Raw genomic sequence first — 111,986 nt, forward strand, 5'->3', positions numbered from 1 at the left:
CGCCTGAGTTTTTTCTGCTGGTCGTCTGTCAGGTGATGCATGAATTGAGGCGAGCTGCCAACGAGGTGAGCTAAAGCTTCAATGGGGAGATTCATGTTTTTTTTCCTTAGGGTAGACGCAGTCGAGCGGGTGTCGACAGGTCCCTTTAGCACTCCCTGTGCCAAGCGGAAAAAATTCGTAACCTTATGATTTATATATATAAATATTTTGAATTGATGCGTTTTTGTGCAGTGATTTGCACGGAGCACTGAAGGCTTTTGCAAGTTTTTTCAAATTCGTATTGAGAAAGGATTTCGATGGAACTGCATGGGGAGCCGTTGCCACACAGGGAAACACTCTTCCTGTACTGGCGTGTCCATGAAAGTCGAATCCAACAACGATGTGCAAACAATCCGCCCCCTGGATCAGGCGGCTATCAGTCATGCCTCAGTTCCCGCACCCGCGAAGGGAATCGATGAGCTTGCACATCTGTTCGGCCAGGAGGTGGAGCTCAACAGCCGAGCGCTGAGCGGCCGGAAGATGACGTTGCGCGTGCCCCCCGTCGAGCAGCTTGCGCAACTTTATGATCAGTTGGGCCATCCGGCCAAGAAGACGCTGGCGTTCCTTTCGCTACTCTTCAGGCAGCAATTGCAGGGCAGACCTACTGTCGAAAAATTGCTGAAGCTTGCGGACGGGGACCCGGCGCGTGCGTTTGTGGTGCTCAAGCATGTGGTGGCCAAGGCTGGCAGCGAGGCCCGTCAGTCCGACGCTACGTTGGCGCGCGATGCCATTGCCAGGCTTGAGGCCCGTTTCAAAGGGGAGATCCAGGCAGGCCTGAACATTGCCTTGGCGTTGCAGTCGGCCGGGGTCGACCCGCAGGAGCGCCAGGCACTGCGTATGCTCTACTACGCCAATGTGGTCACGCGCCAGTCCCTGTCGACGATGATGCAGGCTTTGCTGGGTGTATACGGTGGTGAGCAGTTCCACGTCGGGCTCCAGGTGATGCGTAAGGCGTTGGCGGATGACATTGCGGCCAAGGTGTCGTCAATGCCCACGCCCCTGTTGCGCACTTTGCTGCAGGGCCTGCGAGACTGCGGGCAGTTGAGCTCCGTGTTGGCTGGGTGCAATGAGTTGATCGGGCGCTTGGGCATCGAACATGACGCGGTAGGCTTGTTGCAGCGTCTGCTGGCTTACGCCGGCGGTGGCATTGAGGCTGCTGAGGCACTGCGACTGGCGAATGATCTGGGAGGGATCTCATCCCTCCAGCAACTGCTAGCCCTCCAGGCGATTTACCCATTGTTCAAGCAGTTGCCCTTGGCCTTGTGGTCTGACAATCAAGTACGACGGGATACCTTGGCTCGGCTTGTGACGGTGGTGGATGAACTGGACCGGCATATGCGCGGGCCTACACGACATGCCGGTGAGCCGAGGACCATGACGTGACCGCTCTGTCGGCCATCAACCGTGTATTGCTCAAAGTGGCACAACGCGCCGAAGTGTTGGGCGCCGTGGTGGTCATGGCCATCGTATTCATCTTTATTGTGCCGCTGCCCACTTGGCTGGTGGACATTTTGATCGCCCTCAATATCTGCATTTCGTGCCTGTTGATCGTGCTTGCGCTCTACCTGCCGGGCCCCCTGGCGTTTTCGTCGTTTCCGTCGATCCTGTTGTTGACCACCATGTTTCGACTGGCCCTGTCGATTGCAACCACGCGTCTGATCCTGCTGGAGCAGGATGCGGGTGACATCGTCGAGGCCTTCGGTAATTTTGTGGTGGGGGGCAACCTGGCAGTGGGGATGGTGATTTTCCTGATCCTGACCCTGGTTAACTTCCTGGTGATCACCAAAGGCTCGGAGCGGGTTGCCGAGGTCGCGGCACGGTTCAGCCTGGACGCGATGCCGGGCAAGCAGATGTCCATCGACAGTGACTTGCGTGCCGGTCTGATTGACGGCACACAAGCGCGGGACAAGCGCGAGCAGTTATCCCGTGAGAGCCAGTTGTTCGGCGCGATGGATGGGGCCATGAAGTTCGTAAAGGGCGACGCTATCGCGGGGTTGATCATCGTCGTGGTCAACCTGTTGGGCGGCTTCTCTACGGGCATGTTCCAGCACGGCTTGAGCGCTGCTGAATCAATGACGTTGTATTCGGTGCTGACTATCGGCGACGGTCTGATTGCACAGATTCCGGCGCTGCTGATCTCTCTGACCGCCGGCATGATCATCACCCGCGTGGCGCCGGAGGGGCGTAAGGGCATCAGTAACATGGGTGCCGAAATTGCCCGGCAAATGACCAGCGAGCCCAAGAGCTGGGTCATCGCTTCGGTGGGCATGCTCGCGTTTGCGATAGTGCCCGGTATGCCGACCGGGGTATTTATCCTTATTTCGCTGATAACCGGCAGCCTGGGGTATTACCTGATGCGCCAGCGTCAGCGACAGGCAGAGCCCGCGGCCGCAGTCGCCGAAGCCGTGCGTCCCGAAGAGAACGGAAAAGAGGACTTGCGCGGGTTCGATCCGTCGCGCCCTTACCTGTTGCTGTTCCCTCCGGTTTTGCGTGGGACGCCTGAGGTGACGGAGCTTATTCATGGGATTCGTCAGGCCCGAAATGCACTGGTTGCCAATATCGGTCTGACCCTGCCGCCCTTCGAAGTCGAACTCGATGACTCGCTGGCCGCCGACGAAATGCGTTTTTGTGTGCATGAAGTGCCGATGGTCAAGGCCTCGGTTGTCAACTATCTGGCCGTTGAGCGTAACGCCTTGACGGTCGAGCCTGAGCACGGAATACCCGGGCTGGCTGAGCGTGATGAACAGGACTGGGTCTGGCTGGCACCGGATGATCCATTGCTCGATGACCCGCAATTGGAACGCTTTACCGCGACCAGTCTGATCATCGAACGCATGAAGCAGGCCATGATGCTCAGCGGACCGCAGTTCCTGGGGATCCAGGAGAGCAAGTCGATCCTCAGCTGGCTGGAGCACAACCAGCCGGAACTGGTGCAGGAACTGCAACGAATCATGCCGCTGTCGCGGTTTTCGTCAGTATTGCAACGCCTGGCCGGTGAAGGCGTGCCGCTGCGCGCCGTGCGGTTGATTGTCGAATCGCTGATCGAGTATGGCCAGCATGAGCGTGAGCCGGAAGCATTGGCCGACTACGCGCGTATTGCGCTCAAGGCGCAGATTTTCCATCAATACAGCGAGGCCGACGGCCTGCATGCCTGGCTGCTGTCACCGCAGTCTGAAAACATCCTGCGTGAGGCATTGCGCCAGACCCAGACCGGGGTGTTTTTCGCGCTTGACGACGACCACAGCGCCGCGTTGATCACCCTGCTCAACCAGGCCTTTACCTTAAGGGCCAAGCGCAAGAGTGTGCTGTTGGTGGCGCAGGACCTGCGTAGTCCCTTGCGTACCTTGCTGGTGGAAGAGTTCAACCATGTCCCGGTGCTGTCGTTTGCTGAGTTGGGGAGCACCTCCAAGGTCAAAGTGCTGGGGCGCATTGACCTTGGCCAGGACGAGCTGATGCGTGGTGCAGTGGAATGAGTATTGGGCCATGACCAGCGTGGAGGTCTCGCTGATGTTTGAGTTAAGGGTGCTTGACGGGCTGCGCCAGGGCGCTGCGTTGCCGTTGTTTGGGGAGCAGTGGAGCATTGGCGCTCACGCGGACGCCGACCTGATGTTGAACGACCCGGGAGTCGTCGAGCAGCATGCGCGCCTGCAGCTTATTGACTCCAACTGGTTGGTGCAGGCCGAAGCGGGGCTGTTGCGAGACCCCGAAGGCCAGGTACTGGCGCAGATCGCCAAGCTGGAACTGAATGTGCCGTTTTCAGTGGGAGGGGTGCGTCTGTGCGTCACCTTGGCCGAGGAGCCTTGGCCCCAACCCGCAGCCCCTGTGACGGTAGCGCCGCCGCCGGCCCATGAGCCTGCGCAAGCGATGAAGTTATCGTCAATCTCGCAGTCGCAGCAAAAGCGCCTGATCAGCCTGGTGTTGGTGGTAACGGCAATCCTCGTGGCCGTGGGCACGGTCTCCACAGGGGAGCGTGAAGCGCAGGCTTCGCTGATGCCGCCCGTGGTTCAGAAACAGGAGCTGGCTTCGCCTTTTGAAGTACGCCAGCAGCTGTTGAAGATGCTCAGCGAGCGTGAGTTGAGTCAGCGGGTCACCTTGCAAGTGATCAATGGCCAGGTGGCGCTCAGCGGAGATGTTTCCCAGGACGACGTGGAGCTGGTAGCGCGCATGCTCAGCCGTTTTGGTGAGCAATTCGACAGCTCGGTACCGGTGATCAGCCGTGTGCGTGCGCGCGACGGCACATTGCCATTTAGGATTGTGCAGATCGTCGGCGGGCCGAACGGTCACGTGGTCCTGGAAGAGGGCGGCCGACTGTTTGTGGGCGACGAAGTGGAAGGGCTGCGATTGGTGCTGATCGACAACAGCAAGGTGGTCTTCGACGGCGCGCAGCGTTACGAGGTGCGCTGGTGAGTGCGGATTTGCAAGCGCGTCTTGAAGCCTGGCAGCAGCGCCAGTCCCAGTCATTGAGCAACTTTGCACCGGTGACGATGCGTGGCCGAATCCAGCGCGTCAACGGCATGCTGCTGCAGTGCCGGCTACCCCAGGCGCGTATCGGCGACTTGTGCCAGGTGGAAAAAAGCCCGGGTGACTACATGCTCGCCGAGATCATCGGCTTCGATCAGCAGGATGCGGTGCTCAGTGCCTTGGGTAATTTGGAAGGCGTGCGGGTAGGTGCTGGAGTGGAGCGCCTTGGGGTATCGCATCGGGTCCAGGTCAGCGAGGCCCTGTTGGGACAGGTGCTGGATGGTTTCGGCCGGCCGATTGCGGGGCAGGGCGTGAGTGCGTTTGTCGAGGCTGACTTACCGGATACCAGTGCGGTGTTATGTGAAGCGCCGTTGCCCACCGAGCGGCCGAGGATTAACCGTGCACTGGCCACCGGCGTGCGTTCGATCGATGGCCTGATGACGATTGGCGAGGGGCAGCGAGTAGGCCTGTTCGCCGGGGCCGGTTGTGGCAAGACCACCTTGCTGGCCGAGATCGCGCGTAACGTCGAGTGCGATGTCATCGTATTCGGGCTGATCGGCGAGCGGGGGCGGGAGCTGCGTGAGTTTCTCGACCATGAGCTCGATGACCAGTTGCGCGCCAAGGCGGTACTGGTGTGCGCCACCTCCGATCGCTCCAGCATGGAGCGCGCCCGAGCCGCGTTCACGGCCATGGCATTGGCCGAAGGGTTTCGGCGCAAGGGGCAGCGGGTATTGCTGCTGATTGACTCCTTGACCCGTTTCGCCCGGGCCCAGCGTGAGATCGGCCTGGCTGCCGGCGAACCCCTGGGGCGCGGAGGTTTGCCCCCTTCGGTATACAGCCTGCTGCCACGACTGGTGGAGCGTGCCGGGTTGACGCGTGACGGTGTGATCACCGCGATCTATACGGTGCTGATTGAGCAGGACTCCATGAACGATCCGGTGGCCGATGAAGTTCGCTCGCTGCTCGATGGGCATATCGTGCTGTCCCGCAAGCTTGCCGAGCGTGGGCACTACCCGGCGGTGGATGTGTTGGCAAGCCTTTCACGGATCTTGAGCAACGTCGCAGAGCCGGAAGACATCCAGGCGGGTACGGCATTGCGACGGTTGTTGTCGGCGTACCAACAGATCGAGCTGATGCTCAAGCTGGGGGAGTATCAACCCGGCAGCGATGCCCTGACCGATCTGGCGGTGGACAGCCGTCAGGCGGTCGACGGGTTCCTGCGCCAGGACTTGCGTGAGCCTTCGCCGATGGTGACGACGCTGGAGCAACTTAAGGAGCTGACCGCCCATGTCCCATTCTGATGTGCTTCTCGGCGAAGTCGAGACGCTGCGGCGCCTGCGCAGGCACAGGGCTGACCGTGCCGAGCGCGCCTTGCGTGAGGCCAGGCGCGCCCAGCAGGCCCTGCTCGTGGATATCCAGCAGGCTAAGGATGCGCTTGAGCAGACTCGGCAGGAGGAGGCTCGGCAAAGTGCTGAATTGCTCAGTCAGCATCAGGGGCAGGTGCTGAGCCTGAAGGCCTTGAAATCCTGGGGCGCACAGGAACGAACGTTATCTGCCAGTACCCGGCGGGACCAAGGCCAGCTGGCGCAATTACAAGGCCAGCAAGACGAAAAGGAAAGCCGCGTCGGGAGTGCTCAGAAACACGTCACCGAGTGTCTGCGGCAGGTGGAGAAGCTTCAGGAGTTATCCCTTCTTCTGGCCCAGGAGCCGACATGACCCAGGTTTCAAATAAACCCGTTGAGCGCCCACGTCCGCGTGAGGTGCGTGAGGAGCGGGAGCCGGGCGCTACGGGCGTAGTGTCTTGGGAACAAGGGCGACTGTTCGCTCAACTGTTTGCCGATAACGATGAAGGCACTGGATCGGGAGCTTCCTTATCGGGAATCAAGGCGTCGGCCGGTGCCTCCATGGTCGAGGCCCTTACCGAGCAATTAGCCCCTCGCATACAGGCTGGTTCCCAGTGGCCGCTGCAGGCGGTGTTGTACTTGCCTCGGCTGGGGCGGATCAATGCCAGCGTTCGCCGTGAACAGAGTGCCTGGAGCATTGAACTGGAAGCGGAACATGACGCCACGGCGCGTTGGCTCAGCGGCGTGCGGCAACAGTGTGAGGACCGGTTCTCGGCAGTGCTGGGGTTGCCGGTCAACCTGCTTGTGCCTAGTACTGGCTGCGCATGAAAGTGCCGCACTTGACCTTTCCCTTGATCAAGAGCGACACGGTTGCCGCACGCCGTCGACTGGGGCGCGGCTTGCGCCTGGCGTTTCAGGTCGCCGGCGAGGACGGCGAGCTGCGGCTGGAACCTGGACGGGCACCAGCAGGTGCCGAGGCGTTCTGCTTCGAAACCGTGTGTGGTGTCCTGGCGCTCGCGGAAGCGGGGCCGTTGCTCAGCCTGCTGGGCGAATGCCCGGTGACATTGGCCCCGTCCGGCAACGATCCGGAGTCCTGGTTCTGGGCTTTGTTCCAGCATCACCTGAGCCCGCAGGTGAGTGCGTTATTGGGGGATATCCGATTGCTGGAGACCGACCGGCCCAAGGGGTTTGGTTGCCGGCTCAGCGTAACCCTGGGGGCGTCGCGGGTTGTGGGCTATCTGTGGCTGGCCCCTGAAACGTTCCTGGCATTGTGCGACGCCGGGCCATGGCACGCCACTGCCGGGCCGATGCCGGCGCGGTTCCAATTGGCAATTGCCGTGACCCTTGGGCGTTTGCAGTTACCGATTGCACAGGCTCGTAGCCTGCGTACCGGTGATGTGCTGGTGCTTGAACAGACCTTTTTTCAAGCCGAGGGCAGCGGCTACATACAGGTTGGCAAACAGCGGCTGCATGGCTGCATTGACGATGCCACTGGTGCTTTGTGCCTGACCCTTACTTCTATCGAGGACACGTCCATGGACGAAGATTTTGCAGCGCCCCATTATTCGGAATACGAGGAAGGGGAGCCCGTGGAGGATGTATTTGGCCATGAGCCGTTCGATGAGTTGAGCATGGCGCTGAATGTGCGCTGCGGAACGCTGAACCTGACATTGGGTGAGCTGCGTAATCTCGCACCCGGCTCGGTGCTGGGTATTGCCGGTTACGCCCCAGGTATGGCGGGCCTCTATTATGGCGACCGCCCCATCGGCCAGGGACAGTTGGTGGAAGTCGACGGGCGCCTGGGGTTGCAGTTGTCCCGCGTGATGTTCGGTCGATGACGCTTCAGGGGATCGACCCCCTCATTCTGGCCGTATTCCTTGGGGCGTTGTCGTTGATGCCCATGTTGTTGATCATCTGCACGTCGTTTTTAAAGATTGTCATTGTGCTGATGATCACCCGCAATGCCATTGGTGTGCAGCAGGTACCCCCTAGCATGGCCATCAATGGCATCGCGCTGGCGGCCACGCTGTTCATCATGGCTCCGGTGGGTTACGAGATTGCGGAGAGCGTCAAAGCTTCCCCTCTGGACATGAGCAATGTGCAAACATTTCTGCAAACGGGAAATGAAGCCATCAAACCGTTGCGTGCCTTCATGCTGCGCAACGTGGACCCGGATGTGCTGACGCACCTGCTGGAAAATACCGCGCGGCTGTGGCCCGCACAGATGGCGCAGGAGGTGCAACGCGAGGACCTGATCCTGCTGATTCCGGCCTTCGTGCTGTCGCAGTTGCAGGCAGGGTTCGAGATCGGTTTCCTGATCTACATTCCCTTCATTGTGATCGACCTGATCGTCTCCAATCTGCTGCTGGCGCTGGGCATGCAAATGGTCTCGCCGATGACCATTTCCCTGCCGCTCAAACTGCTGTTGTTCGTGCTGGTGTCCGGCTGGTCGCGGCTGCTCGACAGCTTGTTCCTCTCCTATCTCTGAGTGGCTTATGGAACCGATCGTGCTGTTCAAACAGGGCATGTTGCTGGTGGTGGTGTTGTCGGCGCCACCGTTGATCGTGGCGGTGGTGGTGGGTGTGCTGACATCCCTGGTGCAGGCACTGATGCAGATACAGGACCAGACGCTGCCCTTTGGCATCAAGCTGGTGGCGGTGGGTATCACGCTGATCATGACCGGGCGCTGGATTGGCGTGGAGTTGATCCAACTGATCAACCTCACCTTCGAGATGATCGGCCGCTCGGCCCTGAACTGAGGCCTCGCCTGTGCTGCTCTATCTCGAATTCCTGCCCAGCCTCTTGATCGGCATGGCGCGTATCTACCCCTGTGCCTTCCTGGTGGCGGCGTTTTGTTTTCAACACATACGCGGCATGCCTCGGCATACCATTGTGATGGTCATGGCATTGCTGCCCGCGCCGGGTATCCATGCGGCACTGGAGGGGCAGGATTACTCAGCGCTCATGCTCGGTGGGTTGGTGCTCAAGGAGGTGGCGCTGGGGTTGTTGCTGGGAGTGTTGCTGGCGATGCCGTTCTGGATGTTCGAGGCGGTGGGGGCGCTGCTGGATAACCAGCGCGGTGCGTTGGCCGGTGGTCAGCTCAATCCTTCACTGGGGCCGGATGCCACGCCCATCGGGCACTTGTTCAAGCAACTGGCGATTTTTCTGCTGATGGTCAGCCTGGGGTTGGGCGCGTTGACCCAGGTGATCTGGGACAGCTACCTGATCTGGCCCCCCACCGTGTGGTTTCCGCTGCCTGCGCCTAATGGCATGAGTGTATTTGTCGGCCTGCTGGGCGATACCTTCACGCACATGATGCTGTATGCCGCGCCTTTCATTGCGGTGCTGTTGTTGCTGGAGTTCGGTATTGCGCTGCTGGGGGTCTACAGCCAGCAATTGCAGGTGAGTACGCTGGCACCGCCGGTCAAGAGCCTGGCAGGTATTGGTATTGTGCTGTTGTACTTTGCCCTGCTGCAGGACCTGATTGTCGGGCGCATGCTCCAGTTGGGCGACCTGAAACACTCGCTGGGGCTTCTCTTCAAGGCCTCAGTACCATGAGTGACTCGGGGGAGAAAAAGCACCCGGCCTCAGTCAAGAAACTGCGCGACCAGCGCAAGAAGGGCCAGGTCGCCCAGAGTCAGGACGTCCCCAAGTTACTGGTACTCACGGCTATCAGTGAGATAGCCCTGTTAACCGCCGAGACCAGCCTTCAGCGCTTCCAGCAATTGATGGTGTTGCCGATGTCGCGCTTGAGCCAGCCGTTTGTACGCGCGTTGGAAGAGGTGCTGGTTGAAGGGCTGGTCATGTTTGCTTCGTTTGCCCTGTTGATGGTCGGAGTGGCGATCACGACGAAGCTGATCAGCAGTTGGATGCAATTCGGGTTGCTGTTCGCCCCGGAAGCGCTGAAGCTCGATTTCAATCGCCTCAACCCGGTCAGCCAGCTCAAGCAAATGTTCTCTCCCCAGTCGGTGATGAATCTGTTGATGAGCATCGCCAAGGCGTTCCTTATCGGCCTGATTGTGTACCTGGTGGTCTGGCCTTCGCTGGGGGTATTGATCAATTTGGCAAACAGCGATCTGCAAAGTTACCTGCTGGCGCTGATCGCCCTGTTCCGCCATCTGCTGCACGCCTGCCTTGGTTTGCTGCTGGTGTTGGCCCTGATCGACCTGGCCTTGCAGAAGCACTTCTTCGCCAAACGCATGCGCATGACCCAGGTCGAGGTCGTCAAGGAGTACAAGGACATGGAAGGCGACCCCCATGTGAAAGGCCAGCGCCGCTCGTTGGCGTACCAACTGGCCCAGGAGGAGCCGAAGGTCAAGCTGCCCAAACTGGAGGAGGCCGATATGTTGGTGGTCAACCCGACGCACTTTGCGGTCGCCTTGTACTACCGGCCCGGTAAGACGCCGCTGCCGTTACTGATCAGCAAAGGCACCGACGCCGAGGCCCGCACGTTGATCGTACGAGCCAAGGCCGCCGAGGTGCCGGTGATCCAGTGTGTGTGGCTGGCCCGCACGCTGTATACGAAACAGCTCGGCGCAAGCATTCCTCGCGAAACCTTACAGGCCGTTGCGCTGATCTACCGCACCTTGCGCGAGCTGGATGACGAAGCCAAGCGCGAAACCCTGGAGTTGCCGGAGCTTGAGCGGCGTTGATCAGCGACTGGAAGATGCGTCCAGGGCACCGAGGTTGGCCAGCGATAACATCCGGCTGAGAGTCTTGTCCAGCGTGTTACGCGCTGCCGGCAGCGCGTGCCAGATCACCAGGGCGTACTGGGCATCGAGGTAGATGAAAAAGCCATCGTATAACGACGCGTATTCAAAGCGTCGCTCCAGCACCCATTGCAGTTGCCCGGTTTGCTGCGCTTCACGGGCGATATGCAAGGCCACCCCCGGCTGACTGCCGCCTTGCAGCGCGCACAGCTTAATGCCGGGAGCGAGCGGCTGGTGAGCGGCAGCGCCGCTCAACAGACTGTCCAGAAATACCTGGCGTTGTGCGTCGGGCATTTCCTTCACGCTCATCGTTCCAGCGATACCGTTTGGTAGTCTTTTCGCTCCCCGGCGGGGCCAGGCTCGGCACGCATCTGCGGTGGCCACCAAATCACCATTTTGTCCTTGGTCGATTGCGGGCGCGAGCACGAGTCGCCCTTGCAGGTGGGGGTGCAGCTGGCGACGAGCAGCGCGGTGCCGATCAGGGTGACGCAAAATAAGCGGTGTTTCATGGCGTAGCCTTTTGAGCTGGAGTGATCAAGGAGGGGCGGGGTACGCTGAGGTGTTCATCCTTCACCACTGGGCGCATGGCGATAAATACCTCGGCTTCTTCACCCGGCTTGAGCCAGGCGCGCGGCCATACGCTGACCGCCAGGGTCTGGGAGTTACTGCACTCCTTTTCGTCGATACGCACATTGCGTTTGAACTGGTTGCGCAACACCACCACCGCTACGTTGTACTCAGGGCCTGCATACCACTGGCTGCGCTCGGTGTTCAGCGCCAGCAAGTCGCGGGTGTTGCACAGGGTATTCAGCCCCAGTGGCATCGGTGCCGCCTTGAACGCCTTGGGCACTTCACCGCTGACCAAATGCGCCAGGGTGCTGATGATATCGCTGCGCTTGATCACCGGTTGGTGAGGGCTATAGCGTCGCGCCAACGGGGCGAGGGCTGCCTGCAATTCGACTTGGTCGTCCTGGGGCTGGTAGCGGGACGGATCGGCTTGGTCACCGATGACGCGTGGGGTGAGAATGAACAGGCGTTCACGCCGATTGTTCTGTCGTTCGGTGGAGGAAAACAGCGCCTTGCCCAGTAGTGGGATATCACCCAGCAATGGCACTTTGCTTTGCTTGTCGGTGCGTTCGGTTACATGGAAGCCGCCGACCACTAGCGAACGTTTTTCCGCCATCACGGCCTGGGTGCTGACCTTGCCTCGGCGCACATCAAGGTTGTTCGGATTGGGGTTGGTCTCGTCGAAATTGCCGTCTTCAATATCCACCACCAAGTGGATCTGATGGCCGCCACGGCTGGTGATAACGCGTGGCACTACCTGGAAACTGGTGCCCACGGTGACCGGCAAAATGGTTGCGTTCTCCCTACCGGGTGTCAGGTATTGCGTGCGGTTGAAGTCGATAACCGCCGGTTGGTTTTCCAGGGTGAGCACCGAAGGGTTGGAGACCATGGTTGCCAACCCCTTGGCTTCCAATGCGCGTATATCGGCGTAGAAGCGATCGCGATTTTCAATCGATAGTTGCGACGAGGTGCCCGGTGACACGTTGGCACCACCGCGGAAGCGGCTGTTCTGGAAACCCCAGTTCACCCCGAACTCACGCAACTGCGTGCGTTCGATGTCGAGAATGATCGCGTCGATTTCCACCAGCTTGCGCGCCACATCGAGTTGAGTGATCAGCTCGCGATACATGGCCTGGCGTTCCGGCAAGTCATAAATCAGCACCGCGTTGTTGCGCACATCGGCTTCGACGCGAATCCGACTATTGGAGACCGGAGCGCGTGGGGTGAGCGCGGGGCCGATGTCCAGTGATGCCGGGTTGGCGTTAGCACCGAGCATCTGGCCCAGCAACGGGTTGCCTAGCCGGGGAATGTTGGGAGTGAGCGGAGCGGGTTGTGAGGTGGGACGCTGACTCAGCCCCGCAAGCGTTGAGGGGGAGCGCGGTTCCAACAAGCCGCGCAAAATACTGGCCACCCCGGGGATGGCGAGCTTCTCGCCGCGATAATCCACTAGGCGGTCCGCTGCATTTGCGAACTTCAGCGGATAACTCAGCACACTCTGTTTCTCATCCGGTGAACGGCGTTGACTGCTGAACTGCTTGATCTGCTCGATGTAGCGTCGAGGACCGGAGACGAGCACTACGCCATCTTCGGGCAACTCACCCCAGCCGAAACGGCTGTCGAGCAGGCCGATATCGGTCAGCGCTTGCTTAAGGTCTGCAATGGTTTCGGAAGAGACTTCCAGGCGCGCTGATTCCTGCTGGTCCAAAGTACTGACATAGAGGGTGTTGTTGTACAGGTACCACTGGAAACGGTGCTCTACACCGAGACGGTCGAGCATCGATTGTGGGGTATTGGCGCGGATCTTGCCATTGACGTTGCCTTCCAACAGGCCCTCGACTTGAAGTTGTGTGCCGAAGGTCTGGGCGAAGTCTTCGAGTACTTCCCGTAGGGGTTTGTGCTCGGCTTCATAGGCGTAGGCGGTGTTTTTCCATTCGGGAGGGATCGCGGCCAGGGGGCTTTCCTGTGGGGCAAGCAACCAAGGAAGTGCAACCAGGCAGCGCCATTGGGCCCATTTTAATAGAGTCGCAGACGAGACTGTGCGCAAGCGGTTGTGCTTGTGGATTTCGTTAGACATGGGGAGTTCTCTGATTTAGTAAGGCCGCGAGCGTAGCGAAGTGGCAGTGAATTTCTGAGCAGGTCTTGCAAGGCGTGCGACCATTGCGCACCAAGTATCGCGTTGGTTGAGCAGAGATTCGATACAGCCGCATAAATGCTCCTCGTCGCGCACGTCATGCAGGCATTGAGTTAACCAGAGCTCACCACTGGTAGACACTTGGGAAAGTGCACCTTGGAAATGATTAAGGCTAGCGCCCCCCAACCGCATCCAAGTTTGTAGCTGTGATTTGTCTGGTTGAGAGTGGGTCAGTTGGACGCACAACAAGATGGCGTTTGAATAGCGCTGAAGGGTTATCTTGTTGTTATCTTCGAAGAGAGTTAACTCTTCGGCGCGGCTGCTAAACCATTCGAAAAGAAGCGATTTCAATTTATTGTATGCTGTCCAGGGCCGATTTGAACATCATATGCTTTGCTCGGTTATGTTCACTGAAAGAATATTCTGACATGCGTCTCTTGAACGCAAGTTCAAAAAAAAGCTCCATGTCCTCTTCTGTTCCTGAGTCATTTTCTATTGAGGTTTCGTATTTTTTTTCGATCAGTTTTACTTCTTTCAGAAGCCTTTGTCTGAGGTCTGTGTAAAAACTCATATGATCGCTCCTTTTTTGTGTTTCTTATTTGTGGTTGGTGTTTCGAGATGGTTCCATGTTCGTCAATTTTTTGGTGTGTAAGATAACTCGTTCAGCGCTGTGTGCTTGAAGGGGTATTGCTCTGCTTTAGAAATGTGTCGAACATTGAGGCCCAATCAATACGAAAGTCACCTTCATCGGTATTCAGAACAAGTGTTTGAAGTTTGACCGTGTCATCGGATCGAAGTGTCCAAAGCGTATTTCCGCAATTGGCGAGACATTGAGCTACGACCTCGAGCTCAAGGGGGTGGCAAAGTAGTATCGCCTTGACCGATGGAACTTGGCTTGCCAGCAATTGACTCATCAACGCTTTCAGGCGTTGTTGAAGAGGGGTCTCTTCAAGTAGAGTAAAAATAGCTTGGTTGGTAATTGACGTGGCATATTTTTCAAGGCTTTCGCACATAGCCTGGCGGTCGGTATCCCAGCGTTTTAGCTGGGCATTGGCACGTCGCCATACTTCAGCCCCTGACTTCTCCAACAGTTCTTCTCGTTGCTCTGCAGCCAGCTGCATTAGTTGTTTTGCCTGTGCTTTTGCATGATCCAATATTTGAGTGGCTTCAGTATAACTCGCCAGTGTTTCGCGCAAGATTAGCGTTTGCGGTAGAGAGGAAGCATCTGTTGTCAAGGCGATTTTGTGTCGGCAAAACATTATTAATCTCCAGGCTCCTTAGATTCAGGAGCATTACCGTCGCCATTGAACGGTGCAATACGCCAAGCTACTGCCTGCCAGAGCGTATCAAGACGGTTAAAGCTATCGTGGAGCGAAAAGGCTTTTTTTTCCAAATCCAGAACACGTTGACGAGGAAACCGTAATCTGATTCGTTGCCAAGTCTCAGAAGAGACCCAGATGCGTAACAACTGCAAGGGGTCATCATCGTGCCGTAACATGTCAGGAGGCAGCACTTTGGAGAGTCGGCTGGCCCACTGATTTTGGCTTTCATCCAATATGCTCATGTAGCTACGGCGGCAGGTGCTTTCAATCAGCGAAAGCGCTAGTTCAAGTTGATCCGTTGGAGCGAGTGCCAGTTTAAGCAGTGTAGGTTGAGGTTTTACAGGCAGGCAGGATGTAATGCCGTAAATATTTCCCACTCCAATAGGGTAGCTTCTATGGCGCTCTCTAAGCTCCAAGTGTTTATCAACTATTTTCCAATCATTATGGCAAAACGCCCAAGGCGTGCTCCACCATCGAACCCATGCAAGACTACTCATTGAATGAGTGAGGCGTTGCATGAGAGGCCGATGTTAACAATGCTCGCTTCAGTCGATTACGCCAGAAAACACCGGCGATGATCAGCAGCACCAGAGCGATCAGTGAAAATATAACGCTGGCTCGCCAAAAGCCAAGGTCATCTCCAGGCACAAGGAAAGGACCGAAATAAGTCAGACGTTGATGCTCCAAGTAGGCTGTAGCCGGGACGAACACGACCGTCAATTTTTGCGGGTTTTCGAGTGCAGTCGTCATGCCTGGAATGCTGCTGGCTACCATCCTGCGAACACGGGCTCGGATGTTGTCGGGATCGAGCCGAGGATCATGTTTGATGAACACTGACGCGGATGCGGGTTGTACGGGTTCTCCCGGCGCAACGCGTTCGGGAAGAACCACGTGTACTCGAGCGACGATGACTCCGTCGATGTTCGATAACGTTGTCTCCAACTCCTGGGACAAGGCATAGATGTAGCGTGCCCGCTCTTCGAGTGGCGTTGAGATAACACCTTCTTTACGAAAGGTGTCGCCCAACGTTGCTCGCGCAGCTCTGGGGAGTCCGACCGCCTCTAGAGTACGTACGGCGCGCGCAATGTCGGCTGCATTGACAGCCACTGTTACTCCGTCCTTGGCAGGAACTTTGGTGGCGCGGATATGTTTGTCTGCCAGCTCCGCGATAACTTCGTTGGCTTCCTGCTCGGAAAGCTGACGATGAAGTTCGACGCGATCACCACAGGCACTCACCATGAATAAGATAGATAGAGTTAATGCTATAAGCAGTGGCCGGGTCATGTTTATCTACTGAAGGTTGCAGATTTTATCAACGCACTGTGCGCTTTTGCCGATACTTTTAACTACTATATGCGTTAATAGTACTGCGTCGGACAGCTGGCTTGGATATTTCCGAGCTTCATCTGATCGCTCGCGATCGCTCAAGGCACGTAGACCTTTTGTCATATTTCTAGTCAAGGCGTCTAGCTTGTTTGAAACCTCGGAAAGAGCACTTTTAGTGTCGGTGTGATTTATCTCTTTATTGGGGAGTGATGATGGGGCGATGAGCGAGTTGAAAAAGTTGATATCGATATTTGAGGTAAAGGGGTCATGTGCGCTGGATGTGCTATTGATTTCATTGGTTTGAGTGGGCGTTTCTTGTTTTATAATCATGCGCGCCTACTATATAAAAGTTCAGGATGGAATGTGTGTCATTCTGAATGACGTTGCTTGTCGGTACATTTTTTGAAAAGACCTTCTCGACACAACGTGTCGAGAAGGTTAGTAAATTATCGGAGGTCACTAATGGCTTGTTTAATGCCAGAAGTGTTGGCGTTATCTACACTTTTTTTCGTGTTCCTTACGAGGTCTGCCCTCTTCTTTGATTCCAAGCCTTCTAGGGCCGCATCTGTAGCGGACTGGCTCATACCTCCACGAGCATTAACACCCGCACTAGCTGAACCATCTATGGGGTAAGAGGGCACCGCACTAGCAGCTACACCATTTATGGGGTAAGGGGGCACGTAGCCATTATAAGGTCCAACAGCCATATTGTCTTCTCCACATTGCTTAATGTTAAGGAACTCAGCGGAAACCAGATAGGGTGTGAAACGTCTTGTATCGCTGGCCCGTACTATCAGTGGTTCAAAAGATAAATGCGTTCCATATGTTTTAAACTTGGATGTTTCAAAATGTTTTATGTTCTGGCTGAGCTCGATTGGAGTTTGTGACTTTTTATGTGCGCGATATGTTTAGTTGTTTCATTCGATGGTAGAGCGTCCGCTTTGCAACTCCCAGCTCTACTGCCACACTATCTACGCAGTGGTGGTGTCTACGAAGTGACTCTTTGATTAGCGCTTTTTCAATTCGTTTCAGGTGCTCCTTGAGCGGCATTTCTTTATCTGGGTGATCACGGAGCGGGGCCAACAGAGGTGGAAGTTCCAGCACAAAGCGCTTTGCTGCCGAGCGTAGTTCTCGGACATTACCGCGCCACGGGTGGCATAGCAGTTGCTCTAGAAGTTCACTAGAAGGATGCGGGATTGTGCACTTGAACTGCTTTGCTTCCTGTCGGATCATTTTCAGAAACAGCGGGATGATGCACTCACGCCTATCACGCAGTGGGGGAAGTTGGATGTTGACGACATTCAGGCGAAAATACAGATCGCGCCGAAAGGTGCCGTTTTCGACCATCTGGTGCAGCGAGTGCTGGGCAGACGCAATGACGCGCATGTCCACAGGGATGAAGCGGGTCGAACCCAGGCGCTCCACGCCGCGTGATTCCAGCACGCGTAGCAGCTTGGCCTGCAGGTTCAATGGCATGCTGTCGATCTCATCAAGGTAAAGCGTGCCCAGGTGGGCAGCCTCTACGAAGCCGGCCCTGGATTGCATTGCCCCGGTATAGGCGCCGCTGTTGACGCCGAACAATTGGCTTTCCGCGAGGCTTTCCGGGATGGCTGCACAGTTCACGGGAACAAAATTACCTCGCCGTCCCGATAGAAGATGAATGCGTTGTGCTAGCGTATCTTTGCCTGTACCGGTTTCCCCCAGTAACAAAATGTCAATGTTGAGGGTGGCCGTGTTGTTTAGTGTGTTTTCAATATCCGGGCCTTCGATGAGTGAAAATGCCGTTTCATTTTCCATGTTGAAGGTGGCCGACATTGAAAGATGTTCCCTTCTTGCTATTACTTCATTGTTAAAAAGACGTTATGCGCTTGGTGGCCAGTAACGTAGATTATAGGGGCTGTTATTAATTCTTAAAGAGGGGCGGCGGGCAATTGGTGTAGGAAAGTATCTTTCTGTTGTAGTGATGAATCGTATTGTTCCTGGTGGGCGCGAGGAGTGAGCAAGTCAAATAGGATAAGTCTGAAAGTATTTAATATTTTGATGTGAAGGCTATGTAAAACTAAATGCCTGTCCACAAAAAAGCCGATGCAATGCATCGGCTTTTCTATTGGCGGCAGCTATTAAAAGTGACGTTTACACGTTAAAGCGGAAGTGCATCACATCGCCATCTTTAACAATGTATTCCTTACCTTCCAAACGCCATTTACCCGCTTCCTTGGCACCGGCCTCACCCTTGAACTGGATAAAGTCGTTGTAGGCGATCACTTCCGCGCGGATAAAGCCTTTTTCAAAGTCGGTGTGGATCACACCGGCAGCCTGTGGTGCAGTGGCGCCGACTTTTACGGTCCAGGCGCGGACTTCTTCGACACCGGCGGTGAAGTAGGTTTGCAGGTTGAGCATTTCGTAGCCGGCGCGGATCACGCGGTTCAGGCCAGGTTCTTCCAGGCCCAGGGCCTCAAGGAACATGTCTTTCTCTTCGCCGTCATCCAGTTCGGCGATTTCCGCTTCGATCTTGTTGCACACCGGCACCACGATGGCGCCTTCTTCGTCGGCGATGGCCTTGACCACGTCGAGCAGAGGGTTGTTCTCGAAGCCGTCTTCAGCGACGTTGGCGATGTACATCACTGGCTTGGTGGTCAGCAGGTGGAAGCCCTTGACCACGGCCTTCTCGTCAGCGCCCATGGTCTTCATCAGACTGCGTGCCGGCTTGCCCAGGGTGAAGTGCGCGATCAACTGTTCCAGCAGGCCTTTCTGGACCACTGCGTCCTTGTCGCCGCCTTTGGCGTTGCGCGCGACTTTCTGCAGTTGCTTCTCGCAGCTGTCGAGGTCGGCGAAGATCAGTTCCAGGTCGATGATCTCGATGTCGCGTTTCGGGTCGACGCTGTTGGAGACGTGAATCACGTTCTCGTCTTCAAAGCAGCGGACCACATGGGCGATGGCATCGGTTTCACGGATGTTGGCCAGGAACTTGTTGCCCAGGCCTTCACCTTTCGACGCGCCGGCTACCAGGCCTGCAATGTCGACGAACTCCATGGTGGTCGGCAGGATGCGCTTGGGATTGACGATGGCCGCCAGTGCTTCCAGGCGCGGATCGGGCATCGGCACGATGCCGCTGTTGGGTTCGATGGTGCAGAAGGGGAAGTTCTCCGCCGCAATACCGGACTTGGTCAAAGCGTTGAACAAGGTGGATTTGCCGACGTTGGGCAGGCCGACGATGCCGCAATTGAATCCCATGGTGTTTCCCCTCGGAAAAAAGTCAGGCCTTCTGGCTGTGCAGGTTTTTCATCGCGCGGTTCCATTCACCGGCGAAGATATCCGGCAGCACGCCGAGGGCAAAGTCGATGCTGGCATCGAGTTTTTCCTGTTCGGCGCGTGGCGCACGACCCAGGACGAAATTTGAAACCATACTGGCGACGCCTGGGTGGCCAATGCCGAGCCGCAGGCGGTAAAAAGTATTCTGATTGCCCAGCTGCGCGATGATGTCGCGCAGGCCATTGTGCCCGCCATGCCCGCCGCCTTGCTTGAGCTTGGCAACGCCGGGTGGCAGGTCCAGTTCGTCATGGGCCACCAGGATTTCTTCGGGTTTGATCCGGAAGAAACCCGCAAGCGCCGCGACAGCCTGGCCGCTGCGGTTCATGTAGGTGGTGGGAATCAACAGACGAACATCCTGACCCTGATGCGAGAAGCGTCCGGTCAGGCCAAAATATTTGCGATCGGCCACCAGGTTTACACCTTGGGCGTGGGCGATACGCTCAACAAAAAGGGCCCCCGCGTTATGCCGGGTCTGTTCGTATTCGGCGCCTGGATTTCCCAGGCCAACGATCAGTTTAATGGCAGTCACGACAGGGGCCCTTCCTTTGGAGTTGTGGATAACATCGCTACACCTGCGTGCGGCGAAAGTGGACGACAAGAGATCATTTACTCAAGAGTAAACGCCGCGTTATCGCCCGCTTTCTCGCTACGTTTCGGTCCGCGATGTTTCCTCAAGCTCCGGCAATACAGAGTGGATTACTCTGCAGCGCCTTCTTCAGCTTCTGGAGCAACGCGTGGAGCGTGTACGTTTGCAACAGCTTTGTCATCACCGTGAGCCAGTGCAACGAACTCAACGCCTTTAGGAGCCTTGAGGTCGGACAGGTGGATGATTGCGCCGATTTCCAGAGCCGACAGGTCGACTTCGATGAACTCAGGCAGATCTTTCGGCAGGCAAGTCACTTCGATTTCGTTCAGGACGTGAGAGATCTCGCCGCCTTTCTTGACCGGAGCTTCTTCGCCAACAAAGTGCACAGGCACGATAGCGGTCAGTTTCTGGCCGGCTACGACGCGTACGAAGTCAGCGTGCAGAACGTGACCCTTGGATGGGTGACGTTGCAGGGCTTTGATGATGACGTTTTGCTTTTTGCCGCCAACGTTCAGTTCGATAACGTGGCTGTAGGCCGCATCGTTTTCGAGCAGTTTGGCAACTTCTTTAGCCAGCATGCTGATGGATTCAGGGGCTTTGTCGCCACCGTAAACTACAGCTGGAACCAGGCTTGCGAGACGACGCAGGCGGCGGCTCGCACCTTTCCCCAGGTCGGAACGCACTTCAGCATTCAGAGTAAAATCGTTCATGTTGTATCTCCAAAATAACCACATTCGCCCCAGCGTTTGCGACCAGCGCTAAAGGCGATATGGGCAAAAAAGCCCCGCCCCAACAGTATGCTGGGGCGGGGCGCTTTTCGTCAGTGAGGTGTTCCGAAGGTTTGACCCTTAGCGGAACATCGCGCTGATCGATTCTTCGTTGCTGATGCGGCGAACCGCTTCGGCAACTACCGGTGCGATATCCAGTTGACGGATACGCGCACAGGCTTGAGCAGCGGCGGACAACGGGATGGTGTTAGTCACCACCAGTTCGTCCAGCACGGAGTTCTCGATGTTCTCGATCGCTCGGCCCGACAGCACAGGGTGTGTGCAGTAGGCGAAGACTTTAGCTGCACCGTGCTCTTTCAAGGCTTTGGCCGCGTGGCACAGGGTGCCGGCGGTGTCGACCATGTCATCAACCAGAATACAGGTACGCCCTTCGACATCACCGATGATATGCATCACTTCAGAGTGATTGGCTTTCTCGCGGCGTTTGTCGATGATCCCAAGGTCCACGCCCAGGGATTTGGCAACAGCCCGTGCACGCACGACGCCACCAATGTCCGGGGACACGATCATCAGGTTTTCAAAGCGCTGGTCTTCGATGTCATCCACCAGAACGGGGGAGCCGTAGATGTTATCTACCGGAATATCGAAGAACCCCTGGATTTGGTCAGCGTGCAGGTCAACCGTGAGCACACGGTCGATACCTACCACGGTCAGCATGTCGGCAACGACTTTCGCGCTGATAGCCACACGTGCGGAACGCGGACGGCGATCCTGGCGGGCATAACCAAAGTAAGGGATTACAGCTGTGATTCGAGTCGCTGAGGAGCGGCGGAAGGCATCAGCCATCACGACGAGTTCCATCAGGTTATCGTTGGTCGGAGCGCAGGTCGGCTGGATAATGAAGACGTCTTTACCGCGGACGTTTTCATTGATCTCGGCTGTAATTTCGCCGTCGGAGAATTTACCGACAGAGATGTCACCGAGAGGGATATGCAGCTGACGTACGACACGTCGAGCCAGATCGGGGTTGGCGTTCCCCGTAAAGACCATCATCTTGGACACGCGCAGTACCTAGAGGCTGAGGGTAACCTGGATGAGTATTAGAAAATGGCAGGGGCGGCTGGATTCGAACCAACGCATGGCAGGATCAAAACCTGCTGCCTTACCGCTTGGCGACGCCCCTGTATCTGTTGCAACGAGTACCCAGTACTCGATTCCTTTTAGAGCAGACTTTGCAGCTTGCGATGCAACATCGAAACGTTGCTTCCCTTTGCTACAAACCCCGTAAGGGTCTCTGTAAGAAGGGCCGAGACTTTATCAGCTTCAGCTTTGCTTGGGAAGCCCCCAAACACACAACTTCCAGTTCCGGTTAATTTTGCTTCGGTAAATTTACCTAACAAATTCAAAGCGTTACGTACCTCTGGATAACGCCTTGCTACAACCGGTAAGCAGTCATTTCGACTGTTTCCCTTGGGAACGGGGCGCACTTTAATGGGAGGAGAGTTACGTGTCAACAGCGGATCTGAAAAAATTTCTGCTGTACTTACAGATACTTGCGGGACAAGCACCACATACCACGGCTCTTCGGGGTATTCCGGGGTGAGTTTTTCCCCCACGCCCTCAGCAAAAGCGGCGTGCCCACGCACGAAAACCGGGACGTCGGCGCCCAGCGTGAGGCCCAGCGCAGCCAGGCCATCATGGTCCCACCCCAGTTGCCACAGATGGTTCAGACCCAGCAGTGTGGTCGCGGCATTCGAGCTGCCACCACCGATTCCGCCACCCATGGGCAAAATCTTATCGATCCATATATCGATGCCCTGGGAACAGCCGGACTGCTCCTGGAGTTTTTTCGCGGCCCTCACGATCAGGTTGCTGTCGTGGGGCACGCCTTCGAATTCAGTGTGCAACTGGATCACGCCATCGTCGCGCAGGGCGAAGGTGAGCTCATCGCCGTAGTCGAGAAATTGAAACAGCGTCTGCAACTCGTGATAGCCGTCTTCACGGCGACCGAGGATGTGCAGCATCAGATTGAGTTTGGCCGGCGAGGGCAGGGTCAGTCTTTCTACGGCCACGTTATTGCCCCAGCTTGCGCGGTTGCCAGTCCTTGATCACCAGCGTGACGTCAAGGTCGGTGCCATGCAGCTTGATGCGCTCTGGCAGCCAATAACCGCCCTGTTCCACGTAGCTGAGGTACTCGACCTGCCAGCCATCCTGTTCCAGGGTGGCCAGGCGACTGTCACCGTTGAGGCTCAGGCGGCTCTTGCTGTCCGGCGCGGGCAAGCCGCGGACCCACCACACCAGGTGCGAGACAGGCAGTTTCCAGCCAATCTGCTCCTCCAGCAGCGCTTCGGGCGAGGAGGCCTCGTAGCGACCCTGGTTGGCGACTTCTAGGCTGACTTGTCCCGGGCGGCCGGTCAGGCGCGCGGCGCCGCGCCCCAGGGGGCCGGACAAGCGAATGTCGTAGTAATCCTGGCGTTGCAGCCAGAACAAGGTGCCGCTGCCGGAATCTTTCGGTGCGCGCACCCCGACTTTGCCTTCGATCTGCCAGCCGTCGATGCTGCCGAGCTGATCCTTGTGCTGCTTCCATTGCGCCGGGTTGCCCTGGCCCTCAACGGATTCGCGGGCACCGAAGCCCGCGCAACCGGCGAGCAGGGCGATGAAGCTGAAAACGATAACGTGGCGCAAGAACATAAGCTTAAAGGGTCTCGGATCCGGTCAGGCGCTTGATGGTGCCGCGCAGGATGGGGCTTTCGGGTTGTTCCTTGAGGAATTTTTCCCAGATTTGGCGGGCTTCGCGCTGCTTGCCATTGGCCCACAGCACCTCGCCCAGGTGTGCAGCGACTTCCTGGTCGGGGAAGCGCTCCAGGGCCTGGCGCAGCAAGCGTTCGGCTTCGTCGAGGTTGCCCAGGCGATAGTTCACCCAACCCAGGCTGTCGAGTACAGCCGGGTCTTCCGGGTTGAGCTTGTGCGCCTGCTCGATCAGCGCCTTGGCTTCGTCGTAGCGCGTGGTGCGGTCGGACAAGGTGTAGCCCAGGGCATTCAGGGCCATGGCGTTGTCCGGGTCGCGCTTGATGATCAGGCGCAGGTCTTTTTCCATCTGCGCCAGGTCATTGCGTTTTTCCGCCTGCATGGCGCGGGTATACAGCAGGTTCAAATCGTCGGGGAATTGCAGCAAGGCCTGTTGCAGCACCTTCCAGGCGCGATCGCCCTGATTATTGGCTGACAAGGTCTCGGCCTGGATCAGGTAAAGCTGGATCGCGTAGTCCGGTTCGGCATCCCGTGCAGCGGCCAGGCGTTTTTCTGCCTCATCGGTACGCCCGTTGCTCATCAGGATGTCGGCCTGGCGCAGTTGGGCCGGCAGGTAGTCGTTGCCTGGGCCGACTTGTGCGTATTCGAGCAGGGCGGCCTGTGGGTCACTGCGCTCTTCAGCGATGCGACCCAGGTTCAGGTGCGCCGAGTCGACATGACTTTCGCGCTCGATCAGCTCTTCCAGATACCCCTTGGCCTCGTCCCAGGCCTTGGCTTCCAGGCACACCAGCGCCAGGGAGTAACGCAGTTCATCGTCATCGGGGTATTGCTGGAGCAGGTTGGCGAACTGCACTTTGGCGTCCTCCATGCGGTCCTGCTCCACCAGCGTGCGCGCGTAAGTCAGGCGCAGACGCTTGTCGTCCGGGTATTTCTTGATGCTTTTTTCCAGCAGTGGAATCGCTTCCTTGCCGCGGTTGAGGTTCTGCAGCAGGCGCGCGCGCAGTAGAATCGGCGCGATCTCGCCGTCTTCCGGCGGGTTCTGTTCCAGCAGCTTCAATGCGGCTTCGGCTTCATCATCCTGTTGCAGCAGCAGGGCCTTGCCGAACACCAGTTGACTGTTCTTCGGGTGTTTTTGCAGCAGGCGGTCGAAGCTCTTCATCAGGCCATTGCGGGTGTCCTGGTCGGTGTCGGCAGCCGACAGCGCAAGGAAGTCGAAATGGGTGTCGCCCTTGCCTTGCAGGACTTTCTCCATATAGACCATGGAGTCGTCATAGCGCCCGGCCCGCGCCAACTGAATGGCGGCCGCCCGCTGGGCTTCCAGATCGTCCGGCGCGTTCTTTGCCCAGATCAGCGAAGTATCCAGCGCGGCCTGATCGGCCCCGAGGTACTCGGCAATGCGGAACGCCCGCTCGGAAATTCCCGGATCCTGGGTGTTGATGGCCTGGGTCACGTAGTTATCCAGCGCAATATCGAAGCGATTGCGCTGGCCGGCCAGTTCCGCACTGAGCAGGCTGAACACCGTTTCTTCACTGAACGAGGAATAAACCTTGGGCTTTTCAGGGGCGGGTGTGCTGTCTTCCACCGGCGGTGTACCGTCCGGCGACACGGGTGCCATGGCCTGGCAGCCGCTGAGGAAGACAAAAGCAAGGAGCAACGCGGAAGATCTATTCATATAGGAAGAGGACGACTAACCTGCGGTCGGATCATCATGACACAAGCCTTCGGCCAAACATAACCGTGTAGGAGCGAGCTTGCTCGCGAAAAGCCTGAGGACAACGCGTTTTCTCAGGAGGCCGCGTCATGGTTCACGACCATCGCGAGCAGGCTTGCGCCTACAGATGGCCTTTTTATAGGCATAAGCTACTAGGACAATAGACGACGGTGGTTGTTCTGAATCTTTCGAAGTAGGACAATTGTCGGCTTCCCGACATCATCAGCGATATTGAATGGCCTTCCTCGCACTCGGTATTAACCACAAGACTGCTTCCGTAGACGTGCGCGAGCGCGTGGCGTTTACGCCAGAGCAGTTGGTTGAGGCCTTGCAGCAGCTCTGCCGTCTCACCGACAGCCGCGAAGCTGCGATCCTTTCGACCTGCAATCGCAGTGAGCTTTATATAGAGCAGGAACATCTCTCGGCGGATGTGGTACTGCGCTGGCTGGCCGATTATCACCATTTGAGCCTCGACGACCTGCGCGCGAGCGCCTATGTGCACGAAGACGATGCGGCAGTTCGTCACATGATGCGCGTGGCATCCGGCCTCGATTCGCTGGTGTTGGGCGAGCCGCAGATCCTGGGCCAGATGAAATCCGCCTACGCCGTGGCGCGCGAGGCCGGCACCGTCGGTCCGCTGCTGGGCCGTCTGTTCCAGGCCACCTTCAATTCCGCCAAGCAGGTGCGCACCGACACCGCCATCGGTGAAAACCCGGTGTCTGTGGCGTTTGCCGCCGTCAGCCTGGCCAAGCAGATTTTCAGCGACCTGCAGCGCAGCCAGGCGCTGTTGATCGGCGCCGGTGAGACCATCACCCTGGTTGCCCGCCACCTGCATGACCTGGGCGTAAAGCGCATCGTGGTCGCCAACCGTACCCTGGAGCGCGCCAGCATCCTCGCCGAACAGTTCGGCGCCCATGCGGTGCTGCTGTCGGACATCCCGGCCGAACTGGTGCGCAGCGATATCGTCATCAGCTCCACCGCCAGCCAGCTACCGATCCTCGGCAAGGGCGCGGTGGAAAGTGCGCTGAAACTGCGCAAGCACAAGCCGATCTTCATGGTCGACATCGCCGTTCCCCGGGATATCGAGCCCGAAGTCGGCGAGTTGGACGACGTTTACCTCTACAGCGTCGACGATCTCCATGAAGTGGTCGCCGAAAACCTCAAGAGTCGCCAGGGCGCTGCCCAGGCGGCTGAAGAAATGGTCGGCATCGGCGCTGAAGAGTTCATGGTGCGCCTGCGTGAGCTGGCGGCGGTGGACGTGCTCAAGGCGTATCGTCAGCAGGGCGAACGCCTGCGTGATGAGGAGTTGATCAAGGCCCAGCGCCTGCTCGCCAACGGCAGCAGCGCCGAGGAGGTGCTGATGCAACTGGCTCGCGGCCTGACCAACAAATTGCTGCATGCGCCCAGCGTACAATTAAAAAAACTGACTGCCGAAGGCCGCCTTGATGCGCTGGCCATGGCCCAGGAACTCTTTGCCCTCGGTGAGGGCGCGCCCAGCTCTTCGGATAAAAAATCGCAATGAAAGCGTCACTGCTCAATAAACTGGACGTGCTCCAGGACCGTTTCGAAGAACTGACCGCCTTGCTCGGCGACGGCGAAGTCATTTCCGATCAAACCAAGTTCCGCGCCTATTCCAAGGAATACGCCGAAGTTGAGCCCATTGTGGCCACGTACAAAAATCTCACCAAAGTGCAGGCCGACCTTGAAGGCGCCCAGGCGCTGCTCAAGGACAGCGACCCGGACATGCGTGAAATGGCCGTGGAAGAAGTCCGCGAGGCCAAGGAAAAGTTGGCAGAGCTGGAAGGTGACCTGCAGCGCATGCTGCTGCCCAAGGACCCCAACGACGGGCGCAATGTGTTCCTTGAAATCCGTGCCGGCACCGGCGGCGATGAAGCGGCGATTTTCTCCGGCGACCTGTTCCGCATGTATTCGCGTTATGCCGAGCGTCGCGGTTGGCGGGTCGAGATCCTGTCCGAGAACGAAGGTGAGCATGGCGGCTATAAAGAAGTCATCGCGCGGGTCGAAGGCGACAACGTCTATGGCAAGCTGAAGTTCGAGTCCGGTGCCCACCGTGTGCAGCGGGTTCCCGCGACGGAATCCCAAGGTCGCATCCACACCTCAGCCTGCACCGTGGCCGTGTTGCCCGAGCCGGACGAGCAGGAAGCCATCGAGATCAACCCGGCCGACCTGCGGGTCGATACCTACCGCTCGTCGGGCGCCGGTGGCCAGCACGTCAACAAGACGGATTCGGCGATTCGTATCACCCACTTGCCGTCGGGCATCGTAGTGGAGTGCCAGGAAGAACGTTCCCAGCACAAGAACCGTGCACGGGCCATGTCCTGGCTCTCGGCCAAGCTCAATGACCAGCAGACCAGCGCCGCCGCCAACGCGATTGCCAGCGAGCGCAAATTGCTGGTGGGCTCGGGCGACCGCTCCGAGCGCATCCGTACCTACAACTTTGCCCAGGGCCGGGTCACCGACCATCGGGTCAACCTCACCCTTTACTCCCTGGACGAAATTCTCGCCGGTGGCGTGGATGCGGTGATCGAGCCATTGCTCGCCGAATACCAGGCCGATCAGCTGGCGGCGATAGGTGAATAAATGACCATTATCGCCAGCCTGTTGCGCGCCGTAGACCTGCCCGACTCGCCCACGGCGCGCCTGGATGCCGAGTTATTGCTGGCAGCGGCCTTGGGCAAGTCCCGCAGCTACCTGCACACCTGGCCGGAAAAAATCGTCAGCAGCGAACACGCCCTGGCGTTTGCCGGCTACCTGCAACGCCGCCGCGCCGGCGAGCCGGTGGCCTATATCCTCGGTCAGCAAGGTTTCTGGAAGCTGGACCTGGAGGTCGCGCCCCACACGCTGATCCCGCGTCCGGACACCGAACTGCTGGTGGAAGCGGCCCTGGAATTGTTACCGGCCACACCGGTCAAGGTCCTCGACCTCGGTACTGGCAGCGGCGCCATTGCCCTGGCCCTGGCCAGCGAGCGTCCGGCCTGGCACGTCACGGCCGTCGACCGCGTGCTGGAAGCCGTGGCGCTGGCCGAGCGCAATCGCCAGCGCCTGCACCTCCATAACGCCACGGTGCTCAACAGCCATTGGTTCAGCGCCCTGGCAGGCCACGCCTACGACCTGATCATCAGCAACCCGCCCTACATCGCTGCCAACGATCCGCACCTGGTGGCGGGCGATGTGCGTTTCGAGCCGGCCAGCGCCCTGGTGGCGGGCCATGATGGCCTGGACGACCTGCGGTTGATCATCGCCCAAGCCCCGGGCCACCTGAACGCGGCGGGTTGGCTGCTGCTGGAGCACGGTTACGACCAGGCTGGCGCGGTGCGCGACCTGTTGCTGAGCCAAGGCTTCGAGGAGGTGCACAGCCGCATCGACCTTGGCGGTCACGAACGCATCTCCCTGGGACGCCGGCCGTGCTGAGCGATCAGGAGCTGTTGCGCTACAGCCGACAGATTCTGTTGCAGCATGTCGACATCGACGGCCAATTGCGCCTGAAAAACGGCCGTGCGTTGATCGTCGGCCTCGGTGGCCTGGGTGCCCCGGTGGCGATGTACCTGGCTGCCGCCGGTGTTGGTGAATTGCACCTGGCGGATTTCGACACCGTCGACCTCACCAATCTGCAACGCCAGATCATCCATGACACCGACAGCGTCGGGCAGGCCAAGGTCGATTCGGCCATGCGCCGCCTGAGCGTCCTCAACCCCGAAATCACCTTGGTCGCCCACCCCATCGCGCTGGATGCCGATACCTTGGCGGCGGCGGTGGCGGGTGTGGACGTAGTGCTCGATTGCAGCGACAACTTCTCCACCCGCGAGGCCGTCAATGCCGCCTGCGTGGCGGCGGCCAGGCCATTGATCAGCGGCGCGGCGATCCGTCTTGAAGGGCAACTGTCGGTATTCGATCCACGTCGCGCCGAAAGCCCGTGCTATCACTGTTTATACGGGCACGGCAGCGATACTGAACTGACCTGCAGCGAAGCGGGCGTGGTCGGCCCACTGGTGGGCCTGGTCGGTAGCCTGCAAGCCCTGGAGGCCTTGAAGTTGCTGGCGGGTTTCGGCGAGCCGCTGGTAGGCCGCTTGTTGCTGATCGATGCGTTGACCACACGTTTTCGCGAATTGCGGGTCAAGCGTGATCCCGCTTGCAGCGTCTGCGGGACGCAACATGGGTAAGGACGCGCCAATCGGTGTGTTCGATTCCGGTGTCGGCGGCTTGTCGGTGCTGGCTGAGATCCAGCAATTGCTGCCCCATGAGTCCCTGTTGTACGTGGCCGATTGCGGGCATATCCCCTACGGCGAGAAAACCCCGGCGTTCATTCTTGGGCGTTCCCGGTCAGTTGCCGGTTTTTTCCGCGAGCAGGGCGCCAAGGCTTTTGTGATTGCCTGCAACACCGCAACCGTGGCGGCCGTCGCGGATTTGCGCCAGGACTACCCCGATTGGCCCCTGGTGGGCATGGAGCCCGCAGTCAAACCCGCCGCGGCGGCCACGCGCAGTGGCGTGGTCGGGGTGCTCGCCACCACCGGCACCCTGCAAAGCGCCAAGTTCGCCGCGTTGCTCGATCGGTTTGCCACCGATGTGCGGGTGATCACCCAGCCGTGCCCGGGCCTGGTGGAACTGATTGAAACCGGTGATCTGGACAGCCTGGCCCTGCGTCAGTTGTTGCAGGGCTATATCGACCCGCTGCTCAGCGCCGGCTGCGACACCATCATCCTCGGCTGTACCCACTATCCCTTCCTCAAGCCGCTGCTGGCGCAGATGCTGCCTGCCAGCATCATCCTCATCGACACCGGCGCTGCCGTCGCACGTCAGCTCAAGCGTTTGCTGGGCGAACGCGACCTGCTGGCCCTCGGCGATCCTGAGCCTGCACAGTTCTGGACCAGTGGCGATGTGTATCACCTAAGAAATATCCTACCGACACTATGGAAACATTCTGCAGTTGTGCGAAGCTTCGGGTCGTGAAAATTTCGTGAAATGTCGCTGAACTTCTGAGTGTGCGTCAGCTTCTATAGCGAGATGGCCTGTAAAAATTCATACAAACTTTGTTTTCAAAGGACTGTTTCTTATGAAGCGCTTGTTCTGTTTGGCCGCGATTGCGGCCGTAGTGGTGGGACACTCTGTTTCGGCCCAGGCTGCAGGCCTGGAGTTTGGGGTGGGCAGTACCAGCGATTCGACGTTGACCTATCGACTGGGCCTGACCTCGGATTGGGATAAAAGCTGGATGCAGAGTGACGTCGGTCGCCTGACCGGCTATTGGAGCGGCGCCTATACCTATTGGGAGGGTGATGACCGTGCAGGTGCCAGCAGCCTGTCGTTCTCGCCGGTATTTGTGTATGAGTTTGCCGGCCAGTCGGTCAAGCCTTACATCGAAGCCGGGATTGGCGTGGCAGTGTTTTCCCGTACCAAGCTGGAAGACAACAACATCGGCCAGGCTTTCCAGTTCGAAGACCGCCTGGGCTTTGGCCTGCGCTTCACCGGTGGGCATGAAGTCGGCATTCGCGCCACGCACTACTCCAATGCCGGGATCAGCAGCAATAACGATGGTGTAGAAAGCTACTCGCTGCACTACACCATGCCGCTGTAATTCCCAGGAACGCTGCAAAACAGTGTGGGAGGGGGCTTGCCCCCGATGGCGATGGATCAGTTGGCAAATTCCGCGACTGACACTCCGCTATCGGGGGCAAGCCCCCTCCCACATTAAGGTCCTCACTGGCCTGAGATCAGCGGTAGGCCGTGGCGATGCCTTCGCGTTCGGTCAGGCACTCCGGTGCGCCCATCTCGAACTCCCGGCAAATCAGCGGCCGACGCTCGTAAATCGTGCACATCATCGTGTCCCGATCCAGCGCCGCGCACCAGCCGTCATCCAGGCGCAGCATCACTTCACCGCCCCAATCGTCAGTGTCGATATAGCGCTCCGGCACGCCGGTGTCGGTGATCAGCATCACTTCCAGCTGGCAGCAGCAGGCCGCGCAGGTCGAGCAGGTGACGGCGGGTTCGGTGATCTGGGTGTGGGGGATGTTGGTCATAGGCGCGCAGTGTAAGGCAAGCGGGTGACGCAGGTGTGAAAGGTCTGACAGGCGTCAGCGCGCCAGCCGGTGCAGTCCGAGGAACACCACCGCCCAAAGCAGCGCCAGCCCCGCCATGGTGGGTAGCAGTGGGTAGCCAAAATGCACGCCCGCCAACTGGCTGCCGGCGTAATACGACAGCGGGCCCCCGAGCGCACCCAATGCTGCCGCACGCCACCAGGGCCGCGCACTCCAGGCCAGGCAATGGCGCAGGGTGGTGGCCAGTACCGCCCACAGCAGGATCAGCCAGAACGGAATCAGCGGTCCGGGCTCGCTGAAGTGAAACACCCCCAGGCTGCGCAGCAACGTATCCAGTACCGTGCCCAGCAGCGTCACGCGGATAATCAGCGCGCCGTCGGTGGCCCACGAACTTATCCACAGCAGGTGGATTGCCAGCACCGCCAGCCCCACCAGCAACCAAGGGCCATCGCCACCGAGTACGCAGGCAAACCACCCGCACTGGAACAGCACGGCATTGGCCAGTGGTTTAAGCACTGAAGCGCCCGAGCAGCGGAGGGTTGATGGCCGACGGTTTGGCCAACAGCAATTGCGCCGTGCCAATGGTGCGCTCCATAAAGCCGCCCTCGCAGTAGCACAGGTAGAACTCCCACAACCGCAGGAAATATTCGTCGTAGCCCAACTCCGTCAGGCGGCCATGGGCGTGGCGAAAGTTCTCGTGCCACAGGCGCAGGGTTCGCGCGTAGTGCAGGCCGAAGTCCTCCATGTGCAGCAGGTTCATATCGGTGTCGCGGCTGACGATGTGCAGCATGTTCTGCACACTGGGCAGGGCACCGCCGGGGAAGATATAGCGCTGGATAAAGTCGACGCTGTTCTTCGCCTGCTCGAAGCGTTGCTCGCGGATGGTGATGGCTTGCAGCAACATCAGGCCATCACGCTTGAGCAGGTGCGCGCACTGCTTGAAGTAGGTCGGCAGGAAGCGATGGCCCACCGCTTCGATCATCTCGATGGACACCAACTTGTCGTACTCGCCGGTCAGGTCGCGGTAGTCCTGCAGCAACAACGTGACCTGGTCTTGCAAGCCCAGGGCCGCGATGCGTTTTTCGGTGTAGGCGAACTGCTCTTTGGACAAGGTCGTGGTGGTGACCTTGCAGCCGTACTGCTGCGCCGCATACAGCGCCATGCTGCCCCAGCCGGTACCGATTTCCAGCAGATGATCGGTGGGTTTGAGCGCGAGCTTCTGGCAGATGCGTTGCAGTTTGTTCAGTTGCGCCTGTTCCAGGCTGTCGTCGGGCGTCAGGAACTGCGCGGCCGAATACATCATGGTCGGGTCGAGGAATTCTGCGAACAGCTCATTGCCGAGGTCGTAGTGGGCGGCGATGTTTTTTTGCGAGCCCTTGCGCGTGTTGCGGTTGAGCCAGTGCAGGCCTTGGGTGAACGGCCGTGCCAATCTGGCCAGGCCACCCTCCATCGCGTCGAGCACATCCAGGTTACTCACCATCACCCGCACCACCGCCGTCAGGTCCGGGCTGGTCCAATAGCCGTGGATAAAGGCCTCGCCCGCACCGATGGAACCGTTGGCCGCCACCAGCCCCCAGACCGCCGAGTCGAGAATCTGGATTTCCCCCAGCAGGTGCGCTTCCCGTGCGCCGAATACCTGGCGCTCGCCGTCCTCGATCACCACCAACTGGCCATGGCGCAGTTGGCTGAGTTGGCGCAGCACGCCCTTGCGCAGCAGCGCACTGGTCATGCCGTTGATGTTCAGGCGGTGGGTCTTGACCGATAAGCTAGGGGATTTCATGGCGGCGATCCTTGGTGTACCCGACTGCTGTGCGAGAGGCGCCGTCGGCGGCCTGATGGGAAAAAATCGGTGTGCGCTTGAGCAACAGGCGCAGGGCCTGCCAGTAAATGGCCAGGCAGGTCTTGGCGGTCATCCACGGATAGCGCCACAGGTAACGGTGCAGGCTGGCGCGGTTCAGCGTTTCTTTGTGCAGGCTCAAGGTGGCGTCGAAGACTTTCACGTCGCCCTGCCAATCGGCCATGTGCACGCCGAGCTTGGTGGCGGGCGGGCTGAAGCTCATGCGGTATTCCAGGTCGCGCGGCAAAAACGGCGACACGTGAAACGCCTTGGCCACGGCGAAGTGCTGGTGTTCATCCGCACCTAGGGCCTGGGCCGGCAGCACATAGTGATAGCGCTCGCGCCATGGGGTGTTGGTGACTTCGCACAGGATCGCGGCCAGTCGTCCGTCGGCCTCGAAGCAGTAGAAGAAACTCACCGGGTTAAAAGCCAGGCCCCAACTGCGGGCCTGGGTCAGCAGGCAGATAACGCCCAGGGGTGTATGCCCCAGGGCCTTGCCGACTTCCTGGCGCACGGCATCGGTCAAACTCATGCCGTGGCGCGTAAATTCACGCAGGTAGTCCTGCTGGCGAAAACCGAAGGGCGCCAGGCGGCTTGCGCCGGCCAGGGGCGACAGCCCGAGCACTTGCTCTTGTTCGCTTAAGTCCAGGTACAGCAGGCCGATGCGGTAGCGAAAGGCGTGGGCCTTGGGGGCAAACCGCCGATGGGCAATCCAGCCGCTGTACAGGGCGCTGTTCACAGGCTTTCCCCAAAGGCTTCGGCTACGCGCAGGGCGCTGACGACGCCGTCTTCATGGAAGCCGTTGGCCCAATAGGCGCCGCAGTACCAGGTATGGCGGGTGCCGTTCAGTTCTTCCCAGCGTGCTTGTGCGGCCACGGCGGCCAGGCTGTATTGCGGGTGGGCGTAGGTATAGCGCGCAAGGATCTTCAGCGGGTTGATCATCGAGGTCTGGTTAAGGCTGACGCAAAAGGTGGTGGCGCTGTCGATGCCTTGCAGGATGTTCATGTCATAGGTGACGGCGGCCTGGGTCTGCGTGTCGCCGCTCAGCCGGTAGTTCCAGCTGGCCCAGGCCAGTTTGCGCTCGGGCAGCAGGCGCGTGTCGGTATGCAGCACCACATCATTGTCGGCGTAGGGCAGGGCGCCGAGGATCTCCTGCTCGGCCTGGCTCGGGTCGCCGAGCAGGGCCAGTGCCTGGTCGCTGTGGCAGGCGAACACCACCTTGTCGAAGGCTTCGGTGCCGGCGGCGCTGTAAATGATTACGCCCTCTGCGTCACGCTCGACCAGATGCACCGGGCAGTCGAGGCGGATCTGCTCGCGAAAGCTGCGGGTCAGCGGTTCGATATAACGGCTGGAGCCACCCTCGATCACGCACCACTGCGGCCGGTTGTTCACCGAGAGCAAACCGTGGTTCTTGAAGAAACGCACAAAGAACTGCAACGGGAAATCCAACATGTCCGCCAGGGACATCGACCAGATCGCCGCGCCCATCGGTACGATGTAATGCCGGATAAACCGTGGCCCGTAGCCCCCGGCTTCGAGGTAGTCACCCAAGGTCATCCCGACGCTGATGCGCTGCTCTTGCAGGTCCAGCGGGGCCTGGCGATTGAAGCGCAGGATGTCACGCAGCATGCCCCAGAAGCCCGGCGAGAGGATATTGCGGCGCTGGGCAAACAGGCTGTTGAGGTTGTTGCCGTTGTACTCGAAGCCGCTGCCCTGGTCGCACACCGAAAAGCTCATCTCGGTGGGTTTGAAGGTCACGCCGATCTGCCCCAGCAAGCGGATGAAGTTGGGGTAGGTCCAGTCGTTGAACACGATGAAGCCGGTGTCCACCGCATAGGGTTTGCCCTCGACGGTGACGTTGACCGTGTGGGTGTGCCCGCCGATACGGTCGCCCGCCTCGAACAGGGTGATGTCGTGGCGGCGGCTGAGCAGGTAGGCACTGGTCAGGCCGGCGATACCGCTGCCGATAATGGCGATCTTCACAGGTCGTCCTTTTTCGGTGGCGGGCTGCGCAACATGCGTTTGCCGATGATCAATTGCGCGCGGTTCGGCAGTTTCGACAGCGGCCACAGCGTGGCGATAAACAGTGCGGGGAAGGCGATCTCCAGCGGGCGTTTTTCCAGCTTGGCGAAGATATGCCGCGCGGCCTTGTCGGCTGGCCAGCTCAGGGGCATCGGGAAGTCATTGCGCTCGGTGAGTGGGGTGTCGACGAAGCCCGGGCTGATCACCGTGACATCAATGTTTTCGGTCGACAGGCTGATGCGCAGGGATTCGAACAGGTAGCGCAGCCCGGCCTTGGACGCGCCATACGCTTCGGCCCGCGGCATCGGCAGGTAGGTCACGGCGCTGGCGACGCCCACCAGGTGTGGCGTGCGCCCGGCACGCAACAACGGCAGCGCCGCTTCAATGCAGTAACTGCTGGCCAGCAGGTTGGTGCGCACCACGTGTTCGATAATCGAGGCATCGAATTGCCTGGCGTCGACATATTCACAGGTGCCGGCGTTGAGGACTACGGTGTCGACCGAACCCCAGGCCGCGCCGATGTGCTCACCGATCTCGCGCACGGTCTGGCTGTTGGTCAGGTCGCCGGCCACCACCAGCACCTGGCCGGGGTAACGTTGGGCGAGCGCTTCCAGCGGGCCTTTGGTGCGTGAACTGAGGGCCACGTGGGCGCCGCTGGTGAGCAGCTCCACGGCCAGCGCGGCACCGATGCCACTGCTGGCACCGGTCAGCCAATAACGACGGGGCGGCAGTGCGTTCATCCCACTCTCCTTTTCAACCAACTGACGACCCCGCCCAACACGGGAAGGTGTTCGTACAACAGGGCGCCGGCGTCGAAGTAATCGCGGTGGCGGTACACCTTGTCACGCCACATCAGGTGCGAGCAGCCTTCCACGTAGATGACCTTGCCCTTGTCCAGGCGTGGGTGGCAGAAACTCATGTTCCAGCGCAGGTAGCCTTCGCCTTCGGCCACCTGGTCGAAACCATGGAAGTCGAAGCGCAGCTGGCTGACATTGCTGTACAACTCGGCGAAATACGTGTGCAGCGCGGTCAGGCCATGGACTTCATGCAGCGGGTCGGTGAAGGCGATGTCCTGGCTGTAGAGGCTGTCGAGCAGTTGCAGGTTGTGCTTGTCCAGCGAGGCAAAGGCCTGGGCGAAGCGGCGCAGGAAGTCACTCATGTTCGGCGACCTCCTGGCGTGAAGGCAGGTTGCGAAAGGCCGCCAGGGCGCGTTCGCGGGATTTTTTCAGGTCGACAATCGAGCGCGGGTAATCCGCCACGCCAAACAGGCCGCCGAGCGCTTGCGGGTTGTGCACTTCCTTCTTGTTCAGCGTGGCCAGCTCCGGCAGCCAGCGCTTGATAAACACGCCATCGCCGTCGAATTTTTCCGACTGGCTCAGCGGGCTGAAAATCCGGAAATACGGCGCCGAATCGGTGCCGGTGGATGAACTCCATTGCCAGCCGCCGTTGTTCGCTGCGAGGTCGCCGTCGATCAGGTGGCGCATGAAGAAGCGCTCGCCTTCGCGCCAGTCGATCAACAGGTTCTTGGTCAGGAACATCGCCACCACCATGCGCAGGCGGTTATGCATCCAGCCGGTTTCCAGCAGTTGGCGCATCGCGGCATCGATGATCGGCAGGCCGGTGCGCGCCTGTTGCCAGGCGGCGAGGTCCTCGGGCGCATCGCGCCAGGCCAGGGCTTCGGTCTCGGGACGGAAAGCGCGGTGACGGGAGACCCGTGGGTAACCGACCAGAATGTGCTTGTAGAACTCACGCCATAGCAGCTCGTTGATCCAGGTGATGGTGCCGATGTCGCCGCTTTCGAATTCGCCCTGGTTGGTTTGCAGGGCGGCGTGCAGGCATTGGCGCGGCGAAACCACACCGGCGGCCAAGTAGGCGGAGAGCTGGCTGGTGCCGGGCTTGGCCGGAAAATCCCGTTCGTCTTTGTAGTAGCTGATCTGCTGGTCGGCAAAGGCGTCGAGGCGGCGGCGGGCTTCGTCTTCGCCGGCGGGCCAGAGGGCGCGCAAGGTTTCGCTGGGCGGTTCGAAGCCGTCGACCTGTTCGGGAATCGGATCGCTCTTGAGCGTGAGCGCGGCTTGGGCCTTGGGCGTTGCGACCCGACGCGGCAGGGCGCTGTGCAGGCGCGCGTAGCAGACCTTGCGGAACTGGCTGAACACCTGGAAGTAGGTGCCGGTCTTGGTCAGCACGCTGCCCGGTTGGAAAAGCAGTTGGTCCAGGTAGCTGTGGAACGTCACGCCGCCGGCTTCCAGCGCCTCAGCGACAGCTGCATCGCGACGGCTTTCATGAATGCCGTATTCCTCGTTGACGTGCACCGACGCCACGGACAGTTCCCGGCACAGTTGGCCAAGTACGGCGGGGGCCTGGTCCCAGGTAGCTGCATGGCGGATCAGCAAGGGAATGTTCAGGGTGCCCAGGGCCTGGCTCAAGTGCTGCAGGTTGCGCAGCCAGAAATCCACTTTGCAGGGGGCATCGTCATGGGCCAGCCATTGCTGGGGCGTGACCAGGTACACGGCCGCCACCGGGCCTCGCTGGCAGGCCGCGGCCAGGGCGGTGTTGTCGTGAAGGCGCAAGTCGGTGCGCAGCCAGATCAAGTGCATTTAGATAAGTCCACGCTGGATCAGGAGCTGATGGGCCGACAACGGGTCTTCGGCCACGAACAATTGCGCAATGTCTTGGGTTAATACAGCCAGCTCGGCCTGGTGGATGCAGACCGTGGGTCCGACGAGCAGTTTTGCGCAATTGACGCCAGCCAGCAGCTTGCTCAGTGCCGGCAATTGCAGGGCCTTGCTCGAATACAGGAGCACGGCACGCGGTTGCAGGTGTTCCGCCGCCAGGGCCAGCTCGCCGGTGGGCAACGGCCAGTCGAAGACTTCCACCGGGCAATCGGCGCTGCTGGCCAGCCAAGCGCTGAGCCACAGGTGCGGCTCCAGCGGCAGGTCGGAGTGGTTGACCAGCAGCAGCGGCGCGCCGTGCAACTGTCGGTTGTTGTGGTAGATGCGTGCACCGAACTTGCTGCGCAGCCAGGACAGGAAAAACACCCGCTCCATCTGTGCGCCGAACTGGCCTTGCCAGCGCTGTTCCAGCTCCTGCAGCAACGGCAACAGCAATTGCTCGCACAGGGTGCGCGGCGGGTACAGCGCCATGGCCTGGTTAAACACATCGTCCACCCGGCGTTCGGCCAGTTCGCTGACGGCCTGCACCAGGTTCTGGCGCAAGGCGTGCCACTCGTTCTCGACGGCATCGGGAAGGGCTTGGGCGGAATCGATCAGGCCTTTGACCTGGCTGACCGGCACGCCGCGATTGAGCCAGGTGAGGATGGTGTGGATGCGTTGTACATGGTCGGCATTGAACAGCCGATGGCCCTTGGGGGTGCGCTGGGGCACGATCAGGCCATAACGGCGTTCCCAGGCGCGCAGGGTCACGGCGTTGACGCCGGTCTGGCGCGCCACTTCACGAATCGGCAGCCAGCCGTCTTCGAGGGCTTGGGCGATGTCTGCGCCGGGTTCGTCTTGCAAGATAGCGGTCATGACGCTTTTCATGGTTTAGATCGCATTCCGCAGGCTGAGATTTTCCGGGTGCGGCTGCAAGTAGGCCTGCTGCGCGATGTAGCGGTCCGGGTGTTGGCGAAAGTGATGCTTGAGCAGGGTCAACGGCACCACGAGCGGCACGATGCCCTGGTGATACTGGCTGATGACCGTCTGCATTTCCTGTTTGTCATCCGCGCTGATGGCCTGCTTGAGGTAGCCGCTGATGTGTTGCAGCACGTTGGTGTGGGTGCCGCGGGTGGCGCACTTTTTCAGGCCGGTCATCAGGTCGCTGAAATAGCAGGCGGCCACCTCGTCGAGGTTGACGTCCCTGGCCATGCTGCCGAGGCGGTGGCCCAGGCTCTTGTAATGCATCAGGCTGTGGGCCATCAGCAAATACTTGTAGCGCGCGTGAAACGCCAGCAGACGGTGGCGGGTCAGGCCCTCGGCCAGCAGTTGCTGCCAACTGGCGTAGACGAAGACGCGGGTCAGGAAGTTTTCCCGCAGTACAGGGTCATTCAGGCGGCCATCTTCTTCCACAGGCAGGTTCGGGTGACGCGCGCAGAACGCCTGGGCGTAGATGCCACGCCCGCCGCCCTCCACCGGCGCTCCGTTTTCACGGTAGACCTTGACGCGTTCCAGGCCGCAGGACGGCGACTTCTGCATGAAGATGTAGCCGCACAGGTCAGTGTGTTCGGCGGCCATTTTGCGGCCGTATGCGTCCAGCGGCGCGGTGACATTCAGCTCGCGGTGTACGGTGCCGACGGCCTGGGGCTGTTCGGCATCGCCCACCAAGCGAATGGTTTCACGGGGGATACCGAGGCCGATCGCCACTTCCGGGCACAGCGGCACGAAGTCGAAGTACTCGGCGAGGACCTCGCTGCATAGCTGGGACTGCTTGTGACCGCCATTGAAACGCACGTTCTCGCCCAGCAGGCAGGCGCTGATGCCAATCTTCGGCTTGATGGACGGTGTGCTGGGCATGGCCAAACCTCTGCAAGATTCCTGTACAAGATCTGAAATCTGTACAACTAAATCTCATCATAGGTTTGATGCTGTACAAGTCAAATATTTTGTACAAGTATTTGCGCGGGGCTATTTCCAGCCGATTTGCCAAGCCTCGGCATTTTGCAGGGTTTGCCAGGCCAGGCGCTCGGCGCGCAGGGTCATCACGGCTTGCAATTCGATTTCCAGCACTGTGCCGTCCTCGTCACGAAACAGTTCGGTGACCAGGAAGTGTTTTTCCTTGTTGCGGGGCCGGGCTGCCGTCCACTTTGACAGCAGCAATTTGGCCGGGTTGATGCGGTTCATTGCAGGTGCTCGATCAACCGTCGCGCGGCTTCCTGGCCACTGAGCCATGCCCCTTCCACGCGCCCCGAGAGGCACCAGTCGCCACACACGTACAGGCCCAGGTCGGCGTCGGCCAGCACCCCGAACTCATGGGCGGCTGACGGCCGTGCGTAGAGCCAGCGGTGGGCCAGGCTGAAGGACGGTGCGGGCATGGCACTGTGCAGCAATTCGGCGAAGGCACCGTGCAGGTGTTCGATCACCGCGTCCTTGGACAGGTCCAGGTGGGCCTTGCTCCAGGTGCTGGTGGCATGCAGCACCCAGGTGTCGAGGGTCGTGTCGCGCCCGGGCTTGCTGCGGTTGCGCGCCAGCCAGTCCAGCGGGCTGTCTTGCACGAAGCAGCCTTCCATGGGGGTATCCAGGGGCTTGTCGAAGGCCAGGGCAATGGCCCAGGTCGGGTCCATCTTCACGCCGGCGGCGGCACTCGCCAATTTGGGCGCTGCCGCCAGCAGGGCTGTGGCCTGGGGGGCGGGCGTGGCGATGATCACATGGCTGAACGGGCCGTGGTTTTCGCCGTCGGCATCCAACAGGTTCCAGTGTTGTTTGCCTTGGAACACCTCGGTGATCCGGCAGCCGAACTCCACCGGCAGGTCATCTAGCAGGGCGCGGGTGATGGCGCTCATGCGTGGCGTGCCGACCCAGCGGATCTGTTCATCGGGGGAGGGGGTGAGTTGGCCGGACTTGAAGTTGTACAGCTGGGGCTTCCATTGCTCGGCCCAGCCGTTGCTTTGCCAGCGCTGCACTTCGTTGACGAAGCGTCGGTCGCGGGCGGTGAAGTATTGGGCGCCCATGTCCAGTGCGCCGGCGTCGCTGCGTTTGCTGGACATGCGGCCGCCGCTGCCGCGGCTTTTATCGAAGAGTTGTACAACGTGCCCGGCGTCTTGTAACGCTCGGGCGGCGGAGAGACCGGCGATGCCGGTGCCGATGATCGCGATGGGGACAGTCATGGGAGGCCTCGTTTTACCGTTGGGTACAGGCTACGCCGACACCAATAGCTGTACAATATTATTTTTTGGTATAAGTTTTGGCGTACCTGATCGCTTGGCGTGACCTATGGTTAAGCATGAGGCTTAAACAAAAGTCACGCTCGATTACAAATTGATCCCTGCTTATAAAATAGACTAGTGATCGGCGGCGAACGTTACATGAGGAGCGTCCCATGCATATTTTGCTGACCGGCGGTACCGGCCTGATCGGTCGCCAACTCTGCCAACACTGGATTGCCCAAGGTCATCGCCTGACGGTGTGGAGCCGCCATCCTGAAGACGTCGCCCGGTTATGCGGTGCAACGGTGCTCGGAGTGGCTCGCTTGGAGGAGGTGATTGGCGCGGTGGACGCGGTGGTCAACCTGGCAGGCGCGCCGATAGCTGACCGTCCCTGGACCCACAAACGCAAGGCGCTGCTCTGGAGCAGCCGCATCGGCTTGACCGAAACCCTGCTGGCCTGGCTCGAAAGCCAGGCGCAGAAACCGGCGGTGCTGGTTTCCGGTTCGGCGGTGGGCTGGTATGGCGACGGTGGCGAGCGCGAACTGACCGAAGCCAGCGGGCCGGTACAGGACGATTTTCCCAGCCAACTATGCATCGCCTGGGAAGAAACCGCCCAACGTGCCGAAGCGATGGGCATTCGCGTGGTGCTGGTGCGTACCGGCCTGGTACTGGCGGCCGAGGGCGGCTTTTTGTCGCGCCTGTTGCTGCCGTTCAAACTGGGGCTGGGCGGGCCTATCGGCAACGGGCGGCAGTGGATGCCATGGGTGCATATCAAGGATCAAATCGCCCTGATTGATTTTCTTCTGCACAAGGATGACGCCAGCGGTCCTTATAATGCCTGCGCGCCGCACCCAGTGCGTAACCGCGAGTTCGCCAGGACATTGGGCCAGGCGCTGCACCGCCCGGCGTTCATGCCGATGCCGGCCTTTGCGTTGAAGGTGGGTTTGGGCGAGTTGTCCGGCTTGTTGCTGGGCGGCCAGAAAGCATTGCCCGAACGCCTGCTGGCGGCCGGTTTCACTTTTCAGTTCACTGAGTTGCGTGCGGCCTTGGACGACGTTTCCAGCCGCCGCTAAGAGATAGGATGTTGCATGACGGATCACGCGTTGTTACTGGTCAACCTGGGTTCACCGGCGTCCACTTCGGTGGCCGATGTGCGCAGCTACCTCAATCAGTTCCTGATGGACCCTTATGTCATTGATCTGCCGTGGCCGGTGCGGCGCTTGCTGGTGTCGCTGATCCTGATCAAGCGCCCCGAGCAATCGGCCCACGCCTACGCCTCGATCTGGTGGGACGAGGGCTCGCCGCTGGTGGTGCTCAGCCGTCGCCTGCAACAGCAGATGACCGCGCAGTGGACCCAGGGGCCAGTGGAGTTGGCGATGCGTTATGGCGAGCCTTCCCTGGAAACGACGCTCACGCGGTTGGCCGCCCAAGGTATTCAAAAGGTCACCTTGGCGCCCTTGTACCCGCAATTTGCCGACAGCACCGTGACCACAGTGATTGAAGAAGCCAAGCGGGTAGTGCGTGACAAAAAGCTCAACGTACAGTTCTCGATCCTGCAGCCATTCTACGATCAGGCGGAATACCTCGACGCGTTGGCAGCCAGCGCCCGACCTTATATAGACGCGCATTACGACCACTTGCTGCTGAGCTTCCACGGCTTGCCCGAGCGCCATCTGAAAAAGCTCGACCCGACCGGCCAGCATTGCTTCAAGGATGCGGACTGTTGCAAGAACGCCTCGCCTGAGGTGCTCGCGACCTGCTACCGCGCGCAATGCTTCAGCGTTGCCCGCGACTTCGCCGCGCGCCTGGGTTTGCCCGACGACAAATGGTCGGTGGCCTTCCAGTCGCGCCTGGGCCGCGCGAAATGGATCGAACCCTACACCGAGGCACGCCTGGAAGCGCTGGCCCGGCAAGGGGTGAAAAAGCTGCTGGTGATGTGCCCCGCGTTTGTTGCCGACTGCATCGAGACCCTGGAAGAGATCGGTGATCGTGGTCGGGAGCAATTCCGCGAGGCGGGCGGTGAGGAGTTGGTGCTGGTGCCGTGCCTCAATGATGACCCGCAATGGGCGGCGGCGCTCAATACGCTCTGCGAAAGAGCACCGCTGTCACTGTAGGAGCGAGCTTGCTCGCGAAGGTCGTTAACGATAACGCAGCGCCTCTGGGGTAACGCGGCGCTCTCAGGTGCTTCGCGAGCAAGGGGGGGTTAGAGGTTGAGGGTCAGGCTGACGGTGAGGTTGCGCGGCTCGCCGGGATTGACCCAGTAATTGCTGTAGGACCGCTCGTAGTACTTTTCATCAAACAGGTTGTTGAGATTCAGGCCCACGGTGACGTTCCGCGTGGCCTTGTAATGGGCCAGTAAATCGACGGTGTGGTAGGCGGGCAGTTCAAAGCGGCTGCCCGCTTCACCTGAGCGATCCCCCACATAGGTGAACGCCGCGCCCAGGTCTGAACCGCGCAGCGCGCCGTCCTGGAATTCATACACCCCCAACAGGCTGCCGCTGCGCTTGGCCACGCCGAGGATGCGGCTGCCCGCAGGAATGGCTTTATCCCCCTTGGTCACTTCGGCGTCGATGTAGGCAAAGGCGCCGATCACGCGTACCGCATCGGTCAGTTGTCCTGTCAGTTGCAGGTCGAAGCCCTGGCTGCGAGCCTTGCCCATGGCGCGGTTGGTATTGGTGGCCGGGTCCAGGGCCAGCACGTTTTCCTTTTCGATATGGAAGGCGGCGAGGGTGGTGCTGAGGCGGTCGTCGAACAGCTCGCTCTTGATCCCCACCTCATAGCCTACGCCTTCTTCGGGCTTGAAGGTCTTACCGCTGGCGTCCAGGCCGCTGTTGGGCTTGAACGAGGTGGAAGCGTTGGCGAATACGCCGACCTCTGGCGTCAGTTGATACAGCAGGCCGGCGCGCTGGGTAAGTGCGTCGTGGGTTTGCCGACTCTTGGCGTGGTTGCGGGTGAAGTCGTCGGTGCTTTGTTCGAAATGCTCGAAGCGCGCGCCGACCATGCCGCGCAAGCGGTCGGTGAAGATGATCTGGTCTTGCAGGTTCAGCGCCTGGCTTTTGGTCTGTTCAAAGAAGTCGGTGCCGGAGCGTGCGCCATTGGGTTTGGGCTGGCCGTAGACCGGGTTGTAGAGGTCGATGGCGTAGGGGCTGCCGGCTATGGCGGTGACGCGCTCCTTCTTGCGGTAGTCCTCGTATTCGGTGCCGACCAGCAATTCATGCTGCCAACTGCCAAGGTCGAACAGGCCGCGCAGTTCCAGTTGGGTGATGCTGTCGTGCCAGCCCGTGGAGCGTTCGCGGTAACGGCGGTTAAGGGTATGGCCGTCGGCGTTCAGCGCGCGGTTTTCCGAGGCGTCGCCCCACAGGCTGCCTTGTTTGTAATGACTGGCCAGGCGCAGTTTCCAGGCGTCGTTGAGATGATGCTCGAGGGTCGCCTGGATGCGGTTGTTGTGGTTGTCGATATCGCCGTCGTTGGGTTCGCCGAGGAAGGTGGAGCGCGATACGCCTGGGGCGTCGACGATGCCCCGGTCGAAGGTGGAGCTGTGGCGTACGAATTCGCTTTCCACCAGCAGGCGGGTGTCCGGGTCCAGCTGCCAGCTGAATGAGGGCGCGACGAATACGCGCTTGCTCTCGACGTGATCGCGGAAGCTGTTGTTGTCTTCCACCGCCAGGTTGACCCGCGACAGCAGGTTGCCCTCGCTGTCCAGTGGCGTGTTGACGTCCAAGGCGGTGCGATAGCGATCCCAACTGCCGGCGCTGGTTTGCACGGTGGTGAAGGCTTCAGGCTGAGGCTTTTTGGTGACGATATTCACGGTGCCGCCGGGATCACCACGGCCATACAGGCTGGCGGCCGGGCCTTTGAGCACTTCGATGCGTTCGATATTGGCCGCGTCCGGTGTGCTCGGGTAGCCACGGTTGGCGCTGAAACCATCCTGATAGAACTCCGACGTGGTGAAGCCGCGCACGCTGTATTCGTAGAGGGTGAGGCCGCCAAAGTTGTTCTGCTTGGATACCCCGCCGGCAAACTCCAGGGCGCGTTCCACGTGGGTGCTGCCCAGGTCCGTAAGTACCGAGGCGGGAATCACGCTGATGGATTGTGGGATGTCGCGCAGGGCGGTGTCGGTTTTAGTCGCGCTGGCAGAGCGGGTGGCACGGTAGCCTTTGACCGGGCCGGTGGCGGATTCATAGGCGTCGGTGGTGACGCTGATGGTGTCCAGCTCAACGGTATTGTCTTCGGCAAAGGCGGGATCCAGCAGCAAACCCAAGGCCAGGCCAGCCAGGGGGGCAAACGTTCGAGACGGCATGATAGAGCGTTCCAATAGCGATATTGAAACAATATAACATGTCTAATGAGAATGCTTTTGCTTTGAAATATATGCTTACAGGTACCCGCGAACGGGTACCTGTGGAGGCGGTTTATTCCTCTTCTTTGACCGGCGCAGGCGGTGGGCGCAGGCCAATTTCCGCCAGCAGCTTGATCTCTTTACCGTTGCGCATAACCTGGATAGCCACCTTGTCGGTTGGCTTGATCCGCGCCACCTGGTTCATCGACTTGCGCCCATCACCGGCCGGTTCGCCGTTGATGCTGAGGATCACATCCCCCAGTTGCAGGCCGGCTTTCTGCGCCGGGCCATCGCGGAAAATCCCGGCAACCACGATGCCTGGGCGCCCGGTCAGGCCGAACGACTCGGCCAGCTCCTTGGTCAGCGGCTGTACTTCAATCCCCAGCCAGCCGCGAATCACTTGGCCGTGCTCGATGATCGACTTCATCACCTCCATCGCCAGCTTTACCGGGATCGCAAAGCCGATGCCCTGGGAGCCGCCGGACTTGGAGAAAATCGCCGTGTTGATGCCGGTCAGGTTGCCATTGGCATCCACCAGTGCGCCGCCGGAGTTGCCCGGGTTGATCGCCGCATCGGTCTGGATAAAGTCCTCGTAGCTGTTCAGCCCCAGCTGGTTCCGCCCGGTGGCGCTGATGATGCCCATGGTCACCGTCTGGCCCACCCCGAACGGGTTGCCGATGGCCAGTGCCACATCACCCACCCGCAGCCCATCGGAGCGGCCTAGGGTGATGGACGGCAGGCTTTTCAGATCGATCTTCAGGACCGCGAGGTCGGTTTCCGGGTCGCTGCCCACCACACGGGCCAGGGTTTCGCGGCCGTCACGCAGGGCCACCACAATCTGGTCGGCGCCGGTAGTCACGTGGTTATTGGTGAGGATGTAGCCTTCGGGGCTCATGATCACCCCCGAACCCAAGCTGGACTCCATGCGGCGCTGCTTGGGTCCGTTGTCACCGAAATAACGGCGGAACTGCGGGTCTTCAAACAACGGATGGGCCGGCTTGTTGATGACCTTGGTGGTGTACAGGTTGACCACCGCGGGAGCGGCGATGACCACCGCGTCCGCGTAAGTCACCGGGCCTTGCACCACCGAGCTGGTCTGGGGCGCCTGTTGCAGGTTGACATCAAGGCTGGGCAAGCCCACCCACTGGGGATAACGCTGAATAATCAGCATCGCGATCAGCACGCCAGCCAGCAATGGCCATCCAAAAAAACGCAGTGCCTTGAGCATCAAGTAAGTCCTGACAGGTTGCAGGGGGCGGGAGAGCGCCCATAATGTCGCGCATTATACGAGGCTGCGAGCGCCTCGGAACGGGATATTTAGGAGTCTTTTATGGCCGTCCCCCTTACCACCCTCGTCGAGGAAGCGGACCGCTACCTCGGCAGCGCAAAGATTGCCGATTACTGCCCCAATGGCCTGCAGGTCGAGGGGCGGCCGCAAGTGATGCGCATCGTCAGCGGCGTGACCGCCAGCCAAGCCCTGCTGGACGCGGCCGTCGAAGCCCAGGCCGATTTGATCCTGGTGCACCACGGTTATTTCTGGAAAGGCGAAACCCCCTGTATCACCGGCATGAAGCAACGCCGCCTGAAAACCCTGCTCAAACACGACATCAGCCTGCTGGCCTACCACCTGCCGCTGGACCTGCACCCCGACGTTGGCAATAACGTGCAACTCGCCCGCCAGCTGGACATCACCGTCGAAGGCCCATTGGACCCGAGCAACCCCAAGATCGTCGGCCTGGTTGGCTCGCTCGCCGAACCGCTGTCACCCCGCGACTTCGCCCGGCGTGTGCAGGACGTGATGGGCCGCGAGCCGCTGCTGATCGAAGGCAGCCAGATGATCCGCCGTGTCGGCTGGTGCACCGGCGGTGGCCAGGGTTACATCGACAACGCCATCGCCGCCGGCGTCGACCTGTTCCTGAGCGGTGAAGCCTCCGAGCAAACCTTCCACAGTGCCCGGGAAAACGACATCAGCTTTATCGCCGCCGGCCACCACGCCACCGAGCGTTACGGCGTACAGGCGCTGGGCGATTACCTGGCGCGGCGCTTCGCCCTGGAGCATCTGTTCATCGATTGCCCCAACCCGATTTGACGGCCAAACCTGGGGGCATATTGATATACCGTTTCGATCTAGATGGCGCCCTGAATAGAAGAAGGTGCTGTGCTAGCATGCCCCGCTCGAACACGGCCCGCTGGCCGTCCATAAGATCGTTTTTCCGTGAGTAACCATGGTCGACAAACTGACGCATCTGAAACAGCTGGAGGCGGAAAGCATCCACATCATCCGCGAGGTCGCCGCCGAGTTCGATAACCCGGTGATGCTCTACTCGATCGGTAAAGACTCCGCCGTGATGCTGCACCTGGCGCGCAAGGCCTTCTTCCCGGGCAAGCTGCCGTTCCCGGTGATGCACGTCGACACCCGCTGGAAATTCCAGGAGATGTACAAGTTCCGCGACAAAATGGTCGAAGAGCTGGGCCTGGACCTGATCACCCACGTCAACCCGGACGGCGTGGCGCAGGGCATCAACCCGTTCACCCACGGCAGCGCCAAGCACACCGACATCATGAAGACCGAAGGCCTCAAACAGGCCTTGGACAAGCATGGTTTCGACGCTGCCTTCGGCGGTGCCCGTCGCGATGAAGAGAAATCCCGTGCCAAAGAGCGCGTGTACTCGTTCCGCGACAGCAAGCACCGCTGGGACCCGAAGAACCAGCGCCCGGAGCTGTGGAACGTCTACAACGGCAACGTCAACAAGGGTGAGTCGATCCGTGTGTTCCCGCTGTCCAACTGGACCGAGCTGGATATCTGGCAGTACATCTACCTGGAAGGCATCCCGATCGTGCCGCTGTACTTCGCCGCCGAGCGCGATGTCATCGAGAAGAACGGCACGTTGATCATGATCGACGACGACCGCATCCTCGAGCACTTGTCCGACGAAGACAAAGCCCGAATCGTCAAAAAGAAAGTACGTTTCCGTACCCTTGGCTGCTACCCGTTGACGGGCGCGGTGGAGTCCGAAGCCGAGACGCTGACGGACATCATTCAGGAAATGCTCCTGACGCGAACTTCCGAGCGCCAGGGCCGTGTCATCGACCACGATGGTGCAGGCTCGATGGAAGATAAAAAACGTCAAGGCTATTTCTAAGGGGCTGTCATGTCGCATCAATCTGATTTGATCAGCGAGGACATCCTCGCCTACCTGGGCCAGCACGAGCGCAAAGAGATGTTGCGCTTCCTGACCTGTGGCAACGTCGACGACGGCAAGAGCACCCTGATCGGGCGCTTGCTGCACGACTCCAAGATGATCTACGAAGATCACCTGGAAGCCATCACCCGTGACTCGAAAAAGTCCGGCACCACCGGTGACGACATCGACCTGGCGTTGCTGGTCGACGGCCTGCAGGCCGAGCGTGAGCAGGGCATCACCATCGATGTCGCCTACCGCTACTTTTCCACCGCCAAGCGCAAATTCATCATCGCCGATACCCCCGGCCATGAGCAGTACACCCGCAACATGGCCACCGGTGCGTCCACCTGTGACCTGGCGATCATCCTGATCGACGCCCGTTACGGCGTGCAGACCCAGACCCGTCGCCACAGCTATATCGCCTCGTTGCTGGGCATCAAGCACATCGTGATCGCCGTCAACAAGATGGACATCAATGGCTTTGACCAAAGCGTGTTCGAGTCGATCAAGGCCGATTACCTGAAGTTCGCCGAGGGCATCGCCTTCAAGCCGAGCACCATGGCATTCGTGCCGATGTCGGCGCTCAAGGGCGACAATGTGGTGAACAAGAGCGAGCACTCGCCCTGGTACACCGGCCAGTCGCTGATGGAGATCCTCGAGACCGTCGAGATCGCCAACGACCGTAACTACACCGACCTGCGTTTCCCGGTGCAGTACGTCAACCGACCGAACCTGAACTTCCGTGGGTTCGCCGGCACCCTGGCCAGCGGCATCGTGCACAAAGGCGACGAAGTCGTGGTGCTGCCGTCGGGCAAGAGCAGCCGCGTCAAATCCATCGTCACCTTCGAAGGTGAGCTGGAACACGCCGGCCCAGGCCAGGCCGTGACCCTGACCATGGAAGACGAGATCGACATCTCCCGTGGTGACCTGCTGGTGCATGCCGACAACGTGCCGCAAGTGACCGACGCCTTCGACGCCATGCTGGTGTGGATGGCCGAAGAACCGATGCTGCCGGGCAAGAAATACGACATCAAGCGCGCCACCAGCTACGTGCCGGGTTCCATCACCAGCATCGTGCACCGTGTGGACGTGAACACCCTGGCCGAAGGCCCGGCGAGTTCGCTGCAGTTGAACGAGATCGGCCGGGTCAAGGTCAGCCTCGACGCCGCCATCGCGTTGGATGGCTATGACAGCAACCGCACCACCGGTGCGTTTATCGTCATCGACCGCTTGACCAACGGCACCGTGGGCGCCGGCATGATCATCGCACCGCCGGTCACCCACGGCAGTGCGGCGCATCATGGCAAGTTGGCCCATGTCGCCACCGAGGAGCGCGCCCAGCGTTTCGGCCAGCAACCGGCTACCGTGTTGTTCAGCGGCCTGTCAGGCGCGGGCAAGAGCACCCTGGCCTATGCGGTCGAGCGCAAGCTGTTCGACATGGGCCGTGCGGTGTTCGTGCTGGATGGCCAGAACCTGCGTCACGACCTGAACAAGGGCTTGCCCCAGGACCGTGCCGGGCGTACCGAAAACTGGCGCCGTGCCGCTCACGTGGCGCGTCAGTTCAACGAAGCCGGCCTGCTGACCCTGGCCGCGTTCGTTGCCCCGGATGCCGAAGGCCGTGAACAGGCCAAGGCGCTGATTGGCAGCGACCGCCTGTTGACCGTATACGTGCAGGCCTCCCCGCAGGTGTGCGCCGAGCGTGATCCGCAGGGCTTGTACGCGGCGGGTGGGGATAACATCCCTGGCGAATCCTTCCCGTACGACGTGCCGTTGAATGCCGACCTGGTAATCGACACCCAGGCCCTGTCGCTGGAAGACAGCGTCAAGCAAGTGCTGGAACTGTTGCGTCAGCGCGGCGCGATCTAAACCTCGCGGCCACAAAAAAAGCCCGCCACCGAGTGATCGGTGGCGGGCTTTTTCACATCTTAAAGACCGGGCGCAGTCAAATGTGGGAGGGGGCTTGCCCCCGATAGCAGTGTGTCAGTCAGTACATCTGTCACTGATCCACCGCTATCGGGGGCAAGCCCCCTCCCACATTTTGTTCATCATTTGTCTGGAAAGTCTTTGTGAAGTCGGTCCAGCAACGCATCCTTGGTTTCCCACAGCTGGTTGATCCACCCCTGGAACGCCAACCGATACTCCCCATCCTGCTCATAATTCCTGCCGATAAACTCGGCCGGAATCTGCACCTCTTCAAACTGCACCACAACGTCCTTCACATTCCCGCACAGCAGGTCCCAATACCCAGGACGTCCGCCAGGGTAGTGAATGGTCACGTTGACCAGTGATTTGAGTTGTTCCCCCATGGCATCCAGCACAAACGCGATACCACCCGCCTTGGGCTTGAGCAGGTAGCGAAACGGCGACTTCTGCTGCGCATGCTTGCCCGGTGTAAAACGCGTGCCTTCGGCAAAGTTGAAAATACCCACCGGGTTGTCGCGAAACTTCGCACAGGTCTTGCGAGTGGTTTCCAGGTCCTTGCCTTTCTTCTCCGGGTGTTTTTCCAGGTAGGCCTTGGTGTAGCGCTTCATGAAGGGAAAACCCAGTGCCCACCACGCCAGGCCAATCACCGGCACCCAGATCAACTCCTGCTTGAGGAAGAATTTCAGCGGGCGAATCCGACGATTGAGCACGTATTGCAGGACCATGATGTCGACCCAGCTCTGATGGTTGCTGGTCACCAGGTACGAGTGCTGGTAGTCCAGGCCTTCAAGACCTTTAAGGTGCCAACGGGTATGGCGCACCAGATTCATCCAGCCCTTGTTGTTGGTGACCCAGGCTTCATGGGTGTGGTTCATCAGCCATTCGCTGAAGCGCTTGGCGAAGGGCAGCGCCTTGAACAGCGCCACGATGAACAGGAATGAGCACAGCAGGATCGTGTTCAGCGCCAGCAACAAGGACGCGATCACCCCGCGTACGGCGGCAGGTAGAAAATCCAGCATTTAGATATCCATAGGTCGGTTGGCGGCTTGGATCGCAGTCAGCGCGATGGTGTACACGATGTCGTCGACCTGAGCACCCCGTGGCAGGTCGTTGACCGGTTTGCGCAGGCCTTGGAGCATCGGCCCCAGGCTGACGCAATCGGCACTGCGTTGCACGGCCTTGTGGGTGGTGTTGCCGGTGTTCAGGTCCGGAAACACGAACACGGTGGCTTTGCCGGCGACCAGGCTGTCCGGGGCCAGTTGGCGAGCGACGGTTTCGTTGGCGGCGGCGTCGTATTGCAGCGGGCCGTCGATCAGCAATGAGCTTTGCTGTTCATGGGCGAGCAGGGTGGCTTCGCGGACTTTCTCCACTTCCTCACCGCTGGCCGAGTCGCCGCTGGAGTAGCTGATCATCGCCACACGCGGAGTGATGCCGAAGGCAGCGGCCGAGTCGGCGCTTTGCAAGGCGATTTCCGCCAGCTCGGCGGCACTGGGGTGCGGGTTCATCACACAGTCGCCGTAGACCAGCACCTGCTCGGGGAACAGCATGAAGAACACCGACGACACCAGGGTGCAGCCCGGTGCGGTCTTGATCAGCTGCAGAGCCGGGCGAATGGTGTTGGCGGTGGAGTGGATAACCCCTGAAACCAGGCCGTCCACTTCATCCAGCGCGAGCATCATGGTGGCGATCACCACGGTGTCTTCCAGTTGCTGCTCGGCCATCGGCGCATTCAGGCTCTTGCTCTTGCGCAGGGCAACCATGGGCTCCACGTAGCGCTGGCGAATCAGGTCCGGGTCGAGAATCTCCAGGCCTTCGGGCAATTCGATGCCCTGGGCGCGCGCGACGGCTTCCACGTCAGCCGGCTTGGCCAGCAGCACGCAGCGCGCGATGCCCCGGGCCTGGCAGATGGCGGCGGCTTGCACGGTCAGCGGTTCGCTGCCCTCGGGCAGCACGATGCGTTTGTTGGCCGCCTGGGCGCGCTGGATCAACTGGTAGCGGAACACCGCCGGCGACAGGCGCATCTCCCGTGGCGTGCCGCAGCGCTGGTGCAGCCAGCGCGCATCGAGGTGGCTGGCGACGAAATCGGTGATGATCTCCGCGCGCTCGCGGTCATCGATGGGGATTTCCTTGTTGAGGTTGTTGAGCAGGTTGGCGGTCTCGTAGGAACCGGTACTCACCGACAAAACCGGCAGCCCAGCCTGGAACGCGCCGCGGCACAGCTCCATGATGCGCGGGTCGGGCAGGGTGTCGCTGGTCAGCAGCAGGCCGGCCAGGGGCACGCCGTTGATCGCGGCCAGGCTGACGGCGAGGATGATGTCGTCACGGTCGCCGGGGGTCACCACCAGCACGCCGGGCTTGAGCAGCTCCACGGTGTTACGCATGGTGCGGGCGCAGATGATGATCTTGGTCATGCGCCGGGTTTCGTAGTCGCCGGCGTTGAGGATTTGCGCGCCCATCAGGTCGGCCACGTCGCGGGTGCGCGGCGCGTTGAGTTCCGGCTGGTAAGGAATGCAGCCGAGCAGGCGGAAATCACCGCTGCGCAGCAAGGGCGAATGCTCCTTGAGGCGCGCCGAGAAGGCTTCCATGCTTTCGTCGGTGCGCACCTTGTTCAGGATTACGCCGAGCACTTTCGGGTCTTTCGGGCCGCCGAACAACTGGGCCTGCAGTTCCACGCGGCCGGAGAGTTCGGTGAGCACTTCGTTTTCCGGGGCCGAGACCAGGATCACTTCCGCATCCAGGCTCTTGGCCAGGTGCAGGTTGACCCGGGCCGCATAGCTGGCGCTGCGGGTCGGTACCATGCCTTCGACGATCAGCACGTCCTTGCCCACGGCGGCCTGCTGATAAAGGGTGATGATTTCTTCGAGCAGTTCGTCGAGCTGGCCGTCGCCGAGCATGCGTTCCACGTGAGCCAGGCCTAGCGGTTGTGGCGGCTTGAGGCCATGGGTGCGAGCCACCAGCTCGGTGGAGCGTTCGGGGCCGGTATCGCCGGGATGTGGCTGGGCAATCGGCTTGAAAAAACCGACTTTCAGGCCGGCTCGCTCAAGGGTGCGCACCAGCCCAAGGCTGATGGAGGTCAGACCCACACCAAAATCGGTGGGCGCGATAAAAAAAGTCTGCATGCGAATTCTCTGGAGGTGCATGGCTTCGGTGGCGCCCTATGGTTGAGTGCCTACCGGGAATCAGGCGCCAAGGTTATCGTTATTCGGGCGCTTGCGCACACCAGCCGCAGGCAAAGGGCTGGCCTATTTTTTCCAGGCGCTGTGTGGCGTCGAGTACCCAGGCGCGAGACTGCCATGGCGGCTGGTGGCGCAGGTGCTGGGTGTGGCCGCAGGACAGCCCGGCAACCCAGTGACCCTCCTCGTCCTGATGGAAACCGATGACCAGGGATGCCGTTGATCGGTCCCGTCCGTCCGGGTTCTGTTCGCTTTCGGGCAAATCCTTGTTTAGACTTGTCCGTTCTTCATTCTTATGCAAAAGGTCTCGCCCCATGACGATCGCCGCTAACAAGGCTGTCTCCATCGACTATACCCTGACCAACGACGCTGGTGAGGTCATCGACAGCTCAGCCGGCGGCGCGCCGCTGGTCTACCTGCAAGGCGCAGGTAACATCATCCCAGGCCTGGAAAAGGCCCTGGAAGGCAAAAGCGTTGGTGATGAGCTGACCGTTGCCGTAGAGCCTGAAGATGCCTACGGCGAATACTCCGCCGAACTGGTCAGCACCCTGAGCCGCAGCATGTTCGAAGGTGTTGATGAGTTGGAAGTGGGCATGCAGTTCCACGCCTCCGCGCCGGACGGTCAAATGCAGATCGTCACTATCCGTGACCTGGACGGCGACGACGTCACCGTCGACGGCAACCACCCCCTGGCTGGCCAGCGCCTGAACTTCCAAGTGAAGATCGTTGCCATCCGCGACGCTTCCCAGGAAGAAGTGGCCCACGGTCACGTCCACGGTGAAGGCGGCCATCACCATTGATTGATGTTTTGATCAAGTGGTAGCAAAAACGCCCCGACTGGTTCGGGGCGTTTTTTTGTGCGCTTGAAAATCTCTACCGGATACCCCGGCCACATTTTGATCGTGGTGTATTTTCAGTCACAAACAAAAATGCCCCAGACCTTTCGGTATGGGGCATTTCTTAACTGTTTCGCAACCGGGGTTGCGTTGCAGTTGCTACCACTTAGGCTGCAGCAGGAACGCTCAGAGCCTTGATGTGGCCATTCAGGCGGCTTTTATGACGAGCGGCCTTGTTCTTGTGGATGATGCCTTTATCGGCCATACGGTCGATAACTGGCACAGCCAGAACGTAAGCTGCTTGAGCTTTTTCAGCGTCTTTGGTGTCGATGGCTTTAACTACATTCTTGATGTAGGTACGAACCATGGAACGCAGGCTGGCGTTGTGGCTGCGACGCTTCTCAGCCTGTTTTGCACGTTTTTTGGCGGAAGGTGTGTTGGCCACCGTCGAGCTCCTCGAAAGACTTTTTAGGAAATAGCAAACAAAATAGGCCGCGAATCATGCCGATGACTTGATGTGTTGTCAAGGCCGGCTGATGCGAACTGCTGAGTGGTCGATCTGAAGAGGCGGGTGATTTATTTCCGGCGCTTGACCTGTAAACTCGCGAGCTTTGGCGCTGTGCTGTTGCAGGCGCGCAGTATCGCATAAGTAGGCGCTTAGTTCGCCTGCTCTTTATCTATAGGCGCAAACTCTTTCAATGAATCTGCTCAAATCGTTGGCCGCCGTCAGCTCTATCACGATGATCTCCCGGGTTCTGGGGTTTGTGCGTGACACCCTGCTGGCGCGTATCTTCGGCGCCAGCATGGCCACGGATGCGTTCTTTATTGCGTTCAAACTGCCCAACCTGCTGCGGCGGATCTTTGCCGAGGGCGCGTTTTCCCAGGCGTTCGTGCCGATTCTGGCCGAGTACAAGACCCAGCAGGGGGAGGAGGCGACCCGTACCTTCATTGCCTACGTCTCGGGCCTGCTCACCCTGGTGTTGATGCTGGTGACCCTCGTCGGCATGCTCGCCGCGCCTTGGGTGATCTGGGCCACGGCGCCGGGTTTTGCCAATACGCCGGAAAAATTCGCGCTGACCACTGATCTGTTGCGGGTGACCTTTCCTTATATATTGCTGATCTCACTGTCATCCCTGGCCGGTGCGATCCTCAACACCTGGAACCGTTTCTCGGTGCCGGCGTTCGTGCCGACGCTGCTTAACGTCAGCATGATTATCTTTGCCCTGTTCCTGACACCTTACTTCGAGCCGCCGGTCATGGCCCTTGGCTGGGCCGTGCTGGCCGGTGGCCTGGCGCAGTTGCTCTACCAGCTGCCGCACCTGAAAAAGATCGGCATGCTCGTATTACCGCGCCTGAACCTCAAGGACACCGGCGTCTGGCGCGTCATGCGCAATATGTTGCCGGCGATCCTTGGGGTGTCGGTGAGCCAGATTTCCCTGATCATCAACACCGCGTTCGCCTCGCTGCTGGTATCCGGCTCGGTGTCATGGATGTATTACGCCGACCGCCTCATGGAGCTGCCGTCCGGCGTTCTGGGCGTAGCCCTCGGCACCATTTTGCTGCCGACGCTGGCACGCACCTATGCCAGCAAGGATCGCCAGGAATACTCGCGCATCCTTGATTGGGGGCTGCGCCTGTGCTTCGTGCTGGTGCTGCCGTGCGCACTGGCGTTGGGGATCCTGGCCGAGCCGCTGACAGTGTCGCTGTTCCAATACGGGCAATTCGATGCCCATGACGCGTTGATGACCCAGCATGCGCTGGTGGCCTATTCCGTCGGCCTGCTCGGCATTATCGTGATCAAGGTGCTGGCGCCTGGCTTCTATGCCCAGCAAAACATCCGCACGCCGGTAAAGATCGCGATCTTCACCCTGATCGTCACGCAACTGCTCAACCTGGTGTTTATTGGTCCGCTGGCCCACGCCGGCCTGGCCCTGGCCATCAGTGCCGGTGCGTGCATCAATGCCGGCCTGCTGTTTTATCAGCTGCGCAAACAACAGATGTTCCAGCCTCAGCCTGGCTGGGGCATGTTCGCCCTCAAGTTGCTGGTGGCGGTTGCGATGATGTCCGCGGTATTACTCGGCCTGATGCGCTTCATGCCAGCCTGGGATGAAGGGCATATGCTGGAGCGCTTCATGCGCCTGGGCGTGCTGGTCGTGGCCGGCGTGGTGGTGTACTTCGGGATGTTGCTGCTGCAAGGCTTCCGCCTGCGGGATTTCAATCGCAAGTCGTTGAGCTAGAGAGTTTGCCGCGATAAAACGGTTGTTTTATCGATTCGATCCATTTGCCCTGCGCTGTTGCCTGTCGTCCGGGGCCGGGTGTGGTTATAATCGACCACTTTATGAGCAAGAAGCGCGTTATGCAGCTGGTTCGAGGTCTCCACAACCTGCGCCCTGAGCATCGGGGCTGCGTCGCCACTATTGGCAACTTTGACGGTGTTCACCGTGGCCACCAGGCTATCCTGGCCCGGCTGCGCGAGCGTGCGGTCGAGTTGGGCGTACCCAGCTGCGTGGTGATTTTCGAGCCGCAGCCGCGGGAATATTTCACCCCGGAAACGGCACCGGCACGTCTGGCCCGTCTGCGGGACAAGCTGCAACTGCTGGCCGAAGAAGGCGTGGACCGCGTCCTCTGCCTGGCTTTTAACCAGCGTTTGCAAAGTCTCAGCGCTGCCGAGTTCGTCGACCGCATACTGGTAGACGGTCTGGGCGTACAGCATTTGGAGGTCGGCGACGACTTCCGTTTTGGCTGCGATCGGGTCGGGGATTTCGAGTTCCTGCAACACGCCGGTATCACCCAGGGCTTTACCGTCGAAGCCGCGCAAACCGTCGAACTGGACGGCCTGCGCGTGAGCAGCACCCAGGTGCGTAACGCCCTGGCCGCTGCCGACTTCGCCTTGGCCGAGCGTTTGCTCGGTCGCCCGTTCCGCATTGCCGGGCGGGTACTGCACGGCCAGAAGCTGGCGCGCCAACTGGGCACGCCAACTGCCAACGTGCAACTCAAGCGCCGCCGTGTGCCGCTGACCGGGGTTTACCTGGTCAGCGTCGACATCGACGGTCAATCGTGGCCGGGAGTCGCCAACATAGGTGTCAGGCCCACGGTTGCAGGTGATGGCAAGGCCCACCTGGAAGTTCATCTGTTGGATTTTGCCGGTGATCTGTATGACCGGCGTTTGACGGTGGTTTTCCACCAGAAGCTGCGTGAAGAGCAGCGTTTCGCCTCGCTTGAGGCGTTGAAAACGGCGATCAATGCGGATGTCGCCGCCGCCCGTGCACTAGCCGCACCTAGCGCCCATCGCTAACCGAAGAGCCTTAAATGACCGACTATAAAGCCACGCTAAACCTTCCGGACACCGCCTTCCCAATGAAGGCCGGCCTGCCACAGCGCGAACCGCAGATCCTGCAGCGCTGGGACAGTATTGGCCTGTACGGAAAGTTGCGCGAAATTGGCAAGGATCGTCCGAAATTCGTCCTGCACGACGGCCCTCCTTATGCCAACGGCACGATTCACATCGGTCATGCGCTGAACAAGATTCTCAAGGACATGATCCTGCGCTCGAAAACGCTGGCGGGTTTCGACGCGCCTTATGTCCCGGGTTGGGACTGCCACGGCCTGCCGATCGAACACAAGGTCGAAGTGACCTACGGCAAGAACCTGGGCGCGGATAAAACCCGCGAACTGTGCCGTGCCTACGCTGCCGAGCAGATCGAAGGGCAGAAGTCCGAGTTCATCCGCCTGGGTGTGCTGGGCGAGTGGGACAACCCGTACAAAACCATGAACTTCAAGAACGAGGCCGGTGAAATCCGTGCCTTGGCCGAAATCGTCAAGGGCGGTTTCGTGTTCAAGGGCCTCAAGCCCGTGAACTGGTGCTTCGATTGCGGCTCGGCCCTGGCTGAAGCGGAAGTCGAATACGAAGACAAGAAGTCCTCGACCATCGACGTGGCCTTCCCGATCGCCGACGATGCCAAGCTGGCCGAGGCGTTCGGTCTGGCAAGCCTGAGCAAGCCCGCGGCCATCGTGATCTGGACCACCACCCCGTGGACCATTCCCGCCAACCAGGCGCTGAACGTGCACCCGGAGTTCACCTACGCCCTGGTGGACGTCGGTGATCGCCTGCTGGTGCTCGCCGAGGAAATGGTCGAGGCGTGCCTGGCTCGCTACGAGCTGCAAGGTTCGGTAATTGCCACCACCACCGGTTCCGCGCTGGAGCTGATCAACTTCCGTCACCCGTTCTATGATCGTCTGTCGCCGGTGTACCTGGCTGACTACGTCGAGCTGGGTTCGGGTACCGGTGTGGTTCACTGCTCGCCGGCCTATGGCGTGGACGACTTCGTGATCTGCAAGAAGTACGGCATGGTCAACGACGAGATCATCAACCCCGTGCAAAGCAACGGCGTTTATGTGCCGTCGCTGGAGTTCTTCGGCGGCCAGTTCATCTTCAAGGCCGACCAGCCGATCATCGACAAGTTGCGTGAAGTCGGTGCGCTGATGCAAACCGACACCATCAAGCACAGCTACATGCACTGCTGGCGCCACAAGACCCCGCTGATCTACCGCGCCACGGCGCAATGGTTCATTGGCATGGACAAGGAGCCAGCCAGCGGCGACACCCTGCGTGTGCGCTCGCTCAAGGCTATCGAAGACACCCAGTTCGTCCCGGCCTGGGGCCAGGCGCGCCTGCATTCGATGATCGCCAACCGTCCGGACTGGTGCATCTCCCGTCAACGCAACTGGGGTGTGCCGATCCCGTTCTTCCTCAACAAGGAAAGCGGTGAGCTGCACCCACGCACCGTCGAACTGATGGAAGTCGTGGCCCAGCGTGTCGAACAGGAAGGCATCGAAGCCTGGTTCAAGCTGGACGCCGCCGAGTTGCTGGGTGACGAAGCGCCGCTGTACGACAAGATCAGCGACACCCTCGACGTATGGTTCGACTCGGGTACCACCCACTGGCACGTGCTGCGCGGCTCGCACCCGATGGGTCACGAAACCGGCCCGCGTGCCGACCTGTACCTGGAGGGCTCCGACCAACACCGGGGCTGGTTCCACTCGTCGCTGCTGACCGGTTGCGCCATCGACAACCACGCGCCATACCGCGAGCTGCTGACCCACGGGTTCACCGTCGACGAGACGGGCCGCAAGATGTCCAAGTCGCTGAAGAACGTGATCGAGCCGAAAAAGATCAACGACACCTTGGGCGCCGACATCATGCGCCTGTGGGTGGCGTCGACCGATTACTCCGGCGAGATCGCCGTGTCGGACCAGATCCTGGCCCGCAGCGCCGATGCCTACCGCCGTATCCGTAATACCGCGCGCTTCCTGCTGTCGAACCTGACCGGTTTCAACCCGGCCACCGACCTCCTGCCGGCCGAGGACATGCTCGCCCTGGACCGTTGGGCCGTGGACCGTACCCTGTTGTTGCAGCGCGAGTTGCAAGAGCACTACGGCGAATACCGCTTCTGGAACGTGTACTCCAAGATCCACAACTTCTGTGTGCAGGAGCTGGGTGGTTTCTACCTCGACATCATCAAGGACCGCCAGTACACCACCGGTGCCAACAGCAAGGCCCGCCGTTCGGCGCAGACCGCGCTGTACCACATCTCCGAAGCGCTGGTGCGCTGGATCGCCCCGATCCTGGCCTTCACCGCCGACGAACTGTGGGAATACCTGCCGGGCGAGCGTAACGAGTCCGTCATGCTCAATACCTGGTACGAAGGCTTGACCGAACTGCCGGCCGACTTTGAACTGGGCCGCGAGTACTGGGAAGGTGTAATGGCCGTCAAGGTTGCGGTGAACAAGGAGCTGGAGGTTCAGCGTGCGGCCAAGGCCGTCGGTGGCAACCTCCAGGCCGAAGTCACCCTGTTTGCCGAGGAAGGCCTGACTGCCGACCTGACCAAACTGAGCAACGAGCTGCGCTTCGTGTTGATCACTTCCACTGCGAGCCTGGCACCGTTTGCCCAGGCACCGGCGGATGCCGTGGCCACCGAAGTGCCGGGCCTCAAGCTCAAAGTGGTCAAGTCGGCCTTCCCTAAGTGCGCCCGTTGCTGGCACTGCCGTGAAGACGTCGGGGTGAACCCTGAACATCCGGAAATCTGCGGTCGTTGCGTCGACAACATTTCCGGTGAAGGCGAGGTTCGCCACTATGCCTGATGCAGCCAGTCGTTTCGGACGTCTGGGCTGGCTCGTACTGAGCGTGCTGGTCCTGGTCATCGACCAGGTCAGCAAGGCTCACTTCGAAGGCTCCCTGGAAATGTTCCAGCAAATCGTGGTGATCCCGGATTACTTCAGCTGGACCCTGGCCTACAACACCGGCGCGGCTTTCAGCTTCCTGGCTGACGGTGGTGGCTGGCAGCGCTGGCTGTTCGCTCTGATCGCCGTAGTGGTCAGTGCGGTGCTCGTGGTCTGGCTCAAGCGCCTGGGGCGCGATGACACCTGGCTGGCCATCGCCTTGGCCCTGGTGTTGGGCGGCGCCCTGGGCAACCTGTACGACCGTATAGCCCTGGGCCATGTGATCGACTTCATCCTGGTGCATTGGCAGAACCGCCATTACTTCCCGGCGTTCAATTTTGCCGACAGCGCCATCACCGTTGGTGCAATCATGCTGGCGCTGGACATGTTCAAAAGTAAGAAAACCGGAGAGACCGTCAATGACTGATCAGGTATTGGCTGGGCAACGCATCGGCCAGAACACGGAAGTCACCTTGCATTTCGCACTGCGCCTGGAGAATGGCGACACGGTCGACAGCACGTTCGACAAAGCCCCGGCGACCTTCAAGGTCGGCGACGGCAACCTGTTGCCAGGTTTTGAAGCGGCACTGTTCGGTTTCAAGGCCGGCGACAAGCGCACCCTGCAGATCCTGCCGGAAAACGCCTTTGGCCAGCCCAACCCGCAAAATGTGCAGATCATCCCGCGTTCGCAGTTCCAGGACATGGACCTGTCGGAAGGCTTGCTGGTGATTTTCAATGATGCGGCGAATACCGAGCTGCCCGGTGTGGTCAAAACCTTCGATGATGCGCAGGTAACTATCGACTTCAACCACCCGTTGGCCGGTAAAACCTTGACGTTCGACGTTGAAATCATCGACGTTAAAGCTCTTTGATCAACGCCCCGATCTAAAATGTGGGAGGGGGCAAGCCCGCTCCCGCCTTTGGTCGCCATTGTCAGTTCAGTAGCATCAACTCCGGCCCAAGCGCCAGACACGAGGCACAGCATGCAAATCAAACTCGCCAACCCCCGTGGCTTCTGCGCCGGCGTGGACCGGGCGATCGAAATCGTCAACCGCGCCCTGGAGGTCTTCGGGCCGCCGATCTATGTGCGCCATGAGGTCGTCCATAACAAGTTCGTGGTCGAAGACCTGCGCGCACGTGGCGCCATCTTTGTCGAAGAACTGGAGCAGGTGCCGGATGACGTCATCGTTATTTTCAGCGCCCACGGTGTTTCCCAGGCCGTGCGTTCCGAAGCGGCCGGTCGTGGCCTGAAAGTATTCGACGCCACCTGTCCGCTGGTCACCAAGGTACATATCGAAGTCGCGCGCTACAGCCGTGATGGTCGCGAATGCATCCTGATTGGCCATGCCGGCCACCCGGAAGTCGAAGGCACCATGGGCCAATACGACGGCAGCAATGGTGGCGCCATCTACCTTGTGGAAGACGAAAAAGACGTCGCCAGCTTGCAGGTTCACAACCCAGAGCGTTTGGCATTCGTGACCCAGACCACCTTGTCCATGGACGACACCAGCCGCGTGATCGACGCGCTGCGCAGCCGTTTCCCCGCCATTGGTGGGCCACGCAAGGACGACATCTGCTACGCCACCCAAAACCGCCAGGATGCAGTCAAACAGTTAGCCGATGAATGCGATGTAGTGCTGGTGGTCGGCAGCCCTAACAGCTCCAACTCCAACCGCCTGCGCGAATTGGCCGAACGCATGGCGACACCGGCGTATCTGATCGACGGCGCTGAAGATATGCAGCGCAGCTGGTTCGATGGTGTCGAGCGTATTGGTATCACGGCGGGCGCTTCGGCCCCGGAAGTCCTGGTGCGTGGCGTCATCCAGCAGTTGCATGCGTGGGGTGCTACGGGCGCCGATGAGTTGGCCGGTCGTGAAGAGAACATCACTTTCTCCATGCCCAAGGAGCTGCGGGTTCGCTCGCTGCTCTGAATGCCAGGGTGCCGGAGTAACTTCGGCACAACGCCTGTTCGGCTCTATCGCTGCGCAGGCTGATGCGCCCACTGGGCGCCAGCACCACCTGGTACAGGCTCTGCACCGAGTCCGTGGCGCATATATGTACAGTGCCCGCACGAAAACCTCCCCCAACAAATACCGGTTCGCCCAACCCGCTGAAGCGTACCTGGCTTTTGACCGGTCCATTCCCGACGATCGGTACCCGACCGCTGCCCTGGCGCTCCAGTAACACCGGGTTGTCGTCGTCCAGATGGCCACGCCCGCTAACATCCAGCACGACCCGCCAACCCTGGCTCCAGTCATCGTCCAGTGCATGGATGACTACCGCCCGGTTACGCGTGATGGCTTCAGTGCGCGCAAAGCGAAATCCGTTCGTCAGTGATTGCGCCGCGCTTTGTCGCTGCTGTGATTCCAGCAGGCCGATGAAATTGGGCGTAGCCAGATGCGCCAGGATGCCGCTCACGATCAATCCGAGAAGCAGTTCTATCAGGGTGAAACCTCGTTGTTTCATAGGTCGTCCCTCCGTGGACGGGTGTACATATCGGGTTGAAACATAGGTATAGCGTCCGGTTCGACGTGTCGAATGATGGCCTTCATGTCCAAAGTATTTCCCTTTGTTCCGTGACCTGCACCGTCGAAAAACTGACGCTAGTCTTGGTTCGCACAGCAGGGTTTTCCTGCTTTTTTCGGCCTTCGACATGGATGACGACGGTAATGCCCGCTTGCCTGAAAACCTGTTTTCCCCTGATTTTTCCTCGGTACCAAATCGGCATGACATTGATCGAAGTGCTGGTTGCGGTGCTGATTCTCGCCGTCGGGCTGTTAGGCGCTGTGATGCTCCAGCTCAACGCGCTCAAGTACACCGACAGTTCGAGGATGACCAGCCAGGCCAGTTTCATCGCCTACGATATGCTCGACCGAATCCGTGCCAATTCCGGTGCCGACTATTCGTTGCGCCGTGGCACTCGAGCGCCGGCCAGTACCGCGACCACCAACGTACGTGATGTGGATCTGCATGACTTTGAAGCCAATATTCGCGGTTTTGCCGGGGAGAGCGGCAAAGGCTCTGTGGTGGTCAGTGCAGATGAAGTGACTGTCAGTATCAGTTGGGATGACAGCCGGGGTGCAAACACCCCCGGCGCGAGGGAAACCTTCACCCTGACCAGTCGCCTCGACAATGAGCCGGGGGTGATGCAATGAGGCATCGGGGTAGAGGTTTCAGCCTGGTGGAATTGTTGCTGGCCCTGGCCGTCGGTTTGGTGCTGGTGCTTGGCGGGAGTCAGGTGCTGATCAATTCACGAGCGACCGACGCCAGCCAGCAGGCGGCCATGTTGCTGCAGGATGATGCGCGGTTTGTGCTGGGCAAGATGATCCAGGACATTCGCCAGGCGGGCATGTTTGGCTGTTTGGCCACGGCCTTTATCGAGAACGCCCCGCCAGCCTTTGATAGGCCTGTCAGCTGGAATGCCGGGGGCAGTTCAAAGTCGCTGACGCTGGTTACCGCCGATGTCGGCGACGGCAGGCCTGATTGGACGGTGCTCTCCGACTGCACGGCTACCGCTCAAGCCTATTCAGGCAGCTCACCTGCGCCTGCTCCCGGGCAGATTCGTTTTACGATTCGGCAACTGACCTACACCTTCGAGGCGGGCCAGTTGAAAGTCAGCACGCTTGCCGCGCCGGCCAAGGCTGTGTTGGTGGATAACGTAAAGGCTTTCGATATCAGTTTCGGCGTGGCTGCCAGCCCGGCGTCAGTTCGGGTTGTGCGTTATGACGCTATCCCGACCGATGAGTCCTTGATCCGCAGTGTGCGCATCCGCATGACGTTGCAAGACCCGACGGGGCGGGTAAAAGATCAAACCTACAGCGTCGTGGCGGCGCTGCGAAACCGTGTGGGGTAGGGCGACCATGGTGCTTGCTGAGGGTGTTTCTTTGCGGCAGGGGGGAATGGTCCTGCTGATAAGCCTGGTGTTTTTGTTGCTGTTGTCGTTGATCGGCCTGTCTTCGATACAGGGGGCGGTCACCCAGCAAAAGATCACCGGGAGCCTGTGGCACCGCAACCAGTCGCTGCAAACCGCAGAAAGTGGTTTGAGGCTGGGAGAGCAAGGTGTGAGGCGAAAGGGCGCGGCCTTGCCGCAGTGTCAGTCGATCGCTGCCTGTGGGCCACCGGATGAAGCGTTTTCGGTGGTGGGTGCCGGGCCCCATCCAGTGTCATCGGTTAACTGGGTTGCCATCAAGGGTGGGCTCTACGGTATTCAATCCCTGGGGCCGGGTGTAGGGCTGCCGCATGTGCCGCCGCAAACCCTGGCGACGTTGTACCGGATAACAGCGGTCGGGCTCAGTGGCCAATCGCGCACGGTATTGGAGAGCGTGTATGCGCGGGTGGAGGAGGAGAGTGGCTCGCGATTTCGGCGGGTTTCGTGGCGGCAACTTCAATAAGGAGCAATGAAATGGGCATGGACAGCCAGGGGTTTACCCTGATCGAGCTATTGATCGCCGTAGCGATCATCGCGTTTCTGGCCGGAATCGCTTACCCCGGGTACACCGGCCATGTGAAAAAGGTCTATCGCGCGGAAATCGTCGCGCTGTTGACCGAGCAGGCTCAGCACCTGGAGCGGTTTCATATGAGGAACGGCACTTTTATTGACGCAAGCGGCGTCAGTACGGGCAATGATCGCTATAGAATCACCGCAGCGTTGAACCCTCAGGATTTCTACCTGGTTGCTACACCGGGCGCCGATTCTGTGATGGCCGGCGACCCTTGCGGTGACTTCAGCCTGGAAAGCAGCGGTGCGCGTGGCAATCCGGGGGCGGCACCTGAAATGTCGCGCCAGACATGCTGGGGGCAGTGATGAGGGTGCTGGATGATTGGGTGCCGGGCGCGTTTATTCCTATTTATCGGCTGGATCAAATGATGGCTAAGCAACAGCAAGTGGTGATTGTCGGTGGCGGAGTCATCGGCTTGTTGACGGCGTTCAATCTGGCGACCCAGGGGCAGGCTGTGATCCTGCTGGAGCGTGCCGGTGTGGGGCAGGAGTCGTCATGGGCGGGCGGAGGCATTGTTTCGCCACTGTATCCGTGGCGCTATAGCCCAGCAGTCACGGCGCTGGCCCATTGGTCCCAGGATTTTTATCCGCAACTGGCTGAGCGGCTGTTTGCCGCTACCGGTGTCGACCCGGAGGTCCATACCACGGGGTTGTACTGGCTGGACCTGGACGATGAAACCGAGGCGCTGGACTGGGCTGCTCGTGAAGGGCGGCCTTTGAGCAAGGTCGATGTGTCTGCCGCCCATGATGCGGTTCCTGTCTTGGGTGGAGGGTATTCCCAGGCGATCTATATGGCCAACGTGGCCAACGTGCGCAACCCGCGCCTGGTCAAATCTTTGAAGGCCGCGCTATTGGCCTTGCCTGCCGTGACTGTTCACGAACAGTGCGAAGTGACCGGCTTTGTTCTGGATGGCGGCAACGTAGTGGGCGTGGATACGGCACAGGGGCCGATTCTGGGGGACCAGGTGGTGCTCGCAGCGGGGGCGTGGAGCGGCGAGTTGCTCGGCACATTGGGCTTGGCGTTGCCGGTGGAACCGGTCAAGGGGCAGATGATTTTGTACAAGTGCCCCTCGGACTTCCTGTCGAGCATGGTCCTGGCCAAAGGGCGTTATGCGATCCCTCGGCGCGACGGGCACATCCTCATCGGCAGCACTCTGGAGCATGAGGGGTTCGACAAGACGCCCACCGACACCGCGCTGGAAAGCCTCAAGGCCTCGGCTGTGGAACTGATTCCCGCCCTGGCCGACGCCGAAGTAGTGGGGCATTGGGCCGGCTTGCGGCCCGGCTCGCCGGAGGGCATCCCCTTTATCGGTCGGGTACCCGGCTTCAACGGGCTGTGGCTCAACTGTGGGCATTACCGCAACGGGTTGGTCCTGGCGCCGGCATCGTGCCAGTTATTTGTCGATTTGCTGTTGGAGCGTGCGCCGATCATCGATCCGGCACCCTATGCCCCCGAAGGTCGGATCAACGCTGGATAGACTTCGGTCCTTGCTCCAGATGCGCCTGGGTGCAATACCACTCCTGGCGCGAACTCAGGGCGCGATCCTGTGGCAAGTGCACGCCGCAGTGTGCGCAGCGCACCATCAACGCAGCGCCGGGCTCGCTGGTGCGTTGCTGCCTGGCGGTCGGGCTTTTGAATTTGCGCCAGAACCATACCGCGGCAGCAATAACGGCAATCCAGAACAGAAGACGAAGCATGATGGGCGGTTTCTCGATAAGGAATGCGCCAGTTTAGCCAAGGACGTGGCAGGCGCACAGCGCAATAATCCTTGCCCATAAAAAAGGAGCCCCGAAAGGCTCCTTTTTTGCGTTGCGTCGACAGACTCAGTCGAACACACCGAAGGTCATGTAGCTGAACCACGAACGATCCTGGTTGTTGCCCAGGGCCTGCGGCTCTTCTTCTTCGATCACGTCGCCGTTCTCGTCGTGCGGCTTGAGGTCCGAAGGAATGGCTTCCTTGGCGTCCTGGAACTGCTTGATCACGTCCTGGTTGGCGCGAGTTTCGCCCGGCGGCAACGGCGGACGCGACTCGATCAGGCCCAGGGTGTACTTGCTCAGCCACGAGCGGTTGTCCGCTTCGGCCACCTGAGGCACGAACTGGCCGTCTTTCAGGCTCGGGTGATCAGGGTAGTTGAGCTTCAGGGTCTCCAGGCTGGTGCTGGCCAGCTCGTCCAGGTGCAGGCGCTGGTAAGCCTCGGTCATCACCGCCAGGCCGTCACCCACGGATGGGGTTTCCTGGAAGTTTTCCACGACATAGCGACCACGATTGGCTGCGGCTACATACGCCTGACGGGTCAGGTAGTAGTGGGCCACGTGGATTTCGTAGGAAGCCAGTAGGTTGCGCAGGTAGATCATGCGCTGCTTGGCGTCCGGCGCGTAGCGGCTGTTTGGGTAGCGGCTGGTCAGCTGGGCGAACTCGTTGTAGGAGTCACGGGCGGCGCCCGGGTCACGCTTGGTCATGTCCAGCGGCAGGAAGCGCGCCAGCAGGCCGACATCCTGGTCGAACGAGGTCAGGCCCTTCAAGTAGTAGGCGTAGTCCACGTTCGGGTGTTGCGGGTGCAGGCGGATGAAGCGCTCGGCGGCGGACTTGGCAGCCTCCGGCTCGGCGTTCTTGTAGTTGGCGTAGATCAGCTCAAGCTGGGCCTGGTCGGCGTAGCGCCCGAACGGATAGCGCGACTCCAGGGCCTTCAGCTTCGCTGTGGCGCTGGTGTAGCTATTATTGTCCAAGTCTTTCTGTGCCAGTTGGTACAGCTCGACTTCGCTCAGGTTTTCGTCGACGACTTCCTTTGTTGACGAGCAAGCAGCAGTCATGGCGAGGATGGCGATCAGCAGCAGGTGTTTCACTTGCATGGCGGCTTGCGTCCCTATGACGGCCGCTGTCTTGGGCGGGGCCGTCCTGTTATGATGAGCGCCCCGTTGAAAGCCTCGGGGCAAAAGACGCCGTATTTAACCACAAGCGCGCAGCCGAAACCAAAGGCTGTGCCACGCCTAGTCTGAGCATGTCCGATAAAATTGAACTTCGCGCAGAGGTGCCGTCCGAATTGGGCGGCCAACGCCTCGATCAAGTCGCCGCACAATTATTCGCTGAGCACTCGCGCTCGCGCCTTTCCGCCTGGATCAAAGACGGCCGCCTGACTGTGGATGGAGCGGTTATCCGCCCGCGAGACATAGTCCATGGCGGTGCGATTCTTGAGCTGACTGCCGAGCAGGAAGCCCAGGGAGAATGGGTTGCCCAGGACATCGAGCTGGATATCGTCTATGAGGACGACGACATCCTGGTCATCAACAAACCCGCAGGCCTGGTGGTTCACCCGGCGGCCGGGCACGCTGATGGCACCTTGCTCAATGCCTTGCTGCACCACATCCCCGACATTATCAACGTGCCGCGTTGCGGCATCGTGCACCGTCTGGACAAGGACACCACCGGCTTGATGGTGGTGGCCAAGACCATTCAGGCGCAGACGCAACTGGTCACGCAATTGCAGAGCCGCAGTGTCAGCCGTATCTACGAATGCATCGTGATCGGCGTGGTTGTGGCGGGCGGCAAGATCAATGCCCCGATCGGTCGCCACGGCCAGCAGCGCCAGCGTATGGCGGTGATGGAAGGCGGCAAGCAGGCGGTGAGCCACTACCGCGTGCTCGAGCGTTTCCGTTCCCACACCCATGTGCGGGTCAAGCTGGAAACCGGTCGTACCCACCAGATTCGCGTGCATATGGCCCACATCAACTTCCCGTTGGTGGGCGATCCGGCCTACGGTGGCCGCTTCCGCATTCCGCCTGCGGCGAGCCAGACCATGGTCGAATCGCTCAAGACGTTCCCGCGCCAGGCGTTGCATGCACGTTTCCTGGAGCTGGACCATCCGACGAGCGGTAAGCGCATGAGCTGGGAATCACCACTTCCAGACGATTTTGTCTGGTTGCTGTCGCTGCTCAAGCAGGATCGCGAGGCGTTTGTCGGATGAATGACTGGCTGATTCCTGACTGGCCCGCGCCTGTCGGGGTGAAAGCCTGTGTGACTACCCGCACGGGCGGCGTCAGCCAGGCGCCGTTCGACAGCCTTAACCTGGGCGATCACGTTGAGGACAGCCTTGAGGCCGTCCTTGAGAATCGTCGTCGCCTTACCGAAGCCTTCGATATTCAGCCGGCCTGGCTGCGCCAGGTCCATGGCGTGGATGTGGTCGAGGCCGACCCTGGCCGCACCGCCGAAGCCGACGGTAGCTGGAGCAGCACCCCCGGCATCGCCTGCACCGCGATGACCGCCGATTGCCTGCCTGCGTTGTTCTGCAACCGTGCCGGCACTCGTGTGGCTGCGGCCCATGCCGGTTGGCGTGGGCTGGCGGCGGGCGTGCTGGAGGCAGTCTTCGAAAGCCTCGACGCAGAGCCTTCGGACGTCCTGGTATGGCTGGGCCCGGCGATTGGCCCGCAAGCCTTTGAGGTTGGCCCTGAAGTGCGTGAAGCCTTCATGCAGCACCTGCCGACAACTGCCGAAGCCTTTGTACCAAGCCTCAATCCAGGCAAATTCATGGCCGACATCTATCAGTTGGCCCGCCTGCGCCTTGCTGCGCGGGGTGTCACCGCTGTTTATGGTGGTGGCTTCTGCACCGTGACCGACCCACGCTTCTTTTCGTACCGGCGCAGCCCCCGCACCGGACGTTTTGCCTCCCTTGTCTGGCTTGAGCGCTAGACTCTGCTGATCTGGGTCAACGCTGATCCATATCAACCGCCGCTCGCTTGAATCTTCCAGAATCCACCCCATCTATAAGGGTATCTGGCAGGTTTCTTCATTCAGGATGTTTTATAGCTCCGGCCTGCTCAAAAGGAAGGTGACTAATGCGTATTGATCGTTTAACCAGCAAATTGCAGTTGGCCTTATCGGACTCCCAATCCTTGGCGGTGGGGCTCGACCACCCGGCCATTGAGCCTGCGCACTTGATGCAGGCACTCCTGGAGCAGCAAGGTGGTTCTATCAAGCCCTTGCTGATGCAGGTGGGCTTTGATGTCAACAGCCTGCGCAAGGAGTTGAGCAAAGAGCTCGACCAACTGCCGAAAATCCAAAACCCTACCGGCGACGTGAATATGTCGCAGGATCTGGCGCGCCTGCTTAACCAGGCCGACCGCCTGGCCCAGCAGAAGGGTGACCAGTTCATCTCCAGCGAACTGGTGCTGCTCGCCGCCATGGACGAGAACAGCAAGCTTGGCAAGTTGTTACTCGGCCAGGGTGTCAGCAAGAAAGCCCTGGAAAACGCCATCAACAACCTGCGTGGCGGTGATGCGGTTAACGACCCTAACCACGAGGAGTCGCGCCAGGCCCTGGACAAGTACACCGTCGACCTGACCAAGCGTGCCGAAGAGGGCAAGCTTGACCCGGTGATCGGCCGTGACGATGAAATTCGTCGCACCATCCAGGTTCTGCAGCGCCGCACCAAGAACAACCCGGTGTTGATCGGTGAACCTGGCGTGGGTAAAACCGCGATTGCCGAAGGCCTGGCCCAGCGCATCATCAATGGTGAAGTACCGGACGGCCTTAAAGGCAAGCGCCTGCTGTCCCTGGATATGGGGTCGTTGATCGCCGGTGCAAAGTTCCGCGGTGAATTCGAAGAGCGCCTGAAATCCCTGCTTAATGAACTGTCGAAGCAGGAAGGGCAGATCATTCTGTTTATCGACGAACTGCACACCATGGTCGGCGCCGGTAAAGGCGAGGGCTCCATGGATGCTGGCAACATGCTCAAGCCCGCCTTGGCGCGGGGTGAGTTGCATTGTGTCGGTGCTACCACGCTTAACGAATATCGCCAGTACATTGAGAAAGATGCGGCCCTTGAACGGCGTTTCCAGAAAGTCCTGGTGGAAGAGCCGAGTGAAGAGGACACCATCGCGATCCTGCGGGGCCTGAAAGAGCGCTACGAGGTCCACCATAAAGTGGCGATCACCGACGGTGCGATCATTGCGGCGGCCAAGTTGAGCCATCGCTACATTACCGACCGTCAATTGCCGGACAAGGCCATCGACTTGATCGACGAAGCGGCCAGCCGCATTCGCATGGAGATCGACTCCAAGCCGGAAGTGCTCGACCGCCTTGATCGTCGCCTGATTCAACTGAAAGTCGAATCCCAGGCCCTCAAGAAAGAAGAGGACGACGCGGCCAAGAAACGCCTGGAAAAACTCCAGGAGGAAATCGTCCGCCTGGAGCGCGAGTATTCGGACCTCGAAGAAATCTGGACCTCGGAAAAAGCCGAAGTACAGGGCTCTGCGCAGATCCAGCAAAAGATCGAGCAGTCGCGCCAGGAGTTGGAAGCCGCACGTCGTAAAGGCGACCTGAACCGCATGGCCGAGTTGCAGTACGGGGTGATCCCGGACCTGGAACGCAGCCTGCAAATGGTCGACCAGCACGGTAAGGCTGAAAATCAGCTGTTGCGCAGCAAGGTGACCGAGGAAGAAATCGCCGAAGTCGTTTCCAAGTGGACCGGCATCCCGGTGTCGAAAATGCTTGAAGGCGAGCGTGACAAGCTGCTGAAGATGGAGCACCTGTTGCACCAGCGCGTGATCGGCCAGGAAGAGGCGGTCGTGGCGGTGTCCAACGCGGTACGGCGTTCCCGCGCCGGCTTGTCCGACCCGAACCGTCCGAGCGGCTCGTTCATGTTCCTCGGCCCGACCGGCGTGGGTAAGACCGAGCTGTGCAAGGCCCTGGCCGAGTTCCTCTTTGATACTGAAGAGGCCATGGTACGGATCGACATGTCCGAGTTCATGGAGAAACATTCGGTGGCTCGCCTGATCGGGGCTCCACCAGGCTATGTGGGCTACGAGGAGGGCGGTTACCTGACCGAGGCCGTGCGGCGTAAGCCTTACTCGGTGATCCTGCTGGATGAGGTCGAGAAGGCTCACCCGGACGTGTTCAACATCTTGCTGCAAGTGCTGGAAGATGGACGACTCACGGACAGCCACGGGCGCACTGTGGACTTCCGCAACACGGTGATCGTCATGACCTCCAACCTGGGCTCGGCGCAGATCCAGGAACTGGTAGGTGATCGTGAGGCCCAGCGCGCTGCTGTAATGGATGCGTTGACCACGCACTTCCGTCCGGAATTCATCAACCGGGTCGACGAAGTGGTGATCTTCGAGCCATTGGCGCGGGATCAGATCGCGGGCATCACCGAGATCCAGCTGGGGCGTCTGCGCGGTCGCCTGGCGGAACGCGAGTTGTCGCTGGAGCTGAGCCGCGAGGCGTTGGACAAGCTGATCGCGGTCGGTTACGACCCGGTGTATGGCGCACGGCCTTTGAAACGTGCGATCCAGCGCTGGATCGAGAACCCGCTGGCGCAGTTGATCCTGTCGGGCAGCTTTATGCCGGGCACCAGCGTCGAGGCGACTGTGGAGAACGACGAAATCGTCTTCCACTGAGCCCGGATTGCACTGCAATAAGAGAAGGCCCTGCATCCCAGGGCCTTTTTTTTCGATAGGGCGTTGAACTGTAAGGCAAAGGCTTGTAAAGTGCGCCCCGCAGCAACGTCAGCCCACGGGTTTCTTCTCCCCAAGAAGAAATCAGAAAGAAGCGCAAATCATTGTCTTAAAAGCAATTTAAAGGGTTGACAGGGGTTTTTAAGATTGTAGAATAGCGCGCCTCAGAGACGCTAACGTAGCGATACGGACAGGGTCGAAGAGAAGGTTACACAGCAGTAAAAGTTGTACTTTGAAATATGTAGTTCCGTGATAGCTCAGTCGGTAGAGCAAATGACTGTTAATCATTGGGTCCCAGGTTCGAGTCCTGGTCACGGAGCCAATTTCAAACCGGGGTATAGCGCAGTCCGGTAGCGCGCCTGCTTTGGGAGCAGGATGTCGGGAGTTCGAATCCCCCTACCCCGACCATATTTGGGTCGTTAGCTCAGTTGGTAGAGCAGTTGGCTTTTAACCAATTGGTCGTAGGTTCGAATCCCACACGACCCACCATTTTTGAGACCAGTTAACGCTGGAATCGAATCTTAAGATCAGAGGCCAAAAGCGCTGATCGAAGAAGGCGACTGAAAGGTCGCCTTTTTTTTACCGGGGTATAGCGCAGTCCGGTAGCGCGCCTGCTTTGGGAGCAGGATGTCAGGAGTTCGAATCCCCTTACCCCGACCATATTAAAAATCCTCGTATCGAAAGATACGGGGATTTTTTTGCCTGGAATTATCTCAAATCCAACACACAACCAATGTGGGAGGGAGCGCCCCCCCACATTAGCCAGTCCCGCAAGGGACTCTGTTGTTAGTGAAGCTTCAGGCGCGGTTCAGTCCCGCGTCCGATCTTGCTGCCCAACATCAGCATCGCCGTGCGGAAGAAGCCATACAGCGCCATCTGGTGCATGCGGTACAGCGACACATAGAACATCCGCGCCAGCCAGCCTTCCAGCATCACGCTTCCGGTCAGGTTGCCCATCAGGTTACCCACCGCCGAGAACCGCGACAGCGAGATCAGCGACCCATAGTCGGTGTACTTGTACGCCGGCAGGTCCTTGCCCTCGATACGCAGTTTCAATGACTTGGCCAGCAGCGAGGCCTGTTGGTGCGCGGCCTGGGCCCGTGGCGGCACATTGCGGTCGGTGCCCGGTTGCGGGCACGCGGCGCAGTCGCCAAAGGCGAAGATGTTTTCATCACGGGTGGTTTGCAGCGTCGGCAGCACTTGCAGTTGATTGATGCGGTTGGTTTCCAGGCCATCGATGTCCTTGAGGAAAGCCGGTGCACGAATCCCGGCGGCCCACACCTTGAGGCTGGCGGGAATCACCTGGCCACTGCTGGTGATCAATGCGTCGGCAGTCACTTCGCTGACCGCTGAGTTGGTCAGCACCGTCACCCCGAGCTTCTCCAGGGTTTTATGTACAGGCCCGCCAATCCGCTCCGGCAAGGCAGGCAGTACACGAGGGCCGGCTTCGATCAGGGTAATGTGCATGTTTTCCGGCTTGATGCGGTCCAGGCCGTACGCCGCCAGCTCGTGGGCCGCGTTATGCAGCTCTGCGGCCAGCTCGACGCCCGTTGCACCCGCACCGACGATGGCGACGCTGATCTTTTCCACCACATCGGTTTGCCCGGCGTGGGCGCGCAGATAGTGGTTGAGCAACTGTTGGTGGAAACGCTCGGCCTGCTTGCGGGTATCGAGGAACAGACAGTGCTGCGCCGCGCCCTCGGTGCCGAAATCATTGGTGGTGCTGCCCACCGCAATCACCAGGCTGTCATAGCCCAGCACGCGCGCAGGCACCAGTTCGCGGCCTTCTTCGTCGAGGGTGGCGGCCAGCTGGATTTTCTTCTGTTCGCGGTCGAGCCCGCTCATGCGCCCCAATTGGAACTCGAAGTGGTTCCATTTGGCCTGGGCGACGTAATTGAGTTCGTCTTCCGAAGAGTTCAGTGAGCCGGCAGCGACTTCGTGCAGCAAAGGCTTCCAGATATGGGTGAGGTTGGCGTCCACCAGCGTGATGCTGGCGGTGCCGCGCTTGCCCAGAGTCTTACCCAGGCGGGTAGCCAACTCCAGGCCGCCGGCGCCGCCGCCGACGATAATAATACGATGGATCATGGGGGTATCTCGCAAGGCTAAAGGAAATCGGAGCAGTTACCCCCGCGAGCGCCAGGCAGCTCATAGCGTCAGGTAACTCAAAAGGCGGCTCAGCAGGCCGAGCCCGATCACCACCACCAGCACCACACCAAGGAGCAGCCACGGACGGAAAGGCTTGCGCTCGACTCGGTTCTGGGAGAGTTGCAGGTACTCTTCGACATGCTGTTGGTCGTCGGGGTTCAGGCGGCTGGTCATATAAGGCCTCGTCAGGTAGACGTTGCAAAGGGGCGCCACGTTACAGCGAGGGGATCAGAGGCTGATGCCCACGTCGAACACTATGCTGCGCCCCAGGTTATTGCGCAAGAAATCCGGCGCGTCCGGGTGGGCGAACAGCACCCGGGCAAACGTCGGTCCCACCAGCGACAGCGAGCGCCAGCCCTGGCGCAAGTATTCGGTGGGTGGGGGAAAGTGGCTGTTGAGGTCGAGCACTTCGCGCTTGAGGCTGGTGAACGCGACGATATCCAATTCGCCCAGGTCCATCCCGCGCTCTTTGTAGTTATGGGCCTTCTTGCGCAACGTGGGCGCCAGGCGCAGCAGGAATTCATGGGCGGGGATGCGCCGCGGCTTGGCTTCGCGCCGCACCAGTTGGCTCAGGGAGAATGCACTGCGTCTACGCAACAGCTCGTCACGCCATTCGTCGTTCAGGCGGCGCCCTTCATCGAGTACGAAAAACACCTCGAAACTGGCATCGCGAAACAGCACGTCGGGTGGTTCTTGTCCGGCGGGGTGAAACTCTTCGGCGCGGTAGGGCACATTCAAGCCTTGCAACAGGCGCTGGCAGACCCAACGCTCACGCTCCCATTTGCGGGCATTGGACAGGAACGCATTGGCTTGTTCGGCCGCTACGGTGAGCAGGCGCAAGTAATCTGAGTCATCCATGCCTGCAGCTTAGCGTCCAAATGATGACCGCAGGAAGTCCTGCTGCAAAAGCCAGGGTGTAGACTGGCCTTTCAAGCGTAATTCCCCCCTTATGAGGAGCGTGCGGTGAAGTGTCTGGTGGTGCTGTTGCTGAGTGTTTTACCGGTATGGGCGCAGGCTGTTGAAGTGGGCGAGCGCCTTGCTCCCTGGACTTTGCTCGATCAATTCGACCAAGCCTATACCCTCGATAACCAGGCACGGATTCTGTTGGTGGCGCGCAGCATGGATGCGGCCAAGCAGGTGGATGCTGCGCTGCAAGGCCAACCTGCAGGCTACCTCGAAGCGCGGCATGCCGTGTTCGTCGCTGACATCCAGCGCATGCCTCGACTGATCGCCAAATTGTTCGCGGTACCGGCCATGCAATCCTACAACTACCGGGTCATGCTGGACCGTGACGCACGTATCGCCCCGCGTTATCCCGCGGCGGCGGATAAAGTGCTATGGCTGCAGTTGGATAACGGTAAGTTGGTTTCTCAACATGAATACGGCACGGCTGTCGAACTGCGCCAGGCCCTGGAGCAGGTGAAGCCGTGATCAGTGCCGCAGTGCTGGCGCCCACAACCCTCGGCATCGGCTGGCTGTTGTATGCACCGGTACTGCTGTGGGCGATCCTGCGTTCGCCCTGGGTCGAGTTGTTTGCCGACCGGCGGCGCCAGCATTTGCTGTTCGGTACGGTGTTCGCACTGTTCATGCTGTGGCTGGTACGACGGGATTTCGATACTGGTGTGTCCTACCACTTTATCGGTATGACCGCCGTAACCCTGCTGTTGGACTGGCCCCTGGCTATCGTCGGTGGTTTTGCCGCCCAGTTCGGGTTAATGCTGCTTGGGCGCCAGGACCTGGCAGCCCTTGGCGTCAACGGCCTGCTGCTGATCGTGCTGCCGGTGCTGATCACCGAAGGCTGTGCGCTTGTGGTCGAGCGAGCGCAGCCGCGCAATCCCTTCGTGTATATCTTCTGCTCCGGTTTTTTTGCTGCCGCGTTGTCGGCCTTGTTTTGCCTGCTGCTGGGGCTGGGGTTGCTGTGGTTCGACGGTCGTTTTGCCATGCCTGAATGGCTGGAGGATTTCGTCGGCTACCTGTGGCTGATCATCTTCCCCGAAGCCTTTATCAACGGCATGGTGATCAGCGCCCTGGTGGTGTTTTGTCCGGAATGGCTGGAGACATTCAACCGCACACGCTACCTCTCGGCGCCCTGGAAGGATGACGAATCGCAGCGTTGACCCAGATCAAATCCCGCGCAGCCGAGCAGGCCCATGCTCTGCGAAATTTTCCTAGGCAAGGCGGGAGCACGAATCATGAGTGTGTACGAGTGGGCACGGCAGGAGTTGCGCAGGAGCCAGGATGCGGCACAGGAAATCGGTTTCGACCCGGGCTTGACCCTGCGCGCCATGCTCAGCGCGGTGGTGCAGCAGAGCAAGGGCGTACGCAGCTTCGAAGACTTGGCCGACGAGCTGCAATACCTCGCAGAAAACCTCGACGACCAGCAGGAATACGCCTTTATGCGGCCTTAGTGGCGCGGCGGCAAGTCTTCGGAAAACAGCTCGTCTTCGGCATCCGGCGCCACGGGAATCTTGTGTTCCTCGGCGGCCCACGCGCCCAGGTCGATGAGCTTGCAACGGTCCGAGCAGAACGGCCGGTTAGGGTTGGCTGCATTCCATTCCACGGGTGCACCGCAGGTTGGGCAGTCGACGGTCAAGGGTTGGCTCATGATCGGCCTCCACGCAAAGTAAGGTAAAAGTGGTGCAGTCGCTCGACCTCGCTGTGCAGCCAGGCGAGGTCCTGGTCATTGACCAGCACGTCATCGGCATGGTTCAGGCGGTCTTCACGGCTGGACTGTGCCTTGAGAATTGCCTGAACCTGTTGTTCGCTGATGCCGTCGCGCTGCAGGGTACGCTGAATCTGCAGCGATTGCGGCACGTCGATCACCAGGATGCGCTGGGTCATGCTGTACTGGCCGGATTCGATCAGCAGCGGGGACACCAGGATCGCGTAAGGCGAGCGGGCGCGAGCCAGGTGACTGCGAATCTCCTCGCCAATCAACGGGTGCAGCAAGGCTTCCAGCCAGCGGCGCTCTTCGGGCACCTCAAAGATCAGCTTGCGCAACGCGGCGCGGTCCAACTGGCCGTCAGGCTGCAATACGCCGGCACCAAAATGCTCGGCGATGCGGGCCAGCGCCGGCCGGCCGGGTTCGACCACCCAGCGCGCGGCGTGATCAGCGTCCACCAGGTCAATGCCCAGGTCGATAAAGTGCTGGGCTGCCGCACTTTTACCGCTGCCGATGCCACCGGTGAGGCCGAGAATCCAAGGTGTTGCAACAGGAGTGGTCATCTGAAACCGACAGACTGCAAATAGAAGTCGGTTATTTGACCACCCCAGAGCAATGCAATCCAGCCGGCAATTGCCAGATACGGACCAAACGGCATCGGCGTGGACGCCAGGGTCTTGCGCAGGCGCATCAGGATCAACCCGACAAACACCCCCACCAGCGACGACATCAACAGTGTCATCGGCAATATCTGCCAGCCGCCCCAGGCGCCGAGCAAGGCCAGTAACTTGAAATCACCGTGGCCCATGCCGTCTTTGCCGGTGACCAGCTTGAACAGCCAGAACACGCTCCACAGGCTCATGTAGCCGATCACTGTGCCCCATAGTGCGTCGGGTAATGTCGTCAGTAATCCAAAACTGTTGACGATCAGGCCCAGCCACAGCAATGGCAGCACCAGCACATCCGGGAGCAACTGGTGGTCTGCGTCGATCAGGCTCATTGCCAGCAACCCCCAACTCAACACCAGCACCGCTGCGGCCTGCCAGCCAAAGCCGAAATGCCAGGCGACCCAGGCCGAGATCAACCCGCAGGCGAGTTCCGTGAAAGGGTAGCGAGGGCTGATGGCTCCCTGGCAATGGGCGCAGCGCCCCCTGAGCATCAGGTAGCTGAGCAGTGGGATATTTTCCCACGGCCGGATGGGATGGTCACAGTGTGGGCAGCATGAGTTGGGGTGCATCAGGTTGTAGGTCGGCCCGCCAGGTTCGGCAGGCAAGCCGAGCACTTCATGGGCCTGGGCACGCCATTCCCGTTCGAGCATTTTTGGCAGGCGCCAGACCAGCACGTTGAGGAAACTGCCGACGATCAGCCCCAGTACCAGCGCGATTGTGACAAAGGCCAATGGGTGCTCGTTCAGCAGCAGGCTCAAAATGCACTCCCCAGTTGGAAGACCGGCAAGTACATGGCGATGACCAGCGCGCCGACAATGCCCCCCAGCACCACCATGATCAACGGTTCCATCAGGCTGGTGAGGTTGTCGACCAGGTTGTCCACGTCAGCCTCATAGTGGCTGGCGACCTTTTCCAGCATGTGTTCCAGGGTGCCCGACTCTTCGCCGATCGCTGTCAGTTGGATCGCCATGCCGGGAAACAGGCCGCTGTTGACCATGGATTGATTCAGTTGCATGCCGTTGGATACATCGTGACGCATATGTTCGATTGCCTGTTTGAACGGGCCGTTTCCCACGGCGCCGGCGACTGAGTCCAATGCCTGTACTAGTGGAACACCGGCGGCAAAGGTCGTGGAGAGCGTGCGGGCGTAGCGAGCCACGGCGGATTTTGTCAGCAGTTTGCCTGCCAGGGGCGCTTTCAACAAACCGGTGTCCAGCCAGCAGCGAAACCCCGACGAGGTCCGATAGGCCTGGCGCAGCGCAGCGGCTCCCGCGACGATGCCCAATACCAGCATCCACCATGCGTGCTGCATGAACGCCGACAGGGCGATCACGTGCAAGGTAAATGCCGGCAGTTTGCCGTCGACTCCGGCGAACAAGGCCTGGAACTGCGGCACCACGTGGACCAGCAGTATGCCGGTGACCAGGCTGGCAACCACCAGGACAGCAATGGGGTAGGTCATGGCCTTTTTGATCCTGGCCTTGAGCTGCTCACTCTTTTCCCGGTGGATCGCCACCCTCTCCAGCAGTGTCTCAAGCGCCCCGGCCTGTTCGCCGGCGGCCACCAGGTTGCAGTACAGCTCATCGAAATGACGCGGTTGTTTGCGTAATGCCTCAGCCAGGCTGCTGCCGGCGGCGATCGCTTGTTTAAGCCCCATCACCTGTTCACGCACAGCGCGATTGTCGACGCCTTCGCTGATGATGTTGAAGGCTTGCAGGAGTGGAACTCCAGCCTTCAGCAGCGTAGCCAGTTGGCGCGTGAACAGCGTGATATCAGCCGCTTTGACTGATGGGGTGAGGTTTGGCAGCAGCAGGGATTGCTTGCGCACACGACCGGGGCTGATCCCTTGCTGGCGCAGTTGTGCCTTGACCAGGGCCGCGTTGTGCCCCTTGGTTTGCCCGGACACCCTGCGCCCTTTACGGTTGATGCCTTCCCAGGCGTAAATCGTTGAAGCGTTGTTCATGTTGCGGTTCCGCATACAGGCTGTCGAAGATTTATAGCTTAGTCAGGTGACGGATTCGGGCATGCCGATGGCGCGGGATAAAAATGTCAGAATGTGCGTCTTGAGCGCGATTGGCCGCTTGCGGGTGAGTACACTGGCGCCGTTGCAAAAACGGGGTGCAGGACGCGCCTTGTCATGAGTTCTATTCGGGAGAGTGAATGTGATACGTCAGAAAGGCTTTACCTTGATCGAGTTGTTGATCGTCGTGGCAATCATCGGCATTTTGGCCACCATCGGCCTGCCCATGTACACCACCCACCAGGCCAAGGCCAAGTTCACTGCCGGCCTGGCTGAAATTGCCGCGTTGAAGGCCGGTTACGAAGACACCATCAACCAGGGCACTGTACCCACCGTGGCCTTGATCGGCGGCACCAGTCCTACGGCCAACTGCAAGATCGAGGTGGCAGGCGATGTGGCCACGGGTGCGGGCTCCATCAGCTGCGAAATACTCGACGCACCGGCACCGGTGCTGGGCAAGACCATCACCCTGGTCCGCAGCGCCACCGGCTGGAAGTGCACGACGACCGCTGAAGCGAAATATGCCAGCAAGGGCTGCGGCACCGACGGCGCGTAACTGCTAAACCATCCACACGGAAGTAGAGGTGGCCGATGGTGTTATCCGTACAGCAGCGAGGCGGTGTTTTCCTGGTAGCAGCGGTGTGCCTGTTGAGTGTCGGGATTTGTGCGCCGTTCGGCGGGCATGATCTACAGCGTGTCATGCAAATTGCCATCGGGTTTTGCGCGGTGCTGTATGGGTTATCGGTTACTTCCACTGAACCTTGGGTAGACAGGCCCACTGCCTGGGGCGTGGCGCTGGTTGTGGGGCTGGGCGTGCTGTCGTCGGCGCTGGCCCATCAGCCGCTGTGGGCGCTTACCGAAGTGGCGCTGTTTGTCAGCTGCGCGGCGATTGCCGTCGCCTTTGCCCTGGTTCGTCGTCACGGCGGCGAGCCTTTGGATCGCGTGCTGATCCTGGTTGTGGTGTTGCTGTGCCTGATCAAGTCGGTTCAGTATCTGTATGCCGGTACGTTGCTGCTCGTCAGTGGCGAGCGCGTACTGGACCCTGGCGGGTTGCTGTCGGGCTTTTCCAACAAGCGTTTCTACGGACAGTTTCAGACATTTACCTTGCCATTGCTGGCGCTGCCTTTACTGATACCCAATGTCTCCCGCGCCTTGCGGGGGATGGTGTTTGCGTTGCTGTGTGTCTGGTGGATGATCGCAATCAGCGGCGGTACGCGGGGTACCTGGCTTGGCATGGGCGTGGCGGGCGTGATGTTGGCGCTGCTTGGGCCCTGGGGGCGTCGCTGGCTGGGTTGGCAGTCGGCCGCAGCGTTGATTGGGCTGTGGCTGTATTGGCTGGTATTCACGGGACTGTCGGATTACCTGGGGATTGCGCTCACCAGTGATGCCGGAGATCGCCTCACCACCTCGCTGTCGGGACGGGGCCCGATCTGGTGGCAGGCGTGGTACATGCTCATCGAGCGCCCGTGGCTTGGTTTTGGGCCGATGCATTTTGCCAATATTGCCAACAGGATTGCCGCTCATCCCCATCAGGCGATTCTGCAATGGGCCAGCGAATGGGGTGTGCCCTCGGCGCTGTGCGTGGCGGTGTTGGCATGGCGAGGCGGCTGGGCCGCGTTGGCTGTGCTGCGCGAGCGAGCGCTGTCCGCCGCGCGGGTTGACCTGCTGCGCTTGTGCCTGTTCGCGGCGTTGGTGGGGGCGCTGGTGCAGTCCATGGTCGATGGCGTGATAGTGATGCCCAACTCCCAGGTCTGGTTGGCGCTGGTGGTGGGCTGGCTGATGGCGCTGCATGAGCTGCGCACGCCAGCAAGCGCTGCGCTGCCGTTGGCCCGTAGGCTATGGAAAGCCTTGGCTGTGTTGGCCGTTGGTCTGTTGGTGTTTATTGCGGTGCGCGATGTGCCTCACCTCCAGCAAGCCCAAAAACAGTACCTGGGCGATGAAGGTCGTCACCTGCAACCACGCTTCTGGGCCCAGGGGGTCATTGCCCGTTGACGGGCGCAAGTTGCCGGACGCCCGATGCGGTGCTAGCTTTAGCCCACCGCCCGTGTAGCTCAGTTGGTAGAGCAGCGCACTCGTAACGCGAAGGTCGCAGGTTCGATTCCTGTCTCGGGCAAAAAGGCAATACTGCTTCAAAGGCAATGTTTTCAGATGATCCCAGAATGGTTCTGAAGGCCAGACGAGTTGGCACGTGTGCCGGCTCTTTTGTATCTGCGCAACCTTGATGACCCAGATGCATCCCCATTCCTCGATCTAAGAGAACGACATGACCACGACTGAAATGACCCAGGAAGTTCGGCATCAAGCAGCCCTCGAAAAATACCTTGAGGAATCGCCGCAGCTCAAAGAAGAGATCAAGGACCTGAGCGCCGATGATCAGCGCGACCAGATCCAGTGGGCGTTTGAGGACGAGGCCGAGAGCCAGGGCTTCCAGCCTTGGGAACTGACCCTCAAGTACACCTCGACGCCGGAAGAGTTCGAAGCGGCACGGCTGGCCTTGCACAAAGAGGCGGCCGAGGTGCTGGGTGTCGAATGGGAAGAATACTGCGAGATGAACGACCTGGTCGTTTAAAAGCAGCTTGTAGGAGCGAGCTTGCTCGCGAAAATCGCTAACGATGACGCAGGCTGCCTGGTTCCCTGCGGCGTTCTCAGGTTTTTCGCGAGCAAGCTCGCTCCTACAGTTAGGTGTTCAGATACTGAGGCGCATCGACAAATCCACCGCCTTCACATCCTTGGTCATCGCACCAATGGAGATGTAGTCCACCCCCGTCTCCGCGATAGGCAGCAAGGTGCTTTCATTGATCCCGCCGCTGGCTTCCAGCTTGGCCTTGCCGCCGTTCAGGCGCACGGCTTCACGCATATCTTCCAGGCTCAATTCGTCGAGCATGACGATGTCGGCGCCCGCCGCCAGCGCTTCGCGCAGTTCGTCCAGGCTCTCCACTTCGATTTCCACCGGCTTGCCGGGTGCGATCTTGTGGGCGGCGCTGATGGCTTGGGCAATCCCGCCACTGGCAGCGATGTGGTTTTCCTTGATCAGGAACGCGTCATACAAACCGATACGGTGGTTGTGGCAGCCACCGCAGGTCACTGCGTACTTCTGCGCGAGGCGCAGGCCGGGCAGGGTTTTTCGAGTGTCCAGCAGCTTGACCTGGGTGCTGGCGACAAAATCCGCCAGGAACCGGGCGCGGGTGGCGACTCCGGACAGCAACTGCAGGAAATTCAGGGCAGAGCGCTCGCCACTGAGCAGCGAGCGCGCCGGCCCCTCCAGGTGGAACAGTGCCTGGTTGGGGCTGACACGTTCGCCGTCGGCCACCTGCCAGTGCACGGCGACCCGTGGGTCCAGTTGGCGGAATACGGCATCCACCCACGCAGTGCCGGCGATGACGGCGGCATCGCGGGTAATGATGGTGGCCGTGGCCAGCCGTTCGGCCGGAATCAACTGTGCGGTGATGTCGCCGCTGCCGATGTCTTCCAGGAGCGCGCGGCGCACGTTGGCTTCGATTTCAGCGGTGAGGTCGGCAAGACGGAGGTTCGGCATATCAGGCTCCACAAACAAAGTGTCCCGATTATAGGGGCAGCGTGCGTTTGAACCCAGGCTCACCACTCATTTACAGCGCAATGTCAGAGTTTGCTGGCGCAACGGCACTCATTTGCAAGATAATCTCGCGCCTTGCAATTGGCGTCATAGCTTTGACGTCCTGGTGATAACCGGTTATCCACAGCCTTATTGGGCCTGTACCCGATCTTTCCCCAACGCTTTACCGCCGTTTCAGGAGGCCAGGATGCACAATGACGGAAAGGTGGTGCCAATCAACAAGGCACAAGCCACGCCATCGCCGCTCGCGCGCCTGCCGGTGGTGCTGCTGCAGGTTCGCGACAAGGCGGCGCAGCAGTTGCAGCAGGGTTTACAGGAACTGTTCGATAACGCCGACGACACCTTGTTCGAAATGGCCGACAAGGCCCGCAGCAACGTGGACCACCATATCTTCTTTGAGGCCATGCGCGACCTGCGCCTCAAGCGCAAGAATTTCGAGCGCGTGTTCATGGAGCGGCTGTTCGAAGCCTTTGGCAACCTGGGGCTGGCGGGCCGTGGTGAACTTCAGTTGGTGCCGGTGGTGTCCTATGACGCGGCCTCAGGCACGTCCAAGGATGACCTGGAAAAAGCCGTCGCGCTTGAGGCCATGCTGGGCCGGGTGCGCCACCGCGACGGCCTGGCGCTGTCGCAACTCACGGCACGCTTGAGTGCCTTGCTCGGCAATCGCCTGGACGACCGTGAAAACCCCCTGGGCCCGGCGCTGTTGTGCGAGTTTTTCCTGCGTGCCGGGCGTAGCCTGGGCGTGGAGATCCGCGTCAAGCTGATCATGCTCAAGCTGTTTGAAAAATACGTCCTCAGTGATGCTGACCTGCTGTACGGTGAAGCCAATCAACTGCTGGTCGCGACCGGCGTGTTGCCGGAACTCAAGGCTGCGCCATCCCGTCGTCCCTGTGGCCGTGCCACCCGTGATCATCAGTGCGAAGAGGTATTGCCGAGCACCGACCAGCCCATCGACGAAAATGGCCAGCAAGCCTTCAGCGCCTTGCAGGCGTTGTTGACCGTTGTGCGTGGTAGCGTGTCGCCTACCCTTGAAGTCAGTGCCGAACCCCAGCCCATCGCCACCCGCGATCTGCTGCGGCTGTTATCCCACTTGCAACAGTACGTCCCGGAGCCGGAAGCCGAGGATGATTTCGACCTGTGTAACCAGCTCGAGCAGTTGCTCACCCGTGTCAGCGTCAAGAGTGGCAAGTCGCGGGTGGTGGAGGATGCAGATGAAGATGTGATCAACCTGATCGCCCTGCTGTTCGAATTCATCCTCAATGACCGCGCAGTGCCGGACGCCTTCAAGGCCTTGATCGGCCGCCTGCAGATCCCGATGCTGAAAGTGGCGGTGCTGGACAAGAGTTTTTTCAGTCGCCCCGGCCACCCGGCTCGGCGCCTGTTGAATGAAATCGCGACCACCGCCATGGGCTGGAGCCCGGTCGATGACTTCCAGCGCGACAGCCTGTACCTGCGCATAGAGCGGGTGGTTCAGCGTTTACTCAATGAGTTTGTTGAAGATCCGGCGATTTTTTCCCAATTGCTGACTGAATTCACTGCGTTCACCGCCGATGAGCGTCGTCGCAGCGAATTGCTTGAACAGCACACCCGCCATGCTGAAGAAGGGCGCGTGCGCACTGAAGCGGCGCGTGCACGGGTGGCCGAGGTACTGAATCGACGAATGCTGGGGAAGGTTTTGCCGCAGGCGGTGGTGCAGTTCCTGCAACAGGCCTGGAGCCAGGTGCTGTTGCTGGCCAGCCTCAAGCACGGCGAGCAGTCGGTGCAATGGCAAGCAGGGCTGCGCACCATGGATGAGCTGATCTGGAGTGTCAGCCTGCCGGCAGACACTGAAGCCGGGGTGCACTTGCTGGAGCAGTTGCCCGGGTTGCTCAAGGCACTGCGCGATGGGTTGACCAGCGCTGCATTCGACCCCTTCAGCACCCGTGATTTTTTTGTGCGCTTGCAGACCCTGCATGTCCGGCCGCCCGAGGGTGGCGATGGATGGCTCGAAGTGCGTGAACCCTTTGTGTTCAGCGTACTGCCGCTCGATCCCGTCGAGGGCCTGCCGGAGGATGATCCGGACCTGGCCAAGGTGCACCAATTGCGAGTCGGTGACTGGGTCGTGTTCCAGCAGGGCCAGGCAGGCACCCTGCGGTGCAAGCTGACGGCGATCATGGCGCCGGCCAACACCTATATTTTCGTCGGCCGTACCGGGCTCAAGGTCCTGGAGAAGAGTGCCGGCCAACTGGCGATTGCATTCAAGCGTGGCGCGCTGCATCACCTCGACGATGAGCCGCTGTTCGAGCGGGCGCTGGCGGCGGTGGTGGGCAAGCTGCGTCAACTCAATCGCGGCAAGTGATCGCAACCACGGGGTTGAACGCGGCATACTGGTCACACTTAGTCACGTTCAAGGATCCTGTATGCAGTTGGACCCCGCCAGCGGCTGGTGCCAGGGCATTCGCCATTGCCCTTCACCCAACTTCAACGAGCGCCCGGCAGGCGAAATCTCACTGTTGGTGGTGCATAACATCAGCCTGCCACCCGCGCAGTTCGCTACCGGCAAAGTGCAGGAGTTTTTCCAGAATCGCCTGGACGTCACGGAACATCCCTACTTTGAAGGGATTGCCGACCTACGGGTGTCTGCGCATTTTCTGATTGAGCGCGATGGCACAGTGACGCAGTTTGTGTCCTGCATAGACCGGGCCTGGCATGCCGGGGTCTCGTGTTTCGAAGGGCGTGAGACGTGCAATGACTTTTCCCTGGGCATAGAGCTTGAAGGTACGGATGATTTGCCGTTCACCAACCCCCAGTATGTGTCGCTGATCGATCTGACACGGCATTTGCTGGCAGCCTATCCAGGTATTACGCCGCAGCGTATCTGCGGCCATAGCGATATCGCTCCGGGGCGCAAGACCGATCCCGGCCCCGCTTTTGATTGGGTGCGCTTTCGCAGCGCCCTGCAGGATGGAGGACACGCACGATGAGTTTTCTGGTGTTGGTGCTGGCCGTGTGGATCGAGAAGTTCTCGGCCCTGCGCCAGCGGTTGCAGCGTGATGGCGGCTGGTTGCGCGAATTGGCCAAGTTGGAGTCGAGCCCGCGCATGGGCAAGCAGCCGTGGCTGATTCTGGTCCTGCTGGTGTTGCTGCCGGTGGCGTTGCTGGCGTTGTTGTTGCTGGTGCTGGAACCGGTGGCCTATGGTTTGTTGGCGCTGCCGGTGCACTTGCTGGTGGTGATCTACAGCCTGGGCCGTGGCGATCTATTGGCTGGGCTGGGGCCATTTCGCGATGCCTGGCGCCGTGGTGACCTGCAGGCGGCCGAACATGTGGCCGAGCGCGACCTGAAGCTGGGCGCCGACAGCGGCGAGCAACTGCTGGAGCGCGTCCAGGGCCATCTGTTGTGGCAGGCCTACCAGAGTTTTTTCGCCGTGATTTTCTGGTACTTCCTGTTAGGGCCGGTTGCTGCGCTGGCCTATCGGCTGCTGGCGCTCGCCAGTGAGCACAGCCAGAACCCTTTGGTGGCCGAGCGCGCCGGGCAATTGCGTCACGCGTTCGACTGGCTGCCGGTGCGCCTGCTGGCGGCCAGCTTTGCCCTGGTGGGCAACTTCGTCGCGGTCAGCCGTGTCATGCTCCACGAGTTGCTGAGCTGGGACATCAGCGCCGCGCAATTGGTGGAAAAAGTCGGCCTGGTCGCCGCTGAAATCCCGCCTCCGGCCGTGGGTGCAGACGGTATCAACAGCCTGGATCGCCTGTGGGAACTGCTGCTGCGTGCGGCGGTGCTGTGGTATGCCGGTTTTGCCATTTGGACCGTGTTGCCCTGACTCCTGTGATAAGCGGGCTTGTCGAATCGTCGCACCGCCCGCGCCGGGCTGCGTAGCAGCCCGCTGCAATCCTCGTCCGTTAACTTTACGTTACAAAACTCCCTTTCAAATTGAGCTATACAGACAGAGCGCCAAATAGTGGCTTTCTGCCGCCGCCCTGCGCCTGAATAAAAATAAAACAAAGAAAAGGGAGATCACCTGTGAAGAGCTTGCTCTATCCCGCCGTCGCGCTGATGAACCGTCTTAGCTTCGGCATGAAGTTCAGCCTGATCAGCGTGCTGTTCCTGCTGCCGATGCTGGCTACCAACTATTACCTGGTGCGTGATTCCTGGCGCGAATTCCAGGGCACCCGTGTCGAGCTGCAAAGCCTGGATTTGCTCGGCAGCAGCCTAGTCCTGCGCCGTGACCTGGAAACCCTCAATAACCAGGTGCAGATCAACGCAATACTTGGCCAGTCCGGCAAGGCCGCTGACCTTGAGGGCAAGATCAGCGCCCTGGAGCAGAGCGTGCTCGCCCGTCTGCAAGGCCTCACCCCGATGGCTGCCGAACCTGAGCAAATCGCCGCCTTTGAAGGTAAGCGTGACGAACTGATCACCGCCTTCCAGGCCCAGCAACAGGAAAGCTCGCTGCAGAGCAAAAGTGCGTTGATCGGCAAGTTGCTCAACAAGGCCCAGATGCTCAGCCAGATCGTTGCCAGCCAGTCCGGCTTGAGCCGCGATCCCCAGAGTGACTTGCGCCAACTCAGCGAACTGATCACCAGCGTCACCCCGCAGGTCACCCAGACCCTGGGAGAAGGCCGGGCGATGGGGGCCTACTCCCTGGGCCAGGGTTTTCTCAACTCATCTTCCAGTACCCGCTTCGACGAACTGCTGCAACAGTTGGAAAAGCTCCAGGGCGAATACGCCTTGAAATTGCAGGACGTCCTGGGCTCCAGCAACGCCGCGCATGCGGCGCTCGACAGCCTGGCCAAGACCAGCAACGCCAGCCTCAAGCACGGCAGCGAGTTGTTCGAAGAACAGGTGGTGATGGCCGAAACCCTTGACGCGCCCTGGCAGGGTTTCTATGACAGCGTCAGCCAATTGATGGGGCACACCTATCAGCTCGATGACGCCACCCTGACGTTCCTCGGGCAGCAACTGGAGCAGCGCCTGGCGCAGAACCGTACGCACATGGTGGTGCTGGTCTCGGCGCTGACGGCGGTGTTTTTGCTGATCTTCTACCTGTATGCAGGGTTCTACGCGTCTACGCGCACTACGTTGCGGCGTTTGGGGGCGATGATGGACAAGGTGGCCGCCGGCGACATGACCGTTACCTTTGTAGCCCGAAGCCGCGACGAGTTGGGCGACCTGGGCCAAGTGTTCAACGGCACCGTGGCGAAAATCCATGACTTGATCGAGCGCGTCGGGCATACCGTCAGCCAGGTCGAGTTGCAGGCCGGCCAAGTGGAAACGGTCTCGGCCCGGAGCAATCAGGCGGTCTCTGGCCAGCGCATGCAGATTGAGCAGGTGGCGACGGCCATGAATCAAATGTCCTCCACCGCCCAGGAAGTGGCGCGCAGTGCCGCAGCGGCGGTCAGCAGTGCCCACAGCGTCAACGATGAAACCGTCAACGGCCGCGGCCTGGTGCAATCCCAGCAGGGCAGCATTGCACGGCTGGCCTCGGAGATCGACCAGTCGGTTAGGGTGATCAACCAGTTGGCCACCGACAGCCAGTCCATCAGCAGCGTCCTGGAGGTGATCAAGAGCATCGCCGAGCAGACCAACCTGCTGGCACTCAATGCGGCCATCGAGGCCGCACGGGCCGGTGAGCAGGGACGCGGCTTTGCCGTGGTGGCCGACGAGGTGCGAACCCTGGCCCGGCGGACCCAGCATTCCACCGAAGAAATCGAGCAAATGATCAGCCGCCTGCACAGCGGCGTGGCCGCAGCCGTGAAGGCCATGGGCACCAGCCATGAAATGGCCAGCGGCACCGTGGAACAGTCGGACAAGGTCCAGCAAGCCTTGGAAAATATCCTCGGTGCCGTGGGCATGATCGTCGATCAGAATCAGCAGATCGCCGCAGCGGTGGAGCAGCAGACCGCCGTTGCCCATGACATCGACCAGAATATCGTCGAAATCAATCGTGCCGGCGAGCATGCTGCCCAAGGCGCGCATCAGACTGAAGCGGCGAGCCGGCAGCTGTCGATACAGGTGATCGAGTTGAAGCAACTGATCGGGGCCTTTCGTGTGTAAGTCGATGGCGTAGGATTGGTCTTGGGTTGGTGTAGTGCCTGTCCTGATTTCCTGAAGTGCCTTTTATGCGCGGGTGAATGAGTGAAAATTTGTGTCACTCAATCAGGTCCAAGAGAGGCACGACGATGAGCATTGCAGTCGGCATCAAGGGGCACTGCGCCCATTGCGACATCACGTTCGAACTCAAGCCTTGGCAGTTGAATGCCATCGCCATTGAAGAACCCTTTGATTGCCCGTATTGCCAGCGCGTCCTGGAATTGAACTGCCCCCGGCAGTTGCGACATTTCAAGGCGCTGGACCACTGGGCGCTGGTACGCCCGAGCATGGCCGTGCTGACTTGCGTGGTGCTGATCGTGGCGCTGGTGACGGAGTGGATTGGCCTGATCAGTGTGGTCGGGCAGCTCAACGTGTCATTGGTGGTGCTGCTGGTGCACTTCCTGGTGCTGCGCTATGTCCGCCATCGGCAGCGCATGACCTTGAACCTGCAAGCGGTGACCCCGGTACTACCAATTGAACAGCTCGCACGCATTGCGTGTGCTCGCCTCGGCCAGCGCTAGGGGCCTGGTGCCCATGCGCTCGGCCAGGGCAGTGCAGATCGCCGGCAGGTGCTCCGGGCTGTTGCGTTGGCCCGGGTACATGGCCGGCGCCATGTCGGGGGCGTCGGTTTCCAGTACGACCGCGTTCAGCGGCAGCTGTGCCAGCACTTTATGCATGCGCAGGGCCTGGGGCCATGTGGCTGCGCCGCCCAGGCCGAGCTTGAACCCGAGCTTGATGTATTCATGGGCTTCTTCCCGGCTGCCGGCAAACGCGTGGATGATGCCGCCCCGTGGCAGGCGGATGCGCTTGAGCGTGGCGATCACGGCCGCGTGGCTGCGGCGTACGTGGAGCAGCGCTGGCAGTTGGAAGTCCACTGCCAGCTTGAGCTGGGCTTCGAACAGGCCTTGCTGGCCTTCGCGATCCAGCTGTTCAAGAAAGTAATCCAGGCCGATCTCACCTACCGCGCAGAGTTGTCGATGGCCGTGCAGGCGGGTTAACCAGTCGCCCAACTCCGTCAGGTCGGCGGGTTTGTGCTCATCGAGGTACACCGGGTGCAGGCCAAAGGCCGCGAACAAACCGGCATCCGCCTGCACCAGATCCCATAGCCGCTGCCAATTCTGCTGATACACCCCCAGCACCACCATGCGCCGCACGCCCAATGCACGGCTGTGGGCGAGGACTTCCCGGCGATCGCTGTCGAAGTCCGGGAAGTCCAGGTGGGTGTGGGTGTCGATCAGCTCCACGCTCAGGCCTCGTGGATACGCTGCTTGAAGGTCCGGCCGATGGCGTGCACGCCCGGTTGGTACTGTTCTTCTTCAATGGCGGCCAGGGCCAGGCGCAGGGCGGTGTCGGCAATCAGCTGATGTTGCTGGGCCATGGCGTTGACCGGCAGCGGCAGGAAGTCCAGCAACTGGGTGTCACCAAACGTGCCCAGGCGCAGCGGGCGTGACTTGAGCGGGAAGTCATGCAATGCGTCGAACACACCTTGCAGCAGCACGTAGGACGTGGTCACCAATGCGTCAGGCAAGTGCCCCAGTTGATGCAGAAGTTGCTCCATCAGCTGTCGGCCACAGTCGCGGCTGAAGGCTTCGCCGTGTTCGACGATGACCTCGCCGGTGAAACCGTCAAGCGCTTCACGGAAACCGGCCGCACGCTCCTGGCTGATGCTCAGCTCGGGCCGCGCGCCAATCAGCACGATTTGCTTGGGCAGCGGTTGCAGCAAGCTGCTGGTCAATTGCTGGCAGGCTTGGCGGTCGTCGCTGACCACCGAGCAGAACTGGTCCGCCCCCATCACCCGGTCGATGGCAATCACCGGCAAACCCTTGGCTTGCAGCTCGCGGTAACTGTCATCGCTGGCCGGCAGGCAACTGGCGACGAACAGCGCGTCGCAACGGCGGGCGCGGAACAGTTGCAGCAGTTGGCGCTCGCTGTCGGCTTCATCGTCTGAGCTGGCGATCAGCAACTGATAGCCGCGTGCCCGCGCACCTTGCTCCAGCAGCTTGGCGATGCGTGCGTAACTGGGGTTTTCAAGGTCCGGGAGGATGAACCCCAGGGTACGGGTATGCCGGCTGCGCAGCCCGGCGGCCTGGGGGTTGGGTGTAAAGCCATGGGCTTCGACCACGGCACGCACGCGCTCGACGGTCGCGCTGCTGATGCGTTGCTGTGCGGCTTTGCCATTGATGACATAGCTGGCGGTGGTCACGGACACACCGGCCAGACGTGCGATATCACTGAGTTTCAAACCGGGATTTCCTTGTTTTTTGGAGCTCGCCCCGACATTTTGTCCAATCGTAACCGATTCCTGCATACGACTAATGTCCCAGCTCAAGTGCCGAGTGGTCCTTCAAGGATGCGCAATTAACGCGTAACCTGCCATAAATTCTAGATTAAACGTTTCAGCCAGCGTATTTTTACGACGTTAGCCACTGAGTGCCTACTGCCAATTGACTACTCAGTCAGCTAGTCCGGAACACCATTACACTGTTTTATTCAAAACAATACCTAGTGCGTCCATCGCACTAACTAGGAGAACGGCATGCTTGAGCTCACTGTAGAGCAGATTTCCATGGGCCAGGTGGCTGTGGATAAATCTGCTGCCCTGCACCTGCTCGCTGACAAACTGGTGGCTGATGGCCTGGTCGCCGAGGGGTATCTCAGCGGCTTGCAAGCCCGTGAAGCCCAAGGCTCGACCTTTCTTGGCCAAGGTATTGCCATCCCCCATGGCACCCCGGAAACCCGCGACCAGGTGTTTTCCACCGGCGTGCGCCTGTTGCAGTTCCCCGAAGGCGTGGACTGGGGCGATGGGCAGATTGTGTACCTGGCCATTGGTATTGCCGCCAAATCCGACGAACACCTGCGCCTGCTGCAACTGCTCACCCGCGCCCTCGGTGAAACCGACCTGGGCCAGGCGCTGCGTCGCGCCGGCACGGCTGAAGCCTTGCTGAAACTGCTGCAGGGCGCACCCCAGGAGCTGGCGCTGGACGCGCAGATGATCAGCCTGGGCGTATCTGCCGATGACTTCGAAGAGCTTGTGTGGAGAGGTGCACGCCTGCTGCGCCAGGCCGATTGCGTCAGCAATGGGTTTGCCGCTGTGTTGCAGCAGGTCGATGCGCTGCCCCTGGGGGACGGCCTGTGGTGGCTGCACAGCGAGCAGACGGTCAAGCGCCCGGGCCTGGCGTTTGTTACGCCCGATAAGCCCATGCGCTACCTCGGCCAGCCCCTTAACGGCCTGTTCTGCCTGGCCAGCCTGGGTGAAGCCCATCAGGCCTTGCTTGAACGCTTGTGCGCCTTGTTGATTGAAGGTCGTGGCCAGGAATTGGGGCGCGCCACCAGCAGTCGCGCGGTGCTCGAAGTGCTCGGCGGCGAGCTGCCACCTGACTGGCCCAGCGCCCGCATCACCCTGGCTAACGCCCACGGCCTGCACGCACGGCCGGCGAAGATCCTCGCGCAATTGGCCAAAAGTTTTGAAGGCGACATCCGCGTGCGCATCGTTGACGGCCCGGTGGGCGCCGTGTCGGTGAAGAGCCTGAGCAAGCTGCTGAGCCTTGGCGCCCGGCGCGGCCAGGTGCTGGAGTTTGTTGCCGAACCGACCATCGCCGGTGATGCATTGCCGGCGCTGTTGGCGGCGGTCAAGGAAGGCTTGGGCGAAGAGGTCGAGCCACTGCCGACTGTCAGCGCGCAGCCCGAACCCCTCGATATTGCTCCGGTGCTCAGCGCACCGCCGAGCGGCAGCCAGATCCAGGCCATTGCCGCAGCCCCCGGCATCGCCATCGGCCCTGCGCATATCCAGATCCAACAGGTCTTCGACTACCCCCTGCGCGGCGAGTCCTCGGCCATTGAGCGCCAGCGCCTGCAAGACGCCCTGGCTGATGTGCGCCGCGATATCCAGGGCCTCATCGAGCGCAGCCAAGCCAAAGCCATCCGTGAGATTTTCATCACCCACCAGGAAATGCTCGACGACCCGGAGCTGACCGACGAAGTCGACACCCGTCTCAAGCAAGGCGAAAGCGCCGAAGCCGCCTGGATGAGCGTGATCGAGGCCGCCGCCAAGCAACAGGAGTCGCTGCAGGACGCACTGCTCGCCGAGCGCGCCGCCGACCTGCGTGACATTGGTCGCCGGGTGCTGGCGCAACTGTGCGGCATCGAGACGGCCCAGGAGCCCACCGAACCCTACATTCTGGTGATGGACGAAGTCGGCCCTTCAGACGTCGCGCGCCTGGATCCGACGCGTGTCGCCGGCATCCTTACCGCCCGTGGCGGCGCAACGGCCCACAGTGCCATTGTCGCCCGCGCCCTTGGCATACCCGCGTTGGTAGGCGCCGGCCCGGCGGTGTTGCTGCTGGCCTCCGGTACGTCTCTGCTGCTGGATGGCCAGCGCGGTCGCCTGCATGTAGACCCCGACGCAGCCACCCTGCAACGCGCCACCGTCGAGCGCGATACCCGTGAGCAACGCTTGCAGGCCGCCTCGGCCCAGCGCCACGAACCGGCGCTGACCCGTGATGGTCACGCCGTGGAGGTGTTCGCCAATATCGGCGAAAGCGCCGGTGTGGCCAGCGCCGTGGAGCAGGGCGCCGAAGGCATTGGCCTGCTGCGCACCGAACTGATTTTCATGGCCCATCCGCAAGCCCCGGATGAAGCCACCCAGGAAGCCGAGTACCGCCGTGTGCTCGACGGCCTGGGGGGCCGCCCGCTGGTGGTGCGCACCCTCGATGTGGGCGGCGATAAACCGCTGCCGTATTGGCCGATTGCCGAGGAAGAAAACCCCTTCCTCGGCGTACGCGGTATTCGCCTGACCCTGCAGCGCCCGCAGATCATGGAAGCGCAATTACGCGCACTGCTGCGCTCGGCGGATAACCGCCCGCTGCGCATCATGTTCCCCATGGTCGGCAGCGTGGATGAGTGGCGTGCCGCCCGCGACATGACCGAACGCCTGCGCCTGGAAATCCCGGTGGCCGACCTGCAACTGGGGATCATGATCGAAGTGCCGTCCGCCGCGCTGTTGGCGCCGGTGCTGGCCAAGGAAGTGGACTTCTTCAGTGTCGGCACCAACGACCTAACCCAGTACACCCTGGCCATCGACCGCGGCCACCCGACCTTGTCGGCCCAGGCCGATGGCCTGCATCCGGCGGTATTGCAGTTGATCGACATCACCGTGCGCGCGGCCCATGCCCATGGCAAATGGGTCGGTGTGTGCGGCGAACTGGCGGCGGACCCGCTGGCGGTGCCGGTGCTGGTCGGCCTGGGTGTGGATGAGTTGAGCGTGTCGGCCCGCAGCATTCCCGAAGTGAAGGCGCGGGTGCGTGAATTCAGTCTGAGCGAGGCCCAGGGCCTGGCGCAAAAAGCACTGGCGGTGGGTTCGCCCGCCGAAGTGCGTGCCCTTGTGGAGGCCGTGTAGATGGCAAGGATTCTGACCCTGACGCTGAACCCGGCGTTGGACCTGACGGTACGCCTGGCGCACCTGGAGCCGGGTGAAGTCAACCGCAGCGAAACCCTGCTCACCCATGCCGCCGGCAAGGGCGTGAATGTGGCGCAAGTCCTGGCCGACCTGGGCCATCAAGTGACCGTGGGCGGTTTTCTCGGTGAGGACAATCCCCAAGCTTTCGAGGCGCTGATTGCACAACGTGGTTTTGCCGACGCGTTTATCCGCGTGCCCGGCGAAACCCGCAGCAATATCAAGATTGCCGAGCAGGACGGCCGGGTCACCGATATCAATGCGCCAGGGCCGTTGGTCAGTGAGCAGGCGCAGCAAGCGTTGCTCGACCAATTGACGCGCATTGCGCCGGGCCATGATGCGGTGGTCGTCGCCGGCAGCTTGCCGTGTGGCGTCAGCCCGCAGTGGTTGCAGGGGCTGTTGGAACACCTGAAGCGTCTGGGCTTGAAAGTCGCCCTGGACACCAGCGGCGAGGCGTTGCGTGCCGGTCTCAAGGCTGCCCCGTGGTTGATCAAACCCAATACCGAAGAGCTCGCCGAGGCCCTGGGCGATGCCACGAACGTCATCAGCCAACTGCATCAGCAGGGCGTTGAACATGTGGTCGTCTCCGACGGTGCCGCGGGCGTGAGCTGGTACAGCCGGGCTGCGACCCTGCATGCCACGCCGCCCAAGGTGACGGTGGCCAGTACGGTAGGCGCCGGCGACTCGCTGCTGGCCGGGATGCTCCACGGTTTGCTTGAGTCTGAAGCGCCTGAACAAACCCTGCGCCGCGCCACGGCAATTGCTGCCATGGCGGTGACACAGATCGGTTTCGGCATCCGCGACGCCGCGCAGCTGGCGCGTCTTGAAAGCGGCGTCGCTGTACGCCCGCTGACAGAACAATAAGAGGGATTGTCATGAAGTTAGCCATTGTTACTGCCTGCCCCAACGGCATGGTCACCAGTGTGCTGTGCGCCCGCTTGTTGGACGCTGCCGCGCAACGCCAGGGCTGGAGCACCAGCGTCGAGGTGGTGGACGTACAGCGCCCGGAGCGCCAGTTGTCCCAGGCCACCATCGACGACGCCGAATGGGTGTTGCTGGTCAGCAGCACGGCGGTGGATATGCAGCGGTTTGTCGGCAAGCGGGTGTTCCAGAGCACACCGGCCCAGGCGCTGGCGGATGTCGAGGCGGTGTTGCGCCTAGGCGCTGAAGAAGCCCAGGAGTACGTCGCCAGCCAGGCACCGACTGCGTCGAAGCATGCGCCGCGTATCGTCGCGATTACCGCCTGCCCGACCGGCGTGGCGCATACCTTCATGGCCGCCGAAGCCTTGCAGCAGACGGCCAAGCGCCTGGGCTATGACTTGCAGGTCGAGACCCAAGGCTCGGTCGGTGCGCGTACGCCGTTGAGCCCCGAGGCCATCGCGAATGCCGACGTAGTGCTGCTGGCGGCCGACATTGAAGTGGCCACCGAGCGTTTCGCCGGCAAGAAGATCTACCGTTGCGGCACCGGTATTGCGCTCAAGCAATCCGAGGCGACCCTCAACAAGGCCCTGGCCGAAGGCGCGGTGGAAAGTGCCGCCAGCGGTGCCGTGGCCAAGCAAGAAAAAACCGGCGTCTACAAACACCTGCTGACCGGTGTGTCGTTCATGTTGCCGATGGTGGTGGCGGGCGGTTTGCTGATCGCCTTGTCGTTCGTGTTCGGCATCCATGCGTTTGAGCAGGAAGGCACGTTGGCGGCGGCGCTGAAAACCGTCGGCGACCGCGCCTTTATGCTGATGGTGCCGCTGCTGGCGGGTTATATCGCTTACTCGATTGCCGACCGCCCAGGCATTGCCCCCGGCATGATTGGTGGCCTGTTGGCGGGCACTTTGGGAGCCGGTTTTATCGGCGGGATTTTCGCCGGGTTTCTTGCCGGTTATTGCGTCAAGCTGATCACCCGTGCGGTGAAGTTGCCGCAGAGCCTGGAAGCACTCAAGCCGATCCTGATCATCCCGTTGCTGGCGAGCCTGTTCACGGGCCTGGCGATGATCTACCTGGTGGGGCCACCGGTGGCGCGCATGCTCACGGGCCTGACCGATTTTCTCGCGACCATGGGCACCACCAATGCGGTGCTGCTGGGCATCCTGTTGGGCGGCATGATGTGTGTCGACCTGGGCGGGCCGATCAACAAGGCGGCGTATGCGTTTTCCGTCGGCTTGCTGGCGGCACAGAGCGGCGCACCGATGGCTGCGACCATGGCGGCCGGCATGGTGCCGCCAATCGGCATGGGCATCGCCACGTTCCTGGCGCGACGCAAGTTCGCCCAGACCGAACGCGAGGCCGGCAAGGCCGCGATGATCCTGGGCATGTGCTTTATCTCCGAAGGCGCGATCCCGTTTGCCGCCAAGGACCCGTTGCGAGTGATCCCGGCCAGCATCGCCGGTGGCGCGTTGACCGGGGCGCTGTCGATGTACTTCGGCTGCAAACTGGCAGCGCCCCACGGCGGCCTGTTTGTGCTGGTGATCCCGAATGCGATGAACCACGCGCTGCTGTACCTGCTGGCAATCGTTGCCGGTAGCCTGCTGACCGGTTTGGTGTATGCGCTGATCAAGCGTCCGGAAGCGGTGGAGCTGGCTGTCGCACCGGTGTCATAAGCGCATGCTTTAGTGGCCCTTTTGATACTCAAGAGGGCACCTGCATGAGCCACTTCGATCTCGGCCGTCGCCGTGTGATGCAAGCCGTCGGCGCCGGCCTGTTGCTACCGGGCCTGGCCCCGGCGGTGATCGCGTCGGTCAAGGACCGGCCGCAACTCACCGACGGCGTGCAGTCCGGCGACCTGCTCAGTGATCGCGCGATGATCTGGAGCCGCAGCGACCGCCCGGCGCGCATGGTGGTGGAGTGGGACACCCGCAGCGTGTTCAGCAACCCGCGCAAATTCGTCTCGCCCCTGGCCGATAACCGCACCGACTTTACCGCCCGCGTCGAACTCACCGGACTGCCCGCCGACCAGGCGATTTTCTACCGCGTGCACTTTGAAGACGCCCAGACCGGCGTCGCCAGCGAGCCGTGGTTCGGCCACCTGCGCAGCGTGCCGCAACAGCGCCGCGACATCCGTTTTGTGTGGAGCGGCGACACCGTCGGCCAAGGCTTTGGCATCAACCCGGACATCGGTGGCATGCGCATCTACGAAGCCATGCGCCTGCGCCTGCCGGACTTCTTTATCCACAGCGGCGACACCATCTACGCCGACGGCCCGGTGCCTGCGCAATTGCCCACCGAAGGCGGGCGCATCTGGCGCAATATCACCACCGAAGCCAAGAGCAAGGTCGCCGAAACCCTCGACGAATATCGCGGCAATTACCGCTACAACCTGCTGGATGAAAACGTGCGTCGCTTCAATGCCGAAGTGCCGCAGATCTGGCAGTGGGATGACCATGAAGTGGTGAATAACTGGTCGCCCGGCAAGCAACTCGACGAGCGCTACCAGACCAAGGACATCAACACCTTGGTGGGTCGTGCACGCCAGGCCTGGCTGGAGTATTCACCCATGCGCCGGCAAAGCGCGGACGGCGGCGGGCGGATTTATCGCAAGCTCAGTTATGGCCCGTTGCTGGATGTATTCGTGCTCGACATGCGCAGCTATCGCGGCCCCAACGATGACAACCTGGGCGGTGAAAAACCCTTCCTTGGCCGCGAGCAGTTGGACTGGCTCAAGCGCGAACTCAAGGCCTCCCAGGCCCAGTGGAAGGTGATCGCCGCCGACATGCCCATCGGCCTCGGTGTACCCGACGGCGAAGTCAGCCCCGGCGTACCGCGCTGGGAAGCCATTGCCAACAATGACCCAGGCCCGGCGCAGGGCCGCGAGCTGGAAATCGCCGAATTACTCGGCTTTCTGCGCGCGCAGAAAGTGCGCAATCATGTGTGGCTGACGGCGGATGTGCATTACTGCGCGGCCCATCACTACCACCCGGATCGGGCGGCGTTCCAGGATTTCGAGCCGTTCTGGGAGTTTGTCGCCGGGCCTCTGAATGCGGGCAGCTTCGGTCCGAATCCCTTGGATAAAACCTTTGGCCCTGAGGTGGTGTTCGAGAAGGCCCCGCCTGCGCAGAACACCTCGCCGTTTGCCGGGTTTCAGTTTTTTGGCGAAGTGCAGATTGATGGACAGACAGCGGAGTTGACCGTGATTTTGCGCGACCTGGATGGGGTCTCGGTATTCGAACAGACGCTGCAACCGGTCTGACCTGAAATGCAATCTAAATGTGGGAGGGGACAAGCCCCCTCCCACATTGGATCACATCAGTAGACATCCCGGCGGTAGCGACCTTGTTCGATCAAACGCTCCACCGTCTCACTCCCGAGGATGTCGACCAGCGCCTGGTCCACGCCCGTCGCCATCCCCTGCAAGCTGCCGCACACATAAATCGCCGCGCCGTCCGCGAGCCATTTACGCAGGACATCGGCGGATTCACGCAGGCGGTCCTGCACGTAGATTTTCTCCTCCTGATCCCGGGAAAACGCCAGGTCCAGCAGGGCCAGGTCACCACTGGCCAGCCAGCCTTGCAGCTCGTCCCGGCACAGGTAGTCGTGGGCGAGGGTGCGTTCGCCGAACAGCAGCCAGTTGCGCTGCTGGCCATCGGCAATGCGCGCCTTGAGCAAGCTGCGCAAACCGGCCAGGCCGGTGCCGTTACCCAGCAGGATCAATGGCACCGGCGCCTCCGGCAGGTGGAAGCCACTGTTACGGCGCAAGCGCAGGCTGATCGCCGAACCAATGGCCGCATGTTCGGTGAGCCAGCCCGAGCCCACACCCAGGCTGCCATCGGGGTGGCGTTCCTGGCGCACGATCAATTCCAGCACGCCGTCGCTGGCAATCGAGGCGATGGAGTATTCGCGCATGCCCAGGGGCGCGAGCGCGTTCACCAGCGCTTGAGCGTGCAGGCCCACCAGATGCGCCCGGTTGTCCGGCAGTTGGCGGGTCGCAAGGGCCTGGTTGAGGGTGTGTGGCAGGCCGTCGATCAGCACGCCGTCAGTGCCGATCAGCCCCAGGCCTTCGAGGAAATGCTCGATGGCCCACGGGCAATTGCGCGGCAGGATTTCCACCAGGTCGCCGGCCAGCCAGTTTTGTTTCGATGGCGATGTGAGGCCCAGCAGGTAGACGTCCGAGCTGGCGCTGCCGGGGTTGAGCAGGGTGCGCTGGCTCAGCGTCCAGTTTTCATACTGGGCGGTCGGCCAGGCGGCGGCGGGTGCCTGGCCCGTCAGTTGTCCAAGCTGTTGTTGCCAGTGCAGCAGGGCGGCACTGTCGCCGCTGTCCACTTCCACCGGGGCGAACAGTGGGTTACCGCCCTGGTGGGTCAGCCAGAAATGCAGGCGCCGGGCAAAGCCACAGAAGTGTTGGTACTGGCGATCACCCAGGGCCAGTACCGAGTAGTTCAGGCCTTTGAGTGACAGATCCTGGCCGAGCACGCTGCGCTCGAAACCGCGGGCGCTGTCGGGGGCTTCGCCGTCGCCGAAGGTGCTGACTACGAACAGCGCATTTTCCGACTGGCGCAAGTCGTCCTGGCTGACACTGCCCAGAGGCTGCACCTTCACCGGCAGGCCGGCCGCCTGCAATTGTCCGGCGGTCTGCCAGGCCAGTTGCTCGGCAAACCCGCTCTGGCTGGCAAAGCCGATCAGCCAGGCCGGGGCATCACTGCGGTTGGCACTGAGGCCTTTGCGTGCGTCGCGCACCTGGCGCTTTTTGCGCCGACGGTCCAGGTAAAGCAGCCAGCCGGTGATGAAGAACAACGGCATGAGCAGCGAGCTGAAGGTGAGGATAATGCGCCCCGCCAGGCCGAAATAACTGCCGGTGTGCAGCGCGTAGATGCTGGTGAGTAACTGCGACTTGAAGGTTTTGCCGGCGTACGTGTCATGGGATTTGACCTCGCCGGTGGCCGGGTCCAGGTTGATCTGGTTCAGTGCGCGGTCGTGGGGGGAGTCTTTGAGCAGGTAATAGACGATGGCGGGTTGCCCGGCGACGGCTGGCATGCGGATGTTATAGGCACTCAAGCCTGGGCCGGCGTTGCTGTAGATGCTGCTCCAGATCGCGTCGTAGTTGGCCACCGGTGCCGGGCCTGCGGGCGGTGGGCCGCGCTTGCGCATTCGTTCATTCTGCGGCGCGTCGGACAGCAGTTTGGTCAGGCCCTGGCTGTACCAGTCGTAGGACCAGGACAGGCCGGTCAGTGCCGCCAGCAGGTAGGCCAGCAGGCACCAGGTGCCGAACACCGAATGCAAATCCCAGTTGAAGCTGCGGCCCTTTTTGCGCCAGTCCAGCGTCAGCCAGGCACGCCAGTTGGCGACCTGGCGCGGCCAGCGCAGGTACAGGCCGGACAGGCAGAAGAACACCAGGATCAGCGTGCAGGCGCCGGTGATCTGCCGGCCGGTTTCGCCCATGGCCAGGAAGCGGTGCAGTTGCAGGATAAAGCCGAGTACATCCTGGCCGACCGCGTCGCCCATGTAGTCGCCGGTGTAGGGGTCGAAATAGCGCATCTGGCCACGGCGCTCACCCGACGGCGGGGTGAAGAACACGCGGGCGGCGTTGCCGCTTTCGCTTTCCACCCACAGCATGGACACGGCCTTGCCTTCGGTGGCTTCCAGCTTGCGCACCAGCTCGGCGGGCGGCAGCACGCCGGCTTCGCGTTTCTCCACGCTCAACACGCTTGGGTTGAGCGCCCGCAGGATCTCATCCTGAAACGAGACCGCAGCCCCGGTGATCCCCATCAAGGCCAGCACCAGCCCGGCAGTGATGCCGAAGAACCAGTGCAACTGGAACAGGGTTTTCTTCAACACGTCGGACCGCCTCGTCTATCTGAATATGTAGGGCACGGCGCGCATTATGCCGTGGGTTGTCGAGAAACATTCTGTTTGACACGCAAAAGCCCCACGCATCCGATGCGTGGGGCTTTGTGGGCTGCTGACCGTTTAGAAGTGGACGCTCGTGGACAGCAGCGCCGTGCGGCCCGCCGCCTGGTTGGCGAAGTGCGAGGCGTAGGCTTTGTCGTAATAGGTCTTGTCTGTCAGGTTCTGCACGTTCAATTGCAGGTCGACGTTTTTGCTCAGCTTATAGCTGGCCATGGCGTCGTAGCGGGTGTAGGAGGGCACATACACGGTGTTGGCCGCATCGCCGTAAACCTGATCGACGTAGAACGCGCCACCGCCGATGGTCAGCTTCGGGGTCAGGTTATAGGTGGTCCACAGGCTGAACGAGTTCTCCGGCGTGTTGGGCATTTGGTTGCCTTTGTTGGAACCGGCCTGGACGACGCCCTGGCGGTTGCCGTTTTTGCCTGGGTCAACCAGTTCGGCTTTCAGGTAGCTGTAGCCGGCGAATACTTGCCATTGTTCGGTGATCTTGCCGCTGGCGGACAGTTCCAGGCCATCGACCCGCGACTCGCCTGCCGTTTCGTAGGTGTTGGAGTCCACCAGGATGCGGGTGTTTTTCTTCTCGGTACGGAACACTGCGGCAGACAGGGACAGGCGGTTGTGGAACAGGTCCCACTTGGTGCCCAGCTCGTAGTTGACGGTTTCTTCGGGCTTGAGGTCGCTGGTGTTGATGCCGGTAGGAATCGCATTGTTGTCGACCCCTTCGCCCACCAGTCCACCTGCCGGTGAGGCCGAGGTCGCGTAGGAGGTGTAGATGCTGCCGTTCTCCAAAGGCTTCCAGACCAGGCCCGCCTGCCAGTTGAAGAACTGGCTGTCGTCCTTGACCTTGCTGCGTGCCCTGACCGTCGAGGTCGGTACGGCGTTGGTGTTGGCTTCGGTGTCGAAGGTGTCGTAGCGCAGGCCGACGTTCAGCAGCCATTTCGGATCGAGTTCGATGGTGTCGAACACATAGGCGGCACGGCTGGTGGCCTTGGTGTTGGTGCCGTTGTAATTGCGCGCGATGCTGCCGGTCCAGGCGTCGTCCGGATTCGGGTTGCTCAGCGAGGTGCACTGTCCACCCCGGCCGCCGCCGGCCACGGTGCACGTCGGGTTGCTGTTCGGTGTGACGGTGTAACCGCTGACGCGGGTTTCTTCGCCGGTGAATTCCAGGCCGGTGGAGTAGCTGTGCTTGAAGCCAAGCGCCTGGAAATTGCCGAACAGATCTGTCTGGTTGGTGGTGGTCGTGGTGGTGGAGACGCGAGTGTTCGCGCGACGCCACACGGTGCCGAAACGGTTGACGTTGCGTTGGCTATCGTCCGGCTGCGTGAGCACGTAGTCCTGACCGGTGCTGCCATGGCGCAGGGTGTTTTTCAGCGTCATGTCGTCGTTCAGGTCGTGCTCGATGGAGAACGTGCTGATGTCCGCGCGGGTCTTGCGGAAGTCGCGGTCCTTGAGACCGTAGAAGTTATTGCTGTCGCCGCCGTCGGTGGGTTTGTCGTGCGCGTGAGTGGTGGCGGTCGAAGAGCTGTAGCCATACGGAATGCCTGAATCCGGCAGGTCATTGCTTTCCATATGGTAGTAGCTGAGGTTGACGCGGGTCGGCGTGCCCAGGCCGAAGGTCAGCGATGGGGCCACGCCCCAGCGGTCGTAATTGACTGCGTCACGGCCAGCCACGTTCTGTTCGTGGCTCATCAGGTTCAGGCGGAACGCGGCGCTGTCGTCGAGGAACTGACGGTTCACGTCGAGTACATAACGACGAGTCTGGTCGGAACCGTAAGTGAAGCCGCCGTTGGTGAAGTCCCGGGCTTGCGGGGTCTTGCTCACCAGGTTGAGGCTGCCACCGGCCGAGCCACGACCGCCGAAGGAGGAGTTCGGGCCTTTGCTGACTTCGATGGACTCGATGTCGAAAATCTCACGACTCTGGCCGCCGGTGTCGCGCACGCCGTCCAGGTAGGTGTCGCCCTGGGCGTCGAAACCACGGATGAATGGACGGTCGCCCTGTGGGTTGCCGCCTTCGCCGGCGCCGAAGGTAATCCCCGGTACGGTGCGCAGGGCATCCTGCAACGAGGTGGCGGCGGTGTCCTTGAGGACTTGTTGTGGCACCACGGTCACCGAGCGCGGCGTGTCCACCAGCGGCGCGGTGTATTTTTGCGACGAGGCTTTTTCGACCTGGTACGCGGTGTTGTCCTGTTCTTCGCCGGTGATGCTGGTGGCGCCGAGGGCGATGCTGTTGCGCTGGCCTTTTTGTTCAGTGTCTTCGGCCGCCTGCGCCAGATGGGCGACAGAGCTGGCGCTGAGCGCAACGCCGATGGCCGAAGCCAGCATACGGGGTGAGCCAACAGGTGTTTTTGTGGTGGTGCGCGACATGACGTGTCCTTTCCCCAAGGAGGTGAGGCCGCGGAATATAGGGCGAACAAGACTTTCTATCAATTGCGATACATTACTATTCGCACTGAATTTACATTCTTTACACTTTTACCTTACGGTTTTTACGTTCTCGTTCGTCTCCGGCGTTTTACAGGGCGGATAAGAATCAATACCATTGGCGCCTCTTTGCCTACAGGTATTGCCCCATGTTGCTGCACATTCCCGGCCTGTTCTCTCGCGAGGAAGTGCAGCGCATCCGCCACGCCCTGGAAACCGCCGATTGGGCCGATGGCAAAATCACCGCCGGGCACCAGTCCGCCAAAGCCAAGCACAACCTGCAATTGCCCGAAGGCCACCCGCTGGCCAAGGAGATCGGCGCGGCGATGCTCGAACGGTTGTGGAAAAATCCTATGTTTATGTCAGCGGCGTTACCGCACAAGGTCTTCCCGCCGCTGCTCAATTGCTACACGGCCGGTGGCAGCTTCGATTTCCATATCGACAATGCCGTGCGCCAGGCCAGGGGCAGTCATGAGCGGGTGCGTACGGACCTGTCGTCCACGCTGTTCTTCAGCGATCCGGATGACTATGACGGCGGCGAACTGGAGATCCAGGACACTTTCGGCCTGCAGCGCGTGAAGTTGCCGGCCGGCGATATGGTGCTGTACCCAGGCTCCAGCCTGCACAAAGTCAACGCCGTGACCCGAGGTGCGCGCTATGCCGCGTTTTTCTGGACCCAAAGCCTGGTGCGCGAAGACAGCCAGCGCACCCTGCTGTTCGATATGGACGGCGCCATCCAGCAACTGAGCCGTGATGTGCCCGACCACCCTGGGCTGATCCAGCTCACCGGCACCTATCACAACCTGTTGCGTCGCTGGGTCGAGGTCTGACATGGGCTTTTTATTGCGCCGCGAAGAAGTGCTCAACGTTGAGCAATTGCAGGGCATGCTCGACGACTCGCCGGTGCGTGCGGCCCAGGCGATTCTGATCGCGGCCAAGGAGGGCGTGGTGGATGCCCAGGCCTTGCTCGGGCAAATCCTGTTGGAAGGCCGCGGTATTGCGCGCGATGAAGCGCTGGCGCTGCGTTGGTTCCAGATTGCGGCGCAGGGCGGGCATTTAATGGCGCGCAATATGGCCGGGCGTTGCCTGGAGCATGGCTGGGGGTGTGCCATCGACGAAGCGGCGGCTGCGCGGGAATACCGCTTGGCGGCAGACGCGGGATTGGATTGGGGCCAGTACAACTATGCCAATCTGCTGGCGACGGGCCGGGGTGTTGCCGAGAACCCGCAGCAAGCGCTGGCCTTGTATCGGCAAGCCGCAGAGCAGGGGCATGCCAAGTCGATGAACCTGCTGGGGCGCTACCTGGAAGACGCTCAGGTTTGCCCGAGGGACCTGGAGGCGGCTGTGGAGTGGTATCGACTTTCAGCCGAGGCCGGGGATTTTCGCGGGCAGTTCAGTTACGCGGCGGTGTTGGCCGACAGGGGCCAGGTCGAGGCGGCGCTGGAGTGGTTGCGCAAGGCGCTGGCGGGCGGAAATCTGAAGTTCCTGCTAACAGCGCACACGGCCTTGGCGGCGGCGAGTGATCCGCGGGTTCGAGCGCTGGCCGAGGCCTTCCGCCAACGGGCCGTGAGCCTTGCCTGAGGCATAAAAAAACCCATGACATGTCATGGGTTTTTTGTGCGTGGGCGTCTTACACGTAGAACGACTTCAACGGCGGAAAGCCATTGAACTCAACCGCGCTGTAGCTGGTGGTGTAGGCACCGGTCGACAGCCAGTACAAGCGATCACCGATCGCCAGGTTCAGCGGCAGGCCGTACTTGTAGTTTTCGTACATGATGTCGGCGCTGTCGCAGGTCGGGCCGGCGATGACCACTTCTTCCATCTCGCCTTTCTTCTCGGTCCAGATCGGGAACTTGATGGCTTCGTCCATGGTTTCGATCAGGCCGGAGAACTTGCCCACATCCGTGTACACCCAGCGCTCGACGGCGGTACGGGATTTACGGGCAACCAATACCACTTCACTGACCAGGATGCCGGCGTTGGCGATCAGCGAACGGCCTGGCTCGAGGATGATTTCCGGCAGGTCATCGCCGAAGTCTTCCTTGAGGAAGCGGATGATTTCTTCGGCGTAGGTTTCCAGGCTGTTGGTGCGGGTGATGTAGTTGGCCGGGAAGCCGCCGCCCATGTTGATCAGCTTGAGGTGGATGCCGTCTTCTTCCTTCAGGCGTTCGAAGATCACCTTGACCTTGGCGATTGCCGCGTCCCACACGCTGATGTCGCGTTGCTGCGAGCCAACGTGGAACGAAATGCCGTAGGGCACCAGGCCCAGGTCACGAGCGAGGATCAGCAGGTCCATGGCCATGTCGGTCTGGCAGCCGAATTTGCGCGACAAAGGCCAGTCAGCGGTGGTCGAGCCTTCGGTGAGGATACGTACATACACTTTCGAACCCGGCGCGGCCTTGGCGATGTTGCGCAGGTCGGCTTCGGAGTCGGTGGAGAACAGGCGCACGCCCTTCTCGTAGAAGTAGCGGATGTCCTTGGATTTCTTGATGGTGTTGCCGTAGCTGATACGGTCGGCGCTGACGCCGCGGTCCATGACCTTGTCCAGCTCGTAGATCGAGGCGATGTCGAAGCTCGAGCCCTTGTCTTTCAACAGGTCGATGATCTCCACGGCCGGGTTGGCCTTGACCGCGTAATACACCTTGGCGAATTCGAAACCGGCGCGCAGGTCATCGTAGGCCTGGCTGATCATCGCGGTGTCGATCACCACGAACGGGGTTTCCTGTTTGTCGGCGAACGCCTTCATTTTGTCAAAAGTGGCGCGCGCGAAATAATCTTCGACGTTGATCGACATGCTGGGAACTCCTAAGGGCAAACTAAATTGATCAATGGGTGCAAATGAACGTCCTCCGTATCCCCACTTTGGTTCGCCTACTTCCCAAGGCATGTCGCCGAAAGCAAAAAGGCCATGGGAATAGTCGCTTCCCTTGGCCTTGCTGTCTCGTCGTCAGTACTTGAGCCGGATGGATCGTTTCCAGCATGGACGTTCGGCGCGAACTTTAGGACGTGAGGGGCCATAGATCAACTAAAAATGTCGCGTTTTTGCACGCGTTCGTCGCGGGACCGCGCGCAGCTACTTATGTAACCGACACGTGTGACGGAATGATGTTCCCCGCTGAGTGGTAATCGAGGCGATTTCCCTGACTCACCGAAGGGGAAATGTGGGAGGGGGCTTGCTCCCGATAGCGGTGGATCAGTGACAGATGAAGTGACTGACACACCGCCATCGGGAGCAAGCCCCCTCCCACATAAGATCAGGCCAGGGCGGTCTCGGCGGGGGAGACAATGCTGGTCTTGCCCCCACGGGATTTACCGGAACTCAGGTACTCGGCAATCGACTCCTGGGTCACTTCACCCAGGAACACCCGCTCCGCATCCATCACCGGCAACCACGATCGGTTGAACTCGTACATGCGCGACAACAGGATGCGCAAATGCTCGTCATACGCCGCCGTGGCGTTGAACTCGCGCAGGTACTGGCCGCAGGTACCGGTCTGACGGTGCAGGTCGCGACGGCGTACATAGCCGAGCGCCTTGTTCTCGGCGCACGTGACTACCACATAGCGGCGGTCAGTTTCGTCCATCAGCTCCAGGGCATCGGCCACCGGGGTTTCCGGGCTCACCGACGGGGCGTTGTCCGCCGCGTCTTCAGCCTTCACCAGCAACAGGCGTTTGAGGGTGCTGTCCTGGCCCACGAAGTTGCTGACGAACTCGTCGGCCGGATGGGCCAGCAGGGTGTCCGGATGATCGATCTGCAGCAGCTTGCCGGCGCGGAAGATGGCGATCTTGTCACCCAGCTTGATGGCTTCGTCGATATCGTGGCTGACCATGATCACGGTCTTGTTCAGCGCCCGTTGCATCTCGAAGAACTCGTTCTGGATCATCTCGCGGTTGATCGGGTCGACCGCGCCGAACGGCTCATCCATCAGCAGCAGCGGGGCATCGGCCGCCAGTGCGCGAATCACGCCGATGCGCTGTTGCTGGCCGCCCGACAGTTCACGCGGGTAGCGATGCAGGTACTGCTTGGGTTCCAGCTTGATCATGCTCATCAACTCGCGGGCGCGGTCGTGGCATTTCTGCTTGTCCCAGCCCAGCAGCTTGGGCACGACCACGATGTTTTCCTCGATGGTCATGTTCGGGAACAGGCCGATCTGCTGGATCACGTAGCCGATGTTGCGACGCAGGGTCACTTCATCGAGATCGGTGGTGTCTTCGCCGTTGATCAGGATCTTGCCCGAGGTCGGCTTGATCAGGCGGTTGATCATTTTCAGCGTGGTGCTCTTGCCGCAGCCCGAAGGGCCGAGGAACACGCAAATCTCGCCTTCGTTGACGGTCAGGCTTACGTCGTTCACGGCCGAAACAGTTTTGCCGTTGCTTTGAAAAGTCTTGGTCAGGTTTTGAAGTTCGATCATTTGAGCAGTCCTTTTGGAGTCAGCGAGCGTTGCAGCCATTGCAGAAGCAGGTCGGCGAAGATGGCCAGGAGACTGACCAGCACGGCGCCGACGATCAGCATCGACATGTCGCTGCGGCTGATGGAAGCCAGAATAAGTACACCCAGGCCACCGGCGCCGATGGTGGCGGCGATGGTCATGACGCCAATGTTCATCACCACGGCGGTACGCACGCCGGCGAGGATCACCGGCACGGCGATGGGCAGTTCGACCATGCGCAGGCGCTGGCCGAAGGTCATGCCGATGCCTTTGGCTGCTTCGCGGATGCCCGGTTCGACGCCGGTGAGGGCCAGGTAGGTGTTACGCATGATCGGCAGCAGGGAGTAGAGGAACACGGCGGTGATCGCCGGCATCGGCCCCAGGCCCTGGCCGAATTTGGAGTAGAACGGCAGCAGCAGGCCGAACAGGGCGATGGACGGCACGGTCAGCAGCACCGTGGCGCTGGCTTGCAACGGGCCGGCGAGGGTCGGGAAGCGGGTCATCAGCACGCCGAGGGGCACGCCGACGACAATCGCCAGGATCACCGCGATACCGACCAGGGTGATGTGCTGCCAGGTCAGGTGCAGGACTTGGGCCCAATCAAGATGGGAAAAGGCGTTCAGGAATTCCATGTCTTCTCCTTCTTAGTTGATCGGATGTTGGCGCAGGAAATCGGCGGCAACAGCGGATGGGCTTTCATGGTCGACGTCGACCCGCGCGTTCAACTCGCGCATGGTCTTGTCGTCGAACAGCGCGGCCAGAGGCGCAAGGTCTGCGGCCAGCTGCGGGTGTGCGTCGAGGTAAACCTGGCGCACCACGGGGGCGGCGGTGTAGTCCGGGAAATAGTGCTTGTCGTCGGCCAGCAGCTTCAATTTGAACGCGTTGAGGCGACCGTCGGTGGTGTAGACCAGGCCGGCAAACACCTGGCCGTTACGCAGGGCGGTGTAGACCAGGCCCGCGTCCATCTGCCGGGTGTTTTTGCGCGTCAGGTTCATGTCATACAGCTTGACCATGCCGGCCAAGCCGTCGGAGCGGTTGGCGAACTCGGTGTCCAGGGCCACCAGGCGGTGTTCCTTGGTGTCGTCTGCCATGGCGTTGGTGAGGTCGCTGATGCTGTTGATCTCTGGATGCTCCTCGGCCACTTTCTCGGGCAGTGCCAGGGCGTAGGTGTTGCTGAAGCGCGACGGCGACAGCCAGACCAGGCCTTTTTTCGCGTCGAGTTCTTTCACTCGGGCGTAGGACTGTTCGCTGTCGAGCTTCTCATCCACATGGTTGTAGGCCACCAGCGACACGCCGGTGTATTCCCAGATCAGGTCCAGTTGCCCGCTTTCCTGGGCACTGCGCGCCAGGTTGCTGCCCAGGCCGCCGGTCACGCGGGCGTCATAGCCCTTGGTGCGCAGGTACTGGGAGGTGATTTCGGCCAGCAGGGTCTGTTCGGTGAACACCCGGGCGCCAATGCGGATCACGGGTTTTTCGGCAGCTTGCGCAAGACCTGCAAACAGCAGGACGCAGCTCAGTATCAAGGTGAATTTTTTCATGTTTATTCCTTTGCCAAGCCTTAAGACGGACGCAACCCGCGTTCCAGCCAGAGGCGGCTGGCCATGGTTACCAGGCCGTCGAGCAGCAACGCCAGCAACGCGGTGCACGCGGCGCCGAGCAGCAGTTGCGGCTGGTTGTTCAGGGCGATGCCGGGGAAAATCAGGCTGCCCAGGCTATTGGCACCGATCAGGAACGCCAGCGGCGCGGTACCGACGTTGATCGCCAGGGCCACGCGCACACCGCCGATGATGATCGGCACGGCGTTCGGCAATTCGACGCGAAACAGCACCTGGCGCGGGGTCATGCCGATGCCGGTGGCGGCTTCTTTCAGCGAGCCTTGAACGTTTTTGAGGCCTTCGTAGGTGTTGCGCACGATGGGCAACAAGGAGGCGAGGAACAGCGCGAAGATGGCCGGGCCGCTGCCGATGCCGAGGACGCCGAGGGCGATGGCCAGTACGGCCAGGGGTGGGACGGTGTTGCCGATGTTGAAAATCTGCATGAAGCGTTCTGCGCGCCCGACCATGTTCGGTCGGCTGAGTAGGATACCGGCGGGGATGCCCACAACGAGGGCGGCCAGCATGGAGACTAGAACCAGGATCAAATGAGCTTGCAGGTAAAACAACAAATCGTCGCGGTACAGTTCGATCGTGTTGATGCCGATCCAGTGGACCAGCAGGGCCAGGAGAGCGACGACAACCACTCCTCCTATCAGCCCTTTGCCATAGCGAATAGCCACAGGCGGACTCCTTTTTTCTTTTGTCGGCGACCACATTTCCGAGCGGCAATGCCATTCCTGGCTGCCTCTGAATGTGGTCGCGAAAAGCAGCTCGCCAATACCGGCAACGCGGTATCAAATCGAGCCATGAGCGCAGCCTCGTCAGGCTAACTTGCTGATTTTTCAGCCCCTGTTACGAGTGCGGTAGCAGGGGAGTGGACGTCTCTACCTTTTAAAAGGTTCCATACTTGGCAGCATTTAGCCACCCCCAATGGGGTGAACGGTGGTCCGGCACCTGCGGTTTGCGCTATACTCGCCGCCCTTTTTTGACTCACCTGCCAGGCGATTTCCCATGACCCACCAGGCCGCCGAAGTCGCGAAACGCCGCACTTTCGCCATTATTTCCCACCCCGATGCCGGTAAAACCACCATCACCGAGAAGCTCCTGCTGATGGGCAAGGCGATCGCAGTGGCCGGCACGGTGAAATCGCGCAAATCCGACCGCCATGCCACCTCCGACTGGATGGAAATGGAAAAACAACGGGGTATTTCCATTACCACGTCGGTCATGCAGTTCCCGTATCGCGACCACATGGTCAACCTGCTCGACACCCCGGGCCACGAAGACTTCTCCGAAGACACCTACCGCACCCTGACCGCGGTGGACTCGGCACTGATGGTCCTCGACGGCGGTAAGGGCGTCGAGCCGCGTACCATCGCGCTGATGGACGTGTGCCGGCTGCGTGATACGCCGATTGTCAGCTTCATCAACAAACTCGACCGTGATATCCGCGACCCGATCGAATTGCTGGATGAAATCGAAGCCGTCCTGAAGATCAAGGCTGCGCCGATCACCTGGCCGATCGGTTGCTACCGCGACTTCAAGGGTGTGTACCACCTGGCCGACGACTACATCATTGTCTACACCGCCGGCCATGGCCACGAGCGCACCGATGTGAAAATCATCGAAAAGCTCGACTCCGACGAAGCCCGCGCCCACCTGGGTGACGAGTACGAGCGCTTTGTCGATCAGTTGGAACTGGTTCAGGGCGCCTGCCACGAGTTCAACCAGCAGGA

109 protein-coding genes, 6 tRNA genes and 1 pseudogene (2 of these 116 cut by a window edge) are annotated in these 111,986 nt (G+C 60.5%); 61 read left to right on the forward strand and 55 right to left on the reverse strand.

Annotation, left to right across the window (positions count from 1 at the left end; genetic code table 11):
* Positions 1-95 carry the beginning of an RNA polymerase sigma factor gene (locus tag BB029_RS05005; protein ID WP_027606911.1) on the reverse strand. It extends 457 nt beyond the left edge of the window, so the window shows 95 of its 552 coding nt (coding positions 1-95); the start codon lies at positions 93-95; the stop codon falls past the left edge of the window.
* A 262-nt stretch (positions 96-357) separates the two neighbouring features.
* Between BB029_RS05005 and sctW the strand changes: the two genes are divergently transcribed.
* From sctW to sctU, 11 genes are read left to right on the forward strand one after another with little or no spacing between them, the layout of a single operon-like run.
* Positions 358-1,422: a type III secretion system gatekeeper subunit SctW gene (gene sctW / locus BB029_RS05010; protein WP_065938430.1), complete on the forward strand. Its 1,065-nt coding sequence runs from the start codon at positions 358-360 to the stop codon at positions 1,420-1,422.
* Positions 1,419-3,512 (forward strand): type III secretion system export apparatus subunit SctV, encoded by a 2,094-nt coding sequence (gene sctV, locus BB029_RS05015; RefSeq protein WP_065938431.1) that lies wholly within the window; start codon positions 1,419-1,421, stop codon positions 3,510-3,512. The genes sctW and sctV overlap by 4 nt, the downstream gene beginning before the upstream one ends.
* A 34-nt stretch (positions 3,513-3,546) precedes the next feature.
* Entirely contained in the window at positions 3,547-4,446 is a 900-nt protein-coding gene (locus tag BB029_RS05020) for an FHA domain-containing protein (protein WP_065938953.1), read from the forward strand.
* Positions 4,443-5,801: a FliI/YscN family ATPase gene (locus tag BB029_RS05025; RefSeq protein ID WP_065938432.1), complete on the forward strand. Its 1,359-nt coding sequence runs from the start codon at positions 4,443-4,445 to the stop codon at positions 5,799-5,801. Before BB029_RS05020 ends, BB029_RS05025 begins: the two co-directional genes overlap by 4 nt.
* On the forward strand, positions 5,788-6,216 hold the full coding sequence (locus BB029_RS05030) for a YscO family type III secretion system apparatus protein (RefSeq protein ID WP_065938433.1): 429 nt from the start codon (positions 5,788-5,790) through the stop codon (positions 6,214-6,216). Before BB029_RS05025 ends, BB029_RS05030 begins: the two co-directional genes overlap by 14 nt.
* Entirely contained in the window at positions 6,213-6,671 is a 459-nt protein-coding gene (locus BB029_RS05035) for a type III secretion system HrpP C-terminal domain-containing protein (protein WP_065938434.1), read from the forward strand. The genes BB029_RS05030 and BB029_RS05035 overlap by 4 nt, the downstream gene beginning before the upstream one ends.
* Positions 6,668-7,681: a FliM/FliN family flagellar motor switch protein gene (locus tag BB029_RS05040; RefSeq protein ID WP_065938435.1), complete on the forward strand. Its 1,014-nt coding sequence runs from the start codon at positions 6,668-6,670 to the stop codon at positions 7,679-7,681. Before BB029_RS05035 ends, BB029_RS05040 begins: the two co-directional genes overlap by 4 nt.
* Positions 7,678-8,331, forward strand: coding sequence for a type III secretion system export apparatus subunit SctR (gene sctR, locus BB029_RS05045; protein WP_065938436.1), 654 nt, complete (start codon positions 7,678-7,680; stop codon positions 8,329-8,331). The genes BB029_RS05040 and sctR overlap by 4 nt, the downstream gene beginning before the upstream one ends.
* A gap of 7 nt (positions 8,332-8,338) precedes the next feature.
* Complete coding sequence (gene sctS, locus BB029_RS05050) at positions 8,339-8,602, forward strand: type III secretion system export apparatus subunit SctS (protein ID WP_065938437.1); 264 nt, start codon at positions 8,339-8,341, stop codon at positions 8,600-8,602.
* Between the two features lie 10 nt (positions 8,603-8,612).
* Positions 8,613-9,401 (forward strand): type III secretion system export apparatus subunit SctT, encoded by a 789-nt coding sequence (sctT, locus tag BB029_RS05055; protein ID WP_065938438.1) that lies wholly within the window; start codon positions 8,613-8,615, stop codon positions 9,399-9,401.
* A complete protein-coding gene (sctU, locus tag BB029_RS05060; RefSeq protein ID WP_065938439.1) occupies positions 9,398-10,495 on the forward strand; it encodes a type III secretion system export apparatus subunit SctU in 1,098 nt (365 codons plus the stop codon). Before sctT ends, sctU begins: the two co-directional genes overlap by 4 nt.
* Here sctU and BB029_RS05065 read toward each other — a convergent pair whose 3' ends face one another.
* The 16 genes from BB029_RS05065 to BB029_RS05135 all read right to left on the reverse strand — a co-directional run bounded on the left by BB029_RS05065 (position 10,496) and on the right by BB029_RS05135 (position 24,944).
* Positions 10,496-10,846, reverse strand: coding sequence for a transcriptional regulator (locus BB029_RS05065; protein ID WP_083236357.1), 351 nt, complete (start codon positions 10,844-10,846; stop codon positions 10,496-10,498). It lies immediately after the preceding gene.
* Positions 10,847-10,857: 11 nt separating this feature from the next.
* Entirely contained in the window at positions 10,858-11,061 is a 204-nt protein-coding gene (gene hrpT / locus BB029_RS05070) for an HrpT family type III secretion system protein (protein ID WP_065938441.1), read from the reverse strand.
* On the reverse strand, positions 11,058-13,193 hold the full coding sequence (gene sctC / locus BB029_RS05075; protein WP_065938442.1) for a type III secretion system outer membrane ring subunit SctC: 2,136 nt from the start codon (positions 13,191-13,193) through the stop codon (positions 11,058-11,060). The genes hrpT and sctC overlap by 4 nt, the downstream gene beginning before the upstream one ends.
* Before the next feature lie 409 nt (positions 13,194-13,602).
* Complete coding sequence (locus BB029_RS05080) at positions 13,603-13,821, reverse strand: hypothetical protein (RefSeq protein ID WP_065938443.1); 219 nt, start codon at positions 13,819-13,821, stop codon at positions 13,603-13,605.
* A gap of 91 nt (positions 13,822-13,912) precedes the next feature.
* Complete coding sequence (gene sctL, locus BB029_RS05085; protein ID WP_065938444.1) at positions 13,913-14,509, reverse strand: type III secretion system stator protein SctL; 597 nt, start codon at positions 14,507-14,509, stop codon at positions 13,913-13,915.
* A gap of 2 nt (positions 14,510-14,511) precedes the next feature.
* On the reverse strand, positions 14,512-15,090 hold the full coding sequence (locus BB029_RS31835) for a type III secretion protein (RefSeq protein WP_256558130.1): 579 nt from the start codon (positions 15,088-15,090) through the stop codon (positions 14,512-14,514).
* Complete coding sequence (gene sctJ, locus BB029_RS05090) at positions 15,062-15,856, reverse strand: type III secretion system inner membrane ring lipoprotein SctJ (protein WP_065938445.1); 795 nt, start codon at positions 15,854-15,856, stop codon at positions 15,062-15,064. The genes BB029_RS31835 and sctJ overlap by 29 nt, the downstream gene beginning before the upstream one ends.
* A 933-nt stretch (positions 15,857-16,789) precedes the next feature.
* A complete protein-coding gene (locus BB029_RS05095; RefSeq protein WP_065938446.1) occupies positions 16,790-17,713 on the reverse strand; it encodes a sigma 54-interacting transcriptional regulator in 924 nt (307 codons plus the stop codon).
* Between the two features lie 318 nt (positions 17,714-18,031).
* Positions 18,032-19,132 (reverse strand): redox-regulated ATPase YchF, encoded by a 1,101-nt coding sequence (ychF, locus tag BB029_RS05100; RefSeq protein ID WP_065924046.1) that lies wholly within the window; start codon positions 19,130-19,132, stop codon positions 18,032-18,034.
* A 22-nt stretch (positions 19,133-19,154) separates the two neighbouring features.
* Positions 19,155-19,739, reverse strand: a complete 585-nt coding sequence (gene pth, locus BB029_RS05105; protein WP_003208389.1) for an aminoacyl-tRNA hydrolase — start codon at positions 19,737-19,739, stop codon at positions 19,155-19,157.
* Between the two features lie 167 nt (positions 19,740-19,906).
* Positions 19,907-20,506, reverse strand: a complete 600-nt coding sequence (locus tag BB029_RS05110; RefSeq protein ID WP_027606889.1) for a 50S ribosomal protein L25/general stress protein Ctc — start codon at positions 20,504-20,506, stop codon at positions 19,907-19,909.
* Positions 20,507-20,644: 138 nt separating this feature from the next.
* Positions 20,645-21,586 (reverse strand): ribose-phosphate pyrophosphokinase, encoded by a 942-nt coding sequence (locus tag BB029_RS05115; protein ID WP_003171603.1) that lies wholly within the window; start codon positions 21,584-21,586, stop codon positions 20,645-20,647.
* Positions 21,587-21,632: 46 nt separating this feature from the next.
* A tRNA-Gln gene (locus BB029_RS05120) sits at positions 21,633-21,707 on the reverse strand.
* Positions 21,708-21,744: 37 nt separating this feature from the next.
* Positions 21,745-22,548, reverse strand: a complete 804-nt coding sequence (gene ispE, locus BB029_RS05125) for a 4-(cytidine 5'-diphospho)-2-C-methyl-D-erythritol kinase (RefSeq protein WP_253494035.1) — start codon at positions 22,546-22,548, stop codon at positions 21,745-21,747.
* A gap of 49 nt (positions 22,549-22,597) precedes the next feature.
* Complete coding sequence (lolB, locus tag BB029_RS05130) at positions 22,598-23,215, reverse strand: lipoprotein insertase outer membrane protein LolB (RefSeq protein ID WP_065938448.1); 618 nt, start codon at positions 23,213-23,215, stop codon at positions 22,598-22,600.
* Between the two features lie 4 nt (positions 23,216-23,219).
* A complete protein-coding gene (locus BB029_RS05135) occupies positions 23,220-24,944 on the reverse strand; it encodes a tetratricopeptide repeat protein (RefSeq protein WP_065938449.1) in 1,725 nt (574 codons plus the stop codon).
* A 274-nt stretch (positions 24,945-25,218) separates the two neighbouring features.
* Here BB029_RS05135 and hemA point away from each other — a divergent pair, with 274 nt between their 5' ends.
* The 6 genes from hemA to BB029_RS05165 all read left to right on the forward strand — a co-directional run bounded on the left by hemA (position 25,219) and on the right by BB029_RS05165 (position 30,573).
* Positions 25,219-26,505, forward strand: coding sequence for a glutamyl-tRNA reductase (gene hemA, locus BB029_RS05140; protein WP_065938450.1), 1,287 nt, complete (start codon positions 25,219-25,221; stop codon positions 26,503-26,505).
* Positions 26,502-27,584: a peptide chain release factor 1 gene (prfA, locus tag BB029_RS05145; RefSeq protein WP_027606884.1), complete on the forward strand. Its 1,083-nt coding sequence runs from the start codon at positions 26,502-26,504 to the stop codon at positions 27,582-27,584. Before hemA ends, prfA begins: the two co-directional genes overlap by 4 nt.
* Entirely contained in the window at positions 27,585-28,415 is an 831-nt protein-coding gene (gene prmC / locus BB029_RS05150) for a peptide chain release factor N(5)-glutamine methyltransferase (RefSeq protein WP_065938451.1), read from the forward strand.
* Complete coding sequence (locus BB029_RS05155) at positions 28,409-29,164, forward strand: molybdopterin-synthase adenylyltransferase MoeB (protein ID WP_065938452.1); 756 nt, start codon at positions 28,409-28,411, stop codon at positions 29,162-29,164. The genes prmC and BB029_RS05155 overlap by 7 nt, the downstream gene beginning before the upstream one ends.
* Complete coding sequence (gene murI / locus BB029_RS05160; RefSeq protein WP_065938453.1) at positions 29,157-29,951, forward strand: glutamate racemase; 795 nt, start codon at positions 29,157-29,159, stop codon at positions 29,949-29,951. The genes BB029_RS05155 and murI overlap by 8 nt, the downstream gene beginning before the upstream one ends.
* Before the next feature lie 103 nt (positions 29,952-30,054).
* Positions 30,055-30,573 carry an acyloxyacyl hydrolase gene (locus BB029_RS05165; protein WP_027606880.1) on the forward strand — a complete coding sequence of 173 codons (519 nt, stop codon included), beginning with the start codon at positions 30,055-30,057 and terminating at the stop codon, positions 30,571-30,573.
* A gap of 136 nt (positions 30,574-30,709) precedes the next feature.
* Here BB029_RS05165 and BB029_RS05170 read toward each other — a convergent pair whose 3' ends face one another.
* The 12 genes from BB029_RS05170 to BB029_RS05225 all read right to left on the reverse strand — a co-directional run bounded on the left by BB029_RS05170 (position 30,710) and on the right by BB029_RS05225 (position 40,707).
* Complete coding sequence (locus BB029_RS05170) at positions 30,710-31,015, reverse strand: YkgJ family cysteine cluster protein (RefSeq protein WP_016977069.1); 306 nt, start codon at positions 31,013-31,015, stop codon at positions 30,710-30,712.
* Positions 31,016-31,069: 54 nt separating this feature from the next.
* Positions 31,070-31,549 carry a DUF2878 domain-containing protein gene (locus BB029_RS05175; protein ID WP_065938454.1) on the reverse strand — a complete coding sequence of 160 codons (480 nt, stop codon included), beginning with the start codon at positions 31,547-31,549 and terminating at the stop codon, positions 31,070-31,072.
* On the reverse strand, positions 31,542-32,813 hold the full coding sequence (locus BB029_RS05180; RefSeq protein WP_065938455.1) for a cyclopropane-fatty-acyl-phospholipid synthase family protein: 1,272 nt from the start codon (positions 32,811-32,813) through the stop codon (positions 31,542-31,544). The genes BB029_RS05175 and BB029_RS05180 overlap by 8 nt, the downstream gene beginning before the upstream one ends.
* Entirely contained in the window at positions 32,800-33,609 is an 810-nt protein-coding gene (locus BB029_RS05185; RefSeq protein WP_065938456.1) for a DUF1365 domain-containing protein, read from the reverse strand. Before BB029_RS05185 ends, BB029_RS05180 begins: the two co-directional genes overlap by 14 nt.
* Positions 33,606-34,853 (reverse strand): NAD(P)/FAD-dependent oxidoreductase, encoded by a 1,248-nt coding sequence (locus BB029_RS05190; RefSeq protein WP_065938457.1) that lies wholly within the window; start codon positions 34,851-34,853, stop codon positions 33,606-33,608. Before BB029_RS05190 ends, BB029_RS05185 begins: the two co-directional genes overlap by 4 nt.
* Entirely contained in the window at positions 34,850-35,632 is a 783-nt protein-coding gene (locus tag BB029_RS05195) for an SDR family oxidoreductase (protein WP_065938458.1), read from the reverse strand. Before BB029_RS05195 ends, BB029_RS05190 begins: the two co-directional genes overlap by 4 nt.
* Positions 35,629-36,051, reverse strand: coding sequence for a nuclear transport factor 2 family protein (locus BB029_RS05200; RefSeq protein WP_065938459.1), 423 nt, complete (start codon positions 36,049-36,051; stop codon positions 35,629-35,631). The genes BB029_RS05195 and BB029_RS05200 overlap by 4 nt, the downstream gene beginning before the upstream one ends.
* Positions 36,044-37,486, reverse strand: coding sequence for a deoxyribodipyrimidine photo-lyase (gene phrB / locus BB029_RS05205; RefSeq protein ID WP_065938460.1), 1,443 nt, complete (start codon positions 37,484-37,486; stop codon positions 36,044-36,046). The genes BB029_RS05200 and phrB overlap by 8 nt, the downstream gene beginning before the upstream one ends.
* On the reverse strand, positions 37,487-38,416 hold the full coding sequence (locus BB029_RS05210) for a MerR family transcriptional regulator (protein ID WP_065938461.1): 930 nt from the start codon (positions 38,414-38,416) through the stop codon (positions 37,487-37,489). It lies immediately after the preceding gene.
* 15 nt (positions 38,417-38,431) lie between these two features.
* Entirely contained in the window at positions 38,432-39,397 is a 966-nt protein-coding gene (locus BB029_RS05215; protein WP_027606870.1) for a DUF523 and DUF1722 domain-containing protein, read from the reverse strand.
* Positions 39,398-39,508: 111 nt separating this feature from the next.
* Entirely contained in the window at positions 39,509-39,724 is a 216-nt protein-coding gene (locus tag BB029_RS05220; protein WP_065924060.1) for a TIGR02450 family Trp-rich protein, read from the reverse strand.
* Positions 39,721-40,707, reverse strand: coding sequence for an NAD(P)/FAD-dependent oxidoreductase (locus tag BB029_RS05225; protein WP_027606868.1), 987 nt, complete (start codon positions 40,705-40,707; stop codon positions 39,721-39,723). The genes BB029_RS05220 and BB029_RS05225 overlap by 4 nt, the downstream gene beginning before the upstream one ends.
* A 212-nt stretch (positions 40,708-40,919) precedes the next feature.
* Between BB029_RS05225 and BB029_RS05230 the strand changes: the two genes are divergently transcribed.
* Positions 40,920-41,819 (forward strand): TIGR01777 family oxidoreductase, encoded by a 900-nt coding sequence (locus BB029_RS05230; protein ID WP_065938462.1) that lies wholly within the window; start codon positions 40,920-40,922, stop codon positions 41,817-41,819.
* A 15-nt stretch (positions 41,820-41,834) separates the two neighbouring features.
* Complete coding sequence (gene hemH, locus BB029_RS05235; RefSeq protein ID WP_065938463.1) at positions 41,835-42,860, forward strand: ferrochelatase; 1,026 nt, start codon at positions 41,835-41,837, stop codon at positions 42,858-42,860.
* 89 nt (positions 42,861-42,949) lie between these two features.
* Here the strand turns inward: hemH and BB029_RS05240 are convergent, their stop codons facing one another.
* Both BB029_RS05240 and algW read right to left on the reverse strand, forming a co-directional pair.
* Positions 42,950-45,046: a TonB-dependent siderophore receptor gene (locus tag BB029_RS05240; protein ID WP_065938464.1), complete on the reverse strand. Its 2,097-nt coding sequence runs from the start codon at positions 45,044-45,046 to the stop codon at positions 42,950-42,952.
* Between the two features lie 112 nt (positions 45,047-45,158).
* On the reverse strand, positions 45,159-46,313 hold the full coding sequence (gene algW / locus BB029_RS05245; RefSeq protein ID WP_027606864.1) for a Do family serine endopeptidase AlgW: 1,155 nt from the start codon (positions 46,311-46,313) through the stop codon (positions 45,159-45,161).
* 102 nt (positions 46,314-46,415) lie between these two features.
* Here algW and BB029_RS05250 point away from each other — a divergent pair, with 102 nt between their 5' ends.
* The 3 genes from BB029_RS05250 (at position 46,416) to cysN (ending at position 50,136) form a co-directional block, all read left to right on the forward strand.
* Complete coding sequence (locus tag BB029_RS05250; RefSeq protein WP_065938465.1) at positions 46,416-47,174, forward strand: Nif3-like dinuclear metal center hexameric protein; 759 nt, start codon at positions 46,416-46,418, stop codon at positions 47,172-47,174.
* 136 nt (positions 47,175-47,310) lie between these two features.
* Complete coding sequence (gene cysD, locus BB029_RS05255; RefSeq protein ID WP_017137614.1) at positions 47,311-48,228, forward strand: sulfate adenylyltransferase subunit CysD; 918 nt, start codon at positions 47,311-47,313, stop codon at positions 48,226-48,228.
* 9 nt (positions 48,229-48,237) lie between these two features.
* The gene (gene cysN, locus BB029_RS05260) at positions 48,238-50,136 is read left to right on the forward strand and encodes a sulfate adenylyltransferase subunit CysN (protein WP_065924067.1); all 1,899 of its coding nucleotides are present in this window, start codon (positions 48,238-48,240) and stop codon (positions 50,134-50,136) included.
* A gap of 179 nt (positions 50,137-50,315) precedes the next feature.
* Here the strand turns inward: cysN and BB029_RS05265 are convergent, their stop codons facing one another.
* From BB029_RS05265 to BB029_RS05275, 3 genes are all read right to left on the reverse strand, one after another.
* On the reverse strand, positions 50,316-51,212 hold the full coding sequence (locus BB029_RS05265; protein ID WP_065938466.1) for an acyltransferase: 897 nt from the start codon (positions 51,210-51,212) through the stop codon (positions 50,316-50,318).
* Positions 51,213-53,312 carry a phosphate acetyltransferase gene (gene pta / locus BB029_RS05270; RefSeq protein WP_027606860.1) on the reverse strand — a complete coding sequence of 700 codons (2,100 nt, stop codon included), beginning with the start codon at positions 53,310-53,312 and terminating at the stop codon, positions 51,213-51,215.
* 79 nt (positions 53,313-53,391) lie between these two features.
* Complete coding sequence (locus BB029_RS05275) at positions 53,392-53,682, reverse strand: DUF3565 domain-containing protein (RefSeq protein ID WP_065938467.1); 291 nt, start codon at positions 53,680-53,682, stop codon at positions 53,392-53,394.
* On the opposite strand from BB029_RS05275, the gene BB029_RS05280 reads away from it, so the two are divergent.
* Positions 53,681-54,166: a peptidylprolyl isomerase gene (locus tag BB029_RS05280; protein ID WP_027606858.1), complete on the forward strand. Its 486-nt coding sequence runs from the start codon at positions 53,681-53,683 to the stop codon at positions 54,164-54,166. The two genes, BB029_RS05275 and BB029_RS05280, sit on opposite strands and share 2 nt — an antisense overlap.
* Positions 54,167-54,368: 202 nt before the next feature.
* On the opposite strand, the gene rpsT is transcribed toward BB029_RS05280, so the two are convergent.
* Positions 54,369-54,647 (reverse strand): 30S ribosomal protein S20, encoded by a 279-nt coding sequence (rpsT, locus tag BB029_RS05285; protein WP_003188401.1) that lies wholly within the window; start codon positions 54,645-54,647, stop codon positions 54,369-54,371.
* A 253-nt stretch (positions 54,648-54,900) separates the two neighbouring features.
* Between rpsT and murJ the strand changes: the two genes are divergently transcribed.
* The 6 genes from murJ (at position 54,901) to ispH (ending at position 62,352) form a co-directional block, all read left to right on the forward strand.
* Positions 54,901-56,439, forward strand: a complete 1,539-nt coding sequence (murJ, locus tag BB029_RS05290) for a murein biosynthesis integral membrane protein MurJ (protein ID WP_065938468.1) — start codon at positions 54,901-54,903, stop codon at positions 56,437-56,439.
* Positions 56,440-56,558: 119 nt separating this feature from the next.
* Positions 56,559-57,497 (forward strand): bifunctional riboflavin kinase/FAD synthetase, encoded by a 939-nt coding sequence (ribF, locus tag BB029_RS05295; RefSeq protein ID WP_065924072.1) that lies wholly within the window; start codon positions 56,559-56,561, stop codon positions 57,495-57,497.
* A gap of 14 nt (positions 57,498-57,511) precedes the next feature.
* The gene (gene ileS, locus BB029_RS05300) at positions 57,512-60,343 is read left to right on the forward strand and encodes an isoleucine--tRNA ligase (protein WP_065938469.1); all 2,832 of its coding nucleotides are present in this window, start codon (positions 57,512-57,514) and stop codon (positions 60,341-60,343) included.
* A complete protein-coding gene (lspA, locus tag BB029_RS05305; RefSeq protein ID WP_065938470.1) occupies positions 60,336-60,848 on the forward strand; it encodes a signal peptidase II in 513 nt (170 codons plus the stop codon). The genes ileS and lspA overlap by 8 nt, the downstream gene beginning before the upstream one ends.
* Positions 60,841-61,293: an FKBP-type peptidyl-prolyl cis-trans isomerase gene (gene fkpB, locus BB029_RS05310; RefSeq protein WP_065938471.1), complete on the forward strand. Its 453-nt coding sequence runs from the start codon at positions 60,841-60,843 to the stop codon at positions 61,291-61,293. Before lspA ends, fkpB begins: the two co-directional genes overlap by 8 nt.
* A gap of 111 nt (positions 61,294-61,404) precedes the next feature.
* A complete protein-coding gene (gene ispH / locus BB029_RS05315; protein ID WP_065938472.1) occupies positions 61,405-62,352 on the forward strand; it encodes a 4-hydroxy-3-methylbut-2-enyl diphosphate reductase in 948 nt (315 codons plus the stop codon).
* On the opposite strand, the gene BB029_RS05320 is transcribed toward ispH, so the two are convergent.
* Positions 62,306-62,887, reverse strand: a complete 582-nt coding sequence (locus BB029_RS05320; protein ID WP_065938473.1) for a GspH/FimT family pseudopilin — start codon at positions 62,885-62,887, stop codon at positions 62,306-62,308. The genes ispH and BB029_RS05320 overlap by 47 nt on opposite strands.
* Positions 62,888-63,090: 203 nt before the next feature.
* Here BB029_RS05320 and pilV point away from each other — a divergent pair, with 203 nt between their 5' ends.
* The 5 genes from pilV to thiO all read left to right on the forward strand — a co-directional run bounded on the left by pilV (position 63,091) and on the right by thiO (position 66,397).
* Entirely contained in the window at positions 63,091-63,576 is a 486-nt protein-coding gene (gene pilV / locus BB029_RS05325) for a type IV pilus modification protein PilV (RefSeq protein ID WP_065938474.1), read from the forward strand.
* Positions 63,573-64,274 carry a prepilin-type N-terminal cleavage/methylation domain-containing protein gene (locus tag BB029_RS05330; protein WP_065938475.1) on the forward strand — a complete coding sequence of 234 codons (702 nt, stop codon included), beginning with the start codon at positions 63,573-63,575 and terminating at the stop codon, positions 64,272-64,274. Before pilV ends, BB029_RS05330 begins: the two co-directional genes overlap by 4 nt.
* A gap of 46 nt (positions 64,275-64,320) precedes the next feature.
* On the forward strand, positions 64,321-64,812 hold the full coding sequence (locus BB029_RS05335; RefSeq protein WP_371914611.1) for a PilX N-terminal domain-containing pilus assembly protein: 492 nt from the start codon (positions 64,321-64,323) through the stop codon (positions 64,810-64,812).
* Between the two features lie 11 nt (positions 64,813-64,823).
* Entirely contained in the window at positions 64,824-65,225 is a 402-nt protein-coding gene (locus BB029_RS05340; protein WP_065938476.1) for a type IV pilin protein, read from the forward strand.
* Between the two features lie 62 nt (positions 65,226-65,287).
* On the forward strand, positions 65,288-66,397 hold the full coding sequence (gene thiO, locus BB029_RS05345; RefSeq protein ID WP_065938955.1) for a glycine oxidase ThiO: 1,110 nt from the start codon (positions 65,288-65,290) through the stop codon (positions 66,395-66,397).
* On the opposite strand, the gene BB029_RS05350 is transcribed toward thiO, so the two are convergent.
* On the reverse strand, positions 66,384-66,617 hold the full coding sequence (locus tag BB029_RS05350) for a PP0621 family protein (protein WP_027606845.1): 234 nt from the start codon (positions 66,615-66,617) through the stop codon (positions 66,384-66,386). The genes thiO and BB029_RS05350 overlap by 14 nt on opposite strands.
* 126 nt (positions 66,618-66,743) lie before the next feature.
* Positions 66,744-67,769: an outer membrane protein assembly factor BamD gene (locus BB029_RS05355; RefSeq protein WP_065938477.1), complete on the reverse strand. Its 1,026-nt coding sequence runs from the start codon at positions 67,767-67,769 to the stop codon at positions 66,744-66,746.
* Positions 67,770-67,918: 149 nt separating this feature from the next.
* On the opposite strand from BB029_RS05355, the gene rluD reads away from it, so the two are divergent.
* The 7 genes from rluD (at position 67,919) to BB029_RS05390 (ending at position 73,031) form a co-directional block, all read left to right on the forward strand.
* A complete protein-coding gene (gene rluD / locus BB029_RS05360; protein ID WP_032886184.1) occupies positions 67,919-68,881 on the forward strand; it encodes a 23S rRNA pseudouridine(1911/1915/1917) synthase RluD in 963 nt (320 codons plus the stop codon).
* Entirely contained in the window at positions 68,878-69,603 is a 726-nt protein-coding gene (gene pgeF, locus BB029_RS05365) for a peptidoglycan editing factor PgeF (RefSeq protein WP_065938478.1), read from the forward strand. Before rluD ends, pgeF begins: the two co-directional genes overlap by 4 nt.
* A 146-nt stretch (positions 69,604-69,749) precedes the next feature.
* Positions 69,750-72,314, forward strand: coding sequence for an ATP-dependent chaperone ClpB (gene clpB, locus BB029_RS05370; protein WP_027606841.1), 2,565 nt, complete (start codon positions 69,750-69,752; stop codon positions 72,312-72,314).
* Between the two features lie 303 nt (positions 72,315-72,617).
* Positions 72,618-72,693: transfer RNA gene (locus tag BB029_RS05375), tRNA-Asn, on the forward strand.
* Between the two features lie 9 nt (positions 72,694-72,702).
* Positions 72,703-72,779: transfer RNA gene (locus BB029_RS05380), tRNA-Pro, on the forward strand.
* Between the two features lie 5 nt (positions 72,780-72,784).
* A tRNA-Lys gene (locus tag BB029_RS05385) sits at positions 72,785-72,860 on the forward strand.
* A 94-nt stretch (positions 72,861-72,954) separates the two neighbouring features.
* Positions 72,955-73,031: transfer RNA gene (locus BB029_RS05390), tRNA-Pro, on the forward strand.
* 126 nt (positions 73,032-73,157) lie between these two features.
* Here the strand turns inward: BB029_RS05390 and BB029_RS05395 are convergent.
* Genes BB029_RS05395 through BB029_RS05405 form a run of 3 tightly spaced genes read right to left on the reverse strand, consistent with a single transcriptional unit; the run spans position 73,158 to position 75,374 of the window.
* Complete coding sequence (locus tag BB029_RS05395; protein ID WP_065938479.1) at positions 73,158-74,456, reverse strand: NAD(P)/FAD-dependent oxidoreductase; 1,299 nt, start codon at positions 74,454-74,456, stop codon at positions 73,158-73,160.
* Positions 74,457-74,516: 60 nt separating this feature from the next.
* Positions 74,517-74,690 carry a DUF3094 family protein gene (locus BB029_RS05400; RefSeq protein WP_016976295.1) on the reverse strand — a complete coding sequence of 58 codons (174 nt, stop codon included), beginning with the start codon at positions 74,688-74,690 and terminating at the stop codon, positions 74,517-74,519.
* 54 nt (positions 74,691-74,744) lie between these two features.
* Positions 74,745-75,374 carry a DUF1780 domain-containing protein gene (locus tag BB029_RS05405; protein ID WP_027604891.1) on the reverse strand — a complete coding sequence of 210 codons (630 nt, stop codon included), beginning with the start codon at positions 75,372-75,374 and terminating at the stop codon, positions 74,745-74,747.
* 105 nt (positions 75,375-75,479) lie between these two features.
* On the opposite strand from BB029_RS05405, the gene BB029_RS05410 reads away from it, so the two are divergent.
* The 3 genes from BB029_RS05410 (at position 75,480) to BB029_RS05420 (ending at position 76,924) form a co-directional block, all read left to right on the forward strand.
* Positions 75,480-75,947: an FAD/FMN-containing dehydrogenase gene (locus BB029_RS05410; RefSeq protein WP_065938480.1), complete on the forward strand. Its 468-nt coding sequence runs from the start codon at positions 75,480-75,482 to the stop codon at positions 75,945-75,947.
* Complete coding sequence (locus tag BB029_RS05415; protein ID WP_065938481.1) at positions 75,944-76,633, forward strand: energy-coupling factor ABC transporter permease; 690 nt, start codon at positions 75,944-75,946, stop codon at positions 76,631-76,633. Before BB029_RS05410 ends, BB029_RS05415 begins: the two co-directional genes overlap by 4 nt.
* Before the next feature lie 75 nt (positions 76,634-76,708).
* Positions 76,709-76,924, forward strand: coding sequence for a hypothetical protein (locus BB029_RS05420; RefSeq protein WP_003171680.1), 216 nt, complete (start codon positions 76,709-76,711; stop codon positions 76,922-76,924).
* On the opposite strand, the gene yacG is transcribed toward BB029_RS05420, so the two are convergent.
* The 4 genes from yacG to BB029_RS05440 are packed head-to-tail and all read right to left on the reverse strand — an operon-like array spanning position 76,921 to position 79,809.
* Positions 76,921-77,121 carry a DNA gyrase inhibitor YacG gene (gene yacG / locus BB029_RS05425; protein ID WP_027604888.1) on the reverse strand — a complete coding sequence of 67 codons (201 nt, stop codon included), beginning with the start codon at positions 77,119-77,121 and terminating at the stop codon, positions 76,921-76,923. The genes BB029_RS05420 and yacG overlap by 4 nt on opposite strands.
* Complete coding sequence (gene coaE / locus BB029_RS05430) at positions 77,118-77,741, reverse strand: dephospho-CoA kinase (RefSeq protein WP_027604887.1); 624 nt, start codon at positions 77,739-77,741, stop codon at positions 77,118-77,120. The genes yacG and coaE overlap by 4 nt, the downstream gene beginning before the upstream one ends.
* Positions 77,738-78,604 (reverse strand): A24 family peptidase, encoded by an 867-nt coding sequence (locus BB029_RS05435; protein WP_065938482.1) that lies wholly within the window; start codon positions 78,602-78,604, stop codon positions 77,738-77,740. The genes coaE and BB029_RS05435 overlap by 4 nt, the downstream gene beginning before the upstream one ends.
* Positions 78,601-79,809: a type II secretion system F family protein gene (locus BB029_RS05440; RefSeq protein ID WP_065938483.1), complete on the reverse strand. Its 1,209-nt coding sequence runs from the start codon at positions 79,807-79,809 to the stop codon at positions 78,601-78,603. Before BB029_RS05440 ends, BB029_RS05435 begins: the two co-directional genes overlap by 4 nt.
* Positions 79,810-80,011: 202 nt before the next feature.
* Here BB029_RS05440 and BB029_RS05445 point away from each other — a divergent pair, with 202 nt between their 5' ends.
* The 5 genes and pseudogenes from BB029_RS05445 to BB029_RS33640 form a co-directional block, all read left to right on the forward strand.
* Positions 80,012-80,422, forward strand: a complete 411-nt coding sequence (locus BB029_RS05445; RefSeq protein WP_065938956.1) for a pilin — start codon at positions 80,012-80,014, stop codon at positions 80,420-80,422.
* 35 nt (positions 80,423-80,457) lie between these two features.
* On the forward strand, positions 80,458-81,858 hold the full coding sequence (locus BB029_RS05450; protein ID WP_065938484.1) for an O-antigen ligase: 1,401 nt from the start codon (positions 80,458-80,460) through the stop codon (positions 81,856-81,858).
* Between the two features lie 48 nt (positions 81,859-81,906).
* Positions 81,907-81,979 (forward strand) — tRNA-Thr (locus BB029_RS05455).
* 150 nt (positions 81,980-82,129) lie between these two features.
* Positions 82,130-82,435: a DUF6388 family protein gene (locus tag BB029_RS05460; RefSeq protein WP_027604882.1), complete on the forward strand. Its 306-nt coding sequence runs from the start codon at positions 82,130-82,132 to the stop codon at positions 82,433-82,435.
* A 21-nt stretch (positions 82,436-82,456) separates the two neighbouring features.
* Positions 82,457-82,552, forward strand: a pseudogene (locus BB029_RS33640) (outer membrane lipoprotein carrier protein LolA); the annotation flags it as partial.
* Here BB029_RS33640 and nadC read toward each other — a convergent pair.
* A complete protein-coding gene (nadC, locus tag BB029_RS05465; protein ID WP_027604881.1) occupies positions 82,553-83,401 on the reverse strand; it encodes a carboxylating nicotinate-nucleotide diphosphorylase in 849 nt (282 codons plus the stop codon).
* A gap of 244 nt (positions 83,402-83,645) precedes the next feature.
* On the opposite strand from nadC, the gene BB029_RS05470 reads away from it, so the two are divergent.
* The 5 genes from BB029_RS05470 to BB029_RS05490 all read left to right on the forward strand — a co-directional run bounded on the left by BB029_RS05470 (position 83,646) and on the right by BB029_RS05490 (position 90,042).
* Entirely contained in the window at positions 83,646-85,796 is a 2,151-nt protein-coding gene (locus BB029_RS05470) for a DUF1631 domain-containing protein (RefSeq protein ID WP_065938485.1), read from the forward strand.
* A gap of 61 nt (positions 85,797-85,857) precedes the next feature.
* Positions 85,858-86,421 (forward strand): 1,6-anhydro-N-acetylmuramyl-L-alanine amidase AmpD, encoded by a 564-nt coding sequence (gene ampD, locus BB029_RS05475; RefSeq protein ID WP_065938486.1) that lies wholly within the window; start codon positions 85,858-85,860, stop codon positions 86,419-86,421.
* Entirely contained in the window at positions 86,418-87,254 is an 837-nt protein-coding gene (gene ampE / locus BB029_RS05480; protein ID WP_065938487.1) for a regulatory signaling modulator protein AmpE, read from the forward strand. The genes ampD and ampE overlap by 4 nt, the downstream gene beginning before the upstream one ends.
* 1,526 nt (positions 87,255-88,780) lie before the next feature.
* The gene (locus BB029_RS34105; protein WP_370671242.1) at positions 88,781-89,485 is read left to right on the forward strand and encodes a methyl-accepting chemotaxis protein; all 705 of its coding nucleotides are present in this window, start codon (positions 88,781-88,783) and stop codon (positions 89,483-89,485) included.
* Positions 89,486-89,610: 125 nt separating this feature from the next.
* Positions 89,611-90,042, forward strand: a complete 432-nt coding sequence (locus BB029_RS05490; RefSeq protein WP_065938489.1) for a hypothetical protein — start codon at positions 89,611-89,613, stop codon at positions 90,040-90,042.
* On the opposite strand, the gene BB029_RS05495 is transcribed toward BB029_RS05490, so the two are convergent.
* Both BB029_RS05495 and cra read right to left on the reverse strand, forming a co-directional pair.
* Complete coding sequence (locus BB029_RS05495; protein ID WP_065938490.1) at positions 89,989-90,765, reverse strand: TatD family hydrolase; 777 nt, start codon at positions 90,763-90,765, stop codon at positions 89,989-89,991. The genes BB029_RS05490 and BB029_RS05495 overlap by 54 nt on opposite strands.
* Positions 90,766-90,767: 2 nt before the next feature.
* A complete protein-coding gene (gene cra, locus BB029_RS05500; protein WP_065938491.1) occupies positions 90,768-91,763 on the reverse strand; it encodes a catabolite repressor/activator in 996 nt (331 codons plus the stop codon).
* A 294-nt stretch (positions 91,764-92,057) separates the two neighbouring features.
* Between cra and ptsP the strand changes: the two genes are divergently transcribed.
* Genes ptsP through BB029_RS05520 form a run of 4 tightly spaced genes read left to right on the forward strand, consistent with a single transcriptional unit; the run spans position 92,058 to position 99,150 of the window.
* On the forward strand, positions 92,058-94,916 hold the full coding sequence (gene ptsP, locus BB029_RS05505; protein ID WP_065938492.1) for a phosphoenolpyruvate--protein phosphotransferase: 2,859 nt from the start codon (positions 92,058-92,060) through the stop codon (positions 94,914-94,916).
* Positions 94,917-95,837, forward strand: coding sequence for a 1-phosphofructokinase (pfkB, locus tag BB029_RS05510; protein WP_065938493.1), 921 nt, complete (start codon positions 94,917-94,919; stop codon positions 95,835-95,837).
* An 11-nt stretch (positions 95,838-95,848) separates the two neighbouring features.
* Positions 95,849-97,564 (forward strand): PTS fructose-like transporter subunit IIB, encoded by a 1,716-nt coding sequence (locus BB029_RS05515; protein ID WP_065938494.1) that lies wholly within the window; start codon positions 95,849-95,851, stop codon positions 97,562-97,564.
* Between the two features lie 44 nt (positions 97,565-97,608).
* Entirely contained in the window at positions 97,609-99,150 is a 1,542-nt protein-coding gene (locus BB029_RS05520) for an alkaline phosphatase (protein ID WP_065938495.1), read from the forward strand.
* A 56-nt stretch (positions 99,151-99,206) separates the two neighbouring features.
* Here the strand turns inward: BB029_RS05520 and BB029_RS05525 are convergent, their stop codons facing one another.
* Both BB029_RS05525 and BB029_RS05530 read right to left on the reverse strand, forming a co-directional pair.
* On the reverse strand, positions 99,207-101,732 hold the full coding sequence (locus BB029_RS05525) for a sulfite reductase flavoprotein subunit alpha (protein ID WP_065938496.1): 2,526 nt from the start codon (positions 101,730-101,732) through the stop codon (positions 99,207-99,209).
* 132 nt (positions 101,733-101,864) lie between these two features.
* Positions 101,865-104,168, reverse strand: coding sequence for a TonB-dependent siderophore receptor (locus BB029_RS05530; protein WP_065938497.1), 2,304 nt, complete (start codon positions 104,166-104,168; stop codon positions 101,865-101,867).
* 206 nt (positions 104,169-104,374) lie between these two features.
* Between BB029_RS05530 and BB029_RS05535 the strand changes: the two genes are divergently transcribed.
* The gene (locus tag BB029_RS05535; RefSeq protein WP_065938498.1) at positions 104,375-105,055 is read left to right on the forward strand and encodes a Fe2+-dependent dioxygenase; all 681 of its coding nucleotides are present in this window, start codon (positions 104,375-104,377) and stop codon (positions 105,053-105,055) included.
* Position 105,056: 1 nt separating this feature from the next.
* Complete coding sequence (locus BB029_RS05540; RefSeq protein ID WP_065938499.1) at positions 105,057-105,806, forward strand: tetratricopeptide repeat protein; 750 nt, start codon at positions 105,057-105,059, stop codon at positions 105,804-105,806.
* A gap of 49 nt (positions 105,807-105,855) precedes the next feature.
* Here BB029_RS05540 and BB029_RS05545 read toward each other — a convergent pair whose 3' ends face one another.
* The 5 genes from BB029_RS05545 to BB029_RS05565 all read right to left on the reverse strand — a co-directional run bounded on the left by BB029_RS05545 (position 105,856) and on the right by BB029_RS05565 (position 110,930).
* On the reverse strand, positions 105,856-107,019 hold the full coding sequence (locus BB029_RS05545; RefSeq protein WP_014716890.1) for a type III PLP-dependent enzyme: 1,164 nt from the start codon (positions 107,017-107,019) through the stop codon (positions 105,856-105,858).
* Between the two features lie 460 nt (positions 107,020-107,479).
* A complete protein-coding gene (locus BB029_RS05550; RefSeq protein WP_017138294.1) occupies positions 107,480-108,637 on the reverse strand; it encodes a betaine/proline/choline family ABC transporter ATP-binding protein in 1,158 nt (385 codons plus the stop codon).
* Positions 108,634-109,287 (reverse strand): ABC transporter permease, encoded by a 654-nt coding sequence (locus tag BB029_RS05555; RefSeq protein ID WP_027604864.1) that lies wholly within the window; start codon positions 109,285-109,287, stop codon positions 108,634-108,636. Before BB029_RS05555 ends, BB029_RS05550 begins: the two co-directional genes overlap by 4 nt.
* Before the next feature lie 12 nt (positions 109,288-109,299).
* Positions 109,300-110,193 carry a glycine betaine ABC transporter substrate-binding protein gene (locus tag BB029_RS05560; protein WP_065938500.1) on the reverse strand — a complete coding sequence of 298 codons (894 nt, stop codon included), beginning with the start codon at positions 110,191-110,193 and terminating at the stop codon, positions 109,300-109,302.
* A gap of 20 nt (positions 110,194-110,213) precedes the next feature.
* Positions 110,214-110,930 (reverse strand): ABC transporter permease, encoded by a 717-nt coding sequence (locus BB029_RS05565; protein ID WP_027604862.1) that lies wholly within the window; start codon positions 110,928-110,930, stop codon positions 110,214-110,216.
* A 331-nt stretch (positions 110,931-111,261) separates the two neighbouring features.
* Here BB029_RS05565 and BB029_RS05570 point away from each other — a divergent pair, with 331 nt between their 5' ends.
* On the forward strand, positions 111,262-111,986 hold the start of the coding sequence (locus BB029_RS05570) for a peptide chain release factor 3 (protein ID WP_065938501.1). The gene runs 859 nt beyond the window's last position; 725 of the gene's 1,584 nt are visible here — the first part of the coding sequence; its start codon is at positions 111,262-111,264; its stop codon lies off the right edge, out of view.

The organism is Pseudomonas sp. S3E12 (genome assembly GCF_001702295.1).
Classification (GTDB): domain Bacteria; phylum Pseudomonadota; class Gammaproteobacteria; order Pseudomonadales; family Pseudomonadaceae; genus Aquipseudomonas; species Aquipseudomonas marginalis.

Bases quoted from the DNA above. Each gene is read 5' to 3' on its own strand.
- sctW (WP_065938430.1), top strand. From the start codon at position 358: ATGAAAGTCGAATCCAACAACGATGTGCAAACAATCCGCCCCCTGGAT.
- BB029_RS05020 (WP_065938953.1), top strand. From the start codon at position 3,547: ATGTTTGAGTTAAGGGTGCTTGACGGGCTGCGCCAGGGCGCTGCGTTG.
- BB029_RS05030 (WP_065938433.1), top strand. From the start codon at position 5,788: ATGTCCCATTCTGATGTGCTTCTCGGCGAAGTCGAGACGCTGCGGCGC.
- BB029_RS05035 (WP_065938434.1), top strand. From the start codon at position 6,213: ATGACCCAGGTTTCAAATAAACCCGTTGAGCGCCCACGTCCGCGTGAG.
- BB029_RS05040 (WP_065938435.1), top strand. From the start codon at position 6,668: ATGAAAGTGCCGCACTTGACCTTTCCCTTGATCAAGAGCGACACGGTT.
- sctR (WP_065938436.1), top strand. From the start codon at position 7,678: ATGACGCTTCAGGGGATCGACCCCCTCATTCTGGCCGTATTCCTTGGG.
- sctS (WP_065938437.1), top strand. From the start codon at position 8,339: ATGGAACCGATCGTGCTGTTCAAACAGGGCATGTTGCTGGTGGTGGTG.
- sctU (WP_065938439.1), top strand. From the start codon at position 9,398: ATGAGTGACTCGGGGGAGAAAAAGCACCCGGCCTCAGTCAAGAAACTG.
- BB029_RS05065 (WP_083236357.1), bottom strand. From the start codon at position 10,846: ATGCCCGACGCACAACGCCAGGTATTTCTGGACAGTCTGTTGAGCGGC.
- hrpT (WP_065938441.1), bottom strand. From the start codon at position 11,061: ATGAAACACCGCTTATTTTGCGTCACCCTGATCGGCACCGCGCTGCTC.
- sctC (WP_065938442.1), bottom strand. From the start codon at position 13,193: ATGTCTAACGAAATCCACAAGCACAACCGCTTGCGCACAGTCTCGTCT.
- BB029_RS05080 (WP_065938443.1), bottom strand. From the start codon at position 13,821: ATGAGTTTTTACACAGACCTCAGACAAAGGCTTCTGAAAGAAGTAAAA.
- sctL (WP_065938444.1), bottom strand. From the start codon at position 14,509: ATGTTTTGCCGACACAAAATCGCCTTGACAACAGATGCTTCCTCTCTA.
- BB029_RS31835 (WP_256558130.1), bottom strand. From the start codon at position 15,090: ATGCAACGCCTCACTCATTCAATGAGTAGTCTTGCATGGGTTCGATGG.
- sctJ (WP_065938445.1), bottom strand. From the start codon at position 15,856: ATGACCCGGCCACTGCTTATAGCATTAACTCTATCTATCTTATTCATG.
- BB029_RS05095 (WP_065938446.1), bottom strand. From the start codon at position 17,713: ATGTCGGCCACCTTCAACATGGAAAATGAAACGGCATTTTCACTCATC.
- ychF (WP_065924046.1), bottom strand. From the start codon at position 19,132: ATGGGATTCAATTGCGGCATCGTCGGCCTGCCCAACGTCGGCAAATCC.
- BB029_RS05110 (WP_027606889.1), bottom strand. From the start codon at position 20,506: ATGAACGATTTTACTCTGAATGCTGAAGTGCGTTCCGACCTGGGGAAA.
- ispE (WP_253494035.1), bottom strand. From the start codon at position 22,548: ATGCTGCACATCCTCGGTCGCCGTGAAGACGGCTATCACGAGTTGCAG.
- lolB (WP_065938448.1), bottom strand. From the start codon at position 23,215: ATGTTCTTGCGCCACGTTATCGTTTTCAGCTTCATCGCCCTGCTCGCC.
- BB029_RS05135 (WP_065938449.1), bottom strand. From the start codon at position 24,944: ATGAATAGATCTTCCGCGTTGCTCCTTGCTTTTGTCTTCCTCAGCGGC.
- hemA (WP_065938450.1), top strand. From the start codon at position 25,219: ATGGCCTTCCTCGCACTCGGTATTAACCACAAGACTGCTTCCGTAGAC.
- prfA (WP_027606884.1), top strand. From the start codon at position 26,502: ATGAAAGCGTCACTGCTCAATAAACTGGACGTGCTCCAGGACCGTTTC.
- prmC (WP_065938451.1), top strand. From the start codon at position 27,585: ATGACCATTATCGCCAGCCTGTTGCGCGCCGTAGACCTGCCCGACTCG.
- murI (WP_065938453.1), top strand. From the start codon at position 29,157: ATGGGTAAGGACGCGCCAATCGGTGTGTTCGATTCCGGTGTCGGCGGC.
- BB029_RS05165 (WP_027606880.1), top strand. From the start codon at position 30,055: ATGAAGCGCTTGTTCTGTTTGGCCGCGATTGCGGCCGTAGTGGTGGGA.
- BB029_RS05170 (WP_016977069.1), bottom strand. From the start codon at position 31,015: ATGACCAACATCCCCCACACCCAGATCACCGAACCCGCCGTCACCTGC.
- BB029_RS05180 (WP_065938455.1), bottom strand. From the start codon at position 32,813: ATGAAATCCCCTAGCTTATCGGTCAAGACCCACCGCCTGAACATCAAC.
- BB029_RS05195 (WP_065938458.1), bottom strand. From the start codon at position 35,632: ATGAACGCACTGCCGCCCCGTCGTTATTGGCTGACCGGTGCCAGCAGT.
- BB029_RS05200 (WP_065938459.1), bottom strand. From the start codon at position 36,051: ATGAGTGACTTCCTGCGCCGCTTCGCCCAGGCCTTTGCCTCGCTGGAC.
- phrB (WP_065938460.1), bottom strand. From the start codon at position 37,486: ATGCACTTGATCTGGCTGCGCACCGACTTGCGCCTTCACGACAACACC.
- BB029_RS05210 (WP_065938461.1), bottom strand. From the start codon at position 38,416: ATGACCGCTATCTTGCAAGACGAACCCGGCGCAGACATCGCCCAAGCC.
- BB029_RS05215 (WP_027606870.1), bottom strand. From the start codon at position 39,397: ATGCCCAGCACACCGTCCATCAAGCCGAAGATTGGCATCAGCGCCTGC.
- BB029_RS05220 (WP_065924060.1), bottom strand. From the start codon at position 39,724: ATGAACCGCATCAACCCGGCCAAATTGCTGCTGTCAAAGTGGACGGCA.
- BB029_RS05225 (WP_027606868.1), bottom strand. From the start codon at position 40,707: ATGACTGTCCCCATCGCGATCATCGGCACCGGCATCGCCGGTCTCTCC.
- BB029_RS05230 (WP_065938462.1), top strand. From the start codon at position 40,920: ATGCATATTTTGCTGACCGGCGGTACCGGCCTGATCGGTCGCCAACTC.
- hemH (WP_065938463.1), top strand. From the start codon at position 41,835: ATGACGGATCACGCGTTGTTACTGGTCAACCTGGGTTCACCGGCGTCC.
- BB029_RS05240 (WP_065938464.1), bottom strand. From the start codon at position 45,046: ATGCCGTCTCGAACGTTTGCCCCCCTGGCTGGCCTGGCCTTGGGTTTG.
- algW (WP_027606864.1), bottom strand. From the start codon at position 46,313: ATGCTCAAGGCACTGCGTTTTTTTGGATGGCCATTGCTGGCTGGCGTG.
- BB029_RS05250 (WP_065938465.1), top strand. From the start codon at position 46,416: ATGGCCGTCCCCCTTACCACCCTCGTCGAGGAAGCGGACCGCTACCTC.
- cysD (WP_017137614.1), top strand. From the start codon at position 47,311: ATGGTCGACAAACTGACGCATCTGAAACAGCTGGAGGCGGAAAGCATC.
- cysN (WP_065924067.1), top strand. From the start codon at position 48,238: ATGTCGCATCAATCTGATTTGATCAGCGAGGACATCCTCGCCTACCTG.
- BB029_RS05265 (WP_065938466.1), bottom strand. From the start codon at position 51,212: ATGCTGGATTTTCTACCTGCCGCCGTACGCGGGGTGATCGCGTCCTTG.
- pta (WP_027606860.1), bottom strand. From the start codon at position 53,312: ATGCAGACTTTTTTTATCGCGCCCACCGATTTTGGTGTGGGTCTGACC.
- BB029_RS05280 (WP_027606858.1), top strand. From the start codon at position 53,681: ATGACGATCGCCGCTAACAAGGCTGTCTCCATCGACTATACCCTGACC.
- BB029_RS05275 (WP_065938467.1), bottom strand. From the start codon at position 53,682: ATGGGGCGAGACCTTTTGCATAAGAATGAAGAACGGACAAGTCTAAAC.
- murJ (WP_065938468.1), top strand. From the start codon at position 54,901: ATGAATCTGCTCAAATCGTTGGCCGCCGTCAGCTCTATCACGATGATC.
- ribF (WP_065924072.1), top strand. From the start codon at position 56,559: ATGCAGCTGGTTCGAGGTCTCCACAACCTGCGCCCTGAGCATCGGGGC.
- ileS (WP_065938469.1), top strand. From the start codon at position 57,512: ATGACCGACTATAAAGCCACGCTAAACCTTCCGGACACCGCCTTCCCA.
- lspA (WP_065938470.1), top strand. From the start codon at position 60,336: ATGCCTGATGCAGCCAGTCGTTTCGGACGTCTGGGCTGGCTCGTACTG.
- fkpB (WP_065938471.1), top strand. From the start codon at position 60,841: ATGACTGATCAGGTATTGGCTGGGCAACGCATCGGCCAGAACACGGAA.
- ispH (WP_065938472.1), top strand. From the start codon at position 61,405: ATGCAAATCAAACTCGCCAACCCCCGTGGCTTCTGCGCCGGCGTGGAC.
- BB029_RS05320 (WP_065938473.1), bottom strand. From the start codon at position 62,887: ATGAAACAACGAGGTTTCACCCTGATAGAACTGCTTCTCGGATTGATC.
- pilV (WP_065938474.1), top strand. From the start codon at position 63,091: ATGCCCGCTTGCCTGAAAACCTGTTTTCCCCTGATTTTTCCTCGGTAC.
- BB029_RS05330 (WP_065938475.1), top strand. From the start codon at position 63,573: ATGAGGCATCGGGGTAGAGGTTTCAGCCTGGTGGAATTGTTGCTGGCC.
- BB029_RS05335 (WP_371914611.1), top strand. From the start codon at position 64,321: ATGGTCCTGCTGATAAGCCTGGTGTTTTTGTTGCTGTTGTCGTTGATC.
- BB029_RS05340 (WP_065938476.1), top strand. From the start codon at position 64,824: ATGGGCATGGACAGCCAGGGGTTTACCCTGATCGAGCTATTGATCGCC.
- thiO (WP_065938955.1), top strand. From the start codon at position 65,288: ATGGCTAAGCAACAGCAAGTGGTGATTGTCGGTGGCGGAGTCATCGGC.
- BB029_RS05350 (WP_027606845.1), bottom strand. From the start codon at position 66,617: ATGCTTCGTCTTCTGTTCTGGATTGCCGTTATTGCTGCCGCGGTATGG.
- BB029_RS05355 (WP_065938477.1), bottom strand. From the start codon at position 67,769: ATGCAAGTGAAACACCTGCTGCTGATCGCCATCCTCGCCATGACTGCT.
- rluD (WP_032886184.1), top strand. From the start codon at position 67,919: ATGTCCGATAAAATTGAACTTCGCGCAGAGGTGCCGTCCGAATTGGGC.
- pgeF (WP_065938478.1), top strand. From the start codon at position 68,878: ATGAATGACTGGCTGATTCCTGACTGGCCCGCGCCTGTCGGGGTGAAA.
- clpB (WP_027606841.1), top strand. From the start codon at position 69,750: ATGCGTATTGATCGTTTAACCAGCAAATTGCAGTTGGCCTTATCGGAC.
- BB029_RS05395 (WP_065938479.1), bottom strand. From the start codon at position 74,456: ATGATCCATCGTATTATTATCGTCGGCGGCGGCGCCGGCGGCCTGGAG.
- BB029_RS05400 (WP_016976295.1), bottom strand. From the start codon at position 74,690: ATGACCAGCCGCCTGAACCCCGACGACCAACAGCATGTCGAAGAGTAC.
- BB029_RS05405 (WP_027604891.1), bottom strand. From the start codon at position 75,374: ATGGATGACTCAGATTACTTGCGCCTGCTCACCGTAGCGGCCGAACAA.
- BB029_RS05420 (WP_003171680.1), top strand. From the start codon at position 76,709: ATGAGTGTGTACGAGTGGGCACGGCAGGAGTTGCGCAGGAGCCAGGAT.
- yacG (WP_027604888.1), bottom strand. From the start codon at position 77,121: ATGAGCCAACCCTTGACCGTCGACTGCCCAACCTGCGGTGCACCCGTG.
- coaE (WP_027604887.1), bottom strand. From the start codon at position 77,741: ATGACCACTCCTGTTGCAACACCTTGGATTCTCGGCCTCACCGGTGGC.
- BB029_RS05440 (WP_065938483.1), bottom strand. From the start codon at position 79,809: ATGAACAACGCTTCAACGATTTACGCCTGGGAAGGCATCAACCGTAAA.
- BB029_RS05450 (WP_065938484.1), top strand. From the start codon at position 80,458: ATGGTGTTATCCGTACAGCAGCGAGGCGGTGTTTTCCTGGTAGCAGCG.
- BB029_RS05460 (WP_027604882.1), top strand. From the start codon at position 82,130: ATGACCACGACTGAAATGACCCAGGAAGTTCGGCATCAAGCAGCCCTC.
- nadC (WP_027604881.1), bottom strand. From the start codon at position 83,401: ATGCCGAACCTCCGTCTTGCCGACCTCACCGCTGAAATCGAAGCCAAC.
- BB029_RS05470 (WP_065938485.1), top strand. From the start codon at position 83,646: ATGCACAATGACGGAAAGGTGGTGCCAATCAACAAGGCACAAGCCACG.
- ampD (WP_065938486.1), top strand. From the start codon at position 85,858: ATGCAGTTGGACCCCGCCAGCGGCTGGTGCCAGGGCATTCGCCATTGC.
- ampE (WP_065938487.1), top strand. From the start codon at position 86,418: ATGAGTTTTCTGGTGTTGGTGCTGGCCGTGTGGATCGAGAAGTTCTCG.
- BB029_RS34105 (WP_370671242.1), top strand. From the start codon at position 88,781: ATGTCCTCCACCGCCCAGGAAGTGGCGCGCAGTGCCGCAGCGGCGGTC.
- BB029_RS05490 (WP_065938489.1), top strand. From the start codon at position 89,611: ATGAGCATTGCAGTCGGCATCAAGGGGCACTGCGCCCATTGCGACATC.
- ptsP (WP_065938492.1), top strand. From the start codon at position 92,058: ATGCTTGAGCTCACTGTAGAGCAGATTTCCATGGGCCAGGTGGCTGTG.
- pfkB (WP_065938493.1), top strand. From the start codon at position 94,917: ATGGCAAGGATTCTGACCCTGACGCTGAACCCGGCGTTGGACCTGACG.
- BB029_RS05515 (WP_065938494.1), top strand. From the start codon at position 95,849: ATGAAGTTAGCCATTGTTACTGCCTGCCCCAACGGCATGGTCACCAGT.
- BB029_RS05520 (WP_065938495.1), top strand. From the start codon at position 97,609: ATGAGCCACTTCGATCTCGGCCGTCGCCGTGTGATGCAAGCCGTCGGC.
- BB029_RS05530 (WP_065938497.1), bottom strand. From the start codon at position 104,168: ATGTCGCGCACCACCACAAAAACACCTGTTGGCTCACCCCGTATGCTG.
- BB029_RS05535 (WP_065938498.1), top strand. From the start codon at position 104,375: ATGTTGCTGCACATTCCCGGCCTGTTCTCTCGCGAGGAAGTGCAGCGC.
- BB029_RS05540 (WP_065938499.1), top strand. From the start codon at position 105,057: ATGGGCTTTTTATTGCGCCGCGAAGAAGTGCTCAACGTTGAGCAATTG.
- BB029_RS05545 (WP_014716890.1), bottom strand. From the start codon at position 107,019: ATGTCGATCAACGTCGAAGATTATTTCGCGCGCGCCACTTTTGACAAA.
- BB029_RS05550 (WP_017138294.1), bottom strand. From the start codon at position 108,637: ATGATCGAACTTCAAAACCTGACCAAGACTTTTCAAAGCAACGGCAAA.
- BB029_RS05555 (WP_027604864.1), bottom strand. From the start codon at position 109,287: ATGGAATTCCTGAACGCCTTTTCCCATCTTGATTGGGCCCAAGTCCTG.
- BB029_RS05560 (WP_065938500.1), bottom strand. From the start codon at position 110,193: ATGAAAAAATTCACCTTGATACTGAGCTGCGTCCTGCTGTTTGCAGGT.